At 72.6% G+C, this 113,734-nt stretch carries 98 protein-coding genes, 2 tRNA genes and 1 riboswitch (2 of these 101 only partly in view); of the genes, 56 read left to right on the top strand and 44 right to left on the bottom strand.

Features of this window, described 5'->3' with window-relative positions; all coding sequences use genetic code 11:
- Both ACFYZS_RS01060 and ACFYZS_RS01065 read right to left on the bottom strand, forming a co-directional pair.
- Positions 1–618 carry the 5' portion of an alpha/beta fold hydrolase gene (locus ACFYZS_RS01060; protein WP_389005496.1) on the bottom strand. It extends 240 nt beyond the left edge of the window, so only the first 618 of its 858 coding nucleotides appear in the window; it begins with the start codon at positions 616–618; its stop codon lies beyond the left edge, outside the window.
- 117 nt (positions 619–735) lie between these two features.
- Positions 736–2,832, bottom strand: a complete 2,097-nt coding sequence (locus tag ACFYZS_RS01065; RefSeq protein ID WP_389005498.1) for a DEAD/DEAH box helicase — start codon at positions 2,830–2,832, stop codon at positions 736–738.
- A gap of 476 nt (positions 2,833–3,308) precedes the next feature.
- Here ACFYZS_RS01065 and ACFYZS_RS01070 point away from each other — a divergent pair, with 476 nt between their 5' ends.
- On the top strand, positions 3,309–4,067 hold the full coding sequence (locus ACFYZS_RS01070; RefSeq protein WP_389005500.1) for a ferritin-like fold-containing protein: 759 nt from the start codon (positions 3,309–3,311) through the stop codon (positions 4,065–4,067).
- Between the two features lie 102 nt (positions 4,068–4,169).
- Here the strand turns inward: ACFYZS_RS01070 and ACFYZS_RS01075 are convergent, their stop codons facing one another.
- From ACFYZS_RS01075 to ACFYZS_RS01090, 4 genes are all read right to left on the bottom strand, one after another.
- The gene (locus tag ACFYZS_RS01075) at positions 4,170–4,472 is read right to left on the bottom strand and encodes a hypothetical protein (RefSeq protein WP_389005502.1); all 303 of its coding nucleotides are present in this window, start codon (positions 4,470–4,472) and stop codon (positions 4,170–4,172) included.
- Positions 4,473–4,603: 131 nt separating this feature from the next.
- Positions 4,604–4,831 carry a DUF3107 domain-containing protein gene (locus ACFYZS_RS01080; protein WP_389005504.1) on the bottom strand — a complete coding sequence of 76 codons (228 nt, stop codon included), beginning with the start codon at positions 4,829–4,831 and terminating at the stop codon, positions 4,604–4,606.
- Positions 4,832–4,991: 160 nt separating this feature from the next.
- Positions 4,992–5,648: a TetR family transcriptional regulator gene (locus ACFYZS_RS01085; protein WP_389005506.1), complete on the bottom strand. Its 657-nt coding sequence runs from the start codon at positions 5,646–5,648 to the stop codon at positions 4,992–4,994.
- 137 nt (positions 5,649–5,785) lie between these two features.
- Positions 5,786–6,001, bottom strand: a complete 216-nt coding sequence (locus ACFYZS_RS01090) for a hypothetical protein (RefSeq protein WP_389005508.1) — start codon at positions 5,999–6,001, stop codon at positions 5,786–5,788.
- Between the two features lie 162 nt (positions 6,002–6,163).
- Here ACFYZS_RS01090 and ACFYZS_RS01095 point away from each other — a divergent pair, with 162 nt between their 5' ends.
- The 12 genes from ACFYZS_RS01095 to moeZ all read left to right on the top strand — a co-directional run bounded on the left by ACFYZS_RS01095 (position 6,164) and on the right by moeZ (position 20,562).
- Positions 6,164–7,171 carry an alpha/beta fold hydrolase gene (locus tag ACFYZS_RS01095; protein ID WP_389005510.1) on the top strand — a complete coding sequence of 336 codons (1,008 nt, stop codon included), beginning with the start codon at positions 6,164–6,166 and terminating at the stop codon, positions 7,169–7,171.
- Positions 7,172–7,176: 5 nt separating this feature from the next.
- Positions 7,177–8,688 (top strand): DUF3152 domain-containing protein, encoded by a 1,512-nt coding sequence (locus ACFYZS_RS01100; RefSeq protein ID WP_389005512.1) that lies wholly within the window; start codon positions 7,177–7,179, stop codon positions 8,686–8,688.
- A 70-nt stretch (positions 8,689–8,758) separates the two neighbouring features.
- Positions 8,759–8,854 carry an Ms4533A family Cys-rich leader peptide gene (locus ACFYZS_RS01105; RefSeq protein ID WP_311318607.1) on the top strand — a complete coding sequence of 32 codons (96 nt, stop codon included), beginning with the start codon at positions 8,759–8,761 and terminating at the stop codon, positions 8,852–8,854.
- Positions 8,855–9,080: 226 nt separating this feature from the next.
- Positions 9,081–10,814 carry an ABC transporter substrate-binding protein gene (locus tag ACFYZS_RS01110; RefSeq protein WP_389005515.1) on the top strand — a complete coding sequence of 578 codons (1,734 nt, stop codon included), beginning with the start codon at positions 9,081–9,083 and terminating at the stop codon, positions 10,812–10,814.
- A complete protein-coding gene (locus ACFYZS_RS01115; RefSeq protein WP_389005517.1) occupies positions 10,811–11,800 on the top strand; it encodes an ABC transporter permease in 990 nt (329 codons plus the stop codon). The genes ACFYZS_RS01110 and ACFYZS_RS01115 overlap by 4 nt, the downstream gene beginning before the upstream one ends.
- Positions 11,797–12,789 carry an ABC transporter permease gene (locus tag ACFYZS_RS01120; protein ID WP_389005519.1) on the top strand — a complete coding sequence of 331 codons (993 nt, stop codon included), beginning with the start codon at positions 11,797–11,799 and terminating at the stop codon, positions 12,787–12,789. The genes ACFYZS_RS01115 and ACFYZS_RS01120 overlap by 4 nt, the downstream gene beginning before the upstream one ends.
- Positions 12,786–14,441, top strand: coding sequence for a dipeptide ABC transporter ATP-binding protein (locus ACFYZS_RS01125; RefSeq protein WP_389005521.1), 1,656 nt, complete (start codon positions 12,786–12,788; stop codon positions 14,439–14,441). The genes ACFYZS_RS01120 and ACFYZS_RS01125 overlap by 4 nt, the downstream gene beginning before the upstream one ends.
- 189 nt (positions 14,442–14,630) lie before the next feature.
- Positions 14,631–16,451, top strand: a complete 1,821-nt coding sequence (locus tag ACFYZS_RS01130) for a DUF3492 domain-containing protein (RefSeq protein WP_389005523.1) — start codon at positions 14,631–14,633, stop codon at positions 16,449–16,451.
- On the top strand, positions 16,448–17,347 hold the full coding sequence (locus ACFYZS_RS01135) for a hypothetical protein (RefSeq protein ID WP_389005525.1): 900 nt from the start codon (positions 16,448–16,450) through the stop codon (positions 17,345–17,347). Before ACFYZS_RS01130 ends, ACFYZS_RS01135 begins: the two co-directional genes overlap by 4 nt.
- Positions 17,348–17,506: 159 nt before the next feature.
- A complete protein-coding gene (locus ACFYZS_RS01140; RefSeq protein ID WP_389005527.1) occupies positions 17,507–18,583 on the top strand; it encodes an NAD-dependent epimerase/dehydratase family protein in 1,077 nt (358 codons plus the stop codon).
- The gene (locus ACFYZS_RS01145) at positions 18,571–19,320 is read left to right on the top strand and encodes a spherulation-specific family 4 protein (protein ID WP_389005529.1); all 750 of its coding nucleotides are present in this window, start codon (positions 18,571–18,573) and stop codon (positions 19,318–19,320) included. Before ACFYZS_RS01140 ends, ACFYZS_RS01145 begins: the two co-directional genes overlap by 13 nt.
- Before the next feature lie 63 nt (positions 19,321–19,383).
- The gene (moeZ, locus tag ACFYZS_RS01150) at positions 19,384–20,562 is read left to right on the top strand and encodes an adenylyltransferase/sulfurtransferase MoeZ (protein WP_030153487.1); all 1,179 of its coding nucleotides are present in this window, start codon (positions 19,384–19,386) and stop codon (positions 20,560–20,562) included.
- A gap of 37 nt (positions 20,563–20,599) precedes the next feature.
- Here the strand turns inward: moeZ and ACFYZS_RS01155 are convergent, their stop codons facing one another.
- The 8 genes from ACFYZS_RS01155 to ACFYZS_RS01190 all read right to left on the bottom strand — a co-directional run bounded on the left by ACFYZS_RS01155 (position 20,600) and on the right by ACFYZS_RS01190 (position 32,125).
- Positions 20,600–22,180 (bottom strand): alpha/beta hydrolase, encoded by a 1,581-nt coding sequence (locus tag ACFYZS_RS01155; protein ID WP_389005531.1) that lies wholly within the window; start codon positions 22,178–22,180, stop codon positions 20,600–20,602.
- A gap of 65 nt (positions 22,181–22,245) precedes the next feature.
- The gene (locus tag ACFYZS_RS01160; protein ID WP_389005533.1) at positions 22,246–22,683 is read right to left on the bottom strand and encodes a hypothetical protein; all 438 of its coding nucleotides are present in this window, start codon (positions 22,681–22,683) and stop codon (positions 22,246–22,248) included.
- A gap of 115 nt (positions 22,684–22,798) precedes the next feature.
- A complete protein-coding gene (gene hemG, locus ACFYZS_RS01165; protein WP_389005535.1) occupies positions 22,799–24,178 on the bottom strand; it encodes a protoporphyrinogen oxidase in 1,380 nt (459 codons plus the stop codon).
- Entirely contained in the window at positions 24,166–25,500 is a 1,335-nt protein-coding gene (locus ACFYZS_RS01170) for a TIGR04053 family radical SAM/SPASM domain-containing protein (RefSeq protein ID WP_389005537.1), read from the bottom strand. The genes hemG and ACFYZS_RS01170 overlap by 13 nt, the downstream gene beginning before the upstream one ends.
- Positions 25,497–26,222, bottom strand: a complete 726-nt coding sequence (narI, locus tag ACFYZS_RS01175; RefSeq protein WP_389005539.1) for a respiratory nitrate reductase subunit gamma — start codon at positions 26,220–26,222, stop codon at positions 25,497–25,499. Before narI ends, ACFYZS_RS01170 begins: the two co-directional genes overlap by 4 nt.
- Entirely contained in the window at positions 26,222–26,917 is a 696-nt protein-coding gene (gene narJ / locus ACFYZS_RS01180; RefSeq protein WP_389006268.1) for a nitrate reductase molybdenum cofactor assembly chaperone, read from the bottom strand. The genes narI and narJ overlap by 1 nt, the downstream gene beginning before the upstream one ends.
- 29 nt (positions 26,918–26,946) lie before the next feature.
- On the bottom strand, positions 26,947–28,467 hold the full coding sequence (narH, locus tag ACFYZS_RS01185; RefSeq protein ID WP_389005541.1) for a nitrate reductase subunit beta: 1,521 nt from the start codon (positions 28,465–28,467) through the stop codon (positions 26,947–26,949).
- Between the two features lie 4 nt (positions 28,468–28,471).
- Positions 28,472–32,125: a nitrate reductase subunit alpha gene (locus tag ACFYZS_RS01190; RefSeq protein ID WP_389005543.1), complete on the bottom strand. Its 3,654-nt coding sequence runs from the start codon at positions 32,123–32,125 to the stop codon at positions 28,472–28,474.
- Positions 32,126–32,346: 221 nt separating this feature from the next.
- Here ACFYZS_RS01190 and ACFYZS_RS01195 point away from each other — a divergent pair, with 221 nt between their 5' ends.
- Positions 32,347–33,102 (top strand): YwiC-like family protein, encoded by a 756-nt coding sequence (locus ACFYZS_RS01195; RefSeq protein ID WP_389005545.1) that lies wholly within the window; start codon positions 32,347–32,349, stop codon positions 33,100–33,102.
- Between the two features lie 49 nt (positions 33,103–33,151).
- Here the strand turns inward: ACFYZS_RS01195 and ACFYZS_RS01200 are convergent, their stop codons facing one another.
- Positions 33,152–36,043: a flippase-like domain-containing protein gene (locus ACFYZS_RS01200; RefSeq protein ID WP_389005547.1), complete on the bottom strand. Its 2,892-nt coding sequence runs from the start codon at positions 36,041–36,043 to the stop codon at positions 33,152–33,154.
- A gap of 110 nt (positions 36,044–36,153) precedes the next feature.
- Between ACFYZS_RS01200 and ACFYZS_RS01205 the strand changes: the two genes are divergently transcribed.
- From ACFYZS_RS01205 to nudC, 5 genes are all read left to right on the top strand, one after another.
- Entirely contained in the window at positions 36,154–36,510 is a 357-nt protein-coding gene (locus ACFYZS_RS01205; RefSeq protein ID WP_389006270.1) for an MGMT family protein, read from the top strand.
- A gap of 228 nt (positions 36,511–36,738) precedes the next feature.
- Positions 36,739–40,179 carry an ATP-dependent helicase gene (locus ACFYZS_RS01210; RefSeq protein WP_389006272.1) on the top strand — a complete coding sequence of 1,147 codons (3,441 nt, stop codon included), beginning with the start codon at positions 36,739–36,741 and terminating at the stop codon, positions 40,177–40,179.
- A gap of 135 nt (positions 40,180–40,314) precedes the next feature.
- Entirely contained in the window at positions 40,315–43,800 is a 3,486-nt protein-coding gene (locus ACFYZS_RS01215) for a UvrD-helicase domain-containing protein (protein WP_389005549.1), read from the top strand.
- A gap of 10 nt (positions 43,801–43,810) precedes the next feature.
- Complete coding sequence (locus ACFYZS_RS01220) at positions 43,811–45,217, top strand: dipeptidase (protein WP_389005551.1); 1,407 nt, start codon at positions 43,811–43,813, stop codon at positions 45,215–45,217.
- A 114-nt stretch (positions 45,218–45,331) separates the two neighbouring features.
- Positions 45,332–46,273: an NAD(+) diphosphatase gene (gene nudC / locus ACFYZS_RS01225; RefSeq protein ID WP_389005553.1), complete on the top strand. Its 942-nt coding sequence runs from the start codon at positions 45,332–45,334 to the stop codon at positions 46,271–46,273.
- A gap of 72 nt (positions 46,274–46,345) precedes the next feature.
- Here the strand turns inward: nudC and ACFYZS_RS01230 are convergent, their stop codons facing one another.
- Positions 46,346–46,606: a mycoredoxin gene (locus tag ACFYZS_RS01230; protein WP_030153502.1), complete on the bottom strand. Its 261-nt coding sequence runs from the start codon at positions 46,604–46,606 to the stop codon at positions 46,346–46,348.
- 141 nt (positions 46,607–46,747) lie between these two features.
- On the opposite strand from ACFYZS_RS01230, the gene ACFYZS_RS01235 reads away from it, so the two are divergent.
- The 5 genes from ACFYZS_RS01235 (at position 46,748) to ACFYZS_RS01255 (ending at position 50,684) form a co-directional block, all read left to right on the top strand.
- Complete coding sequence (locus ACFYZS_RS01235) at positions 46,748–48,973, top strand: ATP-dependent DNA helicase UvrD2 (protein WP_389005555.1); 2,226 nt, start codon at positions 46,748–46,750, stop codon at positions 48,971–48,973.
- A 168-nt stretch (positions 48,974–49,141) separates the two neighbouring features.
- Positions 49,142–49,474 carry a hypothetical protein gene (locus tag ACFYZS_RS01240; RefSeq protein ID WP_389005557.1) on the top strand — a complete coding sequence of 111 codons (333 nt, stop codon included), beginning with the start codon at positions 49,142–49,144 and terminating at the stop codon, positions 49,472–49,474.
- Between the two features lie 184 nt (positions 49,475–49,658).
- Complete coding sequence (locus ACFYZS_RS01245; protein ID WP_389005559.1) at positions 49,659–50,030, top strand: WhiB family transcriptional regulator; 372 nt, start codon at positions 49,659–49,661, stop codon at positions 50,028–50,030.
- Positions 50,027–50,356 carry a hypothetical protein gene (locus tag ACFYZS_RS01250; protein WP_030153507.1) on the top strand — a complete coding sequence of 110 codons (330 nt, stop codon included), beginning with the start codon at positions 50,027–50,029 and terminating at the stop codon, positions 50,354–50,356. Before ACFYZS_RS01245 ends, ACFYZS_RS01250 begins: the two co-directional genes overlap by 4 nt.
- 121 nt (positions 50,357–50,477) lie before the next feature.
- Positions 50,478–50,684: a hypothetical protein gene (locus tag ACFYZS_RS01255; protein WP_099889587.1), complete on the top strand. Its 207-nt coding sequence runs from the start codon at positions 50,478–50,480 to the stop codon at positions 50,682–50,684.
- 24 nt (positions 50,685–50,708) lie between these two features.
- Here the strand turns inward: ACFYZS_RS01255 and ACFYZS_RS01260 are convergent, their stop codons facing one another.
- The gene (locus ACFYZS_RS01260) at positions 50,709–52,037 is read right to left on the bottom strand and encodes an ABC1 kinase family protein (RefSeq protein ID WP_389005562.1); all 1,329 of its coding nucleotides are present in this window, start codon (positions 52,035–52,037) and stop codon (positions 50,709–50,711) included.
- A gap of 209 nt (positions 52,038–52,246) precedes the next feature.
- On the opposite strand from ACFYZS_RS01260, the gene ACFYZS_RS01265 reads away from it, so the two are divergent.
- Positions 52,247–55,357 carry a tetratricopeptide repeat protein gene (locus ACFYZS_RS01265; RefSeq protein WP_389005564.1) on the top strand — a complete coding sequence of 1,037 codons (3,111 nt, stop codon included), beginning with the start codon at positions 52,247–52,249 and terminating at the stop codon, positions 55,355–55,357.
- A gap of 5 nt (positions 55,358–55,362) precedes the next feature.
- Here the strand turns inward: ACFYZS_RS01265 and ACFYZS_RS01270 are convergent, their stop codons facing one another.
- The gene (locus tag ACFYZS_RS01270; RefSeq protein ID WP_389005566.1) at positions 55,363–56,469 is read right to left on the bottom strand and encodes a ThiF family adenylyltransferase; all 1,107 of its coding nucleotides are present in this window, start codon (positions 56,467–56,469) and stop codon (positions 55,363–55,365) included.
- A 210-nt stretch (positions 56,470–56,679) separates the two neighbouring features.
- On the opposite strand from ACFYZS_RS01270, the gene ACFYZS_RS01275 reads away from it, so the two are divergent.
- The 4 genes from ACFYZS_RS01275 (at position 56,680) to ACFYZS_RS01290 (ending at position 60,555) form a co-directional block, all read left to right on the top strand.
- Positions 56,680–57,219: a M48 family metallopeptidase gene (locus ACFYZS_RS01275; RefSeq protein WP_389005568.1), complete on the top strand. Its 540-nt coding sequence runs from the start codon at positions 56,680–56,682 to the stop codon at positions 57,217–57,219.
- Between the two features lie 167 nt (positions 57,220–57,386).
- Complete coding sequence (locus tag ACFYZS_RS01280) at positions 57,387–59,072, top strand: TerD family protein (protein WP_389005570.1); 1,686 nt, start codon at positions 57,387–57,389, stop codon at positions 59,070–59,072.
- A gap of 29 nt (positions 59,073–59,101) precedes the next feature.
- Positions 59,102–59,782 carry an AIM24 family protein gene (locus tag ACFYZS_RS01285; RefSeq protein ID WP_356849952.1) on the top strand — a complete coding sequence of 227 codons (681 nt, stop codon included), beginning with the start codon at positions 59,102–59,104 and terminating at the stop codon, positions 59,780–59,782.
- Between the two features lie 17 nt (positions 59,783–59,799).
- Positions 59,800–60,555: an AIM24 family protein gene (locus tag ACFYZS_RS01290; RefSeq protein ID WP_389005572.1), complete on the top strand. Its 756-nt coding sequence runs from the start codon at positions 59,800–59,802 to the stop codon at positions 60,553–60,555.
- A gap of 75 nt (positions 60,556–60,630) precedes the next feature.
- Here the strand turns inward: ACFYZS_RS01290 and ACFYZS_RS01295 are convergent, their stop codons facing one another.
- Together ACFYZS_RS01295 and ACFYZS_RS01300 are read right to left on the bottom strand one after the other, a co-directional pair.
- Positions 60,631–61,155 carry an NUDIX hydrolase gene (locus ACFYZS_RS01295; RefSeq protein ID WP_389005574.1) on the bottom strand — a complete coding sequence of 175 codons (525 nt, stop codon included), beginning with the start codon at positions 61,153–61,155 and terminating at the stop codon, positions 60,631–60,633.
- The gene (locus ACFYZS_RS01300; RefSeq protein WP_389005576.1) at positions 61,152–62,633 is read right to left on the bottom strand and encodes a zinc-dependent metalloprotease; all 1,482 of its coding nucleotides are present in this window, start codon (positions 62,631–62,633) and stop codon (positions 61,152–61,154) included. The genes ACFYZS_RS01295 and ACFYZS_RS01300 overlap by 4 nt, the downstream gene beginning before the upstream one ends.
- A gap of 192 nt (positions 62,634–62,825) precedes the next feature.
- Between ACFYZS_RS01300 and ACFYZS_RS01305 the strand changes: the two genes are divergently transcribed.
- From ACFYZS_RS01305 to ACFYZS_RS01320, 4 genes are all read left to right on the top strand, one after another.
- Positions 62,826–63,989, top strand: a complete 1,164-nt coding sequence (locus ACFYZS_RS01305) for an SDR family oxidoreductase (RefSeq protein WP_389005578.1) — start codon at positions 62,826–62,828, stop codon at positions 63,987–63,989.
- Between the two features lie 149 nt (positions 63,990–64,138).
- Positions 64,139–64,600 (top strand): molybdenum cofactor biosynthesis protein MoaE, encoded by a 462-nt coding sequence (locus ACFYZS_RS01310; RefSeq protein ID WP_030859412.1) that lies wholly within the window; start codon positions 64,139–64,141, stop codon positions 64,598–64,600.
- A 157-nt stretch (positions 64,601–64,757) separates the two neighbouring features.
- Positions 64,758–64,955 (top strand): hypothetical protein, encoded by a 198-nt coding sequence (locus tag ACFYZS_RS01315; RefSeq protein WP_266663975.1) that lies wholly within the window; start codon positions 64,758–64,760, stop codon positions 64,953–64,955.
- 116 nt (positions 64,956–65,071) lie between these two features.
- Entirely contained in the window at positions 65,072–66,163 is a 1,092-nt protein-coding gene (locus tag ACFYZS_RS01320) for a PDZ domain-containing protein (protein WP_389005580.1), read from the top strand.
- Positions 66,164–66,201: 38 nt separating this feature from the next.
- Here ACFYZS_RS01320 and ACFYZS_RS01325 read toward each other — a convergent pair whose 3' ends face one another.
- The gene (locus tag ACFYZS_RS01325; RefSeq protein ID WP_030153531.1) at positions 66,202–66,777 is read right to left on the bottom strand and encodes a PPA1309 family protein; all 576 of its coding nucleotides are present in this window, start codon (positions 66,775–66,777) and stop codon (positions 66,202–66,204) included.
- Between the two features lie 140 nt (positions 66,778–66,917).
- Here ACFYZS_RS01325 and ACFYZS_RS01330 point away from each other — a divergent pair, with 140 nt between their 5' ends.
- The 4 genes from ACFYZS_RS01330 to ACFYZS_RS01345 all read left to right on the top strand — a co-directional run bounded on the left by ACFYZS_RS01330 (position 66,918) and on the right by ACFYZS_RS01345 (position 72,173).
- Positions 66,918–69,794, top strand: a complete 2,877-nt coding sequence (locus ACFYZS_RS01330) for a UPF0182 family protein (protein ID WP_389006274.1) — start codon at positions 66,918–66,920, stop codon at positions 69,792–69,794.
- Positions 69,795–69,839: 45 nt separating this feature from the next.
- Positions 69,840–69,913 (top strand) — tRNA-Met (locus tag ACFYZS_RS01335).
- 238 nt (positions 69,914–70,151) lie between these two features.
- Positions 70,152–71,999, top strand: a complete 1,848-nt coding sequence (locus ACFYZS_RS01340; RefSeq protein WP_389005582.1) for a tetratricopeptide repeat protein — start codon at positions 70,152–70,154, stop codon at positions 71,997–71,999.
- Positions 72,000–72,099: 100 nt separating this feature from the next.
- A tRNA-Met gene (locus ACFYZS_RS01345) sits at positions 72,100–72,173 on the top strand.
- Positions 72,174–72,302: 129 nt separating this feature from the next.
- Here ACFYZS_RS01345 and ACFYZS_RS01350 read toward each other — a convergent pair.
- The gene (locus ACFYZS_RS01350) at positions 72,303–72,719 is read right to left on the bottom strand and encodes a Fur family transcriptional regulator (protein WP_389005584.1); all 417 of its coding nucleotides are present in this window, start codon (positions 72,717–72,719) and stop codon (positions 72,303–72,305) included.
- A 137-nt stretch (positions 72,720–72,856) separates the two neighbouring features.
- On the opposite strand from ACFYZS_RS01350, the gene ACFYZS_RS01355 reads away from it, so the two are divergent.
- Positions 72,857–74,326 carry a catalase gene (locus tag ACFYZS_RS01355; RefSeq protein ID WP_389006276.1) on the top strand — a complete coding sequence of 490 codons (1,470 nt, stop codon included), beginning with the start codon at positions 72,857–72,859 and terminating at the stop codon, positions 74,324–74,326.
- Positions 74,327–74,386: 60 nt separating this feature from the next.
- Here the strand turns inward: ACFYZS_RS01355 and ACFYZS_RS01360 are convergent, their stop codons facing one another.
- Positions 74,387–74,782 (bottom strand): cyclic nucleotide-binding/CBS domain-containing protein, encoded by a 396-nt coding sequence (locus ACFYZS_RS01360; RefSeq protein WP_099889569.1) that lies wholly within the window; start codon positions 74,780–74,782, stop codon positions 74,387–74,389.
- Positions 74,783–74,937: 155 nt separating this feature from the next.
- Positions 74,938–75,744 (bottom strand): histidinol-phosphatase, encoded by an 807-nt coding sequence (gene hisN, locus ACFYZS_RS01365; protein ID WP_389005586.1) that lies wholly within the window; start codon positions 75,742–75,744, stop codon positions 74,938–74,940.
- A gap of 150 nt (positions 75,745–75,894) precedes the next feature.
- Between hisN and ACFYZS_RS01370 the strand changes: the two genes are divergently transcribed.
- Positions 75,895–76,467, top strand: a complete 573-nt coding sequence (locus tag ACFYZS_RS01370; protein WP_389005588.1) for a TetR/AcrR family transcriptional regulator — start codon at positions 75,895–75,897, stop codon at positions 76,465–76,467.
- Here the strand turns inward: ACFYZS_RS01370 and ACFYZS_RS01375 are convergent.
- From ACFYZS_RS01375 to ACFYZS_RS01390, 4 genes are all read right to left on the bottom strand, one after another.
- A complete protein-coding gene (locus ACFYZS_RS01375; protein ID WP_030153546.1) occupies positions 76,433–76,756 on the bottom strand; it encodes a multidrug efflux SMR transporter in 324 nt (107 codons plus the stop codon). The genes ACFYZS_RS01370 and ACFYZS_RS01375 overlap by 35 nt on opposite strands.
- A gap of 91 nt (positions 76,757–76,847) precedes the next feature.
- On the bottom strand, positions 76,848–77,858 hold the full coding sequence (rsgA, locus tag ACFYZS_RS01380) for a ribosome small subunit-dependent GTPase A (RefSeq protein WP_389005590.1): 1,011 nt from the start codon (positions 77,856–77,858) through the stop codon (positions 76,848–76,850).
- Between the two features lie 8 nt (positions 77,859–77,866).
- Positions 77,867–79,216, bottom strand: coding sequence for a 3-phosphoshikimate 1-carboxyvinyltransferase (gene aroA, locus ACFYZS_RS01385; RefSeq protein WP_389005592.1), 1,350 nt, complete (start codon positions 79,214–79,216; stop codon positions 77,867–77,869).
- Positions 79,217–79,357: 141 nt separating this feature from the next.
- Positions 79,358–80,083 carry a M50 family metallopeptidase gene (locus ACFYZS_RS01390; RefSeq protein ID WP_389005594.1) on the bottom strand — a complete coding sequence of 242 codons (726 nt, stop codon included), beginning with the start codon at positions 80,081–80,083 and terminating at the stop codon, positions 79,358–79,360.
- Between the two features lie 53 nt (positions 80,084–80,136).
- On the opposite strand from ACFYZS_RS01390, the gene ACFYZS_RS01395 reads away from it, so the two are divergent.
- The 8 genes from ACFYZS_RS01395 (at position 80,137) to def (ending at position 87,817) form a co-directional block, all read left to right on the top strand.
- A complete protein-coding gene (locus tag ACFYZS_RS01395) occupies positions 80,137–80,952 on the top strand; it encodes an SOS response-associated peptidase (protein ID WP_389005596.1) in 816 nt (271 codons plus the stop codon).
- Positions 80,953–81,053: 101 nt separating this feature from the next.
- Entirely contained in the window at positions 81,054–81,719 is a 666-nt protein-coding gene (locus tag ACFYZS_RS01400; protein WP_389005598.1) for an alpha/beta family hydrolase, read from the top strand.
- Between the two features lie 333 nt (positions 81,720–82,052).
- Positions 82,053–82,697 carry a sigma-70 family RNA polymerase sigma factor gene (locus tag ACFYZS_RS01405; protein WP_008741505.1) on the top strand — a complete coding sequence of 215 codons (645 nt, stop codon included), beginning with the start codon at positions 82,053–82,055 and terminating at the stop codon, positions 82,695–82,697.
- The gene (rsrA, locus tag ACFYZS_RS01410; protein WP_048477498.1) at positions 82,694–82,996 is read left to right on the top strand and encodes a mycothiol system anti-sigma-R factor; all 303 of its coding nucleotides are present in this window, start codon (positions 82,694–82,696) and stop codon (positions 82,994–82,996) included. The genes ACFYZS_RS01405 and rsrA overlap by 4 nt, the downstream gene beginning before the upstream one ends.
- A gap of 152 nt (positions 82,997–83,148) precedes the next feature.
- Entirely contained in the window at positions 83,149–84,642 is a 1,494-nt protein-coding gene (locus tag ACFYZS_RS01415; protein ID WP_389005601.1) for an HD-GYP domain-containing protein, read from the top strand.
- Complete coding sequence (locus tag ACFYZS_RS01420) at positions 84,639–86,000, top strand: HD-GYP domain-containing protein (RefSeq protein WP_389005603.1); 1,362 nt, start codon at positions 84,639–84,641, stop codon at positions 85,998–86,000. Before ACFYZS_RS01415 ends, ACFYZS_RS01420 begins: the two co-directional genes overlap by 4 nt.
- A 105-nt stretch (positions 86,001–86,105) precedes the next feature.
- On the top strand, positions 86,106–87,116 hold the full coding sequence (locus ACFYZS_RS01425) for a hypothetical protein (protein WP_229336581.1): 1,011 nt from the start codon (positions 86,106–86,108) through the stop codon (positions 87,114–87,116).
- Between the two features lie 65 nt (positions 87,117–87,181).
- Entirely contained in the window at positions 87,182–87,817 is a 636-nt protein-coding gene (gene def, locus ACFYZS_RS01430; protein ID WP_389005606.1) for a peptide deformylase, read from the top strand.
- 105 nt (positions 87,818–87,922) lie between these two features.
- Here the strand turns inward: def and ACFYZS_RS01435 are convergent, their stop codons facing one another.
- The 6 genes from ACFYZS_RS01435 to ACFYZS_RS01460 form a co-directional block, all read right to left on the bottom strand.
- The gene (locus tag ACFYZS_RS01435; RefSeq protein ID WP_389005608.1) at positions 87,923–88,891 is read right to left on the bottom strand and encodes a helix-turn-helix domain-containing protein; all 969 of its coding nucleotides are present in this window, start codon (positions 88,889–88,891) and stop codon (positions 87,923–87,925) included.
- 183 nt (positions 88,892–89,074) lie between these two features.
- On the bottom strand, positions 89,075–89,461 hold the full coding sequence (locus ACFYZS_RS01440; RefSeq protein WP_389005610.1) for a DUF3703 domain-containing protein: 387 nt from the start codon (positions 89,459–89,461) through the stop codon (positions 89,075–89,077).
- A 47-nt stretch (positions 89,462–89,508) separates the two neighbouring features.
- A complete protein-coding gene (locus ACFYZS_RS01445; RefSeq protein WP_389005612.1) occupies positions 89,509–90,222 on the bottom strand; it encodes a helix-turn-helix domain-containing protein in 714 nt (237 codons plus the stop codon).
- Between the two features lie 113 nt (positions 90,223–90,335).
- Positions 90,336–91,352 (bottom strand): ribonucleotide-diphosphate reductase subunit beta, encoded by a 1,017-nt coding sequence (locus ACFYZS_RS01450; protein WP_389005614.1) that lies wholly within the window; start codon positions 91,350–91,352, stop codon positions 90,336–90,338.
- Positions 91,352–93,754, bottom strand: a complete 2,403-nt coding sequence (locus ACFYZS_RS01455; RefSeq protein WP_389005616.1) for a ribonucleoside-diphosphate reductase subunit alpha — start codon at positions 93,752–93,754, stop codon at positions 91,352–91,354. Before ACFYZS_RS01455 ends, ACFYZS_RS01450 begins: the two co-directional genes overlap by 1 nt.
- Positions 93,755–93,893: 139 nt before the next feature.
- A riboswitch (cobalamin riboswitch) is annotated at positions 93,894–94,035 on the bottom strand.
- Between the two features lie 34 nt (positions 94,036–94,069).
- Entirely contained in the window at positions 94,070–94,570 is a 501-nt protein-coding gene (locus tag ACFYZS_RS01460) for a GNAT family N-acetyltransferase (RefSeq protein ID WP_389005618.1), read from the bottom strand.
- 78 nt (positions 94,571–94,648) lie between these two features.
- Here ACFYZS_RS01460 and ACFYZS_RS01465 point away from each other — a divergent pair, with 78 nt between their 5' ends.
- Positions 94,649–95,233 carry a Uma2 family endonuclease gene (locus tag ACFYZS_RS01465; RefSeq protein ID WP_389005620.1) on the top strand — a complete coding sequence of 195 codons (585 nt, stop codon included), beginning with the start codon at positions 94,649–94,651 and terminating at the stop codon, positions 95,231–95,233.
- Between the two features lie 54 nt (positions 95,234–95,287).
- Here ACFYZS_RS01465 and ACFYZS_RS01470 read toward each other — a convergent pair whose 3' ends face one another.
- From ACFYZS_RS01470 to ACFYZS_RS01480, 3 genes are all read right to left on the bottom strand, one after another.
- Positions 95,288–95,485, bottom strand: a complete 198-nt coding sequence (locus ACFYZS_RS01470; RefSeq protein ID WP_389005622.1) for a CstA-like transporter-associated (seleno)protein — start codon at positions 95,483–95,485, stop codon at positions 95,288–95,290.
- Complete coding sequence (locus ACFYZS_RS01475) at positions 95,482–97,635, bottom strand: carbon starvation CstA family protein (RefSeq protein ID WP_389005624.1); 2,154 nt, start codon at positions 97,633–97,635, stop codon at positions 95,482–95,484. The genes ACFYZS_RS01470 and ACFYZS_RS01475 overlap by 4 nt, the downstream gene beginning before the upstream one ends.
- 201 nt (positions 97,636–97,836) lie before the next feature.
- Positions 97,837–98,601, bottom strand: a complete 765-nt coding sequence (locus tag ACFYZS_RS01480) for a GntR family transcriptional regulator (RefSeq protein ID WP_030153577.1) — start codon at positions 98,599–98,601, stop codon at positions 97,837–97,839.
- 286 nt (positions 98,602–98,887) lie between these two features.
- On the opposite strand from ACFYZS_RS01480, the gene ACFYZS_RS01485 reads away from it, so the two are divergent.
- The 4 genes from ACFYZS_RS01485 to ACFYZS_RS01500 all read left to right on the top strand — a co-directional run bounded on the left by ACFYZS_RS01485 (position 98,888) and on the right by ACFYZS_RS01500 (position 103,709).
- Positions 98,888–100,174 carry an extracellular solute-binding protein gene (locus tag ACFYZS_RS01485; protein WP_389005627.1) on the top strand — a complete coding sequence of 429 codons (1,287 nt, stop codon included), beginning with the start codon at positions 98,888–98,890 and terminating at the stop codon, positions 100,172–100,174.
- 104 nt (positions 100,175–100,278) lie between these two features.
- Entirely contained in the window at positions 100,279–101,295 is a 1,017-nt protein-coding gene (locus ACFYZS_RS01490; RefSeq protein WP_389005629.1) for a carbohydrate ABC transporter permease, read from the top strand.
- Positions 101,296–101,375: 80 nt separating this feature from the next.
- Positions 101,376–102,194, top strand: a complete 819-nt coding sequence (locus ACFYZS_RS01495; protein ID WP_389006278.1) for a carbohydrate ABC transporter permease — start codon at positions 101,376–101,378, stop codon at positions 102,192–102,194.
- Positions 102,195–102,200: 6 nt separating this feature from the next.
- Complete coding sequence (locus ACFYZS_RS01500) at positions 102,201–103,709, top strand: glycoside hydrolase family 3 protein (RefSeq protein ID WP_389005631.1); 1,509 nt, start codon at positions 102,201–102,203, stop codon at positions 103,707–103,709.
- Positions 103,710–103,911: 202 nt separating this feature from the next.
- On the opposite strand, the gene nagB is transcribed toward ACFYZS_RS01500, so the two are convergent.
- Complete coding sequence (nagB, locus tag ACFYZS_RS01505) at positions 103,912–104,697, bottom strand: glucosamine-6-phosphate deaminase (RefSeq protein WP_389005633.1); 786 nt, start codon at positions 104,695–104,697, stop codon at positions 103,912–103,914.
- A gap of 203 nt (positions 104,698–104,900) precedes the next feature.
- Entirely contained in the window at positions 104,901–105,662 is a 762-nt protein-coding gene (locus tag ACFYZS_RS01510; RefSeq protein WP_389005635.1) for an SDR family oxidoreductase, read from the bottom strand.
- A gap of 85 nt (positions 105,663–105,747) precedes the next feature.
- Here ACFYZS_RS01510 and ACFYZS_RS01515 point away from each other — a divergent pair, with 85 nt between their 5' ends.
- Both ACFYZS_RS01515 and ACFYZS_RS01520 read left to right on the top strand, forming a co-directional pair.
- Complete coding sequence (locus ACFYZS_RS01515) at positions 105,748–106,431, top strand: TetR/AcrR family transcriptional regulator (RefSeq protein WP_389005637.1); 684 nt, start codon at positions 105,748–105,750, stop codon at positions 106,429–106,431.
- A gap of 292 nt (positions 106,432–106,723) precedes the next feature.
- A complete protein-coding gene (locus ACFYZS_RS01520; protein WP_389006280.1) occupies positions 106,724–108,193 on the top strand; it encodes a sensor histidine kinase in 1,470 nt (489 codons plus the stop codon).
- A 160-nt stretch (positions 108,194–108,353) separates the two neighbouring features.
- Here ACFYZS_RS01520 and ACFYZS_RS01525 read toward each other — a convergent pair whose 3' ends face one another.
- Positions 108,354–108,611, bottom strand: coding sequence for a WhiB family transcriptional regulator (locus ACFYZS_RS01525; RefSeq protein ID WP_004937597.1), 258 nt, complete (start codon positions 108,609–108,611; stop codon positions 108,354–108,356).
- A 322-nt stretch (positions 108,612–108,933) separates the two neighbouring features.
- A complete protein-coding gene (locus ACFYZS_RS01530; RefSeq protein ID WP_389005639.1) occupies positions 108,934–109,899 on the bottom strand; it encodes a diacylglycerol/lipid kinase family protein in 966 nt (321 codons plus the stop codon).
- Between the two features lie 84 nt (positions 109,900–109,983).
- Between ACFYZS_RS01530 and ACFYZS_RS01535 the strand changes: the two genes are divergently transcribed.
- Positions 109,984–110,421, top strand: a complete 438-nt coding sequence (locus ACFYZS_RS01535) for a hypothetical protein (protein WP_389005641.1) — start codon at positions 109,984–109,986, stop codon at positions 110,419–110,421.
- Between the two features lie 11 nt (positions 110,422–110,432).
- Here the strand turns inward: ACFYZS_RS01535 and ACFYZS_RS01540 are convergent, their stop codons facing one another.
- From ACFYZS_RS01540 to ACFYZS_RS01550, 3 genes are all read right to left on the bottom strand, one after another.
- Positions 110,433–111,491, bottom strand: a complete 1,059-nt coding sequence (locus ACFYZS_RS01540) for an RNA polymerase sigma factor SigF (RefSeq protein WP_389005643.1) — start codon at positions 111,489–111,491, stop codon at positions 110,433–110,435.
- The gene (locus tag ACFYZS_RS01545) at positions 111,488–111,901 is read right to left on the bottom strand and encodes an anti-sigma regulatory factor (RefSeq protein ID WP_030153599.1); all 414 of its coding nucleotides are present in this window, start codon (positions 111,899–111,901) and stop codon (positions 111,488–111,490) included. Before ACFYZS_RS01545 ends, ACFYZS_RS01540 begins: the two co-directional genes overlap by 4 nt.
- A gap of 204 nt (positions 111,902–112,105) precedes the next feature.
- The gene (locus ACFYZS_RS01550) at positions 112,106–112,366 is read right to left on the bottom strand and encodes a UBP-type zinc finger domain-containing protein (protein WP_376135187.1); all 261 of its coding nucleotides are present in this window, start codon (positions 112,364–112,366) and stop codon (positions 112,106–112,108) included.
- 76 nt (positions 112,367–112,442) lie between these two features.
- On the opposite strand from ACFYZS_RS01550, the gene ACFYZS_RS01555 reads away from it, so the two are divergent.
- Positions 112,443–113,734 carry the 5' portion of a Na+/H+ antiporter gene (locus ACFYZS_RS01555; RefSeq protein ID WP_389005645.1) on the top strand. 286 nt of this gene lie beyond the right edge of the window, so 1,292 of the gene's 1,578 nt are visible here — the first part of the coding sequence; its start codon is at positions 112,443–112,445; the stop codon falls past the right edge of the window.

A 113,734-nucleotide genomic window follows, 5' to 3' on the forward strand; every position in this document is an offset into this window, starting at 1 on the left:
GCCCGTGGCGATCAGCTGCTCCGGCACCGTGGCCAGCCACCGCTCGCGCAGGAACCCCGCGAGCTCGGGGGAGTCGGGCACGGCGTCCTCCGGGTCGAAGGACCGCATCGCCGTCCAGACTCCCGGCATGTCTTCGCGCATCGCCTCCAGCGCGGCGACCAGCAGCTTCGTACGCTCCTGCTGGTCCTCGGCGATCGCGGCCGGCCCGCTGCTCATCAGCGTCAGGGAGGCGAAGGGCGCCGCGTCGCGCAGTACGGCGGCCCGCGCGATCAGCCCGCCCAGCGAATGGCCGACCAGGTGGACCGGACCCCCGTCCACGGCGGCCGCCTGGGCGAGCACGTCCTGCGCCAGCTCCTCCAGCGCGTACGCCGACTCCTCGCGCGGGCCCGGGCTCTCGTGCTGCCCGCGCCCGTCGACCGCGACCACCCGGTACCCGGCGGCGGCCAGCGGCTCCAGGAGGCCGATGAAGTCCTCCTTGCTCCCCGTGAACCCGGGGACCAGCAGGGCGGTGCCGCGCACCGGCTCGCCGGCCTCGTGCACGGCGAACTCGCCGCGGGAGGTGGACAGGAGGTGCGCGCGGGCACCGGACGGCAGCGTGAGGCGGGGCGGCTTGCTCATGGGCCAGAGGCTACCGGCCGAGGGTTACCGGCGCGTAGGGCGGTGGGTGCGGCCCGGACACGCCGGTGGCCCGGCCCCCTCGGAAGGGGACCGGGCCACCGGACGGCGAGGCGGGGATCAGGCCTCCGCGGTCTCCGCGGCGGGAGCGACGGCCTTGCGGGTCCGCGTGCGCTTCGGCTTCGCGGGGGCCTCCTCGGCCACCGGCGCGGCCGGAGCCTCGACGACGGCAGCGGCGGCCTTGCGGGTCCGGGTGCGCTTCGGCTTGACCGCGGCCTCCTCGGCCACCGCGGCGGTCTCGGCGACCGGAGCGGCCTCCGCGACCTTGCGGGTCCGGGTGGTGGCGGTACGGCGGACCTTGACCGGGGGCTCCACGAGCGGCGCCACCTGGAAGTCCGGCTCCGGGGCCGCGTCGACGACCTTGCGGGTACGGGTCCGGCGGGCCTTGACCACCGTCTCCGCGGCCGGAGCCTCGGCGATCGGGGTCACCTGGGCGAGGACGGGCTTCTGGGTCGGGACCCGGCGGGCCCGGACCGGCTCGGCCTTGACCGGCTCCGCCGTGACGGGCTCGGCCTTGACCGGCTCCGCCGACGGGGCCTGCACGAACTCCGGCTCCGCGAAGACCGGGGCCTCCGCGACCTTGCGGGTGCGGGTGCGGCGGGCCTTGACCGGGGCCTCCTCGGCCGGAGCCTCGGCGACGGCGACGTGCGCGGCCTCGACGACCGGCGCGACCGGGGTGACCGGGTCCTGCTCGGCCACGGCGGCGGCCGCGGCGACGGCCGTGGTCACCGAACGCGTCCGGCGGCGGCGCGGCTTGCGCGCCTCGTCGGCGGCCGGAGCCTCGGGGGCCTCGGCCACCGGCGCCACGACGGCGGCGGCCTCGGCACCGAGCTCGCTGCCGCCCCGCGTACGGCGGCGCTGGCGCGGGGTGCGCGTACGGGCGGCACGCTCCTCGGCCGGGGCCGCGGCGGCGGCCGGACCGCGGTCACCGCGGTCACCGCGACCGCCACGGCCACCGCGGCCGCCGGTCTCGCCCAGGTCCTCGAGCTCCTCGGCCTTCAGGCCGGCCCGCACGCGCTCGGCGCGCGGCAGGATGCCCTTGGTGCCGGCCGGGATGTGCAGCTCCTCGAACAGGTGCGGCGACGTGGAGTACGTCTCGACCGGGTCGTGGAAGTCCAGCTCCAGCGCCTTGTTGATCAGCTGCCAGCGGGGGATGTCGTCCCAGTCGACCAGGGTGACGGCGGTGCCCTTGTTGCCCGCGCGGCCGGTGCGGCCCACACGGTGCAGGAAGGTCTTCTCGTCTTCCGGCGTCTGGTAGTTGATGACGTGGGTGACGCCCTCGACGTCGATGCCGCGCGCGGCGACGTCGGTGCAGACCAGCACGTCGACCTTGCCGTTGCGGAACGCGCGCAGCGCCTGCTCGCGCGCGCCCTGGCCCAGGTCGCCGTGGACGGCGCCGGACGCGAAGCCGCGCTTCTCCAGCTGCTCGGCGATGTCGGCCGCCGTGCGCTTCGTACGGCAGAAGATCATGGCCAGCCCGCGGCCCTCGGCCTGCAGGATGCGGGAGACGAGCTCCGGCTTGTCCATGTTGTGGGCACGGAAGACGTGCTGCTTGATGTTGGCGACGGTGACGCCCTCGCCCTCGGGCGAGGTGGCGCGGATGTGCGTCGGCTGCGTCATGTAGCGGCGGGCCAGGCCGATGACCGCGCCCGGCATGGTCGCCGAGAACAGCATCGTCTGGCGCTTGGCCGGGAGGTAGTTGATGATCTTCTCGACGTCGGGCAGGAAGCCCAGGTCGAGCATCTCGTCGGCCTCGTCCAGTACGAGGGCCTTGACGTGCGACAGGTCGAGCTTGCGCTGGCCGGCCAGGTCGAGCAGGCGGCCCGGGGTGCCGACGATCACGTCGACGCCCTTCTTGAGCGCCTCGACCTGGGGCTCGTACGCGCGGCCGCCGTATATGGCGAGGACGCGGACGTTGCGGACCTTGCCGGCGGTCAGCAGGTCGTTGGTGACCTGGGTGCACAGCTCGCGCGTCGGGACGACGACGAGGGCCTGCGGGGCGTCGGTGAGCTGCTCGGGCGTCGCCCGGCCGGCCTCGACGTCCGCGGGGACGACGACCCGCTCCAGCAGCGGAAGGCCGAAACCGAGCGTCTTGCCGGTTCCGGTCTTGGCCTGGCCGATGACGTCCGTGCCGGAAAGGGCGACGGGGAGGGTCATCTCCTGGATCGGGAAGGGGGACACAATGCCGACGGCCTCAAGGGCTTCGGCCGTCTCGGGAAAGATCCCGAGGTCTCGGAACGTAGTCAGGGTGCTGCCTCTTCTGTGAGACGCGGCGCGAGGCGGCGAGGGGGGTCGTACCGTGCCTGGCTTGCAGTACTGCAACGTACATACGAAGCTGCGCGGGACCACTGGCCTTCGCTCAAGCGCTTGTGCCGCTGAGGGGGCCCCTCGTGGAGAGGCGGTACGCATGGACGTACGCATCACGCCGAGGGCGGTCGGGTGGAGCCGATCGGGCCACCGACCGGGCATCCTCATTCGGATGGCCCGCCGAGTATCCGGCAGGCGCATTACCACTGTACCCCGGAATCGCGCAGGTGTGTCGGGTGAATTCACCTGGTAGTCGCGTTTAGGCGGACCGCCAGTGACCCGATGCGGTGCCTTGAGCGGGGTTCCGGCGGGCTATTGTGCGGAGCATGTCGACCGTTGATAACGCATCGCCCTCCGACGACAGCGCCGCCGCCGAGGCGACCGGGATCGCCGCCCAGGACTGGGCGACCGCCTCCGCCTCGCCGCAGTACCGGGCAGCCGTCGTGGACCTGCTGGGAGCGCTCGCGTACGGAGAGCTCGCGGCCTTCGAGCGCCTCGCGGAGGACGCGAAGCTCGCGCCCACCCTCGACGACAAGGCCGAGCTCGCGAAGATGGCCTCCGCGGAGTTCCACCACTTCGAGCGGCTGCGCGACCGCCTCGCGGCGATCGACGCCGAGCCCACCGCCGCCATGGAGCCCTTCGCGAAGGGCGTCGACGACTTCCACCGCCAGACCGCGCCCTCGGACTGGCTGGAGGGCCTGGTCAAGGCCTACGTCGGCGACTCGATCGCCAGCGACTTCTACCGCGAGGTCGCCACCCACCTGGACACCGACACCCGCGCCCTCGTCGTGAGCGTGCTCGACGACACCGGCCACGGCGGCTTCGCCGTCGAGAAGGTGCGCGCGGCCATCGAGGCCGACCCGCGCTGCGGCGGCCGGCTCGCGCTGTGGGCCCGCCGGCTGATGGGCGAGGCGCTCTCGCAGGCGCAGCGCGTGGTCGCCGAGCGCGACGCGCTCTCCACGATGCTGGTGGGCGGCGTGGACGGGATGGCGGCCGGCTTCGACCTGGCGGCCGTCGGAGAGATGTTCACCCGCATCACCAAGGCGCACACCAAGCGCATGGCCGCACTGGGCCTCGCCGCCTGATCGTTTTACCCGCTCGTACGCCGGCCCCGGCGCGGAATCCCGCGCCGGGGCCGGCGTACGAGGTGGCTGCGCCCGGACGGACCGTCCCGGCCGGAGGACCGGTCAGCCCTGCGAGGGAAGCGAAAACGGAGCCCGGCGCGATGAGCGCCGGGGGCCCGCGCCGGGGCGCAGCAGCAGCGAGAGCACGACCGCGGACACCAGCACCGAGCCGGTCAGGGTCGCGAAGAGGGTGTTGTGCCCCGGGCCGAGCGCGAACTGTGTCAGCCAAGCCCCGAACAGCGCCCCCAGCACCCCGCTGACCAGCACCACCCTCGGGGACGGCAGCCGCTGCGCCAGCACGCGCAGGGCCACTCCGGCAAGGGCGAGGCCCAGGAGGGCGGAGCCGAGCGCTTCCAACAGCAGCATGGGGGTCTCCCGCAGGTCAGGGGCAAACCGGTTCACTGCGGTCCTACCCGAAGCGGAGGAAAGGGAAACGGCCCGGTGGATCAACCACCGGGCCGTTTCACCCAGTTCTTCCGAATGCCGGACGCAATCCGTCAGATCGCGCCGAAACCGACCTTGCGTACGCTCGGCTCGCCCAGGTCCACGTAGGACAGGCGGTCGGCCGGCACCAGGACCTTGCGGCCCTTGTTGTCGGTGAGGCTCAGCAGCGGCTCCGAACCGGTCAGCGCGGCGGTGACGATGCGCTCCAGCTCCTCGGCGCTCAAGTCGCTCTCCAGCACGATCTCCCGGGGTGCGTGCTGCACGCCGATCTTGACCTCCACGGCTTTGTCCCTCCGATGGTCGGTTGTGCGCGATCAGCCGCGCCGTACCCGGTCCACATTAGCCCGGAGAGGGGACCCGGATGCGGCGCTCCGGACACGCTCGCAGCGAACATCGGGGCAGGCAGCCGCCGGGCCGCGGTCCGGCGGCCCGGTCGCCCGATCAGGCCTGCGGCGGCTGGCCGCCCTCCGTGCCGTGCAGCGGGAAGCCCGCGATGCCGCGCCAGGCCAGCGAGGTCAGCAGCCCCACCGCAGTGTCCCGGGCGACGGGGCTCTCGCTGGAGAGCCAGTACCGGGCCACGACCTGCGAGACGCCGCCCAGGCCCACGGCCAGCAGCATCGACTCGTCCTTGGACAGGCCGGTGTCCTCGGCGATGACGTCGGAGATGGCCTCGGCGCACTGGAGCGAGACGCGGTCGACGCGCTCGCGCACGGCCGGCTCGTTCGTCAGGTCGGACTCGAAGACCAGCCGGAAGGCGCCGCCCTCGTCCTCCACGTACGCGAAGTAGGCGTCCATGGTCGCGGCCACGCGCAGCTTGTTGTCCGTCGTCGACGCGAGCGCCGTGCGCACGGCGAGCAGCAGGGCCTCGCAGTGCTGGTCCAGCAGCGCCAGGTAGAGGTCGAGCTTGCCCGGGAAGTGCTGGTACAGCACCGGCTTGCTGACTCCGGCCCGCTCGGCGATGTCGTCCATCGCCGCCGCGTGGTAACCCTGCGCGACGAAGACCTCCTGGGCCGCGCCCAGGAGCTGGTTGCGTCGGGCTCGGCGCGGCAGTCGCGTGCCCCGGGGACGCGCTGCCTCCGTCTGCTCGATGGCTGTCACGCCGCCTCCCACTTTCTCTAAGAACACAGTGCGCTCTGCGCCGCGCGGCCATCGTACTTTTCGGTAACCGAATCTGTAGGGTCCAAGCCGAGTTTTCTCGCTGTGCGGACCGTGTACGGACTGCCCCAAGACGCTGGTCAGCGGTAGTCGTCCTCGTCCAGTGTCACCACCCGCGCCTGCTCGGCGGCGTCCCCGTCCGCGGCCTCGTCGCGGTCCACCCCGGTGACCCGGTCGTCGTCGTCCGGCTGCAACTCGGCCAGCTGTTCCGCCGCATCGGCCTCGGGCGCCTCGGCGTCGAGGGTCTCCGGAAAGCGCTCCTGGAAGGTGTCCGGCTCTGCGGGGTCGACGGTCATGTGGCTCCCCTTCTTCCCTCGCCCCTCGTGGGCCGGCCGCATCTGTGGCCCGCCTCATCTATGAGCGTAGGAGGATCGCGAATACCCCGCTACGTGGATCCCCATGCATCTGTGATGCCGAACACAAGAGTCCGGACGTGATCGTCTCGTAACATTGGCCGCATGTCTTCGACCGAGCTGCCGGGTGTGCGATCCGCATCCGAAGCGTCCCCCCAGGTGGGAGCCGTCCACGTCGCCGAGGGGGAGCAACTGCGCGTCGCGGTGCTGCCCGGACTGGAGCTCGCCGTCCGGTCCCGGCCCCCGCTGCGCACGGGGCTGCCGCCCGCGCTGTTCGTCCACGGCCTCGGCGGTTCGTCGACGAACTGGACGGAACTCATGGCACGGCTGGAGGACAGCGTCGACGGCGAGGCCCTCGACCTGCCCGGCTTCGGCTGGTCCCCGCCGCCCGCCGACCGCGACTACTCGGTCACGGCGCTGGCCCGCGCGGTCATCCGGCACCTCGACGCCGCGGGCCGCGGCCCCGTCCACCTCTTCGGCAACTCCCTCGGCGGCGCCGTCTCCACCCGCGTCGCGGCCGTCCGGCCCGACCTGGTGCGCACGCTGACGCTCATCTCTCCCGCCCTGCCCGAGCTGCGCGTGCAGAGGTCGGCCGTCCCGACCGCGCTGCTCGCCGTACCCGGGATGGCCTCCCTCGTCGGCCGGCTCACCCGCGGGCTGAGCGCCGAGGAGCGCACCCGCGGGGTGACGGCCCTCTGTTACGGGGACCCCTCCCGGGTGACACCGGAGGGCTTCACGCAGGCCGTCGCGGAGATGGAGCGGCGGATGGCCCTGCCGTACTTCTGGGAGGCGATGACCCGCTCCTCGCGCGGCATCGTCGACGCGTACACCCTCGGCGGGCAGCACGGACTGTGGCGCCAGGCGCAGCGGGTGCTCGCCCCGACCCTGCTGGTCTACGGTGGCCGGGACCAGCTGGTCTCGTACCGTATGGCGCACAAGGCGGCGGCGGCCTTCCGGGGTTCGCGGCTGCTGACCCTGCCCGAGGCCGGGCACGTGGCGATGATGGAGTACCCCGGGGTGGTGGCACAGGCCTTCCTGGAGCTGTTGCACGACACCGACCCGCAGACGCGGGACACGGCGGACATCCGGGACACCGAAGACGGCAGAGGCTGAGGACCGTGGGACGACATAGTCGCAAGGGGCCCGCTCCGGCCCCCGCCCCTGTCCGCCCGGCGCCGGCGCCGCAGGCGGACCCCGCGGAGGCGTCCGCGTACGAGGAGCGGCTGCCGTACGCGGAGCAGGCCCCGTACCCGGAGCAGGCCCCGTACGAGGAGCAGTCCGTCTTCGAGGAGCGCCGCCCGTACGAGGGGCGGCGCGCGTACGACGACGGCCACCGGCCGTACGAGGAGCACCGCCCGTACGAGGAGCAGTGGCCCTCCGGGGAGCAGTGGCCCTCCGGCGGGTACCCCGCCTACGAGGAGCCGCGCGGCGGCCACCCCGAACAGCGCGAGCCCGGCGGAGGCTGGGGCGCGGGTTCCGACGCGGTGTACGGGGACTGGCGCGGCGTACCGCGGGCGCGCCAGTCCCCGTACAGGGCGTCGGCCGCCGCCGTGCTGGACTCCGACACCCCGGCCTTCGGCACCCCCGCGGTCGGCTTCCCGCAGGTGAGCCTGGCCCAGCCCGCCGCCGACCCCCTGACCTCCACCGGCTCGCACGGCCGGGTGCCGGGGCCGCGTACGCCGATGGCCCCGCAGGCGGCGGCCCCGGCCGCTCCGGCGGCGCCCGCCGGACCGCGCCCGCCGGCCGAACCGCTCGCGCCCGCCGCTCCGGCCGAGGAGCCGCCCGCCCCCGGGCGCGGGCGCAAGGCCCGTACGTACACCGGGATGGCCGTGGCGGCCGTCACCACCGCGCTCGCCGTCGTCGTGGCCGTGCAGATGGCCACCGACGGCGACGGCGGCTCCTCTCCCACCGCGAGCTCCGCCGGCGGCGCCCAGAAGCGCGCCGAGCCGGGCGCGTCCGCCGCCTCCCGCTCCGACGGCCGGGCGACCCCGGCCGCGCCCGCGGCGCCGGCCGCGCCCGCGGTCGAGCTGTCGTACGAGCAGAAGATGGCCCAGCAGTTCCCCATCGACGAGAAGCTGAAGGGGTCGGGCACCTTCGACACCGTCCCCGGAGTGGCGCCGGCGCCCGGCAAGGGCAAGAAGATCCGCTACCGGGTCGACGTCGAGCAGGGGCTCGGCCTGGACGCGCAGCTCTTCGCCGAGGCCGTCCACCGCACCCTCAACGACGACCGCAGCTGGGGACACGGCGGCACGAAGACCTTCGAGCGGGTACCGGGCGGCGAGGCCGACTTCGTCATCACGCTGGCCAGCCCCGGCACCACCGGCGTGTGGTGCGCGAAGTCCGATCTGGACACCACCGTCGACAACGTCAGCTGCGACTCCGCCTCCACGGAGCGGGTCATGATCAACGCCTTCCGCTGGGCGCAGGGCTCCACGACCTACGGCGCGGACCAGATGTTCGCGTACCGGCAGATGCTCATCAACCACGAAGTCGGCCACCGGCTCGGGCACGGGCACGTGAACTGCCAGACACCGGGGGCGCTCGCGCCGATCATGCAGCAGCAGACGAAATCCCTCGACATCGGCGGAATCCAGTGCAAGCCCAACCCCTGGGTCTTCCCCGGGAGTTGACCATCGGGAGGTGGTGAACGGCGGAATATCGCGTTGACAACTTGTCCGATGATCGGTAATTGTTCTCCGCATGTCGCACCGCCACACCACCGCCGCGAGCGCCGCCATTGAGCTGGCGCTGCTTGGTGTGACCGCGCACAGCGTGGCCGACATCCTCTGTCGCTGACGCCCACCCGATCGCGCCGCGACTTCTCCTTCTCCCTTCCCTCGCCGCGCCCGGGTGCATCCATGCCCGCAGGCGCGGCTTTCCCGTTCCACCTGCATGCGGCCGTACCCGGGCCGCTGCCGGTTTCCGACCGCTGACCGCTGCCCCTCGCGTGGCTCTCTCCCCCCTTTTGTTCGGCTTCCGAAGCCGAGCGATCCACGATTCACGCCGAGAGGTCCCTTTTCCCATGCTCCGTCAGTCCCAGACATCGCGCCGTGTGGCCGCGGTCGCCGTCAGCCTCGTCCTGGCCGGGGGCGCCGCGGCGTGCGGGCCCAAGGGCGCGGCGGACCAGTCCGGCGCCAAGTCCGGCGCCGCCGGCGGCGCCCCGCAGAAGGGCGGCACCCTGACCGTCCTCAACTCCGAGCCGCAGAACGACTTCGACCCCGCCCGCCTCTACACCTCCGGCGGCGGCAACGTCCCCTCGCTGGTCTTCCGGACGCTCACCACCCGCAACCGCGAGGACGGAGCCGCCGGCACCAAGGTCGTGCCCGACCTGGCCACCGACACCGGCAGGCCGAACGCCGACGCCACCGAGTGGACGTACACGCTGAAGGACGGGCTGAAGTACGAGGACGGCACCCCGATCACCAGCGCCGACATCAAGTACGGCATCGAGCGGTCCTTCGCCGCCGAGCTGTCGGGCGGAGCCCCCTACCTGCGGGACTGGCTGGTCGGCGGGGAGAGCTACGAGGGCCCGTACAAGGACGGCGGCAAGGGGCTCGACTCGATCCTCGTGCCCGACGCGAAGACGATCACCTTCAAACTGCGCAAGCCCGAGGGCGAGTTCCCCTTCGTGGCGACCCAGACGCAGTTCGCGCCCGTCCCCAAGGCCAAGGACACCGGGGTGAAGTACGAGGAGCACCCCGTCTCCTCCGGCCCGTACAAGGTCGTCAAGAACGAGAACGACGGCGAGCACCTCACCCTGGAGCGCAACGAGAACTGGGACCCGAAGACCGACGAGGAGCGCAAGGCCTACCCGGACCGCATCGACGTCCGCTCCGGGCTCGACGCCGCGGTCATCAACCAGCGGCTGTCGACCAGCTCGGGCGCCGACGCGGCCGCGATCACCACGGACACCAACCTCGGGCCCGCCGAGCTCGCGCAGATCGGCAGCAACAAGGAGCTGGAGGGCCGCGTCGGCACCGGCCACTTCGGCTACGTCAACTACCTCGCCTTCAACCCGAAGGTGGCCCCCTTCGACAACCCGAAGGTGCGCCAGGCCATCTCCTACGCGATCAACCGCACCAGCGTGGTCAACGCGGCCGGCGGCTCCGCGCTCGCCGAGCCGGCCACCACCTTCCTGCCCGAGCAGCAGGCCTTCGGCCACACCCCGTACGACCACTTCCCGGCGGGCAAGACGGGCGACCCGGCCAAGGCCAGGGAACTGCTGAAGGAGGCCGGCTTCCCGGACGGGCTGAGCATCACCCTGACCCACTCCACCGCGCAGAACCGGCAGACCAGCCCCGAGGTCGCGACCGCCGTCCAGCAGGCGCTCGCCGCCGCCGGGATCACCGTCAAGCTGGAGGGCCTGGAGAACAACGCGTTCAACGAGAAGCGCTGGGACGCCAAGAACACCCCCGGCTTCTTCCTCTCCCGCTGGGGCGCCGACTGGCCCTCCGGCGGCCCCTTCCTCGCGCCGATCTTCGACGGCCGCCAGATCGTCGCCAACGGCACCAACTACAACCACGCCCAGCTGAACGACCCGGCCGTCAACGCCGAGATCGACGAGATCGCCAAGCTGACCGACCTCACCGAGGCGGGCAAGCGCTGGGGCGCCCTCGACAAGAAGATCGGTGAGCAGGCCCTGGACGTGCCGCTCTTCCACCCGGTCTACAAGCGCCTCGTCGGCAAGGACGTCAAGAACGTCGTCATCAGCGACTGGACCGGCGTCCTCGACATCTCGCAGGTCTCCGTCAAGTGAGCGTCCTCCTGCAGCAGTCGGCCGCGCCGCCCGCGCCCGGGGCCCTCGCCCCGGGCGCGGGCGCCGCGCGCCAGGTCTGGCGGCGGCTGCGCCGGCGGCCCTCGGCCGCCACGGCCGCCGCCGTCCTCGCGCTCCTCGTCCTCCTCGCCCTCGCGGCACCCCTGCTCGCCCGGCTGACCGGCCAGGACCCGAACGCGTACCACGACGAGCTCGTGGACTCGGCGCGCGGCGGCGTCCCGCTCGGCTCCCTCGGCGGGATCTCCGCCGACCACTGGCTCGGCGTCGAACCCGGCACCGGCCGCGACCTGTTCGTCCGGCTGCTGTACGGGGCCCAGGTCTCCCTGCTCGTCGCACTCGGCGCCACCGCCGTGCAGATCCTCGTCGGAGTCGCCGCCGGACTGGCCGCCGCCCTCGGCAACCGCTTCGCGGGTCAGCTCATCGGCCGGCTCACCGACGTGATGATCGCCCTGCCCATGCTGGTGCTCGGCATCGCCCTGACCGCCGTCGTCCCGGCCGACTTCCCGCGGACCCTGCTGCTGATCCTCGTCATCGGACTGCTCAGCTGGGGCGGCACCGCCCGGATGGTGCGCGCCCAGACGCTGGCCCTGCAGGGCCTGGACTTCGTCGCCGCCGCCCGGCTGTCCGGAAACGGCACCCTGCGCATCGCGCGCCGCGAACTCCTGCCGTCCCTGGCCGCGCCCGTCATCACCTACGCGGCGATCCAGGTCCCCACCAACATCGTCGCCGAGGCCTCGCTGTCGTTCCTCGGCGTGGGCGTGAAGCCGCCCACCCCCTCCTGGGGGCAGATGCTCTCCAGCGCCCAGACCTGGTTCCGCGCCGACCCCCTGTACGTCCTGCTCCCGGCCGGGCTGCTCTTCGTCACCGTGCTCGCGTTCACCGTGCTCGGCGACGCCGTCCGCACGGCCCTCGACCCGCGCGAAGGCTCCCGGCTGCGGATCGGCACCGCGAAGGAGGCCGCGGCGTGACCCGCTTCGTACTCGGCCGGATCGGCGGCGCGCTCTTCGTGCTGCTCGCCCTGTCCGTCGCCGTCTACTTCCTCTTCTACGTCGCCCCCGGCGACCCCGCCCGGCTCGCCTGCGGGGAACGCTGCAATCCGGCGCAGGTCGCCCAGGTGCGGTCGCAGCTGGGCCTCGACGACCCGGTGGTCGTCCAGTACCTGCACTTCCTCCAGGGGCTGTTCACCGGCCGTGACTACTCCGGCGGCGCCGGGCTGGTGCTGCACTGCGACGCGCCCTGCCTGGGCTTCTCGTACCAGAACGACCAGCAGGTCACCGAGCTGCTGCTGGACCGGCTGCCGGCCACCCTCTCGCTGGCGCTCGGCGCCCTGGTGATCTGGCTCGTCGTCGGCGTCGGCACCGGACTGCTGTCCGCGCTGCGCCGCGGGGGGCTGACGGAGCGGGCCCTGACCGTACTGACCCTGGCCGGGACCGGGACGCCCGTGTTCATCCTGGGACTGCTGCTGCTCATGGCGGTCTGCGCGTACCTGCAGTGGCTGCCCTTCCCGACCTACGTGCCGCTGGGCGAGGACCCCGAGCAGTGGGCCTGGAACATGCTGCTGCCCTGGATCACGCTCGGCGTCTTCGAGAGCGCCAAGTACGCCCGGCTCACCCGCAGCTCCACCCTGGAGACCCTCGCCGAGGACCACATCCGCACCTTCCGCGCCTACGGGGTGGGGGAGCGGGCGATCGTCACCCGGCACGCGGTGCGCGGAGCGGTCGCCCCGGTGATCGCGCTCAGCGCCGTGGACTTCGGGACGATGATCGGCGGCGCGGTGCTCACCGAGTCGCTGTTCGGGATCCCCGGGCTCGGCAAGACACTGATCGACGGGGTGCGGGTCGTGGACCTGCCGGTGGTGGTCGGCGTCGTCCTGGCCATCGGCACGGCCGTGGTCCTCGCGGGCGCCGTGGCCGACCTGCTGTACGCCCTCGCGGACCGAAGGGTGGCGCTGACATGAGCCGGTTGCTGGTGGAGGTCCGCGACCTCGCCGTGGACTTCCCGGTCGACGGGCCCGGCGGCGGGCCGCGGGAGTACGTACGGGCCGTCGACGGGGTCTCCTTCGCCCTGGAAGCGGGCGGCGCGCTGGGCATCGTCGGCGAGTCCGGGAGCGGCAAGTCCACCGTCGCCGCGGCCCTGCTGGGACTGCACCGCGGGACCGGCGCCCGGCTCGGCGGCTCGGTCCGGGTCGGCGGCACCGACGTCGGCGCGGCCTCGGCCGCCGAACTGCGCGCGCTGCGCGGGGGCACCGCCGCCATGGTCTTCCAGGACCCGCTCAGCTCCCTGGACCCCTACTACGCCGTCGGCGACCAGATCGCCGAGGTGTACCGGGTCCACGCGGACGTCTCGCGGCGCGCCGCGCGGGCGCGGGCGGTCGAGGTGCTGGACCGGGTGGGCATCCCCGACGCGGTGCGCCGCGCGCGGGCGAGGCCGCACGAGTTCAGCGGCGGCATGCGCCAGCGGGCGCTGATCGCGATGGCGCTGGCCTGCGAGCCGCGGCTGCTGATCGCCGACGAGCCGACCACCGCGCTCGACGTCACCGTGCAGGCCCAGATCCTGGAGCTGCTGCACGGGCTGCGCGAGGAGCGCGGGCTCGCCCTGGTGCTGGTCACGCACGACGTCGGCGTGGCGGCGCAGAGCGTGGACGAACTGCTGGTCATGCGGGACGGCGCCGCCGTGGAACGCGGCCCGGCGGGCCGGGTCCTGACCGCGCCCACCGATCCGTACACCCGGACCCTGCTGGCGGCGGTGCCCCGGCTCGACGCCCCGCGGCCGCCGCGGGGCGCGGCCGAGGCGGCCACCGCCGCCGTGCCCGTCGTCGAGGCCGTCGCGCTGCGGCGGGAGTTCGGCCGGGGCCGGCGCAAGGTCGCCGCCGTCGGCGGGGTCTCGCTCTCCGTACGGGCGGGGGAGACGCTGGGCATCGTGGGGGAGAGCGGCAGCGGCAAGAGCACCCTGGGGCGGATGCTCGTCGGCCTGCTGGAGCCCGGCTCCGGAGAGGTCCGCCACGACGGCCGGGCGACCGCGGGCGTGGTCCCCGGGGTGCAGATGGTCTTCCAGGACCCGGCGTCCTCCCTCAACCCGCGCCGCTCCGTCGGCGAGTCCATCGCCGACCCGCTGCGCGCGGCGGGGGAGCGCGACGAGGCCGCGATCCGGGCCCGGGTCGGGGAGCTCCTGGTCCGCGTCGGGCTGGAGGCCGGGCACCACGACCGCTACCCGCACGAGTTCAGCGGGGGCCAGCGCCAGCGGGTGGGCATCGCCCGGGCCCTGGCGCCCCGGCCGCGGCTGATCGTCTGCGACGAACCCGTCTCCGCACTCGACGTGACCACGCAGGCGCAGGTCACGGCCCTGCTGGCCGAGCTGCAGCGGGAGCTCGGGATCGCGCTGGTCTTCATCGCGCACGACCTCGCCGTGGTCCGGCAGGTCAGCGACCGGGTCGCCGTCATGCGGGGCGGCCTGGTCGTCGAGGAGGGCCCGGTCGACGAGGTGTACGACCGCCCGCGGCACGCGTACACCCGGCAGCTGCTGGCCGCGGTCCCGGCGCTGGGCGCCGCCGCACGGGAGCCGGCTGCCCTGTCCGCCCCGGGAGGTGCGGGGGGCGCCGCAGGCGTGTGAGGTACGAGGGCCGTAGGCCCTTTCTAGCGCGCTCGAACGCGGACCGTGGGTGAAAGTTACGACTCTTCACCCCTTCCGGTGGCGCGACGGACAACCGTCCGTCGCGCCTTCGGCATATCCGCTTGAGTTTCCCGCGGCGGGTCACCGGACCACGGCGACCGCCTGAACGGGAGATCGGGGGTGCCACTCGTGCGGATCGGACTGCTCACGGAAGGTGGTTATCCGTATGCGACGGGAGAGGCCCGGCTGTGGTGCGACCGGCTGGTCCGCGGGCTGCCGCAGCACGAGTTCGAGCTCTACGCGCTGAGCCGCAGCGCCGAGCAGGAGGAACGCGGCCGGGTCGTCCTGCCCGAGCACGTCACCCGCGTCTGGACCGCCCCGCTCTGGGCCCCGGCGGACGACGGGCGCACGTACTCCCGGCGTGAGCGCCGGCGCTTCGCCGACAGCTTCAGGGAACTGGTCCGCGGGATCTGCGCGGGCGAGCCGGATCCCGGGTCCTTCGCCGCCGGACTGTACGGACTGGCCGAACTCGCCCGTGAACAGGGCGGGCTGTACGCGGCCCTGCGCTCCGAGACCGCGGTGCGGGCGGTGGAGTCCGGCTGCCGGGCCCCCGGCGCCCGCCGCTCCGTACAGCGCGCCCAGGTGTCCGACCTGCTCGACTTCGTCGACGAACTGGAGCGGCTGCTGCGGCCGTTGTCACTCGACTGGTACGAGGACCTGCGCGAGGTCGACGTCTGCCACGCGGCGGCGGGCGGGATCGCCGCCCTCCCCGGACTGCTGGCCAAACGCTTCTTCGGGGTTCCGCTGCTGGTCACGGAGTACGGGGTCCAGCTGCGGGCCCACTACCTGGAGCACGCGGCCGACCCGGCGCCCGGCGGGGCCGGTGGGATCGGTGGGGCCGGCGGGGCCGGTGGGACCGGCGGGGCCGGTGGGCGGGAAGCCGCTCCGCGGCCCGCCGTACGGGCGCTGCTCTCGGCCTTCCACATGCGGCTGGCCGCCGAGATCTACGCCGAGGCCGACCTGCTCACCCCCGGCAACGCGCACGCCCGGCGCTGGCAGGAGCGCTGCGGCGCCACCCGCGACCGGCTGCGGACGGTGTACCCGGGGATGGAGGCGGACCGATTCGCCACCGTCGGCGAGGACCCCGAGCGCGGGGACCCCGACACCCTGGTCTGGGTCGGCCGGATAGAGCCCGCCAAGGACCTGATCGCGCTGCTGCACGCCTTCGCCGAGGTGCGCCGCGCCGCGCCCGGCACCCGGCTGCGGATCTTCGCGACCGCCGCGGCCCCCGGCTACCTCGCCGACTGCCGCTCGCTCGCCGCGCAGCTCTTCCCCGACGAGGCCGCCGACGCCGTCACGGCCGGGGAGAACCCCGTCACCTTCGAGGAGATCGGCGGGCCCGAGGCCCCCACACCGGCCCACGCCTACGGATCCGGGCGGGTGGTCGTGCTCTCCTCGGTGATCGAGGGCTTCCCGATCACGCTGGCCGAGGCGATGCTCTGCGGCCGGGCCACCGTCTCCACCGACGTCGGCGCCGTGTGCGAGGTCATCGGCGGTACGGGTCTGGTCGTCCCGCCGCGCAACCCGCGGGCCCTGGCCGACGCCTGCCTGTCGCTGTTGCGCGATCCCGAGCGGGCCCAGCGGCTGGGCGCGGCCGCCCGGGCGCGGGCCCTGGAGCTGTTCACCGTCGAGCAGAACGTGGCCGCCTTCCGGGAGATCTACCTCCAGCTGCTGGCCCGCGGACCGGCCCGGGCGGAGGGCGGGGTCCCGTTCGAACAGCCCCTGGAGGCCCGGGTCCCGGGGCACTGGACGAGCCCGACCTGGGCGGAGCCGGGGACGTCTCCCGCCCCGGCCGGGGCCCCCGCCAAGACCCCGGCCCCGGCCCCGGGCGCGGCTCCCGCCGCGGCCACGAGCCCGGCCTCGGGCGCGGCTCCCGCGCGGACTCCGGGCGCCGCGGCCGCGCAGACCCCGAGTACGACCACCACCACGGCCACGGAGGCGACCGTATGACCCTGGACGAAGCCGCCCCGGTCGCCCCGGCTCCCCGCCGCAGGGCCGCGGGGGACCCCGTCAAGACGCTGCTGCACCGTCACCGGGCGCTCTGCGAACGGGCCGTGGACCCGCTGGAGATCGCCGCCGGGCTGGAGGTGCAGGGCATCACCGACCGCACCGCCGCGCGCTTCCGGCACCGGGACGTGTTCTCGCTCGCCGAGGAGCTGTACGCCCGCACCCCGCGCGGGGACGAGCCGGTCGCGCCCACCGCCGCCGTCCGGCCCTCCGACGCCCGGGCCTTACGGGGCTTCGGGTACGCCCTGCTCCCCGGGGCCCTCGCGCTCGGCGCGACCGCCGCCGGGGTGCCGTTCGCGGGCCCCGTCGCCGTGCTCGCCGCCGTCGCCGCCCTGGTGTGGCCCGCCAGGCCCGGGCGGGCCGCCGCCGGCCGGTTCCCCTACGCCGTGCTGCTGCTCGCCGCGGCCGCCGCGGGCTGGGCGGTGTACCGCCACGGCACCGCGCTCGGGGTCGGCCTCGCCCTGGCCGCGGCCCCCGGGCACCTGGTCGGCGCCGTGTTCGCCGCCCGCGCCCGGAGCCGGCTCGCCGCGAGCCGGGCCCTGGAGGACTTCGCCGACCGGGCCCGGCCGCTGCTCGTCGCGGCCGTCCTGGCCTTCGGCGCGGCCGCCGCGGGGGCGGCCGCGCTCGCCGGGACCCCGCTCGGCATCGCCGTGCCGCTCGCCGTGCTGCTGTTCCTGACCCGCCTGCTGCTCGGCCACGGTGCTCCGCGCCGGCCCGTCGCCGCGGCCCTGACCCTCGCCCTGGTCCCGACCCCGCCGGCGGTGTCCGTCGCAGCGGCGGGGCTCCTCGTACACGCCGTCCTCGCCCTGTCCCGGGCGTCCGCGCACGCCCGGCCCTGAGCCCGGCCGCCCCGGCGCTCCCGCCCCGGCCGTCCCACCCCTTCCCGCCGCCTCTCTTCGGAGCGGTACCCGCCCCTACCCCCACCACCCCCGACCCCCCGCCCTTCGACCAAGGAGACACAGGATGACCGGCCAGCCAACCAACCAAGGGGCCGCGCGATGAGGGTGCTGCTGATCGGAGCCAACGGATACCTCGGCCGCTACGTCGCCGACCGGCTGCTCGCCGACCCCGCCGTCCAGCTCACCGCGCTCGGCCGCGGCGACGACGCGGACGTCCGCTTCGACCTCGCCACCGGCAGCCCGGGCGCCCTCACCCGGTTCCTCGACGCCGTCCATCCCGGCGTCGTCATCAACTGCGCCGGGGCCACCCGCGGCGGGGCCCGGGAGCTGACCCGGCACAACACCGTCGCCGTGGCCACCATCTGCGAGTCCCTGCGCCGCAGCGGCTGCGGGGCCCGTCTCGTCCAGCTCGGCTGCGCCGCCGAGTACGGGCCCAGCCAGCCCGGATCGTCCACGGCCGAGGACGCCGTCCCGAGACCTGGTGGCCCGTACGGCGTCAGCAAGCTGGCCGCCACCGAGCTGGTGCTCGGGTCGGGGCTGGACGCGGTCGTCCTGCGGATCTTCTCGCCCGTGGGACCGGGCACCCCCGCCGGATCCCCGCTCGGCCGGCTCGCCGAGGCCATGCGCCGCGCGATGCAGAACGGGGACGGCGAGCTCAAGCTCAGCGGGCTCGGAGTGCAGCGCGACTTCGTGGACGTACGGGACGTGGCGCGGGCCGTCCACGCCGCCTCGCTCTCCGCGGCCCAGGGCGTCGTCAACATCGGCACCGGACGCGCGGTCCGGCTGCGCGACGCGGCGGCGATGCTGGCCCGGGTCGCCGGGTACGGAGGCGCCCTGCACGAGCTGGACGTACCGCAGCAGGGCCAGCACGGTCCGGGACACGGGCAGGGCCACGGACCGGGTCACGGGCCCGGGGCCGGGCACGGGCACGGTCACGGCCACCAGGGCCTCGGCCGGCCGCCGGGGCTCGCCGCCATCGGCTCCCCGCGCTCCGAGGCGACGGCCGAGCAGCTCGCGGCCGGTGCCGTGACGCCCCCGTACCCCTACCCCGACGGCTGCGGCGCCTGGCAGCAGGCCGATGTGCGCACGGCCCGGGACCGGCTGGGCTGGCGGCCCCGGATCAATCTGGAGGAGTCCCTCGCGGACATCTGGATGGAGGCGGCGTGCCGCATCTGACGACCGCGGCCACGGCGGCCGCCGCGACCGAGGCGGGCCGCCTCGGCCTCGGTGTCCCCGGGTACGCCCACCCGCTGCTCGCGCCGGTCGAGTGGGCCGAGCTGACCCGGCCCGGGACCCCGCTGCACTGGACGGTGCTCAACGTCACGGACGGGCCGGGCGGCCGGCCCGACCCGCACTGCACGGAGGCGGCGGGCAGGCTCCGGGAGGCCGGCGGGACCGTGCTCGGCCATCTCGCGATGCGAGACGGTTCCCGCTCGTTCGGCGAGCTGGTCTCCGACGCCCACCGCTTCCTCGACTGGTACCGGGTCGGCGGGTTCTACCTGGCCGAGGCCCCGGCGGACCGGGCCGAGCTGGCCGCGGTGCGCCGGGTCGCCGACACCCTGCGCGGCCTCGGCGAGGGCCTCCGTATCGTGCTGGGACACGGCACGCACCCGTACGAGGGCTACGCGGAGGCCGCCGACCAACTGGTCACCTTCTCCGGGGCGTGGGCCGACTACCGGTGGTCGCAGGTGGCGGAGTGGACCGCCGAGCACCCGCCCGAGCGCTTCTGCCACCTGGTCCACGGGGTGCCTCGGACGCATCTGGAGGAGGCGGTGCGGATCGCCCGCTGGCAGGGCGCCGGCACGATCTGGTTCACCGACCGGGGCGGGGCCGGGGGGCGTGATCCGTGGGCCTCGATGCCCGCGTACTGGGACGAAATCGTCTCGCGGATCGGACCGGGTGTCTCGGAATGAAGAAGGGCGTGGCAGTGTTACGGGAAGAACCACCGTTACGACGTAACCATCTACGGAGTCCCCGTGTCGCTGCCACCCCTGGTCGAGCCAGCTGCTGAGCTCACCGTTGACGAGGTCCGTCGGTACTCCCGCCACCTGATCATCCCGGACGTCGGGATGGACGGCCAGAAGCGCCTGAAGAACGCCAAGGTGCTGGCCGTGGGCGCGGGCGGCCTCGGCTCGCCCGCCCTCATGTACCTGGCCGCGGCCGGCGTCGGCACGCTGGGCATCGTGGAGTTCGACGAGGTCGACGAGTCGAACCTCCAGCGCCAGATCATCCACAGCCAGTCGGACATCGGCCGTTCCAAGGCCGAGTCCGCGCGCGACAGCGTGCTGGGCATCAACCCGTACGTCAACGTGGTCCTTCACGAAGAGCGGCTCGAGGCCGAGAACGTGATGGAGATCTTCAGCCAGTACGACCTCATCGTCGACGGCACGGACAACTTCGCCACGCGCTACCTCGTCAACGACGCCTGCGTGCTGCTGAACAAGCCGTACGTGTGGGGCTCGATCTACCGCTTCGACGGCCAGGCCTCGGTCTTCTGGTCCGAGCACGGGCCGTGCTACCGCTGCCTGTACCCGGAGCCCCCGCCGCCGGGCATGGTCCCGAGCTGCGCCGAGGGCGGCGTGCTGGGCGTGCTCTGCGCGTCCATCGGCTCGATCCAGGTGACGGAGGCCATCAAGGTCCTCACCGGTGTCGGCGAGCCGCTCGTCGGCCGTCTGATGATCTACGACGCCCTGGAGATGCAGTACCGGCAGGTCAAGGTCCGCAAGGACCCCGACTGCGCGGTCTGCGGTCCGAACGCGACGGTCACCGAGCTCATCGACTACGAGGCCTTCTGCGGCGTCGTGTCGGAGGAGGCGCAGGAGGCCGCGCTCGGCTCCACGATCACTCCGAAGCAGCTCAAGGAGTGGATCGACAACGACGAGCCGATCGAGATCATCGACGTCCGCGAGAAGAACGAGTACGAGATCGTCTCGATCCCCGGCGCGAAGCTGATCCCCAAGGGCGAGTTCCTGATGGGCACCGCCCTCCAGGACCTCCCGCAGGACAAGCGCATCGTCTTGCACTGCAAGACGGGTGTCCGCAGCGCGGAAGTCCTCGCGGTCCTGAAGTCCGCGGGCTTCGCGGACGCGGTCCACGTGGGCGGCGGCGTGATCGGCTGGGTCCACCAGATCGAGCCCGAGAAGCCGGTCTACTAGAGCCGGAGCGCACGGAGCAGAGCAGTCCAGGAGACCCTCATCCCGAGGCCGGGGTGGGGGTCTCCTCGCCTGCGGGCGCCTTGGTGCAGACCGTGTTGGCGGGCGGCACCGTCCCGTCCAGCAGGTAGCTGTTCACCGCGGCCTGCACGCACTTGTCACCGCTGTTGTAGGCGCCGTGCCCCTCGCCCTTGTACGTGAGCTCCACGCCGACGCCGGGCCCGAGCCGCTCCACCATCTTGCGGGCGCCCTCGTACGGGGTGGCGGGGTCGCCGGTGTTGCCGATCACCAGGATGGGCGCCGATCCGGGAGCGGAGACGTCCGGGGTGTCCCAGGCGCCCGCGACGGGCCAGTCGGTGCAGCTCATCATGGCCCAGCCCAGGAAGTCCCCGAAGACGGGGGAGGCCGCGCGGAAGGCGGGCAGCTTCTCCTTCGTCTGCGCCAGCGTGTAACGGCCCTTGGAGTCGGCGCAGTTGATCGCCGTGTTGGCGGCGCCGATGTTGCTGTAGTGCCCTTGCTGGTCACGGCCGTTGAGCGCGTCGGACAACGCCATCAGCAGCTGCCCCTGCCCGCCCTCGGCCTCGTCGAGCCCCTGCTCCAGCAGCGGCCACAGCTCCTGGGAGTACAGGGCCTGGGCGATGCCGTTCGTGGCGGCGGAGTCGGTGAGCATCCGGCCGCCGATGCCGGGGATCGGCTTGTTCGCCAGGCTCTTCTGGAGCTTGATGATGTTGTCCTCGATCTCCTTGGCGGTGCTGCCCTGGAGCCGGCACTCGTCGCCCCGGTTCACGCAGTCCTGCGCGAAGTTGCCGAGGGCGAGCTGGAACCCCTTGGCCTGGCCGAGAGCGCCCTCCTCGGAGTTCTGGGTCGGATCGACGACGGCGTCGAAGACGGCCCGGCCGACCTTCTTGGGGAAGAGGTGGGCGTAGACCCCGCCGAGCTCGGTGCCGTAGGAGATCCCGAAGTAGTTCAGCTTCTCGTCGCCGAGGGCCTGCCGGATCCGGTCGAGGTCGCGGGCGGCGTTCTCGGTGCCGACGTGCGGCAGCAGGTGCCCGGACCTGTCCTTGCACGCCCGTTGGTACTTCTCCAGGTTCCCGATGTAGGCCTTTTCCTCCTGGGGCGTCTCGGGCGAGGAGTCCTGCGCGTAGTAGGCGTCGAGCTGCTTGTCGTCCTCGCACAGGACGGGGGCGCTGCGCCCCACCCCGCGCGGGTCGAAGCTCACGAGGTCGTACCGCGCCCGCAGGGCCTCGTACTCCTTGGCGGCGCCGGGCAGCGTACTGATCCCCGAGCCGCCGGGCCCGCCGAAGTTGAACACGAGCGAGCCGAGCCGCTTGCTCTTGTCCCGGGCCTTGGCGCGGATCAGCGCGAGCGGGATCGTCTCGCCCTCGGGCTTGGCGTAGTCGAGCGGTACGTGGAGGGTGGCGCACTCCCAGTCCTTGGGCGGCGCCTGCCCGCCGCCCTCGGCGACGTCGGGAGCCTCGCACTCCCCCCACTTCAGGGGCGCGGCCCCGGGGGTCCCCCCGGCCTCGGGCTTGCCTTCGCCGCTGTCGGAGCACCCGCCGGCCCCGGCCAGCCCGAAGGCGACGACGACGGCCACGGCACCCCGCACCAAGTTTCGACCCATGCCCCCATCCTGCGACCCCCACCCCCACCCCGCCCCCGCGCTGACCCGTTCGGGTAGGGCTGGTCTCAGCGCTCGGATGCGATGAGTCGGAAACTCTGCAGGGCGGCCAGGTAGTCGTCCCTGACCCCGTCGGAGGGCAGTGAACCGAGATGCCGATGGGCGAGATCTTCCGCAGCCGCCAGTACCGTCTGCGCGAGTTCCGCGGGAGTGGTGAGCGCGATCGGTCCCGATCGATCTCCCACATTGACACCCTTCTTCGTTGCTCTGAAACCGATGTGGAAGGAAGTGCCGGCGCCGGTGAAGGCTGTGGCTCTGACGCGACCTCGAAGCAGTTCGCCCAGGCAGTCCATGAGCTGGGTAGCCGAAATGTAGATCATCATTCCCTGGTCGGGTGTGTGCCCGGAGGAGTCCGCTTCGCCAAGATCTCCACGCCAGAGCATGTCTCCGAGGTCGAACCCGCTGGGGTCCCCCTGATTCGGGCGCACGGTAAATTCGACGATCACGGCTTGTAGCTCTTTCCTACTGGGAAGAATGTGATGATTCGATTTCCGTCGTGCGAGTCTACGACGAGGCGATATCCGGCCAGCACTCCGTGGATCGGGACCGTACGAGACGCGGTCAGGGGCGGGTGAGGAGGTGGTGGGCGGCTTTGCGGGCCGTGGCCACGCAGGCCGCGACTCCCACGCCCTCGTACGCCGCGCCGCACACGGCCAGGCCGGGGAGCTTCGACGTGGCCTCGCGGATGCGGGTGACGCGGGCGTGGTGGCCCACGGAGTACTGGGGGAGGCCGTGGTTCCAGCGGGTGACGCGGGCTGCCAGGGGCTCGCCCATCGGGCCCACCGCGTGGTGGAGTTCGGCGATCGCCGCGCGGATCAGGTGGCGGTCGGGCCGGGTGAGTACGGCCTCCTCGCCGATCCGGCCCAGCGAGGCGCGCAGGACGAAGGTGTCCGGGGCCGCGGCGTGCAGCCACGGCCACTTGTCGGAGAGGAACGAGGCCGCCTTCAGCAGGTGGCCGTCCACCGCCGGGACCAGGAAGCCGTTCCCGGCCGGGAGGAAACGGGCCCGCGAGCGGGAGAAGGCCATCGTGATCACCGCCGTCGAGGCGTGGGGGATCGCCGACAGCTCCTCCTCGGCGAGCGGCGCGTGCGGGAGCAGCAGCCGCGCCGCCTCGTACGCCGGGACGGCCAGGACCACGGCGTCCGACTCCATCGTCAGGGGGCCGTCGCCCGTCATCGCCGAGACCCGCCAGCGGTCGTCGGGGAGGCGGTGCAGGGAGCGGGCCGTCGTCGCCGTCAGGATGCGGGCCCCGCACGCCTGCGCGACGGCCTGGGGGAAGCGGCCCGTGCCGCCGGCCACGCCCTGGACGGCCACGGGGGCGGAGCGCGGGGCGCCCGCCGCCTTCATCCGGCGCAGGGCGGGGAGGAGGGGGCCGCCCTGCTCGGCCAGCGCCGCGATCCGGGGCATGGCCGCGCGCAGCGAGAGGCTGTCGGCGCGGCCGGCGTAGACCCCGCCGAGCAGGGGCTCGACCAGCCGGTCCACCGCCTCCCGGCCGAAGCGGGCGGTGAGGTACCGCGCCACCGAGCAGTCCTCCGTGAGCGGCGCCGCCGGGATCTTCTCCTCCGCGACCGCGCGGGCGATGCCCTCGGGGGAGAGCAGGCCCGTGCCGGCCAGTGCCGCCGGGTCCGTCGGGATGCCCATGACGTGGCCGGGCGGCAGCGGTCGCAGCCCGCCGTGGGTCCAGATGGTGGTGGGGGCCTTCGCGGGGTCGCACAGGGCATCGCCGAGTCCGACCGCGGCGGCCAGCTCCACCGCCTCCGGGCGCAGCGCCATCAGGGATTCGGCGCCCTCGTCCACGGTGATCCCGGCGATGGTGCCGGTGCGGAGCTTCCCGCCGACCTTGGTGTGGCCTTCCAGCACGGTCACATCGGCGTGGCCGCGCAGCTGCCAGGCCGCCGCCAGTCCACTGATGCCGCCGCCTACGACGATCACCGAGCGCATTCGCTTCTCCCTTTTGCCCCCGTTTCCCCCTGCCGAGCGTAGGGGGAGGGGCGGCCCTGGCGCCTCGTGCTTTCGGCCGGTGCCGCCGGTGCCGCCGGTGCCGCCGGAGCGGCCGGTGCCGCCGGATCCGGCCGAGCCGTCAGAGCCCCGAGGTCCTCTGGGTACGGGAAGCTGCCGGGCTCGTACGCGCAGCACGGATCCGCCGCGAGCATGTCGCCCGTGAACCCGTACGCCCGTGAACGCGAGCCCCCGCACACTTCCTTGAACTCGCACCGGCCGCACGTGCCGCCGAGCAGCGACGGGTCCCGCAACCGCGTGAACAGTGCCGAGTCCCGGTAGATCCCGGTCAGCGGACGGTCCTTCACGTTGCCCGCCGAGACGGGCAGGAAGCCGCTCGGGTGGACCTCCCCGGTGTGCGAGACGAAGACGAAGCCGCGCCCCGAGGAGACGTCCATCGGCGGCCTGCGGGCGGTGCGGCGGGCGCCGTCGAACAGCCCGAGCTCCGCGCCCCGCGCCGACAGGCGCCCGTACAGCGGCCCGAGCACCGGCCGCTCGCCGCGCGCGTCCAGGACCGTCCGCTGGAGGGCGACCCGCCGGAAGTGGTGGCCCTCCGTGGTCTTGGTGGCGAGCACCGCCCCGCAGTCGTAGAGGAAGTGCAGTACGTCCTCGACCTCGCCGGGGTCGAGGGAGTCCAGCCGCCCGCCGCGCCCCGCCGGGACCAGGACGAAGCCGGACCACAGCATCGCGCCCTCCCGCCTGACCAGCGCCGCGACGTCCGCCAGGTCCGCGAGGCCGTGCCGGGTCACCGTCGTGTTGATCTGGACCTTGAGCCCGAGCTCCCGCGCCGCCCGCCAGCCCTCCAGGGTCTGCTCGTACACCCCGGGCACGCCCCGGAAGGCGTCGTGCCGCTCCGCCGTCGAGCCGTCCAGCGAGAGGGACACGGCGACCGCTCCCGCGTCCCGCACCGCCGCCAGCCGTTCGCGCGTCAGCGTCGGCGTACCGGAGGGGGAGACCGCGACGCGCAGTCCGAGCGAGGTCCCGTACGCGACGAGGCCGGTGAGGTCGGGGCGCTGGAAGGGGTCCCCGCCGGTGATCACGAACAGCGGGCTCGGCCGCCCGAAGGCGGCGACCTGCTCCATCACCCGGCGGGCGCCGGCCCCGTCGAGCTCCTCGGGGTGGCGGGCCGTCTGCGCCTCGGCCCGGCAGTGCAGATAGGCCAGCGGGCAGGCCCGGGTGGCCTCCCAGATCACGAGGAAGGGGCGCTCGGCGATCGCGTGCCGGGGACGGCGCACGACGGTCCGCCCGGCCCCCGCGGCGCTCACGAGACGCGCTCCCAGCCGCGCCTGCTCGGGCGGTCGGCGAGCTGCCGCGGATCCCGCCTGCGGTAGACCACGTACGGCCGGAACAGGTACTTCAGCGGCGCCGAGAACATGTGCACCAGCCGCGAGTACGGGATCAGCGCGAACAGCGTGAACCCGAACAGGACGTGCGCCTTGAACGCGAGCGGCGCGCCCGCCATCAGGTGGTAGTCCGGGGTGAGGGTGAACAGGCTCCGGAACCAGAGCGAGACGCCGTCGCGGTAGTTGTAACCGCCCGTCATGCCGGTCGAGTTGAGGACCGTGGCCGTCAGCCCGAGCAGCATCGCGCCCAGCAGGAACGCGTACATCAGGCGGTCGCTGCGCAGCGTCGAGCGGCGCACCGCCGGGACCGTGCACCGCCGGTACACGAGGATGCCGATGCCCGCGGCGGCCGCGACGCCCGCCACCGCGCCCGTGGAGACGGCGAGCAGGTGGTACGCGTGGTCGCCGAGGCCGGCCGCGTCCGTCCAGCTCTTCGGCACCAGCAGGCCCACGACGTGGCCGAGGACCACGAACAGCATGCCGAAGTGGAAGAGCGGCGAGCCGATGCGCAGCAGCCGCGACTCGTGCAGCTGCGAGGAGTGGGTGGTCCGGCCGAACGCGTCGTGGCGGGCGCGCCAGACCGTGCCCGCGATCAGCAGGGCGACCGAGACGTAGGGCAGTACGCCCCACAGGAGGAGGTCCATCAGGCCGTCCGCCTTTCGGGTGTCGTGGGCCACGGGAGGTCGACGGGGAAGTCCGCCGGCAGGTCGCCGGGCGAGGCCGGCGGGCGGTCGATCCCCGGACCGAACGGTTCGAGCACCGAGCCCGCGCCCACCAGCTCCTGCGGCGGCCCGTTCCTCGCGAGCGCCTTCGCCTCGGCCTTCGTGGCCGGAGAGGTCCCCGGCAGCGTCGTGCAGACGGCCTCCAGGACCCGGGCGTACGGGGACCCCGACTCGGCGAGCGCCAGGCGCAGCAGCTCCAGCCCGGCCCGGTGCTCCTGCAGCAGCTCGGCGCCGGCCTCCTCCCTGCGGGCCGCGAACTCCAGCGCCACCGGCAGGAAGTCGGGCAGCTCCTCGCCCGCGAACTCCAGCCCGAAGTCCCGGTAGATCCGCTTCAGCCGGACCAGGGACAGGCCGCGCCGGCGGGTGTCGCCGTCCACCCACCAGGTCAGGTAGAGGCAGCGCCGGTTGCGGGTGTCGAAGGTGGAGGTGTACCGGGCGCACAGCTCGATCGGGGTCAGCGCCTCCGCCTCGTCGAGGAAGGCCGCCAGCAGTGCGGCCGGTTCGGGTGGCGCCCCGGCGAGGGCCGCACGGAGCCGGGGGAGCTCGTCGTGGAAGTGGTCGCCGGGGTACTGCAGGACGCAGCCGGCGACCAGCCGCACCAGTGCGCCACCGCTCATCCGGTCTCGGGTGTCGATCGCCGTCACGCTCACGAACTCCTCCTGGTCGGGCCGAGATTGAGCATCACCCGCGGTTCACCGAGATCCCCGACGGGGCATTCGGCGTCCAGCGGATGCGTCTGCGCCAGCGCCTCGGCATCGCCGCGCGCCGCGCTCGGGACCACGAACCGGTCCTCCTGCTTGGCGATCGCGAGCAGCCGGAACATGTCCTCCATCTCGACGCCCGTCAGTCCCACCGCCTTCGCGATCGACTCGTCGCGCTCCTCGCCGAGGTTGATGCGCCGCATGTACGCGCGCATCGCCGCCATCCGCCGCAGCACCGCCTCGACGGCGTGGGTGTCGCCCGCGGTGAGGACCGCCGCGAGGTATTCGACGGGGATGCGCAGGGCGTCGATGGCGCCGAACAGGTTGCCCGCGTCCTCGCCGTCGCTCCCGGTCGCGGCGACCGCCTCGACGACGGGGGAGAGCGGGGGGACGTACCAGACCATCGGCATCGTCCGGTACTCCGGATGGAGCGGGAGGGCGACCTGGTAGGTGGCGATCAGGTCGTACACGGGCGAGTCGCGGGCCGCGTCCAGCCACTCGCGCGTGATGCCGGAGCGCCGCGCGGCCTCGACCACCGCCGGATCGCGCGGGTCGAGGAAGCACTCCACCTGGGCGGGGTAGAGATCGTGCTCGTCCGGGGTGGCCGCGGCCCCGGCGACCTTGTCGGCGTCGTACAGCATCACGCCGAGGTAGCGCATCCGGCCGACGCAGGTCTGCGAGCACACCGTCGGCATGCCGACCTCGATGCGCGGGAAGCAGAAGGTGCACTTCTCGGCCTTGCCGGTGCGGTGGTTGAAGTACACCTTCTTGTACGGGCATCCGCTCACGCACATGCGCCAGCCGCGGCAGGCGTCCTGGTCGACCAGGACGATGCCGTCCTCCTCGCGCTTGTACATCGCGCCGGACGGGCAGGACGAGACGCACGCCGGGTTCAGGCAGTGCTCGCAGATGCGGGGGAGGTAGAACATGAAGCTCTGCTCGAACTCGAAGCGGATCTTCTCGCCGACCTCCTCGCGGATCTTCTCCACGACCGGGTCCCGGGGCGCGTGGGCCGGGGCGCCGCCCAGGTTGTCGTCCCAGTTCGGGCCCCACTCGATCGTGGCGAGGGGCTCGCCGGTGAGCTGCGAGACGGGCCGGGCGGTGGGCAGGTCGTCGCCGGCCGGGGCCTCGGTCAGGTTCTTGTACTCGTACGTCCAGGGCTGGTAGTAGTCCTCGATCTCCGGCAGGTCGGGGTTGGCGAAGATCTTGCCGAGCTTGGCGAGCCGGCCGCCCGCGCGCAGCCGCAGCCGGCCCGAGCGGGTGCGCTCCCAGCCGCCCTTCCACCGCTCCTGGTCCTCCCAGCGGCGCGGGTAGCCCTGGCCTGGGAGGGTCTCGACGTTGTTGAACCAGACGTACTCGGTGCCCTGCCGGTTGGTCCACGCCTGCTTGCAGGTGACCGAGCAGGTGTGGCAGCCGATGCACTTGTCGAGGTTCATGACCATCGCGATCTGTGCCATGACGCGCATGGGACTAGAACTCCACCTTCTGCGAGCGGCGGCGGATGACCGTCACCTCGTCGCGCTGGTTGCCGGTCGGGCCCAGGTAGTTGAAGGCCCAGGTCAGCTGGGCGTAGCCGCCGATCAGGTGGGTCGGCTTGAGCATCACCCGGGTCAGCGAGTTGTGGATGCCGCCGCGGCGGCCCGTCTTCTCGGTCTTCGGGACGCCGACCGTCCGCTCCTGCGCGTGGTTCATGTAGACCGTGCCGGGCGGCATCTTGTGCGAGACGATCGCGCGGGCGGTGACTACGCCGTTGCGGTTGACCGCCTCGATCCAGTCGTTGTCCGCGACCCCGATGGCCTCGGCGTCCTGCGGGGACATCCACACCGTCTGGCCGCCGCGGCCCAGGGTCATCATGTGGAGGTTGTCCTGGTACTGGCTGTGGATGGCCCACTTGTTGTGCGGGGTGAGGTAGCGGACGGCCACCGACTTCTCGTCGACGACGCCGAGTTCCGGCTCCCCGTACAGGGTGTGCATGTTCAGCGGCGGCTTGTAGACCGGCAGCGATTCGCCCACCTCGTGCAGCCAGTCGTGGTCGAGGAAGAAGTGCTGGCGTCCGGTGAGGGTGTGCCAGGGCTTGAGGTGCTCGGTGTTGACGGTGAAGGCCGTGTAGCGGCGCCCGCCCGCCTCCGAACCCGACCACTCGGGCGAGGTGATCACCGGGACCGGGCGGGCCTGCGTGTCCGCGAAGGTGATCCGCTTGCCCTCGGCCTCGGCGGCCAGGTGGGCCATGCGCGTGCCGACCTGCTTCTCCAGGGTCTCGAAACCCTGGGTGGCCAGGCGCCCGTTGGAGGTGCCCGACAGGGAGAGGATCGCCTCGCAGGCGCGCTGCGCGGTGTCCAGACGCGGCCGGCCGTCGGCGATCCCGCCGCGGACCGCGCCGTTCTTCTCCCGCAGGTACGCGACCTCCTCGGCGACCTCGTACGTGACGGCCTTGGTCGTCACCCCGAGGGTGTCCACGAGCGGGCCCAGCGCGGCGAACTTCTCGCCGACGGCCCCGTAGTCGCGCTCGACGACCGCCAGGTCGTACATCGTCCGGCCGGGCACCGGCTCGCACTCGCCCTTCGACCAGTCCAGCGCGACCCCGCCGGGCTGGGCCATCTCCCCGCCCGGGGTGTCGTGCCGGAGGGCGGTCGCGACCAGGTCCCTGCGTACGCCGAGGTGCTCCGCGGCGAGCTCGCCGAACCGCTCGGCGATGCCGAGGAAGGCGTCGTAGTCGGAGCGGGCCTGCCAGGGCGGGTCCACGGCCGGGGTGAACGCGTGCAGGAAGGGGTGCATGTCCGTGGAGGACAGGTCGTGCTTCTCGTACCAGGTGGCCGCGGGCAGCACCACGTCGGAGAGCAGGGTCGTGGAGGTCATCCGGAAGTCCATGCTCATCAGCAGGTCCAGCTTCCCCTCGACGTCCTCCTCCCGGTACGCGACGTCCCTCGGCGCGCACCGCGGGCCGTCGTCGGGGAGGTTGGAGTGGGTGCCGAGGAGGTGCTTGAGGAAGTACTCGTTGCCCTTGGAACTGGAGCCGAGGAGGTTGGCCCGCCATACGTTGAGCACCCGCGGCCAGTTGCCCGGCGCGTCGGGGTCCTCGCCGGCGAAGCCGAGCGTGCCCGCCTTCAGCTCCCGTACGGCGTCGGCGACCGGATCGGCGCTCGCGCCCAGGTCGAGCGGGTTGCGGTCGAAGGTCGGGTACGAGGGCATCCAGCCCATCCGGGCACTGGCGGCCAGGCAGTCGGAGCCGGTCATGCCGGCGAAGGCGCCGTCCGCGAGCGGGGAGGCGAGGGCCTCGGCCGGGAGGGTGTCGTAGCGCCACTGGTCGGTGTGCAGGTAGAACCAGGCCGCGCCGATCATCTGGCGCGGCGGGCGCGACCAGTCGGAGGCGGCGGCGAGGGTGGCCCAGCCGGTGACCGGGCGGCACTTCTCCTGGCCGACGTAGTGGCCCCAGCCGCCGCCGTTGCGGCCCTGGCAGCCGGTGAGGGTGAGGAGGGCGAGGAAGGCGCGGTAGATGGTCTCGGAGTGGAACCAGTGGTTCGTCCCCGCGCCCATCAGGATCATGCAGCGGCCCTGCGAGCGCTCGGCGGTCTGCGCGAACTCCCGGGCCACACGGGCGGCCTGGGCGGCGGGCACGGAGGTCAGGGACTCCTGCCAGCCGGGGGTGCCGGGGGCGTCCGCGTCCTCGTACGAGGAGGGCCACTCGCCGGGCAGGCCCGGGCGGGCGACCCCGTACTGGGCCAGCATCAGGTCGAAGACGGTGGTGACGAGCCGGCCGCCGAGGCGGCGCACGGGGACGCCGCGGCGGATCGTTCCGCCGCGCTCGTCGTCCTCGAAGCGGGGCAGGGTGACCTCGGCGCTCTCGCCCTCCGCGAGGAGGGTCAGCCGGGGGACGGTGCCGCCGAGGTCGAGGTTCCACTCGGGCTTCTCGTTCTTGCCCCACCGGTGCCCGAGGGTGCCGTTCGGGACGACGGGCTCGCCGCTCGCGTCGTCGACGAGGACGGTCTTCCACCGGGCGTTCTCGGTGTCCCGGCCGAGGTCGGCGGCGGTGACGAACTTGCCGGGAACGAGCCCCTGATCGGTTTCGCGCAGCGACACCAGGAAAGGGAGGTCGGTGTACTTCCGGACGTAATCCGTGAAGAAAGGGGTCTGCTTATCGACGAAGAACTCCTTGAGGATGACGTGGCCCATCGCGAGGGCCAGCGCACCGTCCGTTCCGGGGTGCGGGTGCATCCATTCGTCGGCGAATTTCGTGTTGTCCGCGTAATCGGGCGACACGGTGACGACCTTCTGGCCGCGGTAGCGGGCCTCGGCCATCCAGTGCGCGTCCGGGGTCCGGGTGACGGGCACGTTCGAGCCCCACATCACCAGGTACGCGGCGTCCCACCAGTCGCCGGACTCGGGGACGTCGGTCTGGTCGCCGAACACCTGCGGGGAGGCGACGGGCAGGTCCGCGTACCAGTCGTAGAAGCTCAGCATCGGCGCGCCGATGAGGGAGTGGAAGCGGGCGCCGGCGGCGTGCGAGGCCATGGACATCGCCGGGATCGGCGAGAAGCCGGCGACGCGGTCCGGCCCGTGCTCCCCGATGGTGTGCACGTGGGCCGCGGCGACGATCTCGGTCGCCTCCTCCCAGCTCGCGCGCACGAGCCCGCCCTTGCCGCGGGCCCGCTGGTAGGCGCGCCGGCGCTCCGGGTCGGCCTGGATGTCGGCCCAGGCCAGCACGGGGTCGCCGAGCCGCCGCTTGGCCTCCCGGTACGCCTCCAGGAGCACCCCGCGGACGTACGGGTGGCGCACGCGCGTCGGCGAGTACGAGTACCAGGAGAAGGAGGCCCCGCGCGGGCAGCCGCGGGGTTCGTACTCGGGGCGGTCGGGGCCCACCGAGGGGTAGTCGGTGGCCTGGGTCTCCCAGGTGATGATCCCGTCCTTGACGTACACCTTCCACCTGCACGAGCCGGTGCAGTTCACGCCGTGCGTGGAGTGCACGACCTTGTCGTGGCTCCACCGGTCGCGGTAGAAGGCCTCGGCGGCCCGCCCGCCGGTGCGGTGGACCGTGCGCAGGTCCCCGGAGACCTCGCCGGCCGTGAAGAAACTGCCCGCCCTGATCAGTGAATCGGCGGCGCCCTGATGTCCGAATCGGTCCTGCAAGACGACCCTCCAGGCGGGTGGTGTGACGGATGGCGGAAAAGCATCCGTCCACGACGCTACGCCCGCCGGAAGGCCGAATCCGATGACAAAGGTCCCGTCCGGGCATGACCTAATTCCGGTCTTTTCCGGGACGGGCGGGTGGCAGGCTGGGAGGGCCAACTCCCGAGGGAATGCGGCAAATTACGCGATGGATTACCAATTAACCGCGGGAGGTGGCCCGGGTGCCACGCACGGGGCGGAACACCTGGCTGCCGGACCAGCACGGCGCGTGGGCCATGCTGGCCGTGCCGTTCCTGGCGGGGACCCTGTCGGCCCCGCGGCCGCGGTGGGCGCAGGCGGCGCTGTTCGCGGCCTGGCTGCTCGGGTACGCGGCCGTCTTCCACGGCCAGCAGTGGCTGCGCCTGCACCGCATCGCCCGCCGCCGACCGGACGCTGCGGCCCGGCACGTGCGGCCGGCGCTGGTCCTCGGGGCCGCGTGCGCGGCGCTCGGCCTGCCGCTGGCGGCGGCGCACCCCCGGCTGCTGCCCGCGGCCGCGGCGGCGGCGCCGTTCGTCGCGGTGAACACCTGGTACGCGTGGCGCGGCCGCGAGCGGGCGCCGGCCAACGGCCTGGCGGCGGTGGTCCCGGCGTGCGGGATGCTGCTGGTGGCCGCCGGGCTGGGCGGGATGCCCGCGGCGTCGGCCTGGCGCCCGGCGCTGGCCTGCCTGCTGTACTTCGCGGGCACGGTGCCGTACGTGAAGACGATGATCCGGGAGCGGAACTCGCGGGCGTACCGCCGGGGTTCGGTGGCCTACCACGCGGCGGCCCTGGCGGTGGCCGCCTTCCTGTCGCCCTGGCTGGCGATCCCGTTCGCGGCCTACCTGGCCCGGGCGGCCGCCCTCCCGGGCCGCGCCCTGAAGCCCCCGGTGGTGGGCGCGATCGAGATCGCCTGCTCGGCGGCGCTGCTCGCGACGCTGGTACCGGTCTTCAGCGCCTGATCCGCCCCGGTCCCACCGCCTGGGCCGTGTCCCTCGGATCGGACACGGCCTAGATGGCTTCCTTCCGGGTCAGGTAGTTGAAGGACAGCCAGCCCGGCAGGACCGGCAGCCAGAACGTCATCAGGCGGAACAGGAGCACCGCCGAGATGGCGACCTCCTTCTCCAGGCCCGCCGCGATCAGACCCAGCGTCAGCGTGGTCTCCACCGCGCCGATGCCGCCCGGCGTCGGCGCCGCCGACCCCAGCGCGTTGCCCGCCAGGAACACCACCGCGATGCTCGCGTAGCTGATGGCCTGGCCGCCGCCGAACGCCCGGATCGACGCGTCCAGGCACATCACGAAGCAGCCGGTCAGCAGCAGCATGCCGCCGATGCCCGTCATCAGCTTCTGCGGCCGCTGGAGCACGTCCAGCATGCGCGGCACCACACCCGCGAACAGCGCCCGCACCCGCGTCGCCACGAACTTCCGCAGGAACGGCACCGCCGTCACCACCAGCACCAGCACGGCCACCGTCAGCAGACCGGCGATGACCGTACGGGACGGCGTCATCTCCGGGGTCTTCTCCGTACCCGTCAGGTAGCCGAAGGCCAGCAGCAGCAGGACGTGGCTCGCCAGGCCGAACAGCTGCGAGGCACCCACGCTGGCCACCGCCAGCCCCGGCCGGATCCCGGCCCGCTGCAGGAACCGCGTGTTCAGCGCGACACCGCCGACCGCCGCCGGCGCCACGAGCTTCACGAACGACCCCGCCACCTGTGCGACCACCGTCCGCAGGAAGGACACCCGCTCCGGTACGAAGCCCAGCAGGCTCATCGCCGCCGCGAAGTAGGTGAGCGCCGAGAAGGCCAGCGCGGCCCCCACCCAGCCCCACTGTGCCTCGCCGACGATCGTCGCGAAGTCCACGTGGGCGAGCTGCGTGAGCAGGAAGTAGGCACCGAAGGCGCCCGCGATGAACGACACCAGCGTCCGCGGCCTGATCCGCTCCAGCCGGGCCGGCTCCACCGGTGCCTGCGGGCGGATCAGCAGCACCTGCTGGCGGATCTGGCTCAGCAGATCCTCCTCGCGGGCCCCGTCGAGGGCGTCGTCCAGAGCCTTCTTCTCGGCCTTCTTCTCGGCGGCCGTGGCCGCCGACGGCCTCGCGCCGGCCTTGCGGTCCGGCTTCGCCTCCTCCGCGGCCGCCTCGCGCGCCGCCTTCGCCGCCCGCGAGGACTCCAGCACGGCCTCCCGCTGCCGGTCGGCCCGCTCCCGGGCCAGCCTGCGCAGGGTCGCCCGGGTGGAGCGGCTCAGCGCGATCGGCTGGAGCAGCGGCAGGCAGTCCGCCACCGCGTCTGGGCCGAGCACCGACACCGCCGAGGCCACCGCGCGCTCCGCCCCGATCCGCAGGCCGAGGGTGGTCAGCAGCTGCGCGATGTCCATCCGCAGCACCAGGTCGCCGGCCGCGATCTCGCCGCCGCGCAGGTCGGTGAGGACGACGTTGCCGGAACGATCCACCACGAGCGCGTCGCCGGTCAGCCGCCGGTGGGCGATCCGCCGCGACTGCAGGGCCCGTACCTGCTTCCACGTGTTGCGGGTCAGGTCGTCGGTGATCTCCTCGTCGGCGAGCGCGTCGAGGGGCCGGCCGTCCAGGTGCTCGTAGACGAGCATCACGGCGTCCGGGCCGAGCTCGGAGGTGGCGATCAGCTTCGGTGCGTTGGCCCCGGCCGCGATGGCGGCGTACGCGAGGAGCGCCTCCTGCTCCAGCGCCTGGCGCAGCGACTGCAGGCTGCGCCGGGTCGTGATGCCGCGCAGGGTGAGCCGGCGCCAGACCCGGTAGAAGAACCCGTGCGCCTGCTGCTCGCGGTCGACGACCGTGACGTCGAGCGGCGGGCCGTCCTCCAGGGTGACGTGGTAGCGCCGGCCCCGGTCGCTGACCTCCGAGGCGTCGGCGCCGTCCGGGAGCTCCGCGCGCATGGCGCTGACCGGCTTGAAGCCGACCCGGCGCAGGCCGGCGAGGAGGGTCTGGCCGGTGGGGCGGACGTTCGGCGAGCCGACCGCGTACAGGGTCCCGTACGCGACGCTCCAGCCGATCAGCACGGTCAGCATGATCGAGAACGGCGTGGTGTAGCCGCTGACCAGCATCGCGAAGGCGTCCAGCAGCAGGACCACCCACAGCGCGACCCGCCAGCGCGGCCGGCGGGTCATGCCGACGGCGGTCATGTACGCGATGACCGGCGCGAGGTAGCCGTGCACCGGGTCGGTGATGGGGCCGCCGACGGTGGTCTGACGGGTGAGGGCGTCCTGGATGGTGTCGGAGGCGGCCTGGGAGACCCACAGGTCGGTGGCCAGGGTCACGCCGTGCGCGAGGACGGCGGCGAGCACGCCGTCGGCGATGCGCAGCCCGTCCCGTTTGATCAGCCGTTCGATGGCGAAGGCCACGGGCACGAGCAGCACGGCGATGCTGGACACCAGCCCGGCGACCTTGATCAGCAGATCGGGGGCGGCGCCGGTGCCCTGGGTGATGTCGGCCTCGAGGCCGGCGGTGGTGCGGTGGGCGAAGGCGGCGATGGCGAGGACGACGGCGATGCCGAGGACGCCGACGAGCAGGCGCACGAGGTCGGAGGGGCGGTGGACGCGGGCGGCGAGCAGTGGCTCGTCGACCTCGACCTGGTCGGCGGAGGCGGAGGCGCGCCCGTGCGGCCCGTCGGCCCCGGCCGGGGGCTCCTCCCCGGCCTTGGCGCGGGGCCGGGGTGCGCCCGTGGCACCGGCCCCGGGCGCGGGCTCGGCCGTGGGCTCGGGTGTGCCCGCGGTCCCGGGCGCGGGCGTGGCCCGGCCGGGGGGCTCGTCGGGGAGCTTCCCGGACCCGGGGTGCGGGTCAGGGCGCGCGCCGTCGTCCTCAGCCGCGCCGTCCGGAGGGCTCACACCCTGCTCCTTCGTCGTCACTTCCGTCTCTTCTTGATCACGTATCACCAGTCACCGCCCGGAAGATGGTGGCACGGACCGACGTGCGGGCGGGGCATCAGGGTGCGTGCCGGTACGGAAGGAAACCTTCCGGGAACCGGTCCGTGATGTACGGCACCATGGGCGGAATGAGCGAAGAGCTGCCCGCGTACGCGGAGCGGGTGCTGGAGGTGGCCGAGCGGATTCCGCCCGGCCGGGTGATGACGTACGGGGACGTCGCCGAATGGCTCGGCGAGGGCGGACCGCGCCAAGTCGGGCGCGTGATGGCCCTGTACGGGGGAGCGGTGCCCTGGTGGCGCGTGGTCCGGGCGGACGGCCGGCCGCTGCCCGGCAGCGAGATCCGGGCCCTTGAGCACTACCGCGCGGAGGCCACCCCGCTGCGCTTGACCGCCGCCGGCGAGGCCCGGCTGAACATGCCGCGGGCGCGCTGGGACGGGCGGGAGGAGCACGCCGCACGGGACGAGGGTCACATCTGACAGCTTCGGCCATGCGGGGCCGGGGCGGGCGGTCGAGCGCCCGTACGGGCGACGGCGCGCGGCCCCTGCGCCCCCACCTCGGGGAACTGCGCGGGCCCCGGCGGTTGCCGTAGCGTTGCCCCTTCGGCTTCGGCTTCGGCAGGCGCGGCGGTGACCGCGGCACCCGCGGGGACGGCCGAGACCGCAACAACCGCAGACCCACCAGGACCTGGACCGGCACCCCACGTGATCACCTCTCCATCCGACCGCACCGAGCGGCGGCGTACGCGGACCCCCGACGCGTACCGCCTCGTGCGCACCGGGCCGCAGCGGGTGGATCCCCCTGTTCTGGACGCAGCGCAGCGGGCGGTGGTTGATCACACCGACGGCCCGCTTCTCGTCCTGGCCGGACCGGGCACCGGAAAGACGACCACGCTGGTCGAGGCGGCCGCGGCCCGGGTCGAGGCCGGGGTGGACCCGGCCCGGATCCTCATCCTCACCTTCAGCCGCAAGGCGGCGGTGGAGCTGCGCGACCGGGCCGCCCTGCGGCTCGGCGGGGCGCGTGCCCCGCAGGCCACCACCTTCCACTCCTTCTGCTACGGACTGGTCCGCGCCCACCAGGACACCGACCTGTTCGCGGATCCCCTGCGGCTGCTGTCGGGCCCGGAGCAGGACGTGATGGTCCGCACCCTCCTGGACGGCCAGCGCCGGATCCGCTCCATCCGCTGGCCGGACGACCTGCGCGCCGCACTCACCACCCGCGGTTTCGCGGACGAGGTGCGCGCGGTGCTCGCCCGCGCCCGCGAGCTGGGCCTGGGCCCGGCCGCGCTGGACGCGTTCGCGAGCCGGCTGGGCCGCCCGGACTGGAAGGCGGCGGCCGCGTTCCTGTCGGAGTACCTGGACGTCCTGGACATGCAGGGCACGCTGGACTACGCGGAGCTCGTCCACCGGGCCGTCCTCCTCGCGGAGCGCACCCCGTCCCTCTCCCTGGCCTACGACGTGATCTACGTGGACGAGTACCAGGACACGGACGCCTCCCAGCTGCGGCTGCTGCGGGCCCTGGCCGGCCCGGCGGGCACCCTGGTCGCCTTCGGGGACCCGGACCAGTCGATCTACGCCTTCCGCGGCGCCGACATCAACAACATCCTGGACTTCGAGGGCTCCTTCCCCGGGGCGGCGGTCCGGGCCCTGACGGTGGGCCGCCGCTCGCGGGCCGGCCTCCTGGCGGCGACCCGCCTCCTGACCACCCGTATGCCCCTCCCGCGCCTGCCCTCGGAGGCGGTCCGCGCCCACCGCGCCCTGACCCCGGTCCGGGAGGGCGGCGGGGTGGAGGTGTTCACGTACCCCACGGCAGGCGCCGAGCTGGACAACATCGCCGACATCCTGCGCCGGGCTCACCTGGAGGACGGCGTGCCGTGGCAGGAGATGGCCGTCCTGGTCCGGTCCGGCGGCCGCACCCTCCCGGCGATGCGCCGCGCCCTGATCTCGGCGGGAGTCCCGGCGGAGACGGACGGCACGGACACCCCGCTGCGCCACGAACCGGCCATAGCCCCCCTGCTGACGGCCCTGCGCATCGCCGCGGCCCCGATCCCGGCGTCCCCCGACGGACCCTCCCCGGCCGCGGCCCCGGACGCGGAGGCCCCGGACGCGGAGGCCTCGGACGCGGATCCGGCCCTGGACCCGGCCCCGGACGCGGAGGCGTCGTACCCGGACCCGGACCTGGACCCGGACCCGGCCGCGGAGGCCGATGCGGACCTCGAGGCCGGAGCCGAAGCCGAGGCCGAGGCCTCCGCGGCCGAGCCCGCCGCCGGCGAAGGGTGGGTCGGGGTCGAGGCGGCGATCGCGCTGCTGAGCTCGCCGCTCGGCGGAATGGACGCCGCCGATCTGCGGCGGCTCGGGCGGGCCCTGCGCGACGAGGAGCGGGCGGCCGGCACCAAGGTGCCGGCCCCCTCCGACGTGCTGCTCGCCCGCGCCCTCGCCGAGCCCGAGCGGCTCACCGCCCACGACCCCGCGTACGCCCGCGGGGCGCTGCGCCTCGGGCTGCTCCTGCGCAAGGCCCGCGAGCTCCTCCAGGGCGGCGGCACCGCCGAAGAGGCCCTGTGGACCCTCTGGGAGGGCACCCCCTGGCCCCAGCGCCTGGAGCGCGGAGCCCGCCGCGGCGGCGCGGCCGGCCGCAACGCCGACCGCGATCTCGACGCCGTCTGCGCGCTCTTCGACACGGCCGCCCGCGCCGAGGACCGCACCGGCGGCCGCGGCGCCCTCAACTTCCTCGAACAGCTCGAAGCCGAGGACATCGCCGCCGACACCCTGACGGGCAGAGCCACCCGCACCGACGCCGTACGCCTCATGACCGCCCACCGCTCCAAGGGCCTGGAGTGGTCCCTCGTCGTCGTGGCCGGCGTACAGGAAGGGCTCTGGCCCGACCTGCGCCGCCGCGGCTCCCTCCTCGAAGCCGACCGCATCGGCCGGGACGGCCTCGCCGAGCCCCTCACCCCCGGCGCGCTCCTGGCCGAGGAGCGGCGCCTCTTCTACGTCGCCGCCACCCGCGCCCGCGACCGCCTCGTCGTCACCGCCGTCAAGGCACCGGCCGAGGACGGCGACCAGCCCTCCCGCTTCCTCACCGAGCTCGGGGTCACCCCGAAGGACGTCACCGGCCGCCCCCGCCGCCCCCTCGCCGTCCCCGCGCTCGTCGCCGAACTGCGCGCCACCACCGTCGACCCCGATGCCTCGCCCGCGCTGCGCGAGGCGGCCGCCCGGCGCCTGGCCCGCCTCGCCGCGCTCACCGACGAGGACGACCGCCCGCTGGTCCCCGCCGCGCACCCGCAGCGCTGGTGGGGGCTGTACGAGCCCACCCGCAGCAGCGTCCCGCTGCGCGACCGGGACCGGCCCCTCGCCCTCTCCGGCTCGGCCCTGGACCAGCTGGCCAACACCTGCTCCCTCCAGTGGTTCCTCGGCCGCGAGGTCAAGGCCGACGCCCCCTCCACCGCGGCCCAGGGCTTCGGCAACGTCGTCCACGTCCTCGCCGACGAGGTCGCCTCCGGCCGCACCCCCGCCGACCTCGCCGTGCTGATGGAACGCCTCGACTCCGTCTGGGACGCCCTCGCCTTCGACGCCCCCTGGAAGTCCCGCCAGGAGAAGGACAACGCCCGCGCCGCCCTGGAGCGCTTCCTGCGCTGGCACACCACCGACCGCGGGGGCCGGGAGGCCGTGGCCACGGAGCACGCGTTCGACGTCACGCTCGAAGCCGGTGACGTCGCCGTCCGCATCCGGGGCTCCATGGACCGGGTCGAGGCGGACCCGCAGGGGCGCGCGTACGTCGTCGACTTCAAGACCGGCAAGTCCGCGCCGACGGCCAAGGAGGTCGAACGGCACCCGCAGCTCGCCGTGTACCAGCTCGCCGTACGCGAAGGCGCCGTCGACGAGGTCTTCGACGGGGTGCGCCCCGAGGCGGGCGGCGCCGAGCTGGTGCAGCTGCGCCAGGGCGCCGCCCAGCGGGAGGGCGGCGAGACGGTGCCCAAGATCCAGGCGCAGCAGCCGCTGAACGGCGAATGGGTCGGCGACCTCCTCGCCACCGCCGCCGGCCGGGTCCTGGACGAGCGCTTCGCGCCCGCCACCGGCAAGCACTGCGACCACTGCTCCTTCCGCAGCGCGTGCAGCGCGCGCCCGGAGGGCCGCCAGACGGTGGAGTGAGTCACACGGCCGCGACCGCGGGGCCACCGGCGGCGGGCCGTCGGCCAACCGGCGCTTGACCGGTGGCCGGCCACCGACCGACCGGCCGGTGAGACGGCGGCCGGGAGTGTCCGAGGGTCGGGCTAGCCTCTTCACGTGTCCGCGCGTCCGTCCGTCCTCACCGACCCCGAGCAGCTCAAGGAGCTCCTCGGCATCCCGTTCACGCCCGAGCAGCTGGCCTGCATCACCGCCCCCGCCGCCCCCCAGGTCATCGTGGCCGGCGCTGGCTCCGGCAAGACCACGGTCATGGCCGCCCGCGTGGTCTGGCTGGTCGGCACCGGAGCGGTCGCGCCCGAGCAGGTCCTCGGCCTGACCTTCACCAACAAGGCCGCCGCCGAGCTCGCCGAGCGCGTACGCAAGGCCCTCGCGCGGGCCGGCATCACCGACCCGGACCCTTCCCCGGCCGAGGCCGACGCGGCCGGCGGCGAGCCGCGCATCTCCACGTACCACGCCTTCGCCGGCCAGTTGCTCAAGGACCACGGCCTGCGCATCGGCCTGGAGCCCAGTGCCCGCCTCCTCGCCGACGCCACCCGCTTCCAGCTCGCCGCGCGCGTGCTGCGCGAGGCCCCCGGCCCGTACCCGGCGCTCACCAAATCCGTCCCCGACCTGGTCAGCGACCTGCTCGCGCTCGACGGCGAACTCTCCGAGCACCTGGTCACCCCGGCCGAGCTGCGCGCCCACGACACCCAGCTGCTCGACGCCCTCGCCGGCGCCAAGCTCACCAACGACGACCTGCGCAAGGTCCCCGAGGCCGTGCGCGGCCGCCTCGAACTGCTGGAGCTGACCGAGCGCTACCGCACCGCCAAACGCTCCCGCGACCTGCTCGACTTCAGCGACCAGATAGCCCTCTCCGCGCAGCTCGCCACCACCCGGCCCGAGGTGGGGGCGCTGCTGCGCGAGGAGTTCAAGGTGGTCCTGCTCGACGAGTACCAGGACACCTCCGTGGCCCAGCGGCTGCTGCTGTCCGGCCTGTTCGGCGGGGGCAGCGGGCACCCGGTGACCGCCGTCGGCGACCCCTGCCAGGCGATCTACGGCTGGCGCGGAGCGTCCGTGGCCAACCTGGACGATTTCCCCGAGCACTTCCCGCACGCCGACGGCCGCCCCGCGACCCGGTTCTCGCTCAGCGAGAACCGGCGCAGCGGCGGCCGCCTCCTGGACCTGGCCAACGAGCTGGCCGCGCCGCTGCGCTCGATGCACGAGGGCGTGGAGGCGCTGCGCGCGGCGCCGGGGGAGGAGCGGGCCGGCTCGGTCCGCTGCGCCCTGCTGGACACGCACGCCGAGGAGCTGGAGTGGCTCGCGGACTCGGTCGCGCACCTGGTCCGTACGGGGACGGAGCCGCGCGAGATCGCGGTGCTGTGCCGGTCGGCGCGGGACTTCGCGCAGATCCAGGCCGTACTGGTGGCCCGGGACGTGCCGGTGGAGGTCGTCGGGCTGTCCGGGCTGCTGCACCTTCCGGAGGTCGCGGACCTGGTCGCGGTGTGCGAGGTGCTCCAGGACCCGGGCGCCAACGCCTCCCTCGTCCGGCTCCTCATCGGCCCGCGCTGGCGGATCGGCGCACGCGACCTGGCGCTGCTGGGGCGCCGGGCGCGCGGGCTCATCGGCCGTGCGCCGGGTGAAGTGGAACCGGAGGAGCGCCTCGCGGCGGCGGTGGAGGGCGTGGACCCGGCGGAGGTCGTATCGCTGGCGGACGCGCTGGAGACCTTCCTGGACGGTTCCGCGTCCGGGGTCGAGGAGCTCCCCTTCTCCGCGGCGGCCCGGGTCCGCTTCGCACACCTGGCCCAAGAGCTCCGCGACCTGCGGCGTTCGCTCGCGGACCCGCTGATGGACGTACTGCACCGGGTGCTGGCCGCCACCGGGCTGGACGTGGAGCTGTCCGCGTCGCCGCACGCGCTGGCGGCCCGGCGCCGCGAGTCGCTGTCCGGATTCATGGACGTGGCGGCCGGCTTCGCGTCCCTGGACGGCGAGGCGACCCTGCTGGCCTTCCTGGGCTTCCTGCGCACGGCGGTCCAGTACGAGAAGGGCCTGGACCACGCCCTGCCCGGCGGGGAGAACACGGTGAAGGTGCTCACCGCCCACAAGTCCAAGGGGCTGGAGTGGGACGTGGTGGTGGTCCCGGACCTGTGCGCGGGCTCGTTCCCCAAGGAGAAGACCCCGGAGCCGTGGACCTCGTACGCCAAGGTCCTGCCGTACGGCCTGCGCGGCGACGCGGCCACCCTTCCGGGTGATCCGGCGTGGACCTCGGCGGGCCTGAAGGCGTTCAAGGCCGAGCTGAAGGAGCACAAGGCGGTGGAGGAACTGCGCCTGGGCTACGTGACGTTCACCCGCCCCCGCACGCTCCTCCTGGCCTCCGGGCACTGGTGGGGCCCGACGCAGAAGAAGCGGCGGGGCCCGTCCCCGTTCCTGTCCTCGCTCCACGACCACTGCGCGGCCGGGCACGGCGAGATCGAAGCCTGGGCGCCGGAACCGGAACCGGACGCGGAGAACCCGTCCCTGGCCACGGAGTCCACCCCGGACCGGTCCTGGCCCCTCCCCCTGGACCCGGCCTCCCTGGCCCTGCGCCGTGCGGCGGCGGCCCTGGTCGAGTCGCACCTGGCCGCCCCGGAGCCGGACCCCGCCCCGGCTCCGGCCCCCGCGGAGCCGGAGCCCTACCTCTGGCCGCCGGACTGCGAGGACCCCGCGTACGCGCAGGAGCCGGACGGCGACGACCTCTGGGCCGCGGACGAGGCCTGGGCCGGGGACGAGGCCTGGGCCGGGGACGAGACGTGGGCCGGGGACGAGGCCTGGGCCGCGGACGGGGCCCGGGACGCGCACGAGGACGCGCCGGCCGTCCCGCGGCCCCGCACCGCGGGGCCGCCCGCCCTCACCCCCGAAGAGGCCCGGGCCGTCGCCTCCTGGGACCGGGACCTCGACGCCCTCGAGGGCGAGCTCCGGCGCGCCCGCGCCGCCGTGCGCGACGTCGAGCTCCCGGCCGCCCTCTCCGCCAGCCAGCTCCTGCGCCTCGCCGCGGACGAGCAGGGCTTCGCCCGCGACCTCGCCCGCCCCATGCCCAAGCCCCCGCAGCCCGCGGCGCGCCAGGGCACGCGCTTCCACGCCTGGGTCGAGTCCCGCTTCGACGAGCTCCCGCTGCCGCTCCTCGACGTCCTCGACCCCGCCACCGAGCTGCCCGGCTCCGACCAGGACATCGTCGACGAGGCCGACCTCGACTCCCTCAAGGCCGCCTTCGAGCGGAGCGAGTACGCCGAGCGCACCCCGTACCGGATGGAGGTCCCGGTCCAGCTCACCCTCGCCGGCCGCGTCGTCCGCGGCCGGATCGACGCCGTGTACCGGACCGACGACGGCGGCTACGAGATCGTCGACTGGAAGACCGGCCGCACCACCGAGGCCGACCCCCTCCAGCTCGCCGTCTACCGCCTGGCCTGGTCGGAAGCCACCGGCACGCCCCTCGACCGCGTCGGCGCCGCCTTCCTCCACGTCCGCAGCGGCCGCGTGATCCGCCCCCGCGACCTCCCCGGCCGGGACCGTCTTGAGCGGATCCTCCAAGGCAAATCGGGCACGGACAGTGACCGGCACCCCGACAGTTAGGCTCGTAGGCATGAGCGAAACCCCGGCGGACAGCGTCGTCCGCACGTACATCGACACCCACCGCGCCGCGTTCCTCGAGGACCTGGCCGAGTGGCTGCGCATCCCCTCCGTCTCGGCCCAGCCCGAGCACGCGGACGACGTACGTCGCAGCGCCGAGTGGCTCGCCGCGAAGCTCAAGGAGACCGGCTTCCCGGTCACGGAGATCTGGCAGACCCCCGGTGCGCCGGCCGTCTTCGCCGAGTGGCCGAGCGCGGACCCGGACGCCCCGACCGTCCTCGTCTACGGGCACCACGACGTGCAGCCCGCCGCCGTCGCCGACGGCTGGCACACCGACCCCTTCGAGCCGGTCGTCCGCGACGGCCGCATGTACGCGCGCGGCGCCGCCGACGACAAGGGCCAGGTCTTCTTCCACACCCTGGGCGTACGGGCCCACCTGGCCGCCACCGGCGCCGAGGCCCCGGCCGTCCACCTCAAGCTGATCATCGAGGGCGAGGAGGAGTCGGGCTCCCCCAACTTCCGCGCCCTCGTCGAGCGCGAGGCCCGGCGCCTCGCCGCCGACGTCGTGATCGTCTCCGACACCGGCATGTGGTCCGAGACCACGCCGACCGTCTGCACCGGCATGCGCGGCGTCGCCGACTGCGAGATCGACCTGCACGGGTCCGACCAGGACATCCACTCCGGCGCCTTCGGCGGGGCCGTGCCCAATCCGGCCACCGTCGCCGCCCGCCTCGTCGCGGCGCTGCACGACGCCGACGAGCGGGTCACGATCCCCGGCTTCTACGACAACATCGCCGAGCTCACGGACGAGGAGCGGGCGCTGATCGCCGAGCTGCCGTTCGACGAGTCCGAGTGGCTGCGCACGGCCAAGTCGCACGCCGCCGCGGGCGAGAAGGGCTACTCCACCCTGGAGCGGGTCTGGGCCCGCCCGACCGCGGAGGTCAACGGCATCGGCGGCGGCTACCAGGGCCCCGGCGGCAAGACCATCGTGCCCGCCTCCGCGCACCTGAAGCTGTCCTTCCGCCTGGTGTCCGGGCAGGACCCGTACGAGGTCGAGGCGGCCGTCCGGGACTGGGTCGCGGCGCGGATCCCGGACGGGATCCGGCACTCCATCGTCTTCGGCGCCCCCACCCGGCCCTGCCTGACGCCGCTGGACCACCCGGCGCTGCAGTCCGTCGTGCGGGCCATGGGGCGGGCGTTCGGCGAGAAGGTCCGCTTCACCCGCGAGGGCGGCTCCGGACCGGCGGCGGACCTCCAGGACGTACTGGACGCGCCCGTCCTGTTCCTCGGCATCTCCGTGCCGTCCGACGGCTGGCACTCGCCGAACGAGAAGGTCGAGCTGGACCTGCTCCTCAAGGGCGTCGAGACGGCCGCCTACCTGTGGGGGGACCTGGCCGCCTCCCGCGGGAAGCCCGCCTGACGCACCCGCAGCCGTACCGCGTCACCGAGTCACAGAGCACCGCGTCACCGAATCATCGAGCACCGCGCCACGAGTCACGAGTCACTGAGCCTGCCTGTCCCACCACCGGGGGAGTTGGAAGTACCTGTGAGCACCCATACCGAGCACCCGATCTCGCTCGCCGCGCCCAGCGGAATCGACCGCGCCGCGCACCACCGCCTCGACGAGGCCTGGCTCGCGGCGGCCTGGAGCCACCCGACGACCCGCGTCTTCGTGGTCTCCGGCGGTCAGGTCCTGATCGACGACACCCCCGACGGGGGGACCGGCATCGTGATGACCCCGGCCTTCGAGGCCCCGGTCACCGAGACGCACCGCTATTTCCTGGGCACCGACGACGAGGGCGTGCGGTACTTCGCGCTGCAGAAGGACTCCCTGCCCGGCCGGATGGACCAGTCGGCCCGCCCGGCCGGCCTGCGCGAAGCCGGGCTGCTGCTGTCCCCGCGCGACGCCGGGCTGATGGTGCACGCCGTGGCCCTGGAGAACTGGCAGCGGATGCACCGCTTCTGCTCGCGCTGCGGCGAGCGCACGGTGGTCGCGGCCGCCGGGCACATCCGCCGCTGCCCGGGCTGCGGCGCCGAGCACTACCCGCGCACCGACCCGGCGGTGATCATGCTGGTCACCGACGAGCACGACCGCGCGCTGCTGGGCCGCCAGGTGCACTGGCCCGAGGGGCGCTTCTCGACGCTGGCCGGGTTCGTGGAGCCGGGGGAGTCGATCGAGCAGTCGGTCGTGCGCGAGGTGTGGGAGGAGGCGGGCATCAGGGTCGGCGAGGTCGAGTACGTCGCCAGCCAGCCCTGGCCGTTCCCGTACAGCCTGATGCTGGGCTTCACGGCGCGCGCCACGACCACCGAGATCACGGTCGACGGCGAGGAGATCCAGGAGGCCCGCTGGTTCTCCCGCGAGGAGCTGCGCGCCGCGTTCGAGTCGGGCGAGATGCTGCCCCCGTCGGGGATCTCCATCGCGGCCCGGCTGGTCGAGCGCTGGTACGGGGAGCCGCTGCCGCGCCCGGCCGCGTAAGGCTTCTCACACGGCGAAAGGCCCCCGCCGCGGCGGGGGCCTTTGTGTCCGCACAGTGCGCCGGAGGGCGGATCAGACGGCGAGGGCCTGCTTGACCTGGGCCAGGCTCGGGTTCGTCATGACCGACTCGGCACCGGCGGCGGACTTCACGAGCACGGTCGGGACGGTCTGGTTGCCGCCGTTCGCCTTCTCGACGAACGCCGCGGACTCCGGGTCCAGCTCGATGTTGATCTCGTTGTACGCGATGCCTTCCCGGTCCAGCTGGGTCTTCAGCCGGCGGCAGTAGCCGCACCAGGTCGTGCTGTACATCGTGACGGAACCCGTGTCCTGCATGCTGCGCTCTCCTCTGTGGGGTCTGGGTGGTCCGAGTACTCGAACGTACGGGACCCCGGGGCCATTCCCGCACCCGCGATACGGCCGGGACGTCCGAGTACGTCAAGTGGGCCGCATGCGTCAAGTGCGGCGGTGCGACGAATGCGCGCACCCTGTGGACAACTTTCCCGGCCGTCCCTCGGGACCTGGCAGCATGGCGGGGTGACATCAGCAACGCACCTCTCATCCTTCCCCGCCGGCGCGGACTCGGCCGACGCGGTGCTCCTGGGCCTGGACCCGGAGCAGCGCGAGGTCGCGACGATCCTGCGCGGGCCGGTGTGCGTGCTGGCGGGCGCGGGGACGGGCAAGACCCGGGCGATCACCCACCGGATCGCCTACGGGGTCCGCTCCGGCCAGCTGATGCCGGCCAGCGTGCTGGCCGTCACCTTCACCAACCGCGCCGCCGGCGAGATGCGCGGCCGCCTGCGCTCCCTCGGGGCGGGCGGGGTGCAGGCGCGGACGTTCCACTCCGCCGCCCTGCGCCAGCTCCAGTACTTCTGGCCCAAGGCGATCGGCGGCGAGGTGCCCCGGCTGGTCGAGCGCAAGGTCCAGCTCGTCGCCGAGGCGGGCGCCCGCTGCCGCATCCGGCTCGACCGGGGCGAGCTGCGCGATGTCACCGGCGAGATCGAGTGGGCGAAGGTCACCCAGACCGTGCCCTCCGACTATCCGGCGGCCGCCCTCAAGGCGGGCCGCGAAGCCCCCCGGGACATGGCGGAGATCGCCCAGATCTACGGGACGTACGAGCAGCTCAAGCGCGACCGCGGCATGATCGACTTCGAGGACGTGCTGCTGCTCACGGTCGGCATCCTCCAGGACCGCCACGACATCGCCGAGCAGATCCGCACCCAGTACCAGCACTTCGTGGTGGACGAGTACCAGGACGTCAGCCCGCTCCAGCAGCGGCTGCTGGACCTGTGGCTCGGCGAGCGCGACAGCCTCTGCGTCGTCGGGGACGCCAGCCAGACGATCTACTCCTTCACCGGGGCCACCCCGGACCACCTGCTGAACTTCCGCACGCGCTACCCGCAGGCCACCCTGGTCAAGCTGGTCCGCGACTACCGCTCCACCCCGCAGGTGGTCCACCTCGCCAACGGACTCCTCGCCCAGGCCAAGGGCCGGGCCGCCGAGCACCGCCTGGAGCTGGTCTCCCAGCGCGAGCCCGGACCCGACCCGGTCTACGCCGAGTATCCGGACGAGCCCGCCGAGGCCGAGGGCGTCGCCCTGCGCATCCGGGACCTGATCGCCGCGGGCGTCCCGGCCGGCGAGATCGCCGTGCTCTACCGCATCAACGCCCAGTCCGAGGTCTACGAGCAGGCCCTCGCCGACGCCGGCGTCCCGTACCAGCTGCGCGGCGCCGAGCGCTTCTTCGAGCGCGCCGAGGTGCAGAAGGCGCTCCTCGCCCTGCGCGGCGCCGCCCGCTCCGGGGGCAATGACCCGCTGCTCGACGACGTGGTCGAGCTGGGCTCCCAGGTCCGGGCCGTGCTCAGCTCGACCGGCTGGAGCGCCGAGCCGCCCGCCGGCTCCGGCGCCGTCCGCGACCAGTGGGAGTCGGTGGCCGCCCTGGTCCGGCTCGCCGAGGACTTCGCCCGCGGCCGGCCGGGGGCCACCCTGGCGGACCTGACCGTCGAGCTGGAGGAGCGCAAGGCCGCCCAGCACGCCCCGACCGTGCAGGGCGTCACCCTCGCCTCGCTGCACGCCGCCAAGGGCCTGGAGTGGGACGCCGTGTTCCTGGCCGGCCTCACCGACGGCATGCTGCCGATCACGTACGCCAAGACCGACGAGCAGGTGGAGGAGGAGCGCCGGCTGCTCTATGTCGGCGTCACGCGGGCGCGGCTGCACCTGACGCTCTCCTGGGCGCTCTCCCGGGCTCCGGGCGGCCGTGCCTCCCGACGCCCCAGCCGCTTCCTGAACGGCCTGCGGCCGGGCTCCGCGGCCCCGGGAAGCCGGACGGGGGGCGCGGCCGAGCGAGCGGTGCGCGGGCGCGGCCGCCGCGGACCGGCGCTGTGCAGGGTCTGCGGCAAGACCCTCACCGAGGCCGCCGAGCTGAAACTGATGCGCTGCGACGACTGCCCGTCCGACATGGACGAAGGGCTCTACGAGCGGCTGCGGGAGTGGCGCGCGGGCCAGGCGAAGGAGCAGGGACTGCCCGCGTACTGCGTGTTCACGGACCGGACGCTGGTCGCGATCGCGGAGGCCCAGCCGTCCGAGGCGGGCGAGCTCTCGATGATCTCTGGAGTCGGCGCCCGCAAGCTCGACCGGTACGGAGCCGACGTCCTTGCCATCTGCGCAGGTCAGGAGCGTGGGGGCGCGGATGCTGACGACGCGTAGAAACTCGTCGGAAAAATAGTTTGCACATGCCCAGCGAATCCCCATAGGTTCTTAGCAACGGAAACGGTGGCTTCTCCGAAGCTCCGGATCCGTGCTGTACTTATCCGAATACGTATGGGACAGGCCCCCGGGCCCCCGTCCCCGAGACGCCGAGAGGAGGCGAGACCAGTGACCAGCTTCATCACCACCACCAAAATGACCGATCGCTCGGTCGCCGCTTCCTGCACGCTCGGCTCCTCCTCGCTCCTCCCGCTCCTGGGTACCGGTCTGTCCGCGATTTCCGCTGACAGCCGCGCCCTGCTGGCCGCACCCTGCGCGCTGCCGGCGAGCGAGCGGAATGAGCGACCGACCCAGGCATCGGTGGCAGTACTGGAAGCCCAGGCGCATGGCGCCTATGGGTTTGCGGCCGCCGCCGGTGCCGGATCCAAGACGCAGACGAAGCAGCAGCACCACCTGATGTGGGCCTTCCGTGGGCTCGAACCCTGGAGTGATCCAGCCTGATCGAAGATCAGGCCGGCGCCTTCAGGGCCGCGGAACCCCACCCGGGATCCGCGGCCCTTCTGTTTGTCCCCGACCAGGGGACGACGGCACGAAGGAGCCTCGGGACTGGCAAGACCAGGTACCAGCCGCCCCCGGCCGAACCCGGCCGGAACGACTAGCCAACCAAGACGAGGAAGAAAACACCGTGCAACTCGAAGCGCACGCCCCGTCCGTACCGCAGACCCAGACGATCTCCCCGCCCGCAGTCCCGGAGGACCACACCTTGACTCCCCTCACCGCGCTGACCGCGCTCGACGACGCCATCGAGAACCTCGGCGTACCCGTCGCCTGCCGTACCTACGACCCCGAGGTCTTCTTCGCCGAGTCCCCCGCGGACGTCGAGTACGCCAAGTCCCTCTGCGCCACCTGCCCGCTGGTCGAGGCCTGCCTCGCCGGTGCGCTCGAGCGCCGCGAGCCCTGGGGTGTCTGGGGTGGCGAGCTGTTCGTCCAGGGCGTTGTCGTAGCCCGGAAGCGGCCCCGTGGCCGTCCGCGCAAGAACCCGGTTGTCGCGGCATGACCGCCATCGGAACCATCGACCGCCCCGTGACGCACGACCCCTTGAAGCAGGCCCTCATGACCGCCCACACGACGAGCGAGCAGCCGCACGGCTCCGCCCACGCAGACTTCATCACCGCCGGCGCGATCACCTCGCGCCAGAACAGGACCCGAGAAATGCAACTCATCCCAGAAGCCCTGGCCCGTGCCCATATGGACGACCGCATGCGCGAGGTCGACGCCGAGCGTCGCGCCCTGCGCCTGGTCGCCGCCCGCCGCATGCAGCGGCGAGCCGAGCGCGTCTCGCTGCGCGCCCGGCGGGCCCTCGCCATGGCCGTCATGCACTGAGCGACCGCTGAACCGCCGCTGACCAGCGGCGCGGCAGCGTACGGGGGACCGGTCCGAACGGACCGGTCCCCCCGGTGCGTTGCGGAGGGTTCTCCACCCCTCGCGGGGATATCGTCTGGAGGTGGACCAGCCGAATCCCCACCCCGCCCCGTCGGGACCCGAGGCCCAGCCCGTCGTCTGCGCGCGCTGCGGCAAGAAGGCCCCCGACGGCGCCCCGCCCACCTGGACCTGCTCGGTGGAGAACGGGACCAGACAGTACTTCTGCGTCGACTGCGCGCGAGCCAACCTCAGGGCGATCGAGGGCCGCCTCGACTCGTCCTGGTGGTGACCGGGGGCCCGTAGGCCCCCGCGCTCACTCCTCGGGCAGGAACCCCGGGAGCCACGACTCCAGTTCGTCCCGCAGCCGTACCGTCGCGCCCAGCTGGCAGAGCACCCCGATCGTGCTCAGCGTCACCCGGTGGATCAGCAGGTACGAGGGCGGCAGATTGATCTGCCGGCCCAACTGGTGCGCGGGGGAGCGGGGATCGGCGATCCTGGCCGCCTGCCCGCGCAGCCACGGCCGCGTGAAGGTGAACTCCTCCGCCTGGGCGGGCTCGATGATGGGCAGCAGATAGTCCAGCACCGCCTCCGGATCCAGTTCGATGGACTCCCTCACGAATCCCTCGGCGCACAGGTGCCCGTAGATCCCCTCGGCGTCGCCCTCCAGCGTCATCCGCAGCGAGGTGCCGATGGGCTTGGGCCAGCCGCCGGGCAGCCGGTCGACGGTGCCGAAGTCCAGCACGCCCAGCCGTATCCGCCCGTCCGGCCCCGACAGCAGCCGGAAGTTGCCCGGGTGCGGATCGGCGTGCAGCAGCCCGGTGCGCGCGGGCCCGGAGAAGAGGAACCGGGCCAGCAGCTGCCCGGCGCGGTCGCGCTCCTCCCGGGTGCCGTCCGCTATCACCTCCGACAGCGGCGTCCCTTCCATCCACTCGGTCACCAGCACCTGGTCGCCCTGGTGCACGACGTCCGGTACGACCACGTCCTCGTCGCCCTCGAACGCGTCCGCGTGGGTCCGCTGGGCCTCCGCCTCCAGCTCGTAGTCCAGCTCCTCCGAGACCCGGTCGCGCAACTCCTTGATCAGCGGCTTGACGTCCATGCCGGGAACCAGCGGCCCCAGCAGCCCCGCGAACCGGCCCAGTTGCTTCAGGTCCGACAGCAGCGCCTCGCCGGCCCCCGGGTACTGCACCTTCACCGCGACCTGCCGGCCGTCGTGCCACACCGCCCGGTGCACCTGCCCGATCGAGGCGGCCGCGGCCGGCTTGTCCTCGAACTCCTCGAACAGGTCCCGCCAGTCGGCCCCCAGCCGCTCCGCCAGCACCTGGTGCACCGTCTGGGCGGGCAGTGGCGGGGCCGCCTCCTGGAGCTTGGTCAGCGCCGCCCGGTACGGACCGGCCACCTCCTCGGGCAGGGCCGACTCGAAGACCGAGAGCGCCTGCCCGAACTTCATGGCACCGCCCTTCAGCTCCCCGAGCGTGCGGAACAGCTGCTCGGCGGTGCGCTGCTGGAGCTCGCGCGCCACGATCTCCGCCGACTTGCCCCCGATCCGCTTCCCCAGCCCCCAGGTGACCCGGCCCGCGAAGCCGAGCGGCAGCGCGGCCAGCTTGACGGTACGGGTGACCGCCTTCCGGGGAAGATCAGACATGCGCCCCTCCAATTCCCAGACAGCTGTGCCGCAAGCGGCGGTTCAGGATGGCCCCTCGGCCAACCGCATCCTGTCATGGCGCCCCCGCCCCGCCCCGGCCGAGGCGCCCGCTCGTGAGGTGGCAGGAATCCGCCCCTTGCCGGACAGCACCCGCCCCCATGGGACAGCATGGCGGGACAGCGGGTCGCGTGGTGGGGAAAGGGCTGTGGATGGCTGGGCGGGGGCCTTCGAGGCAGGAACTGATCCGACGGCGGCGTTCCAACACCTTCATCGGACGGCAGGGCGAGGTCACCGCCTTCCGGGACGCCCTCGCGCAGTCCCCGGACGAGGCGGCGCAGTTCCTCTTCCACATCCGCGGCCCGGCCGGTGTCGGCAAGTCCACCCTGGTGCGCCAGCTGGAGACGATCGCCCGCGAAGGGCAGGCGGTCACCGCGTACGTCGACGAGTCGGTCGCCGACGTCATCGAGACGATGGAGGTCGTCAGCGCGCACTTCTCCCAGCAGGGCGTGGCGCTGAAGGGCTTCGACAAGCTGCTGGCCACCTATCGCCAGCGCCGCCACGAGGCGGACGTCGGGATGGCGACGGCTGCCGGCGGGGCCGACGCGGCAGCCGGCAGCGCCCCGTCGCCATCGCCGTCCAGCCTGATCGCCTCGCAGCTGGGCCTGGTCGGGCTGGGCATGCTTCCGGGCGTGGGCGCTTTCACCGGTGCGGTCGACCCGAACCAGGTGGCGGCCGGCGCGGACCGGGTGAAGGCCCTCCTCAGCACCCGCCTTCGCAGCCACGGCGACGTCGAGCTGGTGATGTCCCCGTTGGACGTCCTGACCCCGGTGTTCCTGGAAGAGCTCGGGGAAGCGGCCCGCAAGCATCCGTGGATCACGCTGTTCTTCGACACCTACGAGCGCACCGGACCCCTGCTGGACACCTGGTTGCGGGACGTGCTGGTCAGCGACCGCTACGGGGAGCTCCCGGCGAACGTGCTGGTCGTCCTGGCCGGTCAGTCGCGGCTGGCGGCCCGCTGCTGGGAGGACTGGTACGACCTGGTCACGGACTGGCCGCTGGAGGTGTTCACGGAAGCCGAGGCACGCCGGCTCCTCGCGGGGAAGGGCGTGACGGACGAGCGCGTGGTCGAGGTGATCCTCCAGCTGTCGGGACGGCTTCCGGTCCTGGTCTCCACGCTGGGCGAAGCGCAGCCGGGCAGCGTGGAGGAGATCGGGGACCCCAGCGGCACCGCCGTCGAGCGCTTCCTCAAGTGGGAGGCCGATCCGGCCCGCAGGGCCGCCGCCCTGGCCTGTGCGTTCCCGCAGGAACTGGACGAGGACGTGTACCGGGCGGCCGTGGAGGAGGAGGCCGCCGAGCTGTTCGGCTGGCTGAGGTCGATGCCTTTCGTCACCGAGCGCTCCGGCCACTGCCGCTATCACGAGGTGGTCCGCGGCGCGATGCTGCGGCTGCGGCGCAGGCAGTCCCCGGCCGGCTGGGAGCGGCTGCACACTCGGCTGGCCGACGCCTTCCAAGTGCGCCGGGAGCGCCTGGAGGAGGCCGTCACCCCGGCCGAGGGCTGGTGGTCGGACGAGACCTGGCGCGGACACCGCCTCCAGGAGACCTATCACCGGCTGTGCGCCGACCCGCGCGCCGCCCGCCCCGCCGCGTCGCGGGAGCTCATCGACGCCTACGACCACGGCATCACCACCCTCCACCGCTGGGTCCAGGTCTGGATCCAGGCAGGCCGGGACACACAGGGAACCGAACTCGTCGACTGGGGCGAGTGCCTTCGCACGGCCTTGGAGCAGCAGGACGCCGGAGTCGCCACCCTGACGCTCCTGCTGTCCCGGGGCGCCCTCGACACCACCGGCCAGGCCCTCGCGCTGACCCTGCGCGGCCGGGACCACCGCAATGCGGAGCGGTACCCGCAGGCCCTGGCCGACTACGCGCGGGCGCTCGCCCTCGACCCCGGGACGGAGCGCGCCCACTACGGCCGGGGCCGGACCCACGAGCTCACCGAACGCTTCGAGGAAGCGATCGGGGACTACACCCGCGCCATCGCGCTCGATCCCGGCTACGTCTGGAGCATCGGCAACCGCGGGGTCTGCCACCGCGCCATCGGCCAGTACGAGGAGGCGCTGGCCGACTTCGAGCGCGTCCTCGATCTCAACCCGGACGCCCACTGGGCACTCACCCATCGCGGTGTGCTCCACCGCCTCACGGAGCGGTACGACGATGCTCTCGCCGATTTCGAGCGCGCCATCGAGATCAAGCCGGACAGCGCCTGGGCCCTGGCGAATCTGGGATTCGTCCTCAACAGCACCGGCCGGCACAAGGAGGCCCTGTCCGCCCTCGACCAAGCGGTCGGCTTCTCCCCGGACTACGCCTGGGCCCGCCTGATCAGGGGCCGAAGCCACCGGGGCCTCGCCCGGTACGAGGAGGCGCTGACCGACTTCACCCGTGCCGTGGAGCTGAAGCCCGACGACCCCGTGGCGCTCGCAGGACTGGGCGAGGTCCTCCGGCTGACGGAGCGGCACCCGGAGGCGCTCGACGCCCTCGACCGGGCCCTCGAACTCAAGGCGGACTACGCCTGGGCCCTCGCCAGCCGGGGCGAGATCCACGCCGCGATGGGCCGGTACGAGCGGGCGTTGGAAGGCTTCGACCGGGCCATCGAGCTCAGTCCGGACTACCAGTGGGCCCTCACCCGTCGGGGACGGCTGCTTCTGGTGCTCGGCAGGCACGAGGAGGCCCTGGTCGACTACACCCGCGCCATGGGACTCGGATCCGACGAGGCATGGGTCTTCGCCGAGCGGGGTGACGCCTTTCGCATGCTCGGCCGGTTCGAGGAGGCTCTGAGCGACTACGACCGCGCCGATGAGCTCCGGCCCGACAGCTTCATGGCATCGGTCCGCCGCGGTGTCGCCCGACGGCTGCTCGGCCGGTACGAGGAGGCTCTGGCCGAGCTCACCCGCGCGATCGCACTCGAACCCGACGACACCTGGGCGCACTACGAGACGGCGGTGGTGCTGCACGCGCTCCACCACCCGGATCGGGACCGGCACCTGGCCCGCGTGGTCGACATCGTGGGCCCGGGGAGCCCGGACGGCCCGCCCCGATCCCCCTCGGACATCGGCAATCTCCTCCTCACCGAGTGCCTCCGGCTCCGCTGGGCCGAGGCCCGGCGCCACCTCGCGGACTTTCTGGACGGCGACCCGACCAGAGGCACGGTGCACGAACTGCTCATGGCCCTGCGCAGCCTGACCCCGGTGATTGCGTCGGCCGGGCCCCGCATCGAGGAGTTGTGCCGCGCGGTGCAGGAGCGGCTCGGCCCGCCCTCGTAAGAGCCTCATGACGTCACCGCCCGCTCCGCCGGGACGCGGGCGGCCGCGCAGGGGCAGTCGGGGTGGGGGCGCACGGGGGTCTGCTCCCAGTGGAGGCCAGGGAGGGCGGCTTCCCAGCGGGAGGCCGTGGAGGCGGGGAGCTCCCCGTCGAGGAAGGACAGGGCGTGGGCCGCCGCCATCCCGGCCACCGCGGTGGCCAGGCCCAGATCGCAGGCCGCGGCGGCCCGGCGGCGATGTGCCGAGCGCCACTGGACCAGCATCCGGGGCCATGCCGGATCCGCCTCGACCCGGTCGCGTTCCATACAGCCCGCGCACGCCGTGGCCCCCGGCAGCACCAGCGGCCCCACCAGCCCCGTGCCCTCCAGCACCCCGGCATACAGATGAGGCGTGCCGGCGGAGATCCAGTCGGCCGCGCCGCCCGGATCAGGGGCCCACGCCTGCAAGCCGTCCCGGGGCGCGACCACCACCAGGGACACCCCCGGCTCGGGCCCCTCGTGCTCCGCGGTCCGCGGCGGGCGCCCGGGGGCCGACGCACGGACCAGCCCGGCCGCGGCCTCGGCCCGCAGCCTGCCCACGCTGTCCGGGCCGAGCCCGCCCGGTGCCACGTCCGCCGGCTCCACCCGGCCGCCGTCGAGCACCTCGACCCGGCCCACGCCGGCTGCGGCCAGGACCCCGGCGATCACTCCGCCCACCCGCCCGCTCCCGCGTACCTGGACCCGTACGGCCCGCCGCGCCGCGACCCCCCGCAAGTCACCCCCGGGCTCGCGGTGCACCAGCGACAGCGAGCCCAGGTCGGGCCCGAGCCGCTCCAGGGTCTCCGGCCGCTTCCGCACGGCCTGGGCCCGCGGACCGCCCGCCGTCGCGTCGTCCAGCAGCCCGGCCGCCGCCAGCCGCCGCACCAGCGCGTCCACCTGGCCCTCCGGCAGCCCCACCGCCACGGCCTCCGCGCGCAGCAGCTCCATCCCCCGCGTCCCGTCGATCCGGTCGATGAGCGATCCCGTCGCCGTGTCCACCGGGCCGAGCACCACCGCGTGCGCGGGCGTCACCCCGAACTGCACCGTCTGCAGATCCCGCCACGCCCTCGCCAGCGCCGGCTTCACCTTCGGATACATGGCCTTCCCCCTCCTGCGAACCCCGCCTCGTTCCCGTCCTTCGAAGAGTGCCCGCCCCACGCCTTCCGTGCGTCCATTTGTCCACAGGCACCGGTTATTAGGCATATGAGATGAAGGGAAGGGGTGCTTCCTGCGCCGCCGTCGAATCGGTCACGTCCGAACCGTGGAGCGGGCGGGACTTGGGCCAGGCGAGCGGGTACGGTCTTGGGCGTGTCCGCCGACCCACAGCAGCGCGCCGTCGAAGTCCGCCGGAGCGCGCGCCGCCGAAGGACCGTATCCGCCTACCGCGAGGGTGACCGTACGGTCGTCCTCATCCCTGCCCGGATGTCCGAGGCCGAGGAGCAGCGCTGGGTGGGGGTCATGCTCGACAAACTGGCCGCGCAGGAGAGCAGGCGCACCCTCGGGGACGCGGAACTCACCGAGCGCGCCGAGCGTTTGTCCGACCAGTACCTCAGCGCCCGCGCCCGCCCCCGCTCGGTCCGCTGGGTCACCAACCAGAACACCCGCTGGGGCTCCTGCACCCCCGCCGAGGGCAGCATCCGCCTCTCCCACCGCCTCCAGGGGATGCCGGAGTACGTCGTCGACTACGTGCTGCTCCACGAGCTGGCCCACCTCCTCGTACCCGGCCACGGCCCCCGCTTCTGGGAACTGCTCGAGGCCTACCCGCGCACCGAACGGGCCCGCGGATACCTGGAGGGGATCGTCGCCGCCGAGCGCCTCCCCAAGGTCCCGGCCGCCCGCGAGGAATGACCGGCGCCCGGCACCCGCGCCCGACATCCGGCGGGCCCGCGCCGCGCCCCCCGGCGGCCGACGTCTCGATATGTACCGGGTCGGTACCGACTTGGCCGGATGTCGGCGGATGCGGCTAGCCTGAGCGCCACGCAAATCACTGTCGGGATGGGGGACGGTCGTTACGTATGGCCAGGGAATTCCAACGCGGTCACAAGGCCAGGATCAGCGATCTGACGGCGGGCACGGATCTGTACGTGGGCGTGCAGATCGCCGGGCCGGGACTCGCCTTCGACATCAGCTGCTTCGGCCTTGACGCCAACGAGCAGCTGTCGGACGACCGGTACTTCGTCTTCTACAACCAGCCGAAGTCGCCGGAGGAGTCCATCCAGCAGCTCGGCGCGCAGGCCGGCGACACCGAATCCTTCCGGGTGACGCTGGACCGCGTCCCGGCGAGCATCCACAAGCTGTCCTTCACCGCCACGATCGACGGCGACGGACAGATGTCGCAGATCGGACCGGGCTACATCCGGATCGTGGCCGGCGGCGAGGAAGTCGTCCGGTACTCCTTCACGGGCGCGGAGTTCAGCACCGAGCGCGCGGTCATGCTCGGCGACTTCTACCTCAAGGACGTGTGGCGCTTCGCCGCCGTGGGCCAGGGCTTCGACGGCGGGCTCGCCGCGCTGCTGAAGAACTTCGGCGGAGAGGTCGCCGAGGAGGAGGAGCAGCAGGCCCCGCAGCAGCCGCAGGCCGCCGCCCCGGCCCAGGCCGGCGCCGCGCCGGGGTTCGCCCCGCCGCCGCAGGCCGCCGCCCCGGCGCCGTCCTTCGGCGCCCCGGTCCAGGCCCCGCAAGCCCCGCAGGCACCCCAGGCCCCGTACGTCCCGCAGCCCGCGCCCGCCCCGGCCCCCGCCCCGCAGTACCAGCAGCCGGCCCCGCAGGCCCCGGTGCACTCGGCCCCGACCATGGTCGGCCCGCTCACCACCCCGCCGGCCCCCGCCCCGTACGGCCAGCCGCCGCACGCCCCGCAGCCGCCCGGCCCGCCCTCGTACGGCCAGCAGCCGCAGCCCTCCTACGGCCAGGTGCCCGGCTACGGCGGCCAGGTCCCGCCCCCCGCCCCGGCCCCCGCCCCCTACGGCCAGGTCCCCGGCCAGCAGCCGCCCCCGTACGGCCAGCAGGTGCCCGGCTACGGCCAGGGCGCCCCGCAGGCCGCCGGGGCCGGCCTCGCCGCCGCGCTCCAGCCGTACAAGGAAGTCCCCACCGGCGCCCGCTGGACCGCGCAGAACCAGCAGCTCATGCGCGTCGACCTGGCGATGGGCGGCCAGCCCGTCCTCGCCCGCCAGGGCAGCATGGTCCTCTACCAGGGCAAGGTCGACTTCAGCTACAAGGGCGCCGGCTTCGCCGGCCGCATCGTCGGCAACGCCACCGGCCAGGAGATGCAGCTGATGCGCTGCAGCGGCCGAGGCCAGGTCTTCCTCGCCGAGAACGGCGCCCACCTGCACGCCATCGAGCTCCAGGGCGACGGGATCTGCGTCTCCGCCGAGAGCGTCCTCGCCTTCGACGAGTCCCTCCAGCACGAGGTCCGGCGCATCGAGGGCCACGGCATCCCCGGCGGCGCCCTGTTCACGATGCTGTTCCAGGGCTCCGGCACGGTGATCGTCAAGACGCACGGCACGCCCGTCGTCCTGCCCGTCACCCCGACCACCTTCGCCGACAGCAACGCCATCGTCGCGTGGTCGGCGGCGTCCCAGGTCATCGTCTCCAGCCAGGTCCGGCTGCGGCGCAACGCCTACCCCGGCCACAGCGGGGAGACCGTGAACCTCCAGTTCCGCGGCGCTCCCGGCAACTTCATCGTCGTCCAGCCGTACGAGGTCTGAGGGAGCCCCACATGAATGCCATGAACGCTATGAACCAGCAGCTCGCGGGCTACGCCCCCACCCCCGTCACGGCCCGCATGGAGAACCACGGCAGGGCCATGCTCAAGGTCGCCATGCAGAGCGGCCAGGACCTCTTCGCGCGCACCGGGTCGATGGTCGCCTACGAGGGCTTCGTCCAGTACGAGCCCAACCCGCCGGCCCTGCGCCAGATGGCCTCCCAGTGGCTCACCGGCGAGGGCGCCCCGCTGATGAAGTGCACCGGCGACGGCCTGCTCTACCTCGCCGACTACGGCGCCGACGTCGTCGTGATCAACCTCAACAACGACGCGCTCTCGGTCAACGGCACCAACCTGCTCGCCTTCGACGCCCACCTCCAGTGGGGCGTCGAGCGGGTCAAGGGCATGGCGAAGTTCGCCGGCCAGGGCCTGTTCAACGTACAGATCGCGGGCACCGGCTGGGTCGCCATCACCTCCCGCGGCACCCCGATCGTGGTCGATTGCGGCCGCGGCGAAGACGAGACGTACGTCGACCCGGACGCGCTCGTCGCCTGGTCCCCGAACCTCAAGGTGAAGGGCAAGCGCAGCTTCAAGGCCTCGTCGATGATCGGCCGGGGCAGCGGGGAGGCCTACCAGATGGCCTTCTCCGGCCAGGGCATCGTCGTCGTACAGCCCAGCGAGGACAGCACCGACCGGCTCCGGACCCGGGGCTGAGGGGGAGCGGACACATCATGCAGAGCTCACTTTTCGGCCACGCCGAGCAGCAGTCCCAGGAGCGGTACGCCGTCCAGAACCCGCAGCTGCTGCGGGTCACCCTGGCCGGCTCCGACGACGTGCTCGCCCGCAAGGGCGCCATGGTCGCCTACCAGGGGATCATCGACTTCGACGGCGAGTACCAGAGCACCACGCAGCGCACCGCCCGCGCCCGCACCGGCGAGGGCCTCGACCTGATGCGCTGCTCCGGGCAGGGCACCGTCTACTTCGCCAACCTCGCCCAGTACGTGCACGTCGTGGACGTGGACCAGGACGGCCTCACCGTCGACAGCGGCTACGTGCTGGCCATGGACTCCACCCTGCACACCGAGGCCATCGCGGTGGACAGCCAGTACGGCATCTCCGGCTCCGGCAAGTACCAGCTCAACATCACCGGCCGCGGCAAGGTCGCGCTGATGACCTCCGGGCAGCCGCTGATGATGCAGGTCACGCCGGACAAGTACGTCAACGCCGACGCGGACGCGATCGTCGCCTGGTCCACCTCGCTGCGCGTGCAGATGCAGGCCCAGACGCACTCCACCGGCGTCTGGCGGCGCCGCGGCAACACCGGCGAGGGCTGGGAGCTCAGCTTCCTCGGCACCGGCTTCGCGCTGGTGCAGCCGAGCGAGGTGCTGCCGCCGCAGAACGCCCAGCTCGGACAGGGCCTGGCCGCGCAGTACGGAATGGGCCAGCACGGCGTCCAGGCCCAGAACCAGAACAACGCCTGGAACTAGCCCGCGCCCGACGGCACACGGAAGGGGCGGCTCCGCGGGATGCGGGGCCGCCCCTTCCGGGCTGTTCGCAGGGCGTCAGAGCCGCGCCCGGGTCGCCTCCATCAGCCGTACGACCGAGGTGTCGGCCGCCGCAGCCACCTCCTCGTACGGGAACCAGCGCAGGTCGAGCGACTCCTCGCTGATCTCCGCCACCGCGTCGGCCGGAGCCAGCGCCGCGTACTGGACGTCCAGGTGCCAGTTGCACGGGGCCGGGATCGGGTGCCGGTCCAGCCGTACGGGGCCGCCCGGCAGCAGGGTCAGCCCGGAGGAGATGCCCGACTCCTCGACGGCCTCGCGCAGCGCGGCTCCGGCGAGGGTGGTGTCCTCGGGCTCGCAGTGCCCGCCCATCTGGAGCCAGATGCCGAGCTTCTTGTGCAGGGTCAGCAGGACGCGCTCGCCCGCCGGGTCGATGACCAGCGCGCTGCCCGTGAGGTGCCCGGCCTGGCAGGGCTTGTACATCCCGTCTGGGTGGGCGGCCAGGTGCTCCAGATAGCGGTCGCGCAGCTCGGGCTGGCCCTCGTACTCCTTGAGGACCAGCACCGCGTCGTCGTACAGGCTCACTTCTTCGTTCCACCCTCGCCGTCGGAACCGTCGGAACCGTCAGAACCGTCGGAGTCGGCTTCGCCCTGCGGACCCTGCGGGTCCTGCCCGCCCTTTTCGCCCTGTTCGCGCTTCTGTGCCGCCTCGCCGAGCATCTTGTCGATCTCGGAGAAGTCCAGCTGCTCCCGGTGCACGAACCCGTCCGGGTCGTCCAGGTCGGAGGCCGTCGGCAGCATGTCCGGGTGCTCCCACAGCCCGTCCCGGCCGTCCACGCCGCGCGCGTCGGTCAGGGAGGCCCACAGCCGCGAGGCGTCCCGCAGCCGGCGCGGGCGCAGCTCCAGCCCGACCAGCGTCGCGAAGGTCTGCTCCGCCGGGCCGCCCGAGGCACGCCGCCGGCGCATGGTCTCGCGCATGGCGTCCGCCGAGCTCAGCCGGGGCTTGGCCGCCTCGTGCACGACCGCGTCCACCCAGCCCTCGACCAGCGCGAGCGCCGTCTCCAGGCGGGCCAGCGCGGCCTTCTGCTCCGGGGTGTCCTGCGGCTGGAACATGCCGCCCTGGAGCGCTTCCTGCAGCTGCTCCGGGTTGGACGGGTCGAGCTGGCCGACCACGTCCTCCAGCTTCGAGGTGTCGACCTTGATGCCGCGCGCGTATCCCTCGACCGCGCCGAACAGGTGCGAACGCAGCCACGGCACGTGCGCGAAGAGCCGGGCGTGGGCCGCCTCGCGCAGCGCCAGGTACAGCCGCACCTCCTCGGCGGGGACGCCCAGGTCCTTGCCGAAGCCCTCGATGTTCAGCGGCAGCAGGGCGGCCTTGCCGGCCGGGCCCAGCGGCAGCCCGATGTCGGTCGAGCCGACGACCTCGCCCGCGAGGGTGCCCACGGCCTGGCCGATCTGCTGGCCGAACATGGCCCCGCCCATGGAGCGCATCATGCCGAGCAGCGGGCCCGCCATGGCCTGCATCTCCTCGGGCAGCACGCTGCCCATGGCCGCGCCGACCCGCTCGGCGACCGGGTCGACGAGCTCCTTCCACACCGGCAGGGTCGCCTCGACCCACTCGGCGCGGCTCCACGCGACGGCCGTGGTCGCGCCCGAGGGCAGCGAGGTCACCCCGTCCAGCCAGTGGTCGGCGAGGCGCACGGCCTCCTCGACGGCGGACTTCTCGGCGATGCCGACGCTCGCGTCCTTCACCCCGTCCGCCGTGCCCTGGGCGACGGTCTGGCGGGCGATGTCCTTGGCCATGTCCCAGTTCACGGGACCGCCCTCGTAGCTGAGCATCTGGCCGAGCTGCTGGAAGGCCGCGCCCAGGTCGTTCGGGTTCATCGAGCCGAACATCGCCGCGAACGGGTTGTCCGCGCCGCCGGCGCCGCCCGGCAGGCCCATGCCCGGGAACCCGAACGGATTCGGGCCGCCCTGACCGCCCTGATTGCCCTTCTTCTTGCCTTCGTCGCCGTTCTCCGGCTCCTCCGGCGGAAGGCCGAATCCGAATGGGGTGTCGCTCACGGGTTTCCTCGGCTCGTAGGGCCGTCGGCGGGGGCCGACGGGAAATGGTCCGACAACACCACCCAGCGTAGACACCACACCCGCTTCCGGGCTCGGTGCTCCGCCGACTCCTGGGCTGCGGCAGGATGGACATCACCTGGTAGGCACGCGCCACGGCGCGTCCCTACTGAAGACAACCGCTGGAGACGCCTGGTGAGTTCCCCAGATCCACAGGTTCGCGCGCCGCACGACGCCGAAAACCGCCCTGAGCACGGTGAGAGCGCCCACGGCGTTCGCCGGCCGCGAAACCAGGCGGGACCCCGCAAGAACAGCCCGGTGATCGCCGTGACCGGCGCCGCCTCCGGGGTCGGGGCCGCCCTGGTGGCCCGCCTGGCCGCTTCCGACGAGGTCAAGCAGGTCGTGGCGATCGACGAGCGGCGCGGCGACTGCGCCGCCGCACAGTGGCACGTCCTGGACGTGCGCGACCCCGCGATCGCCGACAGACTGCGCGGGGCCGACGTGGTCGTCCACCTGGCACTGGACCTCGACCTGGAGACGGATCCGGCGGCGCGCACGGCGTACAACGTGCGCGGCACCCAGACCGTGCTGACGGCGGCCGCGGCCGCCGGGGTGCACCGGGTCGTGCTGTGCACGTCCGCGATGGTCTACGGGGCGCTGCCGGACAACGACATCCCGCTGTCGGAGGACTCCGAGCTGCGGGCCACGGCCGAGGCGACGGGCGTCGGCGACCTGCTGGAGATCGAGCGGCTGGGCCGGCGGGCGCCGCGGGCCCATCCCGGCCTGAACGTGACGGTGGTGCGCCCGGCGGTCCTGGTCGGCGGCACGGACACGGCGCTGACCCGGTACTTCGAGTCCCCGCGGCTGCTGGTGGTGGCCGGATCCCGGCCGACCTGGCAGTTCTGCCACGTGGAGGACCTGGTCAGCGCGCTGGAGTACGCCGCGCTGGAGAAGGTCGAGGGCGAGCTGGCGGTGGGCTGCGAGGGCTGGCTGGAGCAGGAGGAGGTCGAGGAGCTCAGCGGCATCCGCCGCATGGAGCTCCCGTCGGCGGTCGCTCTGGGGGCGGCGGCGCGGCTGCACCGGATCGGCCTGACGCCGTCCCCGGCGGGCGACCTCGCGTACACGATGCATCCCTGGGTGGTCAGCGTCAGCGGGCTGCACGCGGCGGGCTGGCGGCCGCGCTGGACCAACGAGGAGGTGCTGGCCGAGCTCCTCCAGGAGGTCGCGGGCCGGCACACCGTCGCGGGGCGCCGGCTGGGCCGCAAGGACGCCACCGCGGCGGGGGCCGCGGGCGCGACGGTCGCCCTCCTCGGCGCCGCGGCGGTGGTCCGCGCCGCCCGCCGCCGCCGCGGCCTCTGAGGCCTCCGGCCCCCCGGCCGCCCCCGGCCGCCCGCCCGGGCGGGCGGCCGGGGGCGGCCGGGTCCTGTAGGAGGCTCCATACGCGTGGGTCGTACAGCCGGTCGAATCGGCTATACCGCGATGTGAGACCGGTGGTGCACGATGGCTGCATGGCACCGCACTTCGACCACCCCGGCGAGCAGGCCGCTCCGGACCCGATCCGGCTGCTCGAGATCCGCGAGACCCCGCTCTCGATAGACGAGGTCTTCAAGGCCGTCGGCGACGACGCGACGGGCGGCACCACGCTCTTCGTCGGCACCGTGCGCAACCACGACAGCGGGGCCGACGTCGACGCGCTCGGCTACTCCTGCCACCCCACGGCCGAGGCCGAGATGCGCCGCGTCGCCGAGCGCGTGATCGCCAAGTACCCGGTCCGCGCCCTGGCGGCGGTCCACCGCATCGGCGACCTGTCCGTCGGCGACCTCGCGGTGGTCGTGGCCGTGTCCTGCCCGCACCGCGGCGAGGCCTTCGAGGCCTGCCGGATGCTGATCGACGACCTGAAGCACGAGGTCCCGATCTGGAAGCACCAGACCTTCTCGGACGGTACGGAGGAGTGGGTCGGCGCCTGCTGAGCGGCGCCGGCACCCCCGCGTGCGGGGCGTGCGGGGCCGACCGGTACTGTCCCACCCGTTCGGCCGCGCAACACGCCCTCGATTTGCGTAACCCCCTTCCGGGCACGAGCGTTGAAGCCACCAACGACACGTACTTTCGGGGCAGGGAGGCACGTCCATGGCGTCATTGGCGTGGTTGCTGATTCCGCTGTTCGCCGCCATCGGAGCGGCGATATGGGGCAGCTGGGCGGCGCGCGACCGCACTCAAGGTGACATATCCGAACTCGCGGGATACGCGAGGTTCCGTGAAGCCATGGACAAGGCCGATCAGGCCAGGGCGAAGGCAGCGGCCCATTCCGGTTCCGACGCGGTGTGACGCGTCCCGGGCGAGGCCCCCGAGCACCCTGAGAATCCGCTGAGAGTTCCGCGTACGGCCCCCGTACGGACCGGCCCCGGCGGCCGCCCGTCAGGGCCGTCCCGTACTGTCGATCCATGCCACGCCGCACTGCGACGATGCTCGCCTCCACCCTCATGCTGTTCGCGCTGCTCTGCGCAGGGGTGTTCATCAAGGTCCCGTACTCGGAAATGAGCCCGGGCCCGACGGTGAACACGCTCGGCGATTCGCGTGGCGAGCCCGTCATCAGCATCGCGGACCACAAGACGTACCCGACCAGCGGGCACCTCAACATGACGACGGTCCGCGTCACCGGCGCCGACTACGACATGAACCTGCTGGAAGCGGTCTACGGCTGGCTCTCCGACGACAACATCGTCGTCCCGCACGAGAACCTCTACCCGGGCGGGAAGACGGAGGAGCAGTCCACCCAGGAGAACGCGGAGGAGTTCAGCCAGTCGCAGGAGAGCGCCAAGGTGGCCGCCCTCAAGCAGCTGGGCACGCCGGGCGTCACCACCCGCGTCGTGGTCTCCACCGTGGTCAAGGGCAGCCCCGCCGAGGGCAAGCTGCACGCCGGGGACGTGATCCGGGCCGTCGACGGCAGTCCGGTGGGCGCCCCCGAGGACGTGGCCAAGCTCGTCACCAAGCGCAAGGCCGGCGAGCAGGTCGAATTCACCATCGTGCCCGCCGCCGAGGCGGCCGCGGCCGAGAAGGACCACCGGGAGCCCACCGGCTCGTCCAAGGTCGTGCTCACCACCGCCAAGGCGGAGGGCGACGGACACGCCATCGTCGGCATCCGGGCGGGCACCGACCACACCTTCCCGTTCCACATCGACATCAAGCTGGCCGATGTCGGCGGTCCGAGCGCCGGCCTGATGTTCGCCCTCGGCATCGTCGACAAGCTCACCCCCGGCGATCTGACCGGCGGCAAGTTCGTCGCGGGCACCGGCACCATCGACGACGCGGGCAAGGTCGGCCCCATCGGCGGCATCCAGATGAAGACGATCGGCGCCCGCCAGGCCGGCGCCCGGTACTTCCTGACGCCCGCCGAGAACTGCGGCTCCGCCTCCGAGCACATCCCCGACGGCCTGACCCTGGTGAAGGTCTCCACGATCGACGACGCCACGAAGGCGCTGGAGAAGATCAGCAAGGGGGACACGGCCGGGCTGCCGCAGTGCGGCAAGCCCTGACGTATCCGCCGACCCGCCCGCCCGCCCGCAGGCCCGGCTCAGTCCAGGAAGGTCGCGGCCAGCGCCTCGGCCAGGCCCGGGACCAGGCTCGCGCCGGTCAGCACCTCGGTCGAGGAGTCCTTCTCGCGCAGCCGCACCGCGGACTCCCGGGACCCGTCGCGCAGCACGCCCACCGTGAGGCGCACCTCCTGCCGGTCCGGGTGCGCCGCGACCCACTTGGCCAGCTGCTTGTCGCTGAGCCCCTCCGGTACGGAGGCCTCCGCGGACGGCGGCAGCATCAGCCGCTCCACCGTCAGCGCGCAGCCCACGATCGACGGGGGCCAGGCGATGGTTCCCAGGAACTTGTCCAGCGGCGTGCCCTTCGGCACCTCGTCCTGCTCGATCGGGGTCAGCTGGCTCTTGCCCGCGTCGTCCTGGTCGAGGCCGAGCTGGCCCGCGAGGCGCGGCTCGGACTTGCGCAGCCTGGCGGTGTCGACGAGGGCGAACAGCCGGGCGGGCTTGTCCCAGCCGAGGGAGGAGGCGTACTCGTCGATCTCGAGGACGGCACGCGTCAGGGGGGTGGCGGCCATCGGCGTGCCGCCCGGGGAAGGCGAAAGGTTGGACATGGACAACATCCTGCCTCCTTTCCGCCCGATACCGGGAACTGACTAAAGCCTCAGTAAGTTGCATGAGTGGGCCCTACCATCGGCCCAGCTTTTGAAATGTTCCGCAACGAGACTCAGCGACTTTCGAGGTGCGCACCTTGGCTTTCCAGATGCCGGACCGCGGCGGAGGCCCCTCCGGGCCACGGATGAGAGTCGGCCGCCCCTCCCGGCGCGCCCGGACTCTTCTGATGACCTTGGGCGTACTGGCCGTCCTGGCCATGGCGTTCATCATGTTCGCGGGCTTCTGGACGGACTGGCTCTGGTTCCGCTCCGTGAAGTACTCCACCGTCTTCACCACCACCCTGTGGACCAAGATCGGCCTCTTCGCCGTCTTCGGCCTGCTGATGGCCGGTGCCGTCGGGCTGAACATCTGGCTGGCGTACCGGCTGCGGCCGCCGCTGTCCGCGATGTCGATGGAGCAGCAGAGCCTGGACCGCTACCGGATGAGCGTCGCCCCGTACAAGAAGTGGCTGCTCCTCGGGATCGCGGCGCTCGTCGGCATGATCGCGGGAGCCTCGGCGGCGGGCCAGTGGAAGACCTGGCTGATGTACGTGAACGGGGTGCCCTTCGGGCAGAAGGACCCCCAGTTCCACCTGGACGTGTCGTTCTACACCTTCGACCTGCCCTGGTACCGCTTCCTGCTCGGCTTCGGCTTCGCCGCGGTCGTGCTGTCGGTGATCGCCGCGGTCGTCGTCCACTACCTGTACGGCGGACTGCGCGTGACGAGCCCGGGCGCCCGGGCCACCGCCGCCGCGACCGGGCACCTGTCGGTGCTGCTCGGCCTCTTCGTGACGCTGAAGGCGATCGCGTACTGGCTCGACCGGTACGGGCTCGCCGTGAAGTCCAGCGACTTCAAGGCCGCGGACAACTGGACCGGCCTGCGCTACGTCGACGCGAACGCGTACCTGCCGGCGAAGACGATCCTCGTCGCCATCGCCGCTATCTGCGCCGCGCTGTTCTTCGCGACGCTGTGGCGCCGCACCTGGCAGCTGCCGGTCATCGGCTTCGGCCTCATGGTGCTCTCGGCGATCCTGATCGGCGGGCTGTACCCGGCGATCGTGCAGAAGTTCCAGGTCCAGCCGAACGAGCAGGCCAAGGAATCGCCGTACGTCGAGAAGAACATCAAGGCCACGCGCGACGCCTACGGGATCGACCAGGCGGACGTCAAGGACTACCCGGGCGTCCCGCAGACCGAGGACAAGACCAAGCTGCGCGAGGCGGCCAACACCACCGCCAGCGTCCGGCTCCTCGACCCCAACATCGTCTCCCCGGCCTTCCAGCAGCTCCAGCAGGTCAAGGGCTACTACGCCTTCCCGTCCACGCTCGCCGTCGACCGGTACAGCGGCCAGGACACGGTCATCGGGCTGCGCGAGCTGAACATCGGCGGCATCCCGAAGAACAACTGGATCAACGACCACTTCAAGTACACGCACGGCTACGGCGTGGTCGCGGCCAAGGGCACCACCGTGAAGGACGGCGCCCCCGACTTCACGCAGTCCGACCTGCCCTCCAAGGGGATGTTCGGCACCGACTTCGAGCAGCGCATCTACTACGGCGAGCAGACGAAGCAGTACTCGATCGTCGGCGGGCCGCAGAAGGAGCTCGACTACTCGGACGACAAGGGCGAGAAGGAGACGAGCTACAAGGGCGACTCCGGCGTCAACCTCGACAACCCGGTCAACCGGGCGGCGTACGCGCTCGCGTTCAGCGAGCCGCAGATCCTGTACTCCGGCGCCATCGGCGACGGATCCCGGATCCTCTACCACCGCACGCCCAAGGAGCGCGTCGAGGCCGTCGCCCCGTGGCTGACGATCGACGGCGCCCCGTACCCGGCGGTCGTCGACGGCCGGATCAAGTGGATCGTCGACGCGTACACGACGACGAACGGCTACCCGTACGCCTCGCGCACCACGCTGGGCCAGAGCACCGCGGACTCCCTCACCAACAGCCAGCGCGCCGTGGTGGCCCAGGAGAACCAGGTCAACTACATCCGCAACTCGGTCAAGGCCACGGTCGACGCCTACGACGGCACGGTCAACCTGTACCAGTGGGACACCGAGGACCCGGTCCTCAAGACCTGGATGAAGGCGTTCCCGGGAACGGTCAAGCCCAAGAGCGAGATCTCCAAGCCGCTCATGGACCACCTGCGCTACCCGCAGGACCTCTTCAAGGTCCAGCGCGAGCTGCTCACCCGGTACCACGTGACCGACCCGCAGACCTTCCTCAGCGGCAGTGAGGCCTGGGCCGTCCCGGACGACCCGACGACCAAGGCCGGCACGGCGGTCCCGCCGTACTACCTGTCGATGAAGATGCCGGACCAGAAGGAGAAGGACCAGGTCTTCTCGCTCACGACGACGTTCACGCCGAACGAGCGGGACAACCTGAGCGCCTTCATGGCGGTCAACGCCGATCCGGGCACCCCGGACTACGGCAAGATCAGAATCCTGAAGCTGCCGACCAGCAAGCCGGTCGACGGCCCCAAGCAGGTGCAGAGCAAGTTCCAGTCGGAGCCGAAGATCGCCGAGTCGATCCGGCTGCTGCGCGGCGGCGACTCCGAGGTCGAGTACGGAAACCTGCTCGCGGTGCCGCTCGACGGCGGAATGCTGTACGTGGAGCCGGTGTACGTGCGCAGTTCGGGGCTGAAGTACCCGCTGCTGCGCAAGGTGCTGGTGACGTACGGGAACCAGACGGCGTTCGAGGACAGCCTGGACAAGGCGCTGAACGTGGTCTTCGGGGCGGAGGCGCCGACGGTGCCGACGACCCCGGTGACCCCGCCGGGCGAGGGCACCACCACGCCCCCGACCGCCACGGACCCGACGGTCAAGACGGCACTCGACGACGCGAAGAAGGCGATCGAGGCAGCCGAGAAGGCCCGCCAGGCCGGCGACTGGGCGGCCTTCGGCAAGGCGCAGGACGACATCAAGGCGGCGCTGCAGCGGGCGATCGACGCGGAGGCGAAGCTGACGGCCCCGAAGCCCGGGGGTTGACGGGTAATGGCTCAGTCCCGCGTCGTGATACTGTGGTTTCACCGACGCGGGGTGGAGCAGCTCGGTAGCTCGCTGGGCTCATAACCCAGAGGTCGCAGGTTCAAATCCTGTCCCCGCTACTGAAGATGAAGGCCCGGATCCATGGGATCCGGGCCTTCGTCATGTCCTGGTCCATCAGGTGGTTCGTCATGTCCAGGGGGACACGCGGGGGTCATGAGGTAGCTGAGACGGGTGAGTTGGGGTGGGACCGTGTTTGACTTATCTCTCTGTGGGCATGTCGACAAAACGCTGTAGTGACCTCACAGGCTGCGACATACCAGGTGTACGCGGGTAGCAGGTGATGCGACGATGGGATTTATGGGGGACAGGTCAACTCTGCTGGAGACAGGGCGGTTTGTGAGGGCGGAAGTCGAATCGGGCGCAGAGGCCAACGAGGAGGCTCCGGTCGTTAACGCGCAGACCGCACTGACCGATGCGGATTTCGCGGAGGAAATGTTCGCCGAGACGGACCCGGCGAGCGACACCGAGCTGGAAGCACGGCACCGGGTCGCGGCCGACCGGGGGGACCCGGGCGCGATGAGCGTGCTCGGGGCGCTGCTGCTGCGCCGCGGCGACCTGGCCGGTGCCGAGCCGTACCTGCGCGGCGCCACCGCGGAGGGGGACCGCGCCGCCGCGAACAACCTCGGCGTGCTGCTGCTCCAGCGCGGCTACCCCGAGGAGGCCGCCGGCTGGTGGCGGGTCGCCGCCGTGGCCGGGTCCGCCCCGGCCGCGCACGCCCTGGGCCGGCACTTCCGCGAGCGCGGGGACGAGCCCGCCGCCGAGTACTGGCTGCGCCAGGCGGCGGAATCCGGCCACGCCCTGGGCGCCTACGGGCTCGCCGACCTGCTGGAGCACCGCGGGGACAAGGGCGTCGAGCGCTGGCTGCGCCAGGCCGCCGAGCAGGGGCACCGCGAGGCCGCGTACCGGCTGGCCCGGCACCTGCGCAAGGGCGACCCCGCCGAGGCCGAGCAGTGGTACCGGCAGGCCGCCGCGCGCGGCCACCGCAGGGCCGCGCTGCACCTGGGCGCCCTCCTGGAGGCGCGCGGGGAGCTCAAGGAGGCCGGGCGCTGGTACCTGACCTCCGCCAAGCAGGGCGAGGCGCGGGCCGCGTGCGCGCTCGGCTTCCTGCTGCGCGACGCCGGCGACGAGGAGAGCGCCGTCGCGTGGTGGAACCGGGCCGCGCAGGACGGCGACGGCAACGCCGCCAACGCGCTGGGCGCGCTGCACGCCGCGCGGGGGGAGACCCAGACCGCGGAGAAGTGGTACCGCACCGCCATGGACGCGGGCGACCAGAACGGGGCGTACAACCTTGCTTTGCTGTGCGCCGCACAGGAGCGGACGGCGCAGGCCGAGCAGTGGTACCGGCGGGCGGCCTACGCCGGCCACCGGGAGGCCGCCAACGCCCTCGCGATCATGCTGCTCCAGGTCGGCGACGCGGCGGGCGCCGAGCCGTGGTTCTCGAAGGCGGCCGAGGCGGGCAGTGTCGACGCCGCGTTCAACCTCGGGATCCTGTTCGCGAGCCGCGACGAGGACCGGACGGCGCTGAAGTGGTACGAGCGGGCCGCCTCGGCCGGCCACACCGACGCGGCGCTCCAGGTCGGCATCGCGCTGGTCCGCGACGGCGAGGACCGGGCGGCCGAGCGGCACCTGCGCTGCGCCGCGGGCGGCGGCAGCGCGGAGGCGGCGTTCCGGCTGGCCGCGCTGCTGGAATCGCTGGCTCCGCCGCCGGAGCCGGTGGCGCTGGGCGAGCCGGTGGGCGGCGCCCCGAAGTCCGAGAGCGAGGAGTGGTACGAGCGGGCCGCGGAGCTGGGCCACCGGCGCGCGCAGGTGCGGGTCGGGATGCTGGCTGCCGCGCGGGGAGACCTCGCCGTCGCCGCGCGGTGGTACCGGGAGGCGGCCGAGGCCGGCTCCCGCAACGGGGCCTTCAACCTCGGGCTGCTGCTGGCGCGCGAGGGGAACGAGCCGGAGGCCGCGCTGTGGTGGACCCGGGCCGCGGTGGCCGGCCACGGCCGGGCGGCCCTGCGGCTGGGGCTGCTCGCCGCGCGCCACGGGGACCTGGCCGAGGCGCAGAAGTGGTGCGTCCGCGCCATGGAGCTGGGCCCGGCGGAGGTCTCCGAGCGGGCGGCCCGGCTCCGCGAGGCCCTGGCGGAAGAGCTCTCGGCCTGACCCCCGGCCGCCCCGGGCCCGGGGCGGCCGGGGGCGGCCGGGGCGATCGTTAAGCGATTTGCATCTGTCGGGTGGGGTCACGTAAAGTCGTGTTTACCGACGCGGGGTGGAGCAGCTCGGTAGCTCGCTGGGCTCATAACCCAGAGGTCGCAGGTTCAAATCCTGTCCCCGCTACTGAAGACCGTAGGCCCGGATCCTCTGGATCCGGGCCTTCGGTCGTTTCGCGGCACGGAACGCGTAGAACGCGCAGAAGGCAAGGAAAGAGGGGCCCGGGAGCATCGCTCCCGGGCCCCTCTCCGTTCGTTACGCTCCCGCGCAGGCCGGGCACAGCCCGCGGTACGTCACCTCGACCGCGGACACCACGAATCCGAAGCGCTCCGCGTCCGGCAGGTCGGCCAGCGGGTTGCCCGCCGGGTGCACGTCCCGGATCGCGCCGCACTGCGCGCACACCAGGTGCTGGTGGGGCTTGTGGGCGTTCGGGTCGTAGCGCTTGGCCCGGCGGTCCGTGGAGACCTCCAGGACCTCGCCGAGGGTCACCAGCTCGCCCAGCGTGTTGTAGACGGTGGCGCGCGAGATCTCCGGCAGCTTGTCCACCGCGCGCGCGTGCACCTCGTCGGCCGTCAGGTGCACGTGGTCACCGTCGAGCACCTCGGCCACGACACGCCGCTGTGCGGTCATGCGCCATCCGCGTCCGCGAAGTCGTTCCAGCAGGTCACTCATGGACACCAGCCTAACAGCGAGGGATTCGGTGCAACTCCCGAACCTGTGCGGACTTGGAACCTTACTTGACTTAGACAAAGTCCATCGTAGGATCGAGTACGACAAGGGCCAAGGACAGGCACAGGCACATGGCAGGAATGACGCAGGAGGCGCACGTGACGCAGGGACCGCTCACCACGGAGGCCGGGGCTCCGGTCGCCGACAACCAGAACAGCGAGACGGCCGGCGTCGGAGGCCCCGTGCTGGTCCAGGACCAGCTGCTCCTCGAGAAGCTGGCCCACTTCAACCGCGAGCGCATACCGGAGCGCGTGGTCCACGCCCGCGGCGCCGGTGCGTACGGCACGTTCACCCTCACCCGTGACGTCTCGCAGTGGACCCGCGCGAAGTTCCTGTCCGAGGTCGGCAAGCAGACCGAGACGTTCCTGCGCTTCTCCACCGTCGCGGGCAACCTCGGTGCGGCCGACGCGGTGCGCGACCCCCGCGGCTGGGCGCTGAAGTTCTACACCGAAGAGGGCAACTACGACCTCGTCGGCAACAACACCCCGGTGTTCTTCATCAAGGACGCCATCAAGTTCCCGGACTTCATCCACACCCAGAAGCGCGACCCGTACACCGGCTCGCAGGAGGCGGACAACGTCTGGGACTTCTGGGGTCTGTCGCCCGAGTCCACCCACCAGGTGACCTGGCTGTTCGGCGACCGCGGCATCCCGGCGTCCTACCGCCACATGAACGGCTACGGCTCGCACACGTTCCAGTGGAACAACGAGGCCGGCGAGGTCTTCTGGGTCAAGTACCACTTCAAGACCGACCAGGGCATCAAGAACCTCACCCAGGCCGAGGCCAACGCCCTCGCCGGTGAGGACCCCGACTCGCACCAGCGCGACCTGCGCGAGTCCATCGAGCGCGGCGACTTCCCGACCTGGACCGTGCAGGTCCAGATCATGCCGGCGGCCGACGCGGCCGAGTACCGCTTCAACCCGTTCGACCTCACCAAGGTGTGGCCGCACGAGGACTACCCGCCGATCGAGATCGGCAAGCTGGAGCTCAACCGCAACCCGGAGAACGTCTTCGCCGAGGTCGAGCAGTCCATCTTCAGCCCGGCGCACTTCGTCCCCGGCATCGGCCCCTCCCCGGACAAGATGCTTCAGGGCCGCCTCTTCGCGTACGGCGACGCCCACCGCTACCGCGTCGGCATCAACGCCGACCACCTGCCGGTGAACCGCCCGCACGCCACCGAGGCGCGCACCAACTCCCGTGACGGCTTCCTGTACGACGGCCGCCACAAGGGCGCGAAGAACTACGAGCCGAACAGCTTCGGCGGCCCGTTCCAGACCGACCGCCCGCTGTGGCAGTCCACCCCCGTCACCGGCGGCACGGGCAACCACGCCGCCCCGGTCCACTCCGAGGACGGCGACTTCGTCCAGGCGGGCGACCTCTACCGCCTGATGTCCGAGGACGAGCAGGCCCGTCTGATCGCGAACCTGTCCGGCTTCATCGCCAAGGTCTCCCGTGACGACATCGCCGAGCGCGCGATCAACAACTTCCGCCAGGCGGACGCCGACTTCGGCAAGCGGCTGGAGGCCGCGGTCCAGGCCCTTCGCGGCTGACCCGACCCGCTCGCCGAGAGTTGAAGGGCCGGACCCCCGACGGGGTCCGGCCCTCCGGCTTTACGCCGGTACGGTGCTGCGCCGCGCCGGGACCCAGCAGCGGATCACGTCGCGCACGGACACGATCCCGACGGGGCCGCCGTGCTCCAGCACGATCAGATGGCGGAAGCCGCCGCGGACCATCGCCTCGGCGGCCTCCTGGACGGTGGCCTGCGGGGTGCAGAACACCACGTTGTTGGTGGTGTGCGCGCCCACGAACTCCCGGTCGGGATCGTGGCCCGCGCCGATGGAGTTGAGGATGTCGCGTTCGGTCAGGATGCCGATGCCGCTGTGGTCGGGATCGAGGACGACGGCTGCGCCGACCCGGCGGCCGGACATCAGGCAGGCCGCCTGCCGGAGGGTGTGGGCGGGTCCGAGGGTGAGGATCACGGTGCTCATGGCGTCGCGGACGAGCATGAAGGGAGCCACCTCCTGGGGAGTGTCCTCCGCGCACTTAGAGAAGGTCTTCACAAGCGCACAAGCGGAGGAGTCTCAGATTCCCATGGGTACGGAGGGTCATCAAGAGGGCGCACCCGGTTGTTCGGATGCAGGACCCGGACGGCTCAGGCGGCTCAGGCGCGCGGGCGCAGGTACCCCAGCATCTCCTCGTGCAACAGCCCGTTCGAGGCGGCCGCGTTCCCGCCGTGCACGCCCTCCACGCCGTCCAGGCCGGTGAACCGGCCGCCCGCCTCCTGGACCACGACCGCGATGGCCGCCATGTCCCACAGGTTCAGCTCCGGCTCGGCGCACAGGTCCAGCGAGCCCTCCGCGACCATCATGTACGGCCAGAAGTCGCCGTAGCCCCGGGTGCGCCAGCACTGCCGGGTCAGCTCCAGGAACCCGGGGAGCCGGCCCTGCTCCTCCCAGCCGCTCAGCGAGGAGTACGCGAACGAGGCGTCGCCGAGGGCGCCCACCTTCGAGACGCCGAGCGGTACGGGTGCACCGCCCAGCGCACCGCCGGCGTACGCGCCCCCGCCCTGCGCCGCCCACCAGCGGCGGCCCAGCGCCGGCGCCGAGACCACGCCGACCACCGGCCGGAAGACCCCGTCGGAGCCCTCCTCCATCAGCGAGATCAGCGTCGCCCAGACGGGGACGCCGCGCACGTAGTTCTTCGTACCGTCGATCGGGTCCACGACCCAGCGGCGCGGGCCGCTGCCCTTGAGCCCGTACTCCTCGCCCAGGATGGCGTCGGCGGGCCGCGCGGCCTCGATCCCGGCCCGGACGATCTCCTCGGCGGCCTTGTCGGCCTCGCTGACCGGGGTCATGTCCGGCTTCGTCTCGACCTTCAGATCGAGGGCGCGGAACCGCTGCATCGTGGCGGCGTCCGCCGCGTCGGCGAGCTCAAGGGCAAGGCGGAGGTCATCGTCATACTCGGGCATGCTCGAACAGTATCGGGACCGTCCACGGGCGGCGAACGGCGTCCACGGTGCGACCCCGGGGCGCCCTTGACAGGATCTGTCGGTCCGTCAACTCTGGCGGGGGAGCCGAGCGGGGAATCGGAGCGGGGGAAGTCGAGCGGGGAGGCGCGCATGCCGGCAGCCCGGGAGTCCTTGCTGGAAGCGGCGGGAGCGGCGCTCTTGGCGCGCCCCTGGCCGTCCGTGCGGATGGTCGACGTGGCCGCCACCGCCGGGGTGTCGCGCCAGACCCTCTACAACGAGTTCGGCGGCAAGGCGGGCCTGGGCAGAGCCCTCGTGCGCCGCGAGGCCGACTGGTACCTCGAAGGGGTGGACCGGGTCCTGCGCTCCCCGGCCGCCGCCCCCGAGCGCCTCGCCTCGGTCGCGGAATGGACCGTACGCGCGGCCCGGGCGCGTCCCCTCGTACGGGCGCTGCTGACGGGGTGCTGGGACGGGAACCTGCCGATGCCGCCCGGGCAGGGCGTGCGGCCGGGGGTTCCGGCCCCCGGGCCCGGGGAGCTGGCCCGGGCCGTCCGCGACCGGGCCTCGGCCACGCTCAGCCCGGAGGAGGGGGCGCAGCACTGCGAGCTCGCCGTGCGCCTCGCGCTCTCCTACGTGATAGCGCCGGGCGAGGAGCCGGGGCTCGGGGAGCTGATGCGGCTGCTGCGCCTGCTCAGTGAGCCGAACCGGACAGCTGGAGGCCGATGACGCCCAGGATGACCAGCGAGATCGAGACGAGTTTGAGCGTCGAGACGAGGTCGCCGAGGAAGACCATGCCGTAGATGGCCGTTCCGGCGGCCCCGATGCCCGTCCACACCGCGTAGGCCGGGCCCACGTCCAGCTTCTTCAGGGCCAGCGTCAGCAGCCCGAAACTGCCGAGGGCGAAGGCGGCGAAGGCGATGGTCGGCCACAGCCGGGTGAACCCGTGCGACAGCTTGAGGCAGACCGCGAAGCCGGTCTCCAGGATTCCGGCGACGACCACCAGCAGCCAGGCCATGGCGAATGCCTCCCCGCGTCAGGTGACGTCGTGTCACGTGGTGCGATTATGCATTTACCAGACCCGGCGCGTGGCAAACCCCGCCGGACGATCAGTCTCCTTCGCGGCGCTCGCGGGTCTCCAGGAGCCGCCGCAGCGAGTACAGGCGGGCCGGATCGGCGTGGCCGTCCTCCACCCACTTGTCGAGCGCGCAGTCCTGCTCGTCGTGGCTGCACGCCCGCGGGCAGTCCTCCGTACCCGGCACGAGCTCGGGGAAGGCCAGGATCACCCGGGACGGGTCCACGTGGTGCAGGCCGAAGGACCGCACGCCGGGGGTGTCGATGACCCAGCCGTCGCCGCCCGGCAGCGGCAGCGCGAGCGCCGAGGTGGTGGTGTGCCGGCCGCGGCCGGTCACCGCGTTGACGTGGCCGGTGGCGCGCTGGCGGCCCTCGGCGACCAGGGAGTTCACCAGCGTGGTCTTGCCGACGCCCGAGTGGCCGACGAAGGCGGTGATCCTGCCGTTCAGGCGCTCGCGCACCCGGTCGGCGGCGTCGCCCGTCGCCAGCTCCTCGCGGTTGGTCACCACGTAGTTCAGGCCGAAGGTGGAGTAGATCTCCAGGATCTTGTCCGCGGAGGTCAGGTCCGACTTGGTGAGCACCAGCAGCGGCTCCAGCCCGGCGTCGTACGCGGCCACCAGACAGCGGTCGATCATCCGGGGCCGCGGCTCCGGGTCGGCCAGCGCCGTGACGATCGCCAGCTGGTCCGCGTTGGCGACGACCACCCGCTCGTACGGGTCGTCGTCGTCCGCGGTGCGCCGCAGGACGGACTTGCGCTCCTCGATCCGCACGATCCGCGCGAGGGTGTCCTTCTTGCCGGTCAGATCGCCGACGATCCAGACGCGGTCACCGACCACCGCGGCCTTGCGGCCCAGCTCGCGGGCCTTCATCGCGTGGATGGTGCGGCCGTCGACCAGGCAGGTCAGCCGGCCGCGGTCGACGGTCAGGACGAAGCCCTCGGCCGCGTCCTCGTGCTTGGGCCGGATGGTGGTCCGGGGCCGGTTGCCCTTGGGGTTGGGCCGCTGGCGGATGTCGTCCTCGTCGGTGTGCTTGCCGTACCTGCGCATGACGGGGCCTACGCTCCCGCTACTCGCGTCGCTTGACCGAGCATGTCGGCCCACATCTTCGGGAAGTCCGGCAGGGTCTTCGCGGTCGTCGCCACGTTCTCGATCTGCACGCCCTCCACCGCCAGGCCGATCACCGCGCCCGCGGTGGCCATCCGGTGGTCGTCGTACGTGTGGAACACGCCGCCGTGCAGCGGGCGCGGGCGGATGTGCAGGCCGTCGGCGGTCTCGGTGACCTCGCCGCCGAGCCCGTTGATCTCCGCGGTCAGCGCCGCGAGCCGGTCCGTCTCGTGCAGCCGCAGGTGCGCCACCCCGCGCAGGGTGGACGGGGAGTCGGCCAGCGCCGCGACGGCCGCGATGCCGGGGGTGAGCTCGCCGACCTCGCCCAGGTCCACGTCGATGCCGTGGATCTTGCCGCTGCCGGTGAAGACCAGGCCCGCGTCGGTCAGCTCGCAGGAGCCGCCCATCTCCGTGAAGATCCGGCGCAGCTCGTCGCCGGGCTGCGTGGTGCGGCGCGGCCAGTCGCGGATGGTGACCGTACCGCCCGTGATCAGGGCCGCGGCCAGGAACGGCTGCGCGTTCGACAGGTCCGGCTCCACGACCACGTCACGGCCCAGCAGGGCGCTCGGCGCCACCCGCCACACGTTCGGCTCGCCGCCCGCCTCGGGGGTGTCGACCTGGGCGCCCGCCGCGCGCAGCATCTCCACCGTCATCCGGATGTGCGGCATCGACGGCAGGGTGGTGCCGGTGTGCCGGACCTCGACGCCCTGGTTGAAGCGCGGGCCGGACAGCAGCAGCGCCGAGACGAACTGCGAGGAGTTGGAGGCGTCGATCTCGACGACGCCGCCCTCCAGGGCTCCGCCGCCCTGGACGGTCAGCGGCAGCGCGCCCCGGCCGTCGTCGTCGATGCGGGCGCCGAGGGTGCGCAGGGCGCTGATGACCTGGCCGAGCGGGCGCTCGTAGGAGCGCGGGTCGCCGTCGAAGCGGATGTCGCCGGCGGCCAGGGTGGCGACGGGCGGCAGGAAGCGCATGACCGTGCCCGCGTTGCCGACGTCCACGGTGGCCGGACCGTGCAGGGCGGCCGGGATGACCCGCCAGGCCTCGCCGCCGGCCCCGTCGCCGGAGCTGGAGGACGCGGTCTCCTCGATGCCGACGCCCAGCGCGCGCAGGGCGTCCGACATCAGCTGGGAGTCGCGCGAGCGCAGCGGGCGGCGCACCCAGCCCGGCTCGGCGGCGAGCGCGGCGAGGACGAGGGCGCGGTTGGTGACCGACTTCGACCCGGGCACGGTGACGGTGGCGTGGACGGTGCCGTCGGCGAGCGGGGCGGGCCAGAGGGCGGGGAGCGCGGGGGTCTCGGTCATGGCCCCCACTTTAGTGGCTCGTCCCGGACCCAGATCTTGATCGCACGCTGGTCTCGGAGGTTGGACGCGCGGTATCGGACACGGAGGCCGGACCCGGACGCCCCTGAGGTCTCGGACCTCTCGGACGTCTCGGAGATCGTCTCAGAGGTCGAGGAGCCAGCGCCCGCCGCCGATGAGCGAGCACAGCGCGACGGCGTGGAAGAGGAGCAGCCAGGCCACCGGGTGGACGTGCGTGAGCCGCCCCAGCTGGTCCGCGTCGGAATCCGGCGCCCCGCCGTGCCGGCGCTTGGCCCCCAGCTCGAAGACCGGCCGCACCCCGCCCAGCAGCAGGAACCACACCACCAGGTACGCGAAGAGCGCCTGGACCTCGGCCGGGGCCAGCCAGGAGACCAGTACGAACGCGGCGCCCGACAGCACCACCGTCAGGGCGCCGTAGGCGTTGCGGATCATCACCAGCATCGCCAGCAGCAGCGCGGTGGCCGCCCACAGCAGCAGGGTGATCCGGTGGGCCGACAGCAGGGCGGCCCCGCCGAGCCCGAGGAGCGAGGGCGCCGTGTACCCGGCCGCGGCGGTCAGGATCATCCCGGGCCCGGTCGGCTTGCCGCGGCTGACGGTGACCCCGCTGGTGTCGGAGTGCAGCCGGATTCCGTCCAGCCGCCGCCCGGTCAGCAGGGCCAGCAGTCCGTGCCCGCCCTCGTGGGCGATGGTCACGGCGTTGCGCGACAGCCGCCACAGCGGGCGCGGCCCCACGGCGGCCAGGGCGGCCACGCCCGTCACGATCACCAGCCACAGGGCCGGCGGGGTCTGTATGCCCGTGAGCCGGTCCCACAGGCCGGCGGTCGCGGAGCTGTCCGGGGAGCTGTTCATGGAGTGGCGGACTCCTTGCGGTGGTGGGCGGGTGGGATGGCAGTCTGGCAGCCATGTGCGGACGGTATGCAGCGAGTCGTCGGCCGGAGGACCTGGTGGAGGCCTTCGGCATCGAGAAGTGGGAGCCCGAGGAGACGTTGGCCCCCGACTGGAACGTGGCGCCGACGAAGGAGGTCCACGTCGTCCTCGACCGTCCCGTGAAAGACGCTCCGGACCCGCGTCCGGTTCGGCAGCTGCGCACGGTGAAGTGGGGGCTCGTCCCCTCCTGGGCCAAGAACCCCGACGGCGCCGCCCGGATGATCAACGCCCGCTCCGAGACCGTGGCGGAGAAGCCCTCCTTCCGCCGCCCCTTCGCGCAGCGCCGCTGCATCGTCCCCGCCGACGGCTACTACGAGTGGGTCACCGCCCACGACGAGCGGCAGCTGGAGGTCGAGGGCAAGAAGAAGCGGGCGCGCAAGCAGCCCTACTTCGTGCTCCCCGCCGACGGCTCCGTCTTCGCCATGGCCGGCATATACGAGTTCTGGCGCGACCCGACGCTCCCCGGCGACCACCAGCAGGCCTGGTGGGCCACCTGCTCCGTGATCACCGCCGAAGCCGAGACCGGGCCGCTGGGCGTGGCTCCCGCCGAGGGGCCCGCCTCGCTCGCCGAGATCCACCCCCGGATGCCGCTGATGCTGACCCCGGACCGCTGGGACGCCTGGCTGGACCCGGCCCGGACCGACACCGACGAGCTCCAGGCCCTGCTCGCGCCGCCGCCGGGCGGGCTGATGCGCGCGTACCCGGTCTCCACCGCCGTAAGCAACGTACGCAACAACGGGCCGGAGCTGCTCCACGAGCTGGCGGCGCCGGAGGAGGCCACGCTCTTCTAGGCCCTATCCCTCCAGGGGGTGTCCCTGCAGGCCGTGTCCCTCCACGCCGTGCCCCTCGGGTCGGGCCGGGCCCGACCCGCGTCCCGGGCAGGATGGGCGTCATGACCACGCGTACGCGCACCGAGAGCGTCGACACCCCGGCGGGCGAGGCCCGCATCACCTGGCACCCCGCCCCCGCCCGTACGGCCGCCCGCCTCGTGCTGGCCGTCAGCCACGGCGCCGGCGGCGGGATCGAGGCCCGCGACCTCGTGGCCCTGGCCGCCGCCCTGCCCGCCCACGGGGTCACCGTGGCGCTGGTCGAGCAGCCGTGGCGGGTCGCCGGCAAGAAGGTGGCCGCCGCACCCAAGGTGCTGGACGAGGGCTGGCGGGGCCTGTGGCCGGCGCTGGCCGGGCCCGGGCTGCCGGTGGTGGCGGGCGGCCGCAGCGCCGGGGCCCGGGTGGCCTGCCGGACCGCCGCCGAGCTGGGGGCCGCCGGGGTGCTGGCCCTGGCGTTCCCGCTGCACCCGCCGGGCCGGCCCGAGAAGTCCCGGGCCGAGGAGCTCACCGGCGCCGGCCGGCCCACCCTGGTGGTCCAAGGGGGCCGGGACCCCTTCGGGCGGCCGGAGGAGTTCCCGCCGCCGACCGCGCGGGCACCGTACGAACTGGTGGAGGTCCCGCACGCCGATCACGGCTTCGCCGTGCCGAAGAAGGCGGACCTGACCCAGGACGAGGCCCTCGTGGTGATCACGGAGTCCGTCACCGGATGGCTCGCCGGACTGCCCCTCTGACGGAAGCGGTCCAGGGATCGAGACGGGCGCGCGGGTGACCCGTATCACATCGCGCGTCCCCACCTGACAGAGGCCGAAGCCCCTGGCCCCGCCGGGGAATGCGCGGCCCGACCCTTCTGTTGTGCGGAATGTCAGAACGCACGGGATCAGTCGGAGGAGAGGGAGCGCATGACCCAGGTCATCAGCCAGCACCGTCCGCAGGCGGCAGGCCTGGACTGGACGGTCCTGCCCGCGCCCAAGCGCCGCCCGCTTCAGGCGGCGGAGGGCCGGGATGGTCGACTATTCTCCGATTCGAGCGGGTCCGCTTTCGGAGCCGTCACGCAGTCGGAGGAGGTGGGTCCTGTCGCTGGGACCGACGAAGGCCACGCGGAGGAGACCACCCCGGAGCGCAACGCGCGCTTCGAGAGGGACGCCCTCGGCTACCTCGACCAGATGTACTCGGCCGCGCTGCGCATGACGCGCAATCCGGCCGACGCCGAGGACCTGGTCCAGGAGACGTATGCGAAGGCATACGCGTCCTTCCACCAGTTCCGCGAGGGCACCAACCTCAAGGCGTGGCTCTACCGCATTCTGACCAACACGTTCATCAACTCCTACCGCAAGAAGCAGCGTGAACCGCAGCGCAGCGCGGCCGAGGAGATCGAGGACTGGCAGCTCGCGCGCGCCGAGTCGCACATGTCGACGGGCCTTCGTTCCGCCGAATCGCAGGCGCTCGACCACCTGCCCGATTCGGATGTGAAGGAAGCGCTCCAGGCCATTCCGGAGGAGTTCCGCATCGCGGTCTATCTTGCCGACGTAGAGGGCTTTGCGTACAAGGAGATCGCGGACATCATGGGTACACCCATCGGTACGGTCATGTCGCGACTGCACCGTGGCCGCCGTCAACTCCGCGGAATGCTGGAGGACTATGCCCGTGAGCGCGGGCTGGTCCCCGCGGGCGCGGGAGAGTCGAACGACCTGAAAGGCTCGGGCTCATGAGCTGCGGAGAGCCGCACGAGACGGATTGCTCTGAGGTCCTGGACCACCTGTACGAGTTCCTGGACCACGAGATGCCGGACAGCGATTGCACGAAGTTCGAGACGCACTTCGGCGAATGCAATCCCTGCCTGGAGAAGTACGGCCTGGAGCAGGCCGTCAAGAAGCTGGTGAAGCGCTGCTGCGGTTCGGACGACGTGCCGACCGACCTGCGTTCGAAGGTGATGGGACGGATCGAGCTGATCCGTTCCGGCCAGGCCGTCCCCGAACACGACGTGACCGCGGACCCCGCCACCGGCTGATCGAACAACCGCCCCTGGAAGCCGAATCGTTCACTCGATGGTGCTAATCCGGGGGTGCACGTACGGCGCAATACGAAAATGTGGCCCCCTGTACGAGGGGGCCCCACTTATTCTCCCCAAACGGTGTGCACGGCACAGGGGAGGAGAGCGCCATGCGGGGACTTCCGCCGGCGGCGCGCCCTTCCCTCATGTGGACCGTCGTCCTGTGCGCCGTCCTCGCGGCATTCGCCTGCACCGCCCCGGCCCTCGCCGATTCCGGCACGCCCTGGACCGCCGTCGCGCTGCTGGCCCTCCTCTACCTCGGCTGCGAACTGGCCAGGATCTGCCCGCAGGCGGGCAAGCGGGCCCCCGAGGGCATCGGCTCCTTCTTCCCCGTGCTGCTCGCCGCCGTCTTCCTGCTGCCGCCCGCCGCCGCCGCGCTCGTCGCGCTGCCCGGCGGGTTCGCCCAGGCGGTGGTCCGGCGGCCCGCCTGGGTCCGGCGCGTATGGCACGCGGCGCAGCAGGCCGTCGCGGCCTGGGCCGCGGGGCGGACGTTCGGGCTGCTGGGCGGCGCTCCTTCCGCCGGCTCCCCGCCCGGCCGGGCCGCGGACTTCGCGCCCTTCCCGTACGTGCTGCTGCCCGCGGTGGCCGCGGCCGCCGCCTTCTGCCTCGTACTGGCCGTCCTCGACGCGGCCGTCCTGGCCGCCGCCGAAGGCCGGCCCCTGCGCTCCGCATGGCGCGGACCGCTCACCCGCTCCCTGGTCCCGCACTGCGTGCACGGCCTCGCCGGGCTGATGATGGCCGTCCTGTGGCGCAGCCCCTACGGGCTGCCGGCCGCGCTGCTCGTCCTGCTGCCGATGTACATCTCCTGCTGGGTCTTCGCCCAGTACCACCGCGAACGGGCCGCCCACCAGGCCACGATCCGGGCCCTCGTCCAGGCCGTCGAGCTCAAGGACCGCTACACGCGCGGCCACGGCGAGCGCGTCGGCCAGGCCTCCGCGATGATCGCCCGCGAGCTGGGCATGGACGGGGACCGGCTCGAAGTCGTCCGCATCGCCGGGATCCTGCACGACCTCGGCAAGCTCGGCGTCCCCACCCGGCTGCTGCGCAAGGACGGCCCGCTGACACCGGAGGAGCGCCGGGTCATCGAGCTGCATCCCGAGTACGGGCACGAGATGGTGCGCGGCATCGGCTTCCTGGGCGAGGCGCGGTCCGCGATCCTGCACCACCACGAGCGGGTCGACGGCTCCGGATACCCGTACGGGCTGACCGGCGAGCAGATCCCGGTGCCGGCCCGGGTGGTGGCGGTGGCCGACGCCTTCGACGCGATGACCTCGACCCGCTCGTACAGCCGGGCCCGGCCGGTGCCGGTGGCCCTGGCCGAGCTGGAGCGGTGCGCCGGGGCCCACTTCGACCCGGTGATGGTGCGCGCGCTGGTCGAGGCGATCGGCCGGGACGGCTGGCACCCGGTGGTCACCGCGGACGAGGACGACCTCCAGGTGATCCCGGCCGGATCCGCCCGCGGCCGGGCGGCGGCCCCCGCCGCGGCGGACCCGGACGCCGGCGGGCCCGCGCTGTCCGGGCTGCCGGCCCAGGGGGCCCGGACGCGCGTACGGACCGTGGACCCGCCGGGCGGCCGTGAATCCGACGGCGGGGGCGGGCCGTGAGCGGCGCGGTCGCCCGGGCAGCGGTGGTGTGGGGGGTGCGCGGGGCCGCCGTGGCGCTCACCCTGGTCGCGCTCGGGCACACCCTGTGGAACGGCCTCGTCGAACCCGGCACCGCCCTGGCCTTCGGCGCCCTGATCGCCTGCGGCGAGCTGGCTCGCCGCGACAGCCGCGACCCCCGGGACCCGCGCGGCCCCCGTGACGCCCGCGACCCCCGCGACTCCTGGGGTGCCTGGGCCCCCGCGGCAGCCGCACCGGACGCCGCCGACGACCGCCGGCCCGCCCCGCTGGCCTTCGCCGGCGCCCTCGCCTACGCCCTGCTCGGCTCGGACGCCGCCGAGCCCACCCACCACGGGGTGCTCCAGATCGTGACGGTCGTGGCCGCCGCGGCCCTCGCCGGGATCGTCCCCCGCATCGCCCGCGGCCGCGCCCCCGCCGCCGACCACCTGGCCCGCCGGGTGCTCACCGTCGCCTTCGCCGCCGTCTGCTTCCAGCCGCTCTACAACTCCGGGCGGCTGGAGGAGGGGGTCGGGCAGGGCCCGTACCTCGTCCTCTTCCTGCTCCTCCTGCTCGGCCTCACCGCCCAGTGCGACGCCGTGCTCGCCGCCGCCCTGGCCCGCGCCCGCACGGGCTGGCCGTACGGGCCCCTGCTCCGCGACGAGCTGCGCGCCCAGCTCGGCATCGGCTCGGCGATCTGCGCCACCGGGGTCGTCATGGCCCTCGGCGTGGCCGTCGCCGGCCTGTGGGCCCTGCCCGTCTTCTGCCTGCCGCTGCTGCTGACCCAGCTGTCCTTCCACCGGATCACCGCGATCCGCACCACCTACCGCCAGACCATCACCTCCCTGGCCCGCGCCACCGAGATCGCCGGGTACACCCGCCCGGGGCACTCCCGCCGCGTCGCCGCCCTGAGCTGCGCCGTCGGCCGGGAGCTGGGCCTCTCGGAGCGGGAGCTCACGGTGCTGGAGTACGCCGCCCTCATGCACGACATCGGCCAGCTCTCGCTCGTCGACCCGGTCCGCGCCGGGGCCACCGCCGGGCTGCCGGCCGCCGAGGCCCGCCGGATCGCGGCGCTCGGCGGGGACGTCGCCCGGCAGACCGGGGTGCCCGCCGAGGTGGCCGTCATCGTGGAGCGGCAGGCGGACCCCTACCGGGAGCAGCCCGCCCTCGCGCGCATCGTGCGGGCGGTCAACGCGTACGAGGACCTGCTCGGCGGGACCCGTCACCCGGGCGGCCCCCTCGCGGCCCTGGAGCAGTTGCGGCTGGGCACCGGGCGCGACTACCAGCCGGAGGTCGTGGAGTGTCTGGCCAGGGTTCTGGCCAGGGGCGGACGTGACAGAGTTGTTCCCGTTCCACCTGGGTAACCCATGGGTAATGAGCGGCCGTCCGAGTGGGCATGGTTGGATGCCAGTAGGAGTGTCCGTGAGGGTGTCCGCAAGGCTGCACCGTTGGACCGGCAGGCGGGAATCGTGAGGATCTTCGGGAAGGTACGGCACAGGCCCTCCGCCTCGTGGCGGCAGGCCACCGACCGCGCGTTCACGCTGATCGGCGACGGGCGGTACGAGGACGCGGGCGCGCTGCTGACCAGAGCCGCGGACCTGGAGCCCTGGCTGTCCGAGTCCTGGTTCAACCTCGCCCTGCTGCACAAGTTCCGGCACGACTGGGAGCAGGCCCGGGCCGCCGGGCTGCGCGCCGTGGCCCTGCTGGACCGCGAGACCGGCGCCCCGGACTGGTGGAACGTCGGCATCGCCGCGACCGCGCTGCAGGACTGGCCGCTGGCCCGCAGGGCCTGGCAGGCGTACGGGCTGAAGGTGCCCGGGGACCCGCACGGCTCGGGCACCCACCCCGCCAAGGGCAGCGGCGAGCCGGTCGGCATGGAGCTCGGCAGCGCCGCCGTACGGCTGTCCCCGGAGGGGGAGGCCGAGGTGGTCTGGGGCCGCCGGCTGGACCCGGCCCGCATGGAGGTCCTGTCGATCCCGCTGCCCTCCTCGGGGCGGCGCTGGGGCGAGGTCGTCCTGCACGACGGGGTCCCGCACGGCGAGCGGGTCACCGCGGCCGGCCCCTCCTACCCGGTCTTCGACGAGATCGAGCTGTGGGCCCCCTCGCCGGTGCCGACCTGGGTGGTGCTGCTGGAGGCGGCCACCGAGGAGGACCGCGACGCACTGGAGCAGCTGGCCTCGGACGCGGGCTTCGCCGCCGAGGACTGGTCGTCCTCGGTGCGGCTGCTGTGCCGGACCTGCTCGGAGAGCGTGATGCCGAGCGGCGAGGGCGACGGGGAACACCTGGACCCGCACGACCACAGCGAGCCGGGGCACCCGGGACCGCTGGGCCACCGTACGAACGGTTCCGGCCCGCTCTGGGTGCCCGAGCGCGAGTGCGGGATCGCGGCGCCGGCCGGCCTGGTGCGCGGACTGCTCGACGGCTGGGTCGCGGACAGCCCGGACACCCGTGAATGGCGGGATCTCGAAGAGGTCTGCTGACCCGGCACCGTAGGCTGTACCGGCACATTGCGAACGGGTGGACTTACGGAAGGCGTACGGCGGACATGGCGCAGCAGGAGAACGAGGTCGTCGAGATCGTCAACGACGGGTACGTCGTGGACACCGAGGACTGTGAGGCGCGCGAGCTCGCCCACCGCGAGCGCGGCACCGCCCGCCCGATCACGGTGGTCGGCAACCCCGTCCTGCACCGTGAGTGCAAGGACGTCACCGAGTTCGGCGACGAACTGGCGCAGCTGATCGACGACATGTTCGCCAGCCAGAAGGCCGCCGAGGGCGTGGGCCTGGCCGCGAACCAGATCGGCGTGGACGCCAAGGTCTTCGTCTACGACTGCCCGGACGACGAGGGCCTGCGCCACACCGGTGTCGTGGTCAACCCGAAGCTGGTGGAGCTGCCGGCCGGCTCCCGCGTGCTCGACGACTCCAACGAGGGCTGCCTGTCGGTCCCGACCGCGTACGCCTCGCTGGCCCGCCCGGACTACGCCGAGGTGACCGGCCAGGACGCGCAGGGCAACCCGATCAAGGTGCGCGGCACGGGCTACTTCGCGCGCTGCCTCCAGCACGAGACGGACCACCTGTACGGGTACCTGTACATCGACCGGCTCTCGAAGCGGGACCGCAAGGACGCCCTGCGCCAGATGGAAGAGGGCACCCCGCGCTACGAGACCGTCCCCAACGCCTGAGTCGTCCGCACGCCCGGGGCGCCCGCGGGGGCGAAGAGCCTAGGGGGTGTCGTCAAAGTCCCTTCTGGCCCTCACGGGCGGACGAAGCTACTTCGACGACACCCCCTAGGCCACGGCCTGCGGGCCCCGGAACGTGCGGCGGAAGGCGTTGGGCGTCGTGCCCAGGGCGCGCAGGAAGTGGTGGCGCAGGGCAGCCGCGTTGCCGAAGCCGCTGCGGCCCGCGATCGCGTCGACCGTGTCGTCCGTGGCCTCCAGGAGCTCCTGCGCCAGCAGGACGCGCTGGCGCAGCACCCACTGGTACGGGGTCGTCCCGGTCTCCTGGAGGAAGCGGCGCGCGAAGGTGCGCGGTGACATGTGCGCGCGCTCCGCGAGCTGTTCGACGGTGATCTCCTCGTCCAGGTGGCGGGCCATCCAGCCGATCACCTCGCCCACCGTGTCGCAGGCCGTGCGCGGCAGCGGCCGCCGGATGAACTGCGCCTGGCCGCCGTCCCGGTGCGGCGGGACGACCATCCGCCGGGCGATGGTGTTGGCCACCTCGGCGCCGTGCTCCTGGCGGACCACGTGCAGGCACGCGTCGATGCCCGAAGCCGTGCCCGCGGCGGTGATCACCGTGCCCTCGTCCACGTACAGCACGTCGGGATCCACCCTCGCCTTCGGGAACCGCCGGGCCAGGGCCGGCGCGTGCATCCAGTGCGTGGTGCAGCGCCGGTCGTCGAGCAGGCCGGCGGAGCCCAGCACGAAGGCCCCGCTGCACACGCTCAGCACCCGGGCACCCCGGTCGACGGCCCGGCGCAGGGCGTCGAGGAAGGGCTCGGGGTAGTCCCGCACCGGCGCCTTCCGGTCGGCGGGCAGGCAGATGAGATCGGCCTCCTCCAGCCGCTCCAACCCGTGCGCCGGCGCGATGGTGAAGCCGACGTCCGCCATGGCCAGCGGGCCTTCCTCCGCCGCGCACACCGCGAAGTCGTACACCGGCAGCCCCTGCTCGCTCCGGTCGATCCCGAAGACCTCGCAGAAGATCCCGAACTCGAAGGGCGCCACTCCGTCGACGAGGGCCACGGCCACGTTCTTCAGCATGGACCCAGTGTGGCAGTAATTCGCTCTTCCATGACAGTCCTGCCGCTGTCCGGCTTTTGCCGCGCTGACGAGAGTGGAGTCATGAGCACCTTCCTCGACTACCTCGTCGTCCTCGCCCTGGCCGTCCTCCTCCTCGCTCCGGCCCTCCACGGAGTCCTGCGTGACCGCCGCGTCGACCGGCAGCTACGCGCGGCCCAGCAGCACCCGCAGGTCCTCCGGGAGCGGCATCGGCGCGAACAGCCCCGCGGCCGTGCGGCCGGTGTTGCCGTACGGCACGCGTCCGGTCACTGAACCGGCCCCCGCCACCAGGATCCGCACCACCTGCCCCACCGTCTCCGCCCGGTCCCGGCAGCGCACCGCGAGCCGGAACATGTGCCAGTGGGCGCGGGTGTGGGGCCAGGGCCAGGCCTGGGAGATGATGTGCGCCCGCTCCAGGGCGTCCCACATGGCGGCGGTGTCGGGCGAGGCGTCGCGGGCGCGCAGCAGCTCGGCCTCGAAGGCCGCGCGCACGGCGGCCGGCATGGTCTTCGGCGCGCATGCGGCGATGCAGGTCTTCAGTACGTTTCGCATGCGTCCACGGTGCGGCCGCGGGGCCCTGCGGCGCTTGAACGAACCTGCTACATCCACTGGATGGTGCGGGTGAAGTCCGACGGCGCGATCCCGAACATCCGCCGCCACACGCGGCTGAGGTGCGCCCCGTCGGCGAAGCCCGCGCCGTGCGCCGCGTCCGTCAGGGAGTGCCCCTGGGAGGCGAGTTCGGCGGCCCGCATCAGCCGCAGCCACAGCACGTACGGACGGAACGGCAGCCCGAGCTCCGCCCGGAACAGGTGCGCGAGGCGGCTCTCCGACAGGCACGCCACCTCGGCCGCCCGCGACAGCCGCACCGACTCCCGCCCGGGCAGCCACTCCAGCACCCGCGCCAGCCCCGGATGCGCCGCCGCGACGGGCTGCGGCCCTCCGGGCAGTACGGCGTCCAGCGCGCACGCCGCCTCGAAGGCGTCGGCGGGCAGGGCGTCGGCCGGTACGAGGTCCCCCGCGTTCCCCGCCAGCGCCGCGAGCCGGCGCCCCGCGGTGGAGAGCGGGTCGTAGTGCACCACCACCCCGCACGGCACCCCGCGCAGCACCGCGTGTCGCACCCCGGCCGGGACCACGTACGCCCGGCACCCGACGGGTTCCCCGTCCGGCCCGGCCATCAGCAGCTCGTCGCCGCCCAGCGCCGCGATGACCTGCACGGAGTGGTGCGCGTGCACACCGGCCGACCCGACGGCGCCCCCGTACAGCAGGCCTCCCGGCCGCAGCCGGGCGCGTCCCGCCCACCCGCCGGCGGTCATGCCGCCGGCCCCGGACACGGCGAAGCGCCCCCGCCCGAGAACCCGGATGACCGGGTGTTGCTCCCCATGGGCGGGGACGCTATCAAGCCGTACCGACGGCGGCCGGAGGGGACTTAGAAGTCCTCGTCCAGGTCGACCGTGCCCTCGACCGCGACCTGGTAGGCCGACGGGCGGCGCTCGAAGAAGTTCGTCAGCTCCTGGACGCCCTGCAGCTCCATGAACGAGAACGGGTTCTGCGAGCCGTACACCGCGGGGAAGCCGAGGCGGACCAGGCGCTGGTCCGCGACGCACTCCAGGTACTCGCGCATCGACTCGGTGTTCATGCCCGGCAGGCCGTCACCGCACAGGTCGCGGCCGAACTGCAGCTCGGCCTCGACGGCCTCCTTCAGCATGTCGGTGACCTGCTGCTGGAGGGCGTCGTCGAAGAGCTCCGGCTCCTCCTTGCGGACGGTGTCCACGACCTCGAACGCGAAGTTCATGTGCATGGTCTCGTCGCGGAACACCCAGTTGGTGCCGGTGGCGAGACCGTGCAGCAGGCCGCGCGAGCGGAACCAGTACACGTAGGCGAAGGCGCCGTAGAAGAACAGGCCCTCGATGCACGCCGCGAAGCAGATCAGGTTCAGCAGGAAGCGGCGGCGGTCGGCCTGCGTCTCCAGCCGGTCGATCTTCTCGACCGAGTCCATCCACTTGAAGCAGAACTGCGCCTTCTCGCGGATCGAGGGGATCTCCTCGACGGCGTCGAAGGCGGCCGCGCGGTCGTCCGGGTCGGGCAGGTAGGTGTCGAGCAGCGTCAGATAGAACTGGACGTGCACGGCCTCCTCGAACAGCTGGCGCGACAGGTACAGGCGCGCCTCCGGGGAGTTGATGTGCTTGTAGAGCGTCAGCACCAGGTTGTTCGAGACGATCGAGTCGCCCGTCGCGAAGAACGCGACCAGGCGGCCGATCATGTGCTGCTCGGCCGGCGTCAGCTTCGCGAGGTCGGCGACGTCCGAGTGGAGGTCGACCTCCTCGACGGTCCAGGTGTTCTTGATCGCGTCCCGGTAGCGCTCGTAGAAGTCCGGGTAGCGCATGGGACGGAGAGTCAGCTCGAAGCCCGGGTCGAGCAGGTTCTTCTTGTCGGTGGAGCTCATTACTGGCAGGCCTCGCAGGACTCGGGGTTCTCAAGGGAGCAGGCCAGGGCATCGGCGTCGACGGCCTGCGGGAGCGGGGTGGCGGCGGCCGGAACGGCGGACGCGGACGCGGCTCGGGCGATCTTCGTCGCCGGGCGCGAACGCAGGTAGTACGTGGTCTTCAGACCCTGCTTCCAGGCGTACGCGTACATCGAGGACAGCTTCCCGATGGTCGGCGTCTCCAGGAACAGGTTCAGCGACTGCGACTGGTCGAGGAACGGCGTACGGGCCGCCGCCATGTCGATCAGGCCGCGCTGCGGGATCTCCCACGCCGTGCGGTACAGCTCGCGCACCTCGGCCGGGATCCAGCCGAAGCCCTGGACCGAGCCGCTGGACTCGCGCAGCGCCTCGCGGGTCTGGGCGTCCCACACGCCGAGCTTCTTCAGCTCCTCCACCAGGTAGCCGTTGACCTGGAGGAACTCACCGCTCAGCGTCTCGCGCTTGAAGAGGTTGGAGACCTGCGGCTCGATGCACTCGTACACACCGGCGATCGAGGCGATCGTCGCCGTCGGGGCGATGGCCAGCAGCAGCGAGTTGCGCATGCCGCTCTTCGCGACGCGGGCGCGCAGGGCGTCCCAGCGCTCGGGCCAGTTCAGCTCGACCTCGTAGTGGTCCGGGTGCAGGACACCGCGGGCGGTACGGGTCTGCTCCCAGGCCGGGAGCGGGCCGCTGCGCTCGGCGAGGTCGCAGGAGGCCTCGTACGCGGCCAGCATGATGCGCTCGGAGAGCTTGGTGGACAGCGCCTTCGCCTCGGGGGAGTCGAACGGCAGCTTCAGCTTGAAGAAGACGTCCTGGAGGCCCATCGCGCCCAGGCCCACCGGACGCCAGCGGGCGTTGGAGCGGCCGGCCTGCTCGGTCGGGTAGAAGTTGATGTCCACGACGCGGTCGAGGAAGGTGACGGCCGTGCGGACGGTCTCGTCCAGCCGCTCCCAGTCGATCTCACCGGTCTCGGCGAGGACGAACGCGCCCAGGTTGACCGAGCCCAGGTTGCAGACGGCGGTCTCGCCGTCGTTGGTGACCTCGATGATCTCGGTGCACAGGTTCGAGGAGTGGACGACGGTGCCCGGCTCGGCGGTCTGGTTCGCCGTGCGGTTGGAGGCGTCCTTGAAGGTCATCCAGCCCTGACCGGTCTGCGCGAGGGTGCGCATCATCCGGCCGTACAGGTCGCGGGCGGGCATGGTCTTGCGGGCGAGGCCCGCCGCCTCGGCCTTGCGGTAGGCGGCGTCGAACTCGTCGCCCCACAGGTCGACCAGCTCGGGCACGTCGGCCGGGGAGAACAGCGACCAGTCGGCGTCCGCGTTCACGCGGCGCATGAACTCGTCCGGCACCCAGTGCGCCAGGTTCAGGTTGTGCGTACGGCGCTGGTCCTCGCCCGTGTTGTCGCGGAGCTCCAGGAACTCCTCGATGTCCGCGTGCCAGGTCTCCAGGTAGACCGCGGCGGCGCCCTTGCGGCGGCCGCCCTGGTTCACGGCGGCGACGGAGGCGTCGAGGGTCTTCAGGAACGGCACGATGCCGTTGGAGTGGCCGTTCGTGCCGCGGATCAGCGAACCGCGGGCGCGGATGCGCGAGTACGAGAGGCCGATGCCGCCGGCGTGCTTCGACAGGCGCGCGACCTGGTGGTAGCGGTCGTAGATCGAGTCGAGCTCGTCCAGCGGGGAGTCCAGCAGGTAGCAGGAGGACATCTGCGGGTGCCGGGTGCCGGAGTTGAAGAGCGTGGGGGAGGACGGCAGGTAGTCGAGGCGGCTCATCAGCCGGTAGAGCGAGGCCACTTCCTCGACGGCCTGGACGCTGTCGTTCTCGGCGAGGCCGCACGCCACGCGCAGCATGAAGTGCTGCGGGGTCTCGATCACCTGGCGGGTGATCGGGTGGCGCAGCAGGTAGCGGCTGTGCAGGGTGCGCAGACCGAAGAAGCCGAAGCGGTCGTCGGCGCCCTCGGCCAGCGTGTGCTCGACCAGCGCGTCCAGGCGGCTCGCGTGCAGCGCCACGAACTCGGCGGTGCGGTCCGCGATCAGGCCCTCGCGGTGGCCGACCGCGACGGAGGCGGAGAAGGAGGTGGCTCCCTGGCCCGCGGCTTCCTCGGCGACGGCCAGCGTCAGCAGCCGGGCGGCGAGCCGGGAGTACGCCGGGTCCTCGGAGATCAGGCCGGCGGCGGCCTCCGTGGCCAGGGCGCGCAGTTCGGCCTCGTCGGCGGCGGCGCTGCGCCCGCGGAGCGCGGCGGCGGCGACCCGGCCCGGGTCGGTGTCGGGGAGGTCGGCCGTCAGCTCGGTGAGGATGCGCAGCAGCGCGGCCCCAGGTCCCCCGGTCTCGATTCCGGTGTCGGACGGGTCGGACTCGGCGCGCGGTGCGGAAGGCGCGATGGTCACGGGGGGAGCTCTCCCTCGCTCGGTTCCGGGACACCTGCGGTGCGGGTTCGAGCGGGCGCGCGCGGGCATGACGGGGCAGCACCGAGCGGCGTCCACCGGCCCAACCGCGAGGCCCGGACGTATCGACACCCGGTTCGGTCGAGCCGGGCGCACTGTCGGCAGGTCATCGGACTTGCGGTGACACCAATGGGTGTATTTCATACCGTTGCGGGACAGTTCCGGATTCCCACCGGATTCCCCTGCGACGACAGCGAGGACGAGCATACATGTGGGGGCCGCGTCATGCGCGACCCCCTAGATGTTGTGTCGGCGTGGCTACAGTTCGAGACCGTACGTGAGCAGAGGGAGGCCGGGGACGGGCTCCCAGTCCCGTTCCGGCGTGCGTACGAAGCCGAGCCGTTCGTAGATCCGGTGGGCGCCGACCATGTCGTCCGTGGTGGACAGCACGAGGCGCCGTACGCCCTCGATCGCCCGGGCGCGGTCCGCGCAGGCCCGCACCAGCGCCTCCCCGGCCCCGCGACCGCGGCCCTCCCGGGCGACGGCCAGCATCCGGAACTCGGCCTCGCCCGGGCCGGCGATGTCGCACAGCGGGCTCCCGGGCGCGGCGAAGGCCACACCGCCGAGGAGCCGGCCGTCGCCCGTCGCGGCGACGAGTATCACCCCGTCGGCGGCGCGCCCGGCCACGTCGCGCAGCCGCGCGAGGTACGGATCGTCCTCGCCGAACGTCAGCAGCCCGTCCCCGAGGTAGGCCTGCGCGGTGATCTCCCCGAGCGTCCCGTACTCCGCCGCCAGCGCTTCCCTGATCACGATGTCCATGCGGTCGAGTGTGCCGGACGGCCGTCGGTGCCCGGCGCTATCGTCGGAGACGGCACCGTCGAGGAAGGCGAGCGAGGCATGACCGTGACTACCGACCGGCCCCACATGACGACCGAAGTGTTCGAGCACCTCGCTCGGATAGCGGCCCGCGAGGAGGAGGGGCTGCGACTGGAATTCATCGGCGGGGTGCTGAGGAGCAAGGCAATGACGGACGGGGACCACGGGCGGATCATTCTGTGGTTGACGCGGATCTGCATCCAGCACCACCCGGGCTTCTGGCTGCACCCAGGGCAGGGAATCAAGGCAGAGCAGTACCGGGAGGGCCGTGCCATTCCGGACGGCGTACTGGCCCACGAGGACGCGTTCGTCGGGCAGGGCGACTGGGTGGACCCTGGCCCGATCCTGATGGCTGTTGAGGTGACCTCGTGGGACTCCGACACCGAGCGGCGAGACCGGATCGAGAAGCCGCGTGCCTACGCGGAGACCGGCATCCCCGTCTACCTGCTCGTCGATCGGCTCAAATGCCAGGTTCTCGTCCACAGCGACCCGGATGGCGCCCGCTACGAGACCGTACGCACGGTGCCGTTCGGCAGGGAAGTCCGGCTCCCGGACCCTGTCGGCATCACCCTGGATACCGAGCCCCTCAAGGACTGGGTGCGCTGACCCGCACAACGCGAAGGGCTCCGTCGGTGACCGGCGGAGCCCTTCACTCGCGGCTCAGCAGCAGCGGAAGCCCTCGCGGGGGTCCGCCTCGCGGGAGTCCGTACGGGCGCGCTCGAAGGCGCGGCGGGTCATGACCCGCGCGTCCGGGTCGTGCGTACGGGCGTGGGCGACGTAGCGGTCGTACGCCGCCTCGCCCGAGAACTCCCGTACGAAGAACCGCGCCTTCGACAGCGCCGCGCGGACCCCGCTCACGCCACCGGCTCCTTCACGCGACCGCCGCCCGAGTCCAGGCCGGCGGCGGCGAGCTCCGCCCGCTCCTCGGGCGTCGCGATGAGCCCGGCCGGGGCGATGATCTTCGACTCGGTCCACGGGACCTCCGACAGCCTCACCGCCTCCGGGTTGCCGGCCGCCTTCAGGCAGGTCCGCGCCGCGTCCACCAGCACGATGAGGATCAGGATCGCGAAGAGCGCCGACAGCACGCCGTCGACCGTGGCGTTCGTGACGATCGTGTGCATCTCGCCCATGTTCTTGGCGGGCGGCAGGACCTTCCCGGCGTCGATCCCGGTCTGGTACTTGTCGCGCTGGGCGAAGAAGCCGACCTTCACGTCGTCGGAGAACACCTTCTGGTAGCTCGCGGTCAGCGTGACGGCCACGTCCCAGGCCAGCGGGACGCCGGTCACCCAGGCCCACTTCAGCCGCCCGGACTTGACCAGCAGTGTGGTGCAGACGGCCAGCGCCACCGCCGCGAGCAGCTGGTTCGCGATCCCGAACAGCGGGAACAGCTGGTTGATGCCGCCCAGCGGGTCCTTGATGCCGACCCACAGGAAGTAGCCCCAGCCGCCCACGACCACCGCGCTCGCCAGCCACACGCCCGGCTTCCAGCTGACGTCCTTGAAGGACTTGTGCACGTTGCCGAGGGTGTCCTGGAGCATGAACCGGCCGACCCGGGTGCCCGCGTCGAGGGTGGTCAGGATGAACAGGGCCTCGAACATGATCGCGAAGTGGTACCAGAACGCCTTCATCCCGGAGCCGCCGAGCACGGACGAGAAGATCTCCGACATCCCGAGTGCGAAGGTCGGCGCGCCGCCCGTACGGGACAGCAGGCTCGCCTCCTCCACGTCCTTCGCGGCCTGCGCGAGGAACTCGGGCGAGATGGCGAAGCCGAAGTTCGTCACGGCCTGCGAGGCGGTCTCGACCGTGGTGCCGACGACTCCGGCGGGGGAGTTGACCGCGAAGAACAGGCCGGGCTCGATGATGCAGGCCGCGATGATCGCCATGACGGCGACGAAGGACTCGGTCAGCATCGCGCCGTAGCCGATGACCCGGACCTGGGTCTCCTTCTGGATCATCTTCGGCGTGGTCCCGGAGGAGACCAGCGCGTGGAACCCGGACAGGGCTCCGCAGGCGATGGTGATGAAGACGAACGGGAACATCGATCCGGCGAACACCGGACCGTCCCCGCGGGCGGCGAAATCGGTGACCGCGGGCATCTTCAGGGTCGGCATGGCGATGACCACGCCCACGGCCAGCAGCGCGATGGTGCCCACCTTCATGAAGGTGGAGAGGTAGTCGCGGGGCGCGAGGAGCATCCACACCGGCAGCACCGAGGCGACGAACCCGTACGCCACCATCCACAGGACCAGCGTCTCCTTCTCCAGCGTGAAGGTGCTCGCCAGCGAGGAGTCGGCGACCCAGCCGCCCGCGACGATGGCGAGCAGCAGCAGCGCGACGCCGATGACGGAGATCTCGGTGACCCGGCCCGGGCGCAGCACGCGGAGGTAGAAGCCCATGAAGAGGGCGATCGGGATGGTCATGCCGATGGAGAAGACACCCCAGGGGGAGTGCGCCAGTGCGTTGACGATGACCAGGGCGAGCACGGCCAGCAGGATGATCATGATGGCGAAGACGGCGACCAGGGCGGCGGCCCCGCCGACCGGGCCGATCTCGTCCCGCGCCATCTGCCCGAGCGAGCGCCCGTCGCGGCGGGTGGAGAAGAAGAGGGTGACCATGTCCTGGACGGCGCCCGCGAAGATGACGCCCGCGACGATCCAGATGGTGCCCGGCAGGTAGCCCATCTGCGCGGCGAGCACGGGGCCGACCAGCGGGCCCGCGCCGGCGACGGCGGCGAAGTGGTGGCCGAACAGCACGCGGCGGTCGGTGGGATGGAAGTCGACACCGTTGTCAAGGCGTTCGGCGGGAGTGGCCCGCGTCTTGTCGACCTTCAGGACCCGGTCGGAGATGAAGCGCGCGTAGAAGCGGTAGCCGATGGCGTACGAGCCCAGCGCGGCGGCGAGCAGCCACGCGGCCGAGATCTCCTCGCCGCGCGAGAGGGCGAGGATGCCCCAGCCGAGGGCCCCGACGAGGGCGACGAGCACCCAGACGGCGACGGACTTCGGGCTCATGCCTCCCGAGGCCCCCGATGCGGAAGGCGAGTCCGCCGCCGTGCCCGGACTCGCCGCGTTCCGTTCTGTACCTGTTGCTTCCGGTTCCGGCATGATCCTCGTCCCCTCGTTGATCATCTGCGTAAGCGCAGGGAATCTACGGGGGCCCGCCCGGTGAACGTAAGCCCCCGTCCGTATAGCGGAACGAGAGTCAACTACGAATCAGACGGCGGGGCGCTGGAGTCGCGCCACGAACTTGTAACGATCGCCGCGGTACACCGATCGCACCCACTCCACCGGTTCGCCGTCGGCGTCGAGCGAGTGGCGCGAGAGCATCAGCATCGGCAGGCCGACGTCGGTGCCCAGCAGGCCCGCCTCGCGCGGGGTGGCCAGGGAGGTCTCGATCGTCTCCTCGGCCTCCGCGAGCCGTACGTCGTACACCTCGGCCAGCGCCGTGTAGAGGGAGGTGTACTTGGCCAGCGACCGGCGCAGTGCGGGGAAGCGCTTGGCCGAGAGGTGGGTGGTCTCGATGGCCATCGGTTCACCGCTCGCGAGGCGCAGCCGCTCGATGCGCAGGACGCGGCCGCCCGTGGCGATCTTGAGGAGCCCGGCCAGCGTGTCGTCGGCCGTCACGTAGCCGATGTCGAGGAGTTGGGAGGTGGGCTCCAGTCCCTGGGCCCGCATGTCCTCCGTGTACGAGGACAGTTGGAGCGGCTGCGAGACCTTCGGTTTCGCGACAAAGGTGCCTTTGCCCTGAATGCGCTCCAGCCGGCCCTCGACGACGAGCTCCTGGAGAGCCTGGCGCACGGTGGTCCGGGAGGTGTCGAATTCGGCCGCGAGCGTACGCTCCGGCGGCACCGGTGTGCCCGGGGGGAGCGTTTCGGTCATGTCGAGCAAGTGCCGCTTGAGTCGGTAGTACTTGGGCACCCGCGCCGTGCGAGTGGCTGCCCCGCCTTCCGGCTCGGTGGTCGCCCCTTCGGTGGACATCGCCGCCCGCCTTCCCGACTCCAGTTTCGCTGCCGTCACCGGCTCCTCCGATATGTGCGGTCACATCGTGACACGGGTGGGAGGACAGGCCTCCTCCCTCCCCCAGGTGTCGGTCCGGTAACGGACCGATCACCCGCTCATTAGACCCTTGACACCCCTAAAGGTCTAGGCCAAGCTCCGGTTACTGGTCTAAACCAATATGGATCAGATCCCGGCCCCACGGGCAGTACTTGGTACGTCACCGCGGCGGGCGAGGGAAGTGCAGAGCATCCCTGAGGAGGGTGGCGTGAAGCGCAAGCTCATCGCGGCGGTCGGAGTCGCGGGCATGGTGATCGGCCTCGCGGCGTGCGGTGGCGACGACGGCGACGGCAAGGGCAAGACCGATGCCGGCGGCGCCAAGGAGATCACCGTCTGGGTGATGGACGGCTCCGCGCCGAAGGCTTGGATCGACGCCGTCAACGCCGAGTTCTCGGCCAAGCACCCGGGTGTCACGGTAAAGGTCGAAGAGCAGCAGTGGAAGGGCATTCAGGAGAAGGTCACCACCGCCCTCTCCGAGAACACCCCGCCGGACGTCCTCGAGCTCGGCAACACCCAGACCGCGGGCTACGCCGTCACCGGCGGCCTCGCCGACCTGACGAAGGACAAGGCCAAGCTCGGCGCCGACGCCTGGCAGAAGAGCATGCTCGCCTCTGCCGAGTACGACGGCAAGCTCTACTCCGCCCCCTGGTACGCGGCCAACCGCGTCGTCGTCTACGACAAGAAGGCCTTCGCCAAGGCCGGCGTCACCCCGCCGACCACCCGCGACGAGTGGATCGCCGGCCTCGACAAGCTGAAGGCCGCCGACCCCGCCTCGCAGCCCATCTACCTCCCCGGCCAGAGCTGGTACGTACTCGCCGGCTTCATCTGGGACGAGGGCGGCGACCTCGCCGTCAAGGACGGCGACAAGTGGAAGGGCGGCCTCGGCACCCCCCAGGCCGCGTCCGCGATGGAGTTCTACAAGAAGCTCCAGGCCTACTCCACCGCCCCCAAGGACAAGGACGAGGCCACCCCGCAGCAGTCCACCGACGTCGTTCCCAAGGGCGGCGTCTCCTCCTGGATCGGTCTCGGCTGGGAGGCCGGCGGGGCGGAGAAGGCCCTGAAGGAGGCGGGCAAGGAAGCCGACTTCGGCTACTTCCCGATCCCGGGCAAGACGGCCGACAAGCCGGGCACCGTCTTCCTCGGCGGCTCGAACCTCGCCGTCGCCGAGCGCTCCAAGAACAAGGAGCTCGCCAAGGAGTGGCTGGCCCTGGCCGCCGGCAAGGACCAGATGACGAAGTACGCCGCCGAGACCAAGGGCGCGCTGCTCCCGAACCAGGCCGGCGCCAACTTCACCCCGGCCGCGGGCTCCTTCGCCGAGGCCATGGGCAAGGGCGGCGTCAACGGCCGCATCACCCCGGTCACCCCGGGCTGGGCGAACGTCGAGACCGAGCCCAACCCGCTCAAGGAGTTCATGACCAAGGTCCTGAAGGGTGAGGACGCCGCCAAGGCGGGCGCGGACGCGGACAAGGAAATCGCGAGCCGCATCAACAAGTAGCACGTAGCACCGGGGGTGCGGCCGGCGCCCACGCGCCCGCCGCACCCCCGGTCGCGCATTGACAGACCTGTGCGACGCCCGACCGCAGCCGAGGTAACCAAGACATGACCGTGCACTCCCAGGGAGCGGTGACCGCTCCACAGGACGCACCACCGAAGTCCGCCGGAGGGCAGCAGACGCCGCCCACGACCAAGGGGGCCGGTCCGTCGGCCCCGCGCCGGGGCAGAAAGCCGCTTCCCGCGGGCTGGCTGCCGTACCTCCTGATCGGGCCCGCGGTCCTCAGCCTGGCCACGCTGCTGTTGTATCCGCTGGTCAAGAACATCATCCTGTCGTTCCAGAAGGTCGACAAGATCGAGTTCATCCAGCGGAAGGCACCCTTCAACGGGGTCGAGAACTACACCCAGCTGCTGGGCGACGCGCACTTTTGGACCGTCGTGGTCCGCACCTTCGCCTTCACCGCGGCGAACGTCGCGCTGATCATGCTGATCGGCAGCCTCGTCGGCATCCTGCTGAACCGCCTCGGCACGTGGATGCGCCTGGTCCTGTCGATGGCGCTGGTGATGGCCTGGGCCATGCCGATCGTCGCGTCCGTGACCGTCTTCCAGTGGCTGTTCGACGAGCAGTTCGGCGTCATGAACTGGGTCATGCGCACCGTCGGCTTCTCCGGCTACGAGCAGCACAACTGGTTCGAGTCCGGCTTCTCCACCCTGGTGATCGTCACGGTCCTGGTGGTCTGGGGATCGGTCCCCTTCGTCGCCCTCAACATGTACGCCGGCCTGACCACCGTCAGCGGCGAGCTGTACGAGGCCGCGCGGATGGACGGCGCGAACGGCTGGCAGACCTTCTGGCAGGTCGTCTTCCCGAACCTCAAGCCGTTCTTCACCGTCACCACGTTCCTCGAGGTGATCTGGGTCTTCAAGGCCTTCACCCAGGTGTACGCGATGAACCGCGGCGGCCCCGACCGCGCCTCCGAGACCCTGCCCGTCTTCGCCTTCGTCGAAGGCCAGAGCCAGGGCCACTACGCGCTCGCGGCAGCGATCTCCGTCCTGACGATCGTGATGCTCGTGATCGTCATGTCCTTCTACTTCCGCCTGATCCTGAAGCAGGAGGAGGAGCAGTGAGCACCACCACCGCCCCGAAGCCCGCACCGGCCGCGGCGAAGCCCGCGAAGCCGGCACGGCAGCTGCGCAAGCGCCGCCCGCTGCGCCCCGCCACGGTGGCGAAGAACCTGGGCGCGCTCGTCGTGGCCGTGGTCTTCGTCTTCCCCGTCTACTGGATGTTCTCCTCGGCGCTCAAGCCGTCCGGGCAGATCCTCTCCAAGGACCCCGTCTTCGTCTTCACCCCGACGCTGGACAACTTCACCAAGGCCACCGGCGTCGAGCTGTTCTGGACGTACGTGACGAACAGCCTGGTCGTCACCGTCGGCGCCGTCGTCCTCGCCCTGGTCGTGGCCCTCGCCGCGAGCTTCGCCATCGCCCGGATGAAGTTCAAGGGCCGCAAGGGCCTGGTGCTCGGCGTGATGATGGCGCAGATGGCCCCCTGGGAGGTCATGGTCATCGCGATGTACATGATCGCCCGCGACGCCGAGATGCTGAACAGCCTCCCGCTGCTGACCGCGATCTACTTCGTGATGGTCCTGCCCTTCACCATCTGGACCCTGCGCGGCTTCATCGCCGCCGTCCCGGTGACGCTGGAGGAGGCCGCCCAGATCGACGGCTGCACCCGCGGCCAGGCCTTCCGCAAGGTGATCTTCCCGCTGCTCGCCCCCGGTCTGATGTCCACCTCGCTCTTCGGCTTCATCACCGCCTGGAACGAGTTCGCGATGGTCCTGATCCTCAACAAGGACAAGACCGCGCAGACCCTGCCCCTGTGGCTGACCCAGTTCCAGACCGCCTTCGGCAACGACTGGGGCGCCACCATGGCCGCGTCCTCGCTGTTCGCGGTGCCGGTCCTGGTGATCTTCGTCTTCCTCCAGCGCAAGGCCGTCGGCGGCATGACCGCCGGCGCAGTGAAGGGATAACGCCACATGACCCTCCTTGCGCACGGCGTCACCGCATCCGATGCGAACGATGACCTGACCCGCGACGCCCTCGCGGTCCTCCAGCCCGGTTTCGAGGGCACCACCGCCCCCGTGTGGCTGCTGCGCCAGGTCCGCGAAGGACTCACCGCCGTCGGCCTGTTCGGCCGCAACATCGCCTCGCCCGAGCAGCTCGCCGCGCTCACCGCGCAGCTGCGCGCCGAGCGCGAGGACATCCTCGTCGCCATCGACGAGGAGGGCGGCGACGTCACCCGCCTGGAGGTCCGGGGCGGTTCGTCCTTCCCCGGCAACCTGGCCCTCGGCGCCGTCGACGACACCGGCCTCACCCGGGACGTGGCCCGCGAGCTGGGCCGCCGCCTCGCCGAGTGCGGGGTCAACCTCAACTGGGCGCCGTCCGCCGACGTCAACTCCAACCCGGACAACCCGGTCATCGGCGTACGGTCCTTCGGGGCCGACACCCGGCTCGCCGCCCGGCACACGGCCGCGTACGTGGAGGGCCTGCAGGCCGCCGGCGTCGCCGCGTGCACCAAGCACTTCCCCGGCCACGGCGACACCAACGTCGACTCCCACCACGCGCTGCCGCGCATCGACGCGGACCTGGACACGCTGGTCGCCCGCGAACTGGTCCCGTTCAAGGCGGCCGTCGCGGCCGGCACCAAGGCCGTGATGAGCGCGCACATCCTGGTGCCCGCCCTGGACCCGACCCGCCCGGCCACGCTCAGCCCGCAGATCCTGACCGGGCTGCTGCGCAAGGAGCTCGGCTACGAGGGCCTGATCGTCACCGACGGCATGGAGATGAACGCCATCGCCGGGACGTACGGCATCGAGCGCGGCTCGGTCCTCGCCATCGCGGCCGGCGCCGACGCGATCTGCGTCGGCGGCGGGCTCGCCGACGAGGCCACCGTGCTGCGGCTGCGCGACGCGCTGGTCGCGGCCGTACGGGAGGGCGCGCTCCCGCAGGAGCGGCTCGCCGACGCCGCCGCCCGGGTACGGGCGCTGGCCTCATGGACCCGGCAGGCCCGGGCCGCCGCCGCGCCGGGCGCGCCGCAGGAGGGGAGTGCGCCCGGCATCGGCCTGGCGGCCGCCCGCAGGGCGCTGGTCATGACGGGCACCGCGGCGCCCGTGAGCGCCCCGTACGTCGCCACGCTCGCACCCGTCGCGAACATCGCGGTGGGCGACGAGACCCCGTGGGGCGTGGCCGCCGAACTGGCCGCACTGGTACCGGGAACCGCCTCGGGGGTGTTCCCCGAGGGGGCCACTGCCGCCGAGGTGCTCGCGGCGGCGGGGGAGCGCACCATCGTGCTCGTGGTCCGCGACGAGCACCGGCACCCGTGGATGGCGGCGGCCGTGGAGGCGCTGGTCGAGGCCCGCCCGGAGACCGTCGTGGTCGAGATGGGCGTACCGCGGGCCGAGCCCCGCGGGGCGCTGCACATCGCGACGCACGGTGCCTCGCGGGTCTGCGGCAGGGCGGCGGCGGAGCTGATCGCCGGGGTCTGACCAGCCCCGGAGCTCCCGGTCCACCCTGTCCCGTGCCCCCAGGACACCCCGTCCCGGGGGCACGGGCACACCCGGGTCACCCGGGTCCGCACGGGCTCCGTGCGGCTGCCGGGGTCTGTGGGGGCCCCGGCAGCCGTACGGACGCACAAGGGCCGGGCTCCCTCGGGGAGCCCGGCCCTTCGTACGCGTGGGAAGGCGCCGCCTAGAGCCCCTGCCACGCGGGCTTGTTGGCGAAGGTGTGGCGGAAGTAGTCCGCCAGCTTCAGCTTCGAGGCGGCCGCCTCGTCCACGATGACGGTCGCGTGCCGGTGCAGCTGGAGCGCCGAGGCCGGGACGAGCGCGGACAGCGGGCCCTCCACGGTCTGCGCGACGGCCTCCGCCTTGCCCTCGCCGGTCGCGAGCAGCACCAGGTGCCGGGCGTCGAGGATCGTCCCGATGCCCTGCGTGATGACGTGGTGCGGCACCTGCTCCATGTCGTTGTCGAAGAACCGGGCGTTGTCGACCCGCGTCTGCTCCGTCAGCGTCTTGATCCGGGTGCGCGAGGCCAGAGAGGAGCACGGCTCGTTGAAGCCGATGTGCCCGTCCGTGCCGATGCCGAGCAGCTGCAGGTCCACTCCGCCCGCCTCGGCCAGCGCGCGGTCGTACGCCTCGCAGGCCGCCACGACGTCCTCGGCGGAGCCGTCCGGCCCCATGAACGAGGCCTCCGACAGGCCCAGCGGCTCCACGACCTCGCGCAGTACGACCGCGCGGTAGGACTCCGGGTGCCCGGCCGGCAGGCCGACGTACTCGTCGAGCTGGCAGATCCGCGCCTTGGAGGCGTCGACCTCACCGCCCCTGACCTTCGCGGCCAGGGCCTCGTAGACGGGCAGCGGGGTAGAGCCGGTCGCCACGCCGAGCAGGGCGTCGGGCTTGCGGCGGACCAGGGCGGCCATGGCCTCCGCGATGAGCTCGCCGCCTGCCTTGGCGTCCGGGACGATGACAACTTCCACGCGGGGCCTGCCGATCTGGAGTGGGACGGTGTGGTATAGACCAATCTAGCAGAGGCGGGGCGCCTCCGGCCCGGTCCGCGCACACTCCCGTTCGCTTCCGTCCCCCTCCCATCGTCGGCCTGCGGGCCGGGAGGTGCAGCCCGGCTCGGCCCGGGGACGCGGTCGCCGGGCCGCCGGGGGCCACACCGCTCAAGGGGTCGTGCTCACAGCAGCGACATCTGGAGGCCGCCCGTCGCGTCCAGGTGCTGACCCGTCACCCAGCGGGCGTCCGGCGAGGCCAGGAAGGCCACCACGTCGGCGACCTCCTCCGCCGTGCCCACCCGCCCGAACACGGAGCGGGAGGCCGCGTGCGCCCGCGCCGCGGGGTCCGCCAGCCAGCCCGCGTTGAGCTCGGTGTCCGTGATGCCGGGGCCCACCGAGTTCACGGTGATGGCGCGCGGGGCCAGTTCGGCGGCGAGCGAGCGGGTGAGTGCGTTCACCGCGCCCTTGGCGGTGATGGTGGCCAGGATCGCCGGCAGGGCGATCTCCGGGGTGCCGGTCACGTTCACGATCCGGCCCCCGTCCCGCAGCCGCTCCAGCCCGTGTTTGATCACGAAGAAGGGTGCCTTGGCGTTGAGCGCGTGGACGCGGTCGTACGTCTCCTCGTCGGTGTCCGCGAGGCCGGCGAAGGTGGCGGCGCCCGCGTTGTTCACCAGGATGTCGACCCCCTCGGTGTGCAGCGGGTGCGCCGCGTACGCCGCCCACAGCGCCCGCGCGTCGCCCGGCACCCCGAGCTCGGCCCCGAGTGCGAACGCCCGCCCGCCGGCCGCCTCGATGGCCGCGACCGTCTCCTTCGCAGCCGCCTCGTTGCGCCCGTAGTGCACCGCGACCAGTGCCCCGTCCCGGGCCAGCCGCTGCGCCACCGCCCGCCCGATCCCCCGGCTGCCGCCCGTGACCAGTGCCGTCTTCCCCTTGAGCACGCCCATGACGCGCCCCCCTTCAGCATTCGCTAGTGGTCGCTACAGAAAGGGACCGTACCAGATTCAGTAACGCCCGCTATAGAATCTGCGCATGGTGACCGGACAGCGCGGCAGGCCGCGCTCCTTCGACCGCGACGCCGCCCTCGACAAGGCGATGCTGGCCTTCTGGGAGCGCGGCTACGAGGCGACCTCGATCTCCGACCTGACCGCCTCGCTCGGCATCGGCGCGCCCAGCCTGTACGCAGCCTTCGGGGACAAGCGAAAGCTCTTCGACGAGGTCGTGGTGGTCTACGGAGGCCGGTACACCGATTTCGCGCGCGCGGCCCTGGCCGAGGAGCCCACCGCCGGGGCGGGCCTGCGCCGCGTCCTGCGGGAGGCGGCGGAGATCTACACCGACCCGGCCCACCCGCCGGGCTGCCTGGTGATCAGCGCGGCCGTCAACACCACCTCCCGGGAGGTCGCGCAGGCCCTGCGTGAGCGCCGCGACGCCAACCTGGAGATGTTCGAGCTCAGGATCCGGGCCGACGTCGCCGCCGGCGCACTGCCCGCCGGTACGGACGCGCGGGCGCTGGCCCGCTACGCGCTGGCGGTGCTCATCGGGATGTCCCAGCAGTCGCGCGACGGCGCGAGCCGGGAGGAACTGGAAGCGGTGGCGGAACTGGCGATGGCGGCCTGGCCGCGACAAGGGGAGGAGCCCTTGGAATCGCGCGGCGGAATCCGAGTTCCTCTGGGCCACGGTGCCGGGTCGGGACCCTCAACCCGTCCGGCACCGTAGCCCGGAGTACTTACGGCCGGCGGGTGTGCGGTTCCCGGCGGCCGGTGGGAGGTGCCAGCGCGGTCAGGGCAGAGCGCGCGGCTTACCTCGATCCGTCCTCCTGTGCGGGGAGGGCGGAAGAATAAGGCAATTGTGGACTAGACCAATCTGTTCTGTCCATCCAATGGCGGGCTCTACGATCCCGTCACTTCATCCAACAGTACGCGGCCCGGGTGCCTCCTGGATACTCCTGAGTAGTCGCCGTGGGGAAAGTCATGGCCCATACCCGGGGTACGCTCGGCCCGTGCCCTCCATGAACGACCTCGTACGCCAGCACACCGCTCTCAGTGAAACCGACCTGGAGTGGCTCCACCTGCTGGTCTCGGAGTGGCAGCTGCTCTCCGACCTCTCCTTCGCCGACCTCGTGCTGTGGGTGCCCACCCTCGACGGCACCCGCTACGTCTCGGTCGCGCAGATGCGCCCCAACACCGGCCCCACCTCGTACCAGGACGACATGGTCGGCCACCTGGTGCCGCGCGGCCGGCGCCCGCTGCTGGACGCCGCGCTGGACGAGGGCCGGATCGTGCGCGAGGGCGACCCGGAGTGGCGCGAGGAGGTGCCCGTCCGCGTCGAGTCCATCCCGGTGCGCCGCGAGGGCCGGGTACTCGGAGTGATCGCCCGGAACACCAACCTGCTCACTGTGCGTACACCGAGCCGCCTGGAGCTCACCTACCTCCAGTCCGCCTCCGACCTGGCCCAGATGATCGCGGCCGGCTCCTTCCCCTTCCCCGGCCAGCAGGTCGACATGGACGCTTCCCCGCGCGCCGGGGACGGCCTGATGCGGCTCGACGCCGACGGCGTGGTCACGTACGCCTCCCCGAACGCGCTGTCCGCGTACCACCGGCTCGGCCTCGCCGCCGACCTCGTCGGCCAGCACCTGGGCACCACCACCGCCGAACTCGCGCCCACCCGCGGCCCCGTGGACGAGGCGATCGTCAAGCTCGCCAGCGGCTGGGCCCCGCGCGAGACCGAGGTCGAGGGCAACGGCGGGGTCATCCAGCTGCGCGCCATCCCGCTCAAGCCCAAGGGCGTCCGGATCGGCTCCCTCGTCCTGTGCCGCGACGTGACGGAACTGCGCCGTCGCGAACGCGAATTGATCACCAAGGACGCGACCATCCGGGAGATCCACCACCGGGTGAAGAACAACCTCCAGACCGTGGCCGCCCTCCTGCGGCTGCAGGCCCGGCGGATGGATTCCGAGGGCGGCCGCGAGGCGCTCAACGAGGCCGTGCGCCGCGTGGGTTCGATCGCGATCGTGCACGAGACGCTCTCTCAGAACCTGGACGAGCGCGTGGAGTTCGACGAGATCGCCGACCGCGTGATCGCGATGGTCGCCGAGATCTCGCCGGGCAAGGTGGAGTGCCGGCGTACCGGCCGGTTCGGGATCCTGGACGCGGAGGTGGCCACTCCGCTGTCGATGGTGCTGACCGAGATCCTCCAGAACGCCCTGGAGCACGCCTTCACCCAGGGGGAGGGCGGCCGGGTCGAGGTGTCCGCGACCCGCACCGGCTCGGGGCGCGCGGACGGCCGGCTGCTGATCACCGTGCTCGACGACGGCTGCGGTCTGCCCGAGGGCTTCGACCCGCAACGCGCCGGGAACCTCGGACTCCAGATCGTCCGGACCCTGGTCGAAGGCGAGCTCGGCGGCACCTTCGACATGCTCCGGGCCGAACCGCGCGGCACCAAGGTCGTCCTCGACATCCCGGCCAGCCCGCAGAAGTAACGATCGTTCGGTCACCCAGCGTGATGGAACCCCGAGTGGGCCCACCCCGGACAGCACTGAGCCCCGGACCGAAAAGATCTCGGTCCGGGGCTCAAGAGCACGTTGCTGAGCGCTGGTGTGGTGTTGCTACGCGCTGCGGCTCGAGGCTCGAAAGTCGATGTCAGGCGGTGGCGTTGCGCGCCCGATTGCGAGCGGCGCGGCGCTTCATCGCGCGGCGCTCGTCCTCGCTGAGACCGCCCCAGACGCCGGAGTCCTGACCGGACTCGAGCGCCCACTGCAGGCACTGCTCCATGACGGGGCAGCGGCGGCAGACGGCCTTGGCTTCCTCGATCTGCAGCAGCGCAGGACCGGTGTTGCCGATGGGGAAGAAGAGTTCCGGGTCTTCCTCGCGGCAAACGGCGTTGTGACGCCAGTCCATGGCTGCTCCATCTCCTTGTATTGCGGGCAGGTTGCTTGTGAATGTGAACGCTTTCACGAATCCCCCCGTGAGGGAAGGGCGACCGCCCAGTTTCCTGGAAGGTCAGTCAGGGACTCGTGGAGGGGTTCTGGCGGTCTGTGTGGGTGCCGGGTTCTGCGGGCTGTCCCGATCGCCATGAAGAGATTCGCAAACCTCGGACGGGGATACAACCCCTTCCGGAAAGTTTTTTTTGATTCGTCGGTGTCTACTAGGTCACAGCCCTACATCGTGAGGGTGGACCGGCGTGTAAACGTTCGAGTGAAAGGACTTTAGGCCCTTCCACTCACACAATCACACGCAGTGCACGGCGTACGCCTGTGAACCGAACGCTGGTGCGCAGACCGAGGTGGTCTCCGTCCATCTGGAACGGAAGCGGAACCTTCGAATGCAAGGTGAAGTCCGTCAGATCGTGCAGAGACACCGCATGCTTGCCCCGCGGACCGCGCTCAGGAGTCGAGGTCAGGAGCTGTGTGGCGTAGCGGGCGACGGTCGGAGTTGACAAACGGTTGAGTGCCAATACGTCAAGCGCAGTATCGAACGACGCCTCGGGAGACGCGTAAATCGGACGATTCCCCAGATACGTCCACGGCGAGGTGTTGCAGACTATCGACAGCACCAGGTCCGTCACCGGATCCGCGCCGGGACGCTCCAGCGTCACCGCGCCGTGGCGCCGGTTCGGCTCCTCCCAGAACTGGCGCATCAGCTGTCGTACATACAGGGCGTGCGTCGAACGCTTGCCGCGCTCCCGCTGCTGCTCGACCCGGCCCACCACCCCCGCGTCGAAGCCGAAGCCCGCGCAGAAGGTGAACCAGCGCGCCGGAACCGACTCGTCCTCCGTGCCCGGGGTGCCGGCCGCCAGCCCCAGCCCCACCGTCCGCTCGCGCTGCTCCCGCAGGGCGTCGAGCAGGGCGCCGGTCGCCTCGACCGCGTCGTTGGGCAGTCCGAGCGCGCGGGCGAACACGTTGGTCGAGCCGCCGGGGACCACCGCCAGCCGCGGCAGCCGCTCCGGATCCGGCCCGTTGTGCAGCAGTCCGTTGACCACCTCGTTGACCGTGCCGTCGCCGCCGAGCGCAACGACGAGGTCGATGCCGTTCTCGGCTGCCCTGCGGGCCAGGTCCCGGGCGTGCCCGCGGTACTCGGTGGTCACCGCCTCCAGCTTCATCTCGCTGGCCAGGGCATGGGTGAGGACGTCGCGCGTGCGCGCACTGGTGGTCGTTGCTGCTGGATTGGCCACGAGAAGTGCACGCATGACCGCCAGCCTACCGACCCGTACGGATGCCGCCCATACTGCCCGTCCCCTACGGGACGGGCCGGGCGCGGCTACCCTGCTGGGGTGAGTACGAAGCCCGCCCCCGCCCCGGCCCAGCCGACCGCCCCGCTGCCCAGGCGGCTCACCGCCGCCGCCGCGCTGACCGCCCTGGAGGGCCTGGTGCTCGCCGGCCTCGGCGCGTACATGCTGTTCGTGGGCATCGCCGGAGACCCCGACTCCCCGCAGCAGGCCGAGACCGGCGGGATCACCCTGCTCCTGCTCGCGGCGCTGCCGCTGGTCGCGGCCCGCGGGCTGAAGCTGGGCCGGCGCTGGAGCCGCGGGCCCGCGCTGATCACCCAGCTGATGGCGCTGCCGGTGGCCTGGACCCTGTACTCCACGGGCGGGGCGATGATCGCCGCCGCCGTGGCGCTGACCGTGGCCGCGGTGGCCGTCGCGGCCCTGCTGGTGAACCCGACGGCGACCGAGGCGCTGGGAATCGGGCCCGGCGAGCAGACCCGATAGCCCGTACTTCCCTACTCCTCGACGAGGAGCTTCTCGCGCAGCTGGGCCAGGGTGCGGGCCAGCAGCCGGGAGACGTGCATCTGGGAGATGCCGACCTCCTGCGCGATCTGCGACTGGGTCATGTTGCCGAAGAACCGCAGCAGCAGGATGCGCTTCTCCCGCGGAGGCAGTCCCTCCAGGAGCGGCTTGAGCGACTCGCGGTACTCGACGCCCTCCAGCGCCTCGTCCTCCGCGCCCAGCGTGTCCGCCACCGCCGGCGATTCGTCGTCGGTGTCCGGGACGTCCAGCGAGAGCGTGCTGTAGGCATTGGCCGATTCCAGCCCCTCCAGCACCTCCTCCTCGGAGATCCCGAGCCGTTCCGCGAGCTCGTGGACGGTGGGGGAGCGGCCGTGCTGCTGGGACAGCTCGGCCGTGGCCGTGGTCAGCGAGAGCCGCAGCTCCTGCAGGCGCCGCGGCACGCGTACGGCCCAGCCCTTGTCGCGGAAGTGCCGCTTGATCTCGCCGACCACGGTGGGCGTCGCGTACGTGGAGAACTCGACGCCGCGGTCCGGGTCGAACCGGTCCACCGACTTGATCAGGCCGATGGTGGCGACCTGGGTCAGGTCGTCCAGCGGCTCACCGCGGTTGCGGAACCGCCGGGCGAGGTGCTCGACCAGCGGCAGGTGCATCCGTACGAGCCGGTTGCGCAGCTCCGCCTTCTCCACCGAGCCGTCGGGCAGCGCCCGCAGCTCGATGAACAGGGCCCGCGCGCCGCTGCGGTCGCGCGGATCGGGAAGCACCGGGGGCACCGGCAGCAGCGGAGCATCCGCCTCCGCCTGCGCCCCCACCGTGTCCGGTTCCGTGTCCGGGGCCGTGGCAGCGGCCCCGGGTGGCTGTGAGACGTGTGGTTCTTCGTGCTGGTTCTCGCTCATAGGGCCCGCCCGTCGCTCCGCCGAGTCCAAAAAGCCGTATTCCGCATCCGCGTCAGCCGGGTGCGGCCGGGCGTGCTGCTGCTCCGGGATGCCGCCGTCGACCTCGTGCCGTACCCGGGGCCGATCCCCGCCCCGCACCGGGATCTCCCCGCCGCTCACGCCGGGCCTGGACCCGCGCCGCGCTGTTTGTAGAGGCTGATGCTCACCGTCCGGTCCTCCTCGACCGTGGACTCGACCTTGCCGGCCAGCGCCGACAGGACGGTCCAGGCGAACGTGTCGCGCTCGGGCGCACGTCCGTCCGTGGTCGGTGCGGAGACCGTCACCTCCAGCGAGTCGTCGACCAACCGGAACACGCAGCTGAGGACGGAGCCCGGCACGGCCTGTTGAAGCAGGATCGCGCAGGCCTCGTCCACCGCGATGCGGAGGTCCTCGATCTCGTCGAGGGTGAAGTCCAAACGTGCCGCGAGACCGGCCGTGGCCGTTCGCAGCACCGACAGGTAGGCACCCGCAGCGGGCAGCCGGACTTCCACGAAGTCCTGGGTCCCGGGCTCGCCTGCGATCTGGGACACCCTCACCTCCAAGGTGGTACGAGCTCTGTTCGCCGGTGACGCTATCGCGATCCGGGCGATCGTGTCGCGGCACCCCTCATGGGGCCTGTTCCAGGCACCCCCGCCTACGGCCAGTGACTGATGGTATGCCCTCGGGTACGCACAGTGGCTAGGGGTCTGCGGGCCCAAATCAGGGGAACCGGCGGAGGGTTGACCTACCCCGCCTCAGACGATCGAACCGTCGACATAACACCACCGCCAGGTCTCGCCCGGTTCGAAGCTCCGCATGACCGGATGGCCGGTGCTCTGGTGGTGCGCGGTGGCGTGCCGGTGCGGGGAGGAATCGCAGCATGCCACGTACCCGCACTCCAGGCACATCCGCAACTGCACCGGGTGGCTGCCGAGCGCCAGACATTCGGAGCATGTCAGGGCAGACGGGACGGGCTCGGGGCGCGGCAGTTCGGCAACGTGGGTGCACTCGCTCATGATTGCCAGCGTACTGACGTGCGGGCGCCGCAGGACGACATGCCGATCAGCCACGACGAGCGAGGGTGGAACTTCGATGGAGGTATTGCCGCTGGTGGCGCTGGTGGCGGGCAGCGCGGTCGTTGCCGGTGCCGCCCGTTGGACCAGGGTGCCCGCGCCGCTGCTGCTGGTCGCCGCCGGATTGATGGCCTCGTACATCCCGGGCGTGCCCACGTACGCCCTGGACCCGCACATCGTGCTGCCGCTGCTGCTCCCGCCGCTGCTCTACACGGCCGCGGTGGACAGCTCGTACCTGGACCTGCGGGCGAACCTGCGGCCCGTGGCGCTGCTGTCGGTCGGCTACGTGCTCTTCGCGACGGTCGCCGTCGGGTACGTGGCCTACCTGGCGGTGCCGGGGCTCTCGCTGCCGGTGGCGCTGGTACTGGGCGCGGTGATCGCGCCGCCCGACGCGGTGGCGGCGACGGCGATCGCCCGCAAGCTCGGGCTGCCGAACCGGATCACGACCATCCTCCAGGGCGAATCCCTGGTGAACGACGCCACCGCGATCACCGCGTACAAGGTGGCGCTGGCGGCGGCGGTCGGGGTGAGCGCCGGATGGGCGGGCGGGATCGCGGAGTTCCTGCTGGCCTCGGTGGGCGGCGTGGGCGTCGGCCTGGTGCTGATGGTGCCCATCCACCACCTGCGCAAGCGGCTGCGGGAGCCGCTGCTGCAGAACACTCTGTCGCTGCTGATCCCGTTCGTGGCGTACGCGGCGGCCGAGCGGGTGCACGCCTCGGGCGTGCTCGCGGTGGTCGTGGTCGCCCTGTACCTGGGGCACCGGAACTGGCAGGTCGACTTCGCGACCCGGCTCCAGGAGGAGGCGGTGTGGCGGATGGTCGCCTTCATCCTGGAGTCGGTGGTCTTCGCGCTGATCGGCCTCCAGCTGCCAGTGGTCCTCAAGGGGCTCGCCGAGTACGAGGGCTGGCACGCGGCCTCGTACGCGCTGGTGGTGTTCGTGGCGGTGGTGGTGGCCCGCTTCGTGTGGGTGTTCCCGGCGACGTTCCTGCCGCGGCTGTCGGAGCGGATCCGGACCCGGGAGCCGGACACCAACTGGAAGTCGCCGGTGGTCGTGGGCTGGGCCGGGATGCGGGGGGTGGTCTCGCTGGCGATCGCCTTCTCGGTGCCGATCAGCGTGCCGCACCGGAACCTGATCCTGTTCCTGACCTTCACGACGGTGATCGGCACGCTGGTGGTGCAGGGGCTGACGCTGCCGCCGCTGATCCGGCTGCTGCGGCTGCCGCAGCGGGACGCGCAGGCGGAGACCCTGGCGGAGGCCCAGGCCCAGAGCGAGGCCTCGCGCTCGGCGGAGGAGCGGCTGGCGGAGCTGCT

It is taken from the genome of Streptomyces sp. NPDC001903 (genome assembly GCF_042891345.1).
Classification (GTDB): Bacteria; Actinomycetota; Actinomycetes; order Streptomycetales; family Streptomycetaceae; genus Streptomyces.

Coding starts and splice junctions, on each gene's coding strand:
- ACFYZS_RS01065 (WP_389005498.1), bottom strand. CDS start 2,832: ATGACCCTCCCCGTCGCCCTTTCCGGCACGGACGTCATCGGCCAGGCC.
- ACFYZS_RS01220 (WP_389005551.1), top strand. CDS start 43,811: ATGAGCGAAACCCCGGCGGACAGCGTCGTCCGCACGTACATCGACACC.
- ACFYZS_RS01105 (WP_311318607.1), top strand. CDS start 8,759: ATGTCGCACCGCCACACCACCGCCGCGAGCGCCGCCATTGAGCTGGCG.
- ACFYZS_RS01325 (WP_030153531.1), bottom strand. CDS start 66,777: ATGTTGTCCATGTCCAACCTTTCGCCTTCCCCGGGCGGCACGCCGATG.
- ACFYZS_RS01435 (WP_389005608.1), bottom strand. CDS start 88,891: ATGCTGAAGAACGTGGCCGTGGCCCTCGTCGACGGAGTGGCGCCCTTC.
- ACFYZS_RS01350 (WP_389005584.1), bottom strand. CDS start 72,719: ATGAGTGACCTGCTGGAACGACTTCGCGGACGCGGATGGCGCATGACC.
- ACFYZS_RS01490 (WP_389005629.1), top strand. CDS start 100,279: ATGACCGTGCACTCCCAGGGAGCGGTGACCGCTCCACAGGACGCACCA.
- ACFYZS_RS01290 (WP_389005572.1), top strand. CDS start 59,800: ATGCAGAGCTCACTTTTCGGCCACGCCGAGCAGCAGTCCCAGGAGCGG.
- ACFYZS_RS01070 (WP_389005500.1), top strand. CDS start 3,309: ATGTCGACCGTTGATAACGCATCGCCCTCCGACGACAGCGCCGCCGCC.
- ACFYZS_RS01235 (WP_389005555.1), top strand. CDS start 46,748: ATGCGCGCACCCTGTGGACAACTTTCCCGGCCGTCCCTCGGGACCTGG.
- ACFYZS_RS01270 (WP_389005566.1), bottom strand. CDS start 56,469: ATGTATCCGAAGGTGAAGCCGGCGCTGGCGAGGGCGTGGCGGGATCTG.
- ACFYZS_RS01155 (WP_389005531.1), bottom strand. CDS start 22,180: ATGGGTCGAAACTTGGTGCGGGGTGCCGTGGCCGTCGTCGTCGCCTTC.
- ACFYZS_RS01530 (WP_389005639.1), bottom strand. CDS start 109,899: ATGCGTGCACTTCTCGTGGCCAATCCAGCAGCAACGACCACCAGTGCG.
- ACFYZS_RS01310 (WP_030859412.1), top strand. CDS start 64,139: ATGGCACCGCACTTCGACCACCCCGGCGAGCAGGCCGCTCCGGACCCG.
- hemG (WP_389005535.1), bottom strand. CDS start 24,178: ATGCGCTCGGTGATCGTCGTAGGCGGCGGCATCAGTGGACTGGCGGCG.
- ACFYZS_RS01265 (WP_389005564.1), top strand. CDS start 52,247: ATGGCTGGGCGGGGGCCTTCGAGGCAGGAACTGATCCGACGGCGGCGT.
- ACFYZS_RS01140 (WP_389005527.1), top strand. CDS start 17,507: ATGAGGGTGCTGCTGATCGGAGCCAACGGATACCTCGGCCGCTACGTC.
- ACFYZS_RS01355 (WP_389006276.1), top strand. CDS start 72,857: ATGACGCAGGAGGCGCACGTGACGCAGGGACCGCTCACCACGGAGGCC.
- ACFYZS_RS01375 (WP_030153546.1), bottom strand. CDS start 76,756: ATGGCCTGGCTGCTGGTGGTCGTCGCCGGAATCCTGGAGACCGGCTTC.
- hisN (WP_389005586.1), bottom strand. CDS start 75,744: ATGCCCGAGTATGACGATGACCTCCGCCTTGCCCTTGAGCTCGCCGAC.
- ACFYZS_RS01445 (WP_389005612.1), bottom strand. CDS start 90,222: ATGACCGCCGGCGGGTGGGCGGGACGCGCCCGGCTGCGGCCGGGAGGC.
- ACFYZS_RS01315 (WP_266663975.1), top strand. CDS start 64,758: ATGGCGTCATTGGCGTGGTTGCTGATTCCGCTGTTCGCCGCCATCGGA.
- ACFYZS_RS01390 (WP_389005594.1), bottom strand. CDS start 80,083: ATGAACAGCTCCCCGGACAGCTCCGCGACCGCCGGCCTGTGGGACCGG.
- narJ (WP_389006268.1), bottom strand. CDS start 26,917: ATGAGCGGTGGCGCACTGGTGCGGCTGGTCGCCGGCTGCGTCCTGCAG.
- ACFYZS_RS01370 (WP_389005588.1), top strand. CDS start 75,895: ATGCCGGCAGCCCGGGAGTCCTTGCTGGAAGCGGCGGGAGCGGCGCTC.
- ACFYZS_RS01460 (WP_389005618.1), bottom strand. CDS start 94,570: ATGGACATCGTGATCAGGGAAGCGCTGGCGGCGGAGTACGGGACGCTC.
- ACFYZS_RS01090 (WP_389005508.1), bottom strand. CDS start 6,001: ATGACCGTCGACCCCGCAGAGCCGGACACCTTCCAGGAGCGCTTTCCG.
- ACFYZS_RS01465 (WP_389005620.1), top strand. CDS start 94,649: ATGACCGTGACTACCGACCGGCCCCACATGACGACCGAAGTGTTCGAG.
- ACFYZS_RS01250 (WP_030153507.1), top strand. CDS start 50,027: ATGACCGCCATCGGAACCATCGACCGCCCCGTGACGCACGACCCCTTG.
- ACFYZS_RS01075 (WP_389005502.1), bottom strand. CDS start 4,472: ATGCTGCTGTTGGAAGCGCTCGGCTCCGCCCTCCTGGGCCTCGCCCTT.
- ACFYZS_RS01260 (WP_389005562.1), bottom strand. CDS start 52,037: ATGTCTGATCTTCCCCGGAAGGCGGTCACCCGTACCGTCAAGCTGGCC.
- rsrA (WP_048477498.1), top strand. CDS start 82,694: ATGAGCTGCGGAGAGCCGCACGAGACGGATTGCTCTGAGGTCCTGGAC.
- narH (WP_389005541.1), bottom strand. CDS start 28,467: ATGCGCGTCATGGCACAGATCGCGATGGTCATGAACCTCGACAAGTGC.
- ACFYZS_RS01110 (WP_389005515.1), top strand. CDS start 9,081: ATGCTCCGTCAGTCCCAGACATCGCGCCGTGTGGCCGCGGTCGCCGTC.
- ACFYZS_RS01500 (WP_389005631.1), top strand. CDS start 102,201: ATGACCCTCCTTGCGCACGGCGTCACCGCATCCGATGCGAACGATGAC.
- ACFYZS_RS01125 (WP_389005521.1), top strand. CDS start 12,786: ATGAGCCGGTTGCTGGTGGAGGTCCGCGACCTCGCCGTGGACTTCCCG.
- ACFYZS_RS01415 (WP_389005601.1), top strand. CDS start 83,149: ATGCGGGGACTTCCGCCGGCGGCGCGCCCTTCCCTCATGTGGACCGTC.
- ACFYZS_RS01520 (WP_389006280.1), top strand. CDS start 106,724: ATGAACGACCTCGTACGCCAGCACACCGCTCTCAGTGAAACCGACCTG.
- ACFYZS_RS01510 (WP_389005635.1), bottom strand. CDS start 105,662: ATGGGCGTGCTCAAGGGGAAGACGGCACTGGTCACGGGCGGCAGCCGG.
- def (WP_389005606.1), top strand. CDS start 87,182: ATGGCGCAGCAGGAGAACGAGGTCGTCGAGATCGTCAACGACGGGTAC.
- ACFYZS_RS01330 (WP_389006274.1), top strand. CDS start 66,918: ATGCCGGACCGCGGCGGAGGCCCCTCCGGGCCACGGATGAGAGTCGGC.
- ACFYZS_RS01395 (WP_389005596.1), top strand. CDS start 80,137: ATGTGCGGACGGTATGCAGCGAGTCGTCGGCCGGAGGACCTGGTGGAG.
- ACFYZS_RS01280 (WP_389005570.1), top strand. CDS start 57,387: ATGGCCAGGGAATTCCAACGCGGTCACAAGGCCAGGATCAGCGATCTG.
- ACFYZS_RS01095 (WP_389005510.1), top strand. CDS start 6,164: ATGTCTTCGACCGAGCTGCCGGGTGTGCGATCCGCATCCGAAGCGTCC.
- ACFYZS_RS01360 (WP_099889569.1), bottom strand. CDS start 74,782: ATGCTCGTCCGCGACGCCATGAGCACCGTGATCCTCACCCTCGGACCC.
- ACFYZS_RS01285 (WP_356849952.1), top strand. CDS start 59,102: ATGAACCAGCAGCTCGCGGGCTACGCCCCCACCCCCGTCACGGCCCGC.
- ACFYZS_RS01340 (WP_389005582.1), top strand. CDS start 70,152: ATGGGGGACAGGTCAACTCTGCTGGAGACAGGGCGGTTTGTGAGGGCG.
- narI (WP_389005539.1), bottom strand. CDS start 26,222: ATGGACCTCCTCCTGTGGGGCGTACTGCCCTACGTCTCGGTCGCCCTG.
- ACFYZS_RS01475 (WP_389005624.1), bottom strand. CDS start 97,635: ATGAGCCCGAAGTCCGTCGCCGTCTGGGTGCTCGTCGCCCTCGTCGGG.
- ACFYZS_RS01135 (WP_389005525.1), top strand. CDS start 16,448: ATGACCCTGGACGAAGCCGCCCCGGTCGCCCCGGCTCCCCGCCGCAGG.
- ACFYZS_RS01400 (WP_389005598.1), top strand. CDS start 81,054: ATGACCACGCGTACGCGCACCGAGAGCGTCGACACCCCGGCGGGCGAG.
- ACFYZS_RS01480 (WP_030153577.1), bottom strand. CDS start 98,601: ATGTCCACCGAAGGGGCGACCACCGAGCCGGAAGGCGGGGCAGCCACT.
- ACFYZS_RS01450 (WP_389005614.1), bottom strand. CDS start 91,352: ATGAGCTCCACCGACAAGAAGAACCTGCTCGACCCGGGCTTCGAGCTG.
- ACFYZS_RS01525 (WP_004937597.1), bottom strand. CDS start 108,611: ATGGACTGGCGTCACAACGCCGTTTGCCGCGAGGAAGACCCGGAACTC.
- ACFYZS_RS01230 (WP_030153502.1), bottom strand. CDS start 46,606: ATGCAGGACACGGGTTCCGTCACGATGTACAGCACGACCTGGTGCGGC.
- aroA (WP_389005592.1), bottom strand. CDS start 79,216: ATGACCGAGACCCCCGCGCTCCCCGCCCTCTGGCCCGCCCCGCTCGCC.
- ACFYZS_RS01205 (WP_389006270.1), top strand. CDS start 36,154: ATGGGCGGAATGAGCGAAGAGCTGCCCGCGTACGCGGAGCGGGTGCTG.
- ACFYZS_RS01515 (WP_389005637.1), top strand. CDS start 105,748: ATGGTGACCGGACAGCGCGGCAGGCCGCGCTCCTTCGACCGCGACGCC.
- ACFYZS_RS01440 (WP_389005610.1), bottom strand. CDS start 89,461: ATGCGAAACGTACTGAAGACCTGCATCGCCGCATGCGCGCCGAAGACC.
- ACFYZS_RS01550 (WP_376135187.1), bottom strand. CDS start 112,366: ATGAGCGAGTGCACCCACGTTGCCGAACTGCCGCGCCCCGAGCCCGTC.
- ACFYZS_RS01320 (WP_389005580.1), top strand. CDS start 65,072: ATGCCACGCCGCACTGCGACGATGCTCGCCTCCACCCTCATGCTGTTC.
- rsgA (WP_389005590.1), bottom strand. CDS start 77,858: ATGCGCAGGTACGGCAAGCACACCGACGAGGACGACATCCGCCAGCGG.